The organism is Compostimonas suwonensis (assembly GCF_002797855.1).
In the GTDB taxonomy this organism is placed as follows: Bacteria; Actinomycetota; Actinomycetes; order Actinomycetales; family Microbacteriaceae; genus Compostimonas; species Compostimonas suwonensis.
In genome coordinates, this window is the sequence record NZ_PGFB01000004.1 from 338,922 (window position 1) to 452,638 (window position 113,717).

Annotated in this window: 106 protein-coding genes (2 of these 106 cut by a window edge); 45 read left to right on the plus strand and 61 right to left on the minus strand. The window is 69.9% G+C overall.

Annotation, left to right across the window (positions count from 1 at the left end):
* The 3 genes in view from CLV54_RS12670 to CLV54_RS12680 are tightly spaced (each overlapping or abutting the next) and all read left to right on the plus strand, a layout consistent with a single transcriptional unit that may run on beyond the window.
* Positions 1-347, plus strand: partial view of a dihydrolipoyl dehydrogenase family protein gene (locus tag CLV54_RS12670; RefSeq protein WP_100345335.1) — the 3' portion only. Its footprint begins 1,090 nt before the window's first position; the window shows 347 of its 1,437 coding nt (coding positions 1,091-1,437); its start codon lies off the left edge, out of view; the stop codon is at positions 345-347.
* Positions 308-712, plus strand: a complete 405-nt coding sequence (locus CLV54_RS12675; RefSeq protein WP_425430286.1) for a Fe-S oxidoreductase — start codon at positions 308-310, stop codon at positions 710-712. Before CLV54_RS12670 ends, CLV54_RS12675 begins: the two co-directional genes overlap by 40 nt.
* Complete coding sequence (locus tag CLV54_RS12680; RefSeq protein ID WP_100345337.1) at positions 709-1,614, plus strand: SDR family NAD(P)-dependent oxidoreductase; 906 nt, start codon at positions 709-711, stop codon at positions 1,612-1,614. Before CLV54_RS12675 ends, CLV54_RS12680 begins: the two co-directional genes overlap by 4 nt.
* On the opposite strand, the gene CLV54_RS12685 is transcribed toward CLV54_RS12680, so the two are convergent.
* The 8 genes from CLV54_RS12685 to CLV54_RS12720 form a co-directional block, all read right to left on the minus strand.
* The gene (locus CLV54_RS12685) at positions 1,592-2,425 is read right to left on the minus strand and encodes an ABC transporter ATP-binding protein (protein WP_100345338.1); all 834 of its coding nucleotides are present in this window, start codon (positions 2,423-2,425) and stop codon (positions 1,592-1,594) included. The two genes, CLV54_RS12680 and CLV54_RS12685, sit on opposite strands and share 23 nt — an antisense overlap.
* On the minus strand, positions 2,425-3,471 hold the full coding sequence (locus CLV54_RS12690; RefSeq protein ID WP_100345339.1) for a FecCD family ABC transporter permease: 1,047 nt from the start codon (positions 3,469-3,471) through the stop codon (positions 2,425-2,427). The genes CLV54_RS12685 and CLV54_RS12690 overlap by 1 nt, the downstream gene beginning before the upstream one ends.
* Positions 3,468-4,523: a FecCD family ABC transporter permease gene (locus CLV54_RS12695; RefSeq protein WP_100345340.1), complete on the minus strand. Its 1,056-nt coding sequence runs from the start codon at positions 4,521-4,523 to the stop codon at positions 3,468-3,470. Before CLV54_RS12695 ends, CLV54_RS12690 begins: the two co-directional genes overlap by 4 nt.
* A gap of 47 nt (positions 4,524-4,570) precedes the next feature.
* Positions 4,571-5,629, minus strand: a complete 1,059-nt coding sequence (locus CLV54_RS12700) for an iron-siderophore ABC transporter substrate-binding protein (protein ID WP_157802952.1) — start codon at positions 5,627-5,629, stop codon at positions 4,571-4,573.
* Between the two features lie 20 nt (positions 5,630-5,649).
* Positions 5,650-6,705, minus strand: coding sequence for an iron-siderophore ABC transporter substrate-binding protein (locus CLV54_RS12705; protein ID WP_245861691.1), 1,056 nt, complete (start codon positions 6,703-6,705; stop codon positions 5,650-5,652).
* 72 nt (positions 6,706-6,777) lie between these two features.
* Complete coding sequence (locus tag CLV54_RS12710; protein ID WP_100345342.1) at positions 6,778-7,773, minus strand: siderophore-interacting protein; 996 nt, start codon at positions 7,771-7,773, stop codon at positions 6,778-6,780.
* A gap of 130 nt (positions 7,774-7,903) precedes the next feature.
* Entirely contained in the window at positions 7,904-8,389 is a 486-nt protein-coding gene (locus tag CLV54_RS12715) for an SIP domain-containing protein (protein WP_100345343.1), read from the minus strand.
* A gap of 75 nt (positions 8,390-8,464) precedes the next feature.
* Positions 8,465-9,907, minus strand: a complete 1,443-nt coding sequence (locus CLV54_RS12720) for an amidase (protein WP_100345344.1) — start codon at positions 9,905-9,907, stop codon at positions 8,465-8,467.
* 129 nt (positions 9,908-10,036) lie between these two features.
* On the opposite strand from CLV54_RS12720, the gene CLV54_RS12725 reads away from it, so the two are divergent.
* The 6 genes from CLV54_RS12725 to CLV54_RS12750 all read left to right on the plus strand — a co-directional run bounded on the left by CLV54_RS12725 (position 10,037) and on the right by CLV54_RS12750 (position 14,047).
* On the plus strand, positions 10,037-10,690 hold the full coding sequence (locus tag CLV54_RS12725; protein ID WP_157802953.1) for a hypothetical protein: 654 nt from the start codon (positions 10,037-10,039) through the stop codon (positions 10,688-10,690).
* A gap of 223 nt (positions 10,691-10,913) precedes the next feature.
* Positions 10,914-11,276, plus strand: a complete 363-nt coding sequence (locus CLV54_RS12730) for a GntR family transcriptional regulator (protein ID WP_100345346.1) — start codon at positions 10,914-10,916, stop codon at positions 11,274-11,276.
* An 89-nt stretch (positions 11,277-11,365) separates the two neighbouring features.
* Complete coding sequence (locus CLV54_RS12735) at positions 11,366-12,271, plus strand: ABC transporter ATP-binding protein (RefSeq protein ID WP_170062001.1); 906 nt, start codon at positions 11,366-11,368, stop codon at positions 12,269-12,271.
* Between the two features lie 28 nt (positions 12,272-12,299).
* Entirely contained in the window at positions 12,300-13,064 is a 765-nt protein-coding gene (locus tag CLV54_RS12740; protein ID WP_100345348.1) for an ABC transporter permease, read from the plus strand.
* 58 nt (positions 13,065-13,122) lie between these two features.
* Positions 13,123-13,449, plus strand: a complete 327-nt coding sequence (locus CLV54_RS12745; protein WP_100345349.1) for a DMT family transporter — start codon at positions 13,123-13,125, stop codon at positions 13,447-13,449.
* A 31-nt stretch (positions 13,450-13,480) separates the two neighbouring features.
* The gene (locus CLV54_RS12750) at positions 13,481-14,047 is read left to right on the plus strand and encodes a TetR/AcrR family transcriptional regulator (protein WP_100345350.1); all 567 of its coding nucleotides are present in this window, start codon (positions 13,481-13,483) and stop codon (positions 14,045-14,047) included.
* On the opposite strand, the gene CLV54_RS12755 is transcribed toward CLV54_RS12750, so the two are convergent.
* The 5 genes from CLV54_RS12755 to CLV54_RS12775 form a co-directional block, all read right to left on the minus strand.
* Complete coding sequence (locus CLV54_RS12755) at positions 14,040-14,618, minus strand: GNAT family N-acetyltransferase (RefSeq protein WP_100345351.1); 579 nt, start codon at positions 14,616-14,618, stop codon at positions 14,040-14,042. The genes CLV54_RS12750 and CLV54_RS12755 overlap by 8 nt on opposite strands.
* A gap of 97 nt (positions 14,619-14,715) precedes the next feature.
* Positions 14,716-15,405, minus strand: a complete 690-nt coding sequence (locus tag CLV54_RS12760; RefSeq protein ID WP_100345352.1) for a uracil-DNA glycosylase — start codon at positions 15,403-15,405, stop codon at positions 14,716-14,718.
* 26 nt (positions 15,406-15,431) lie between these two features.
* Positions 15,432-16,160 carry a type 1 glutamine amidotransferase family protein gene (locus tag CLV54_RS12765; protein ID WP_100345353.1) on the minus strand — a complete coding sequence of 243 codons (729 nt, stop codon included), beginning with the start codon at positions 16,158-16,160 and terminating at the stop codon, positions 15,432-15,434.
* A 9-nt stretch (positions 16,161-16,169) separates the two neighbouring features.
* Positions 16,170-16,856, minus strand: a complete 687-nt coding sequence (locus CLV54_RS12770) for a potassium channel family protein (protein WP_100345354.1) — start codon at positions 16,854-16,856, stop codon at positions 16,170-16,172.
* On the minus strand, positions 16,853-17,716 hold the full coding sequence (locus CLV54_RS12775) for an SDR family oxidoreductase (RefSeq protein ID WP_245861693.1): 864 nt from the start codon (positions 17,714-17,716) through the stop codon (positions 16,853-16,855). Before CLV54_RS12775 ends, CLV54_RS12770 begins: the two co-directional genes overlap by 4 nt.
* Positions 17,717-17,769: 53 nt before the next feature.
* On the opposite strand from CLV54_RS12775, the gene CLV54_RS12780 reads away from it, so the two are divergent.
* Positions 17,770-18,870: an acyltransferase family protein gene (locus CLV54_RS12780; protein ID WP_245861694.1), complete on the plus strand. Its 1,101-nt coding sequence runs from the start codon at positions 17,770-17,772 to the stop codon at positions 18,868-18,870.
* 200 nt (positions 18,871-19,070) lie between these two features.
* On the opposite strand, the gene CLV54_RS12785 is transcribed toward CLV54_RS12780, so the two are convergent.
* Together CLV54_RS12785 and CLV54_RS12790 are read right to left on the minus strand one after the other, a co-directional pair.
* Entirely contained in the window at positions 19,071-20,555 is a 1,485-nt protein-coding gene (locus CLV54_RS12785; RefSeq protein WP_100345356.1) for an MFS transporter, read from the minus strand.
* Positions 20,552-21,133 (minus strand): PadR family transcriptional regulator, encoded by a 582-nt coding sequence (locus tag CLV54_RS12790; protein ID WP_157802954.1) that lies wholly within the window; start codon positions 21,131-21,133, stop codon positions 20,552-20,554. The genes CLV54_RS12785 and CLV54_RS12790 overlap by 4 nt, the downstream gene beginning before the upstream one ends.
* 182 nt (positions 21,134-21,315) lie before the next feature.
* On the opposite strand from CLV54_RS12790, the gene CLV54_RS12795 reads away from it, so the two are divergent.
* The 5 genes from CLV54_RS12795 to CLV54_RS12815 all read left to right on the plus strand — a co-directional run bounded on the left by CLV54_RS12795 (position 21,316) and on the right by CLV54_RS12815 (position 27,489).
* Positions 21,316-22,728, plus strand: coding sequence for a bifunctional o-acetylhomoserine/o-acetylserine sulfhydrylase (locus tag CLV54_RS12795; RefSeq protein WP_425430281.1), 1,413 nt, complete (start codon positions 21,316-21,318; stop codon positions 22,726-22,728).
* A gap of 261 nt (positions 22,729-22,989) precedes the next feature.
* A complete protein-coding gene (gene metX / locus CLV54_RS12800) occupies positions 22,990-24,195 on the plus strand; it encodes a homoserine O-acetyltransferase MetX (RefSeq protein WP_100345526.1) in 1,206 nt (401 codons plus the stop codon).
* 131 nt (positions 24,196-24,326) lie between these two features.
* Positions 24,327-25,493: a sensor histidine kinase gene (locus CLV54_RS12805; RefSeq protein WP_100345359.1), complete on the plus strand. Its 1,167-nt coding sequence runs from the start codon at positions 24,327-24,329 to the stop codon at positions 25,491-25,493.
* Positions 25,490-26,794, plus strand: a complete 1,305-nt coding sequence (locus CLV54_RS12810) for a hypothetical protein (protein WP_157802955.1) — start codon at positions 25,490-25,492, stop codon at positions 26,792-26,794. Before CLV54_RS12805 ends, CLV54_RS12810 begins: the two co-directional genes overlap by 4 nt.
* A gap of 59 nt (positions 26,795-26,853) precedes the next feature.
* A complete protein-coding gene (locus CLV54_RS12815; protein WP_281258181.1) occupies positions 26,854-27,489 on the plus strand; it encodes a response regulator transcription factor in 636 nt (211 codons plus the stop codon).
* 37 nt (positions 27,490-27,526) lie between these two features.
* Here the strand turns inward: CLV54_RS12815 and CLV54_RS12820 are convergent, their stop codons facing one another.
* The 3 genes from CLV54_RS12820 to CLV54_RS12830 all read right to left on the minus strand — a co-directional run bounded on the left by CLV54_RS12820 (position 27,527) and on the right by CLV54_RS12830 (position 30,707).
* On the minus strand, positions 27,527-28,792 hold the full coding sequence (locus CLV54_RS12820) for an MFS transporter (protein WP_100345362.1): 1,266 nt from the start codon (positions 28,790-28,792) through the stop codon (positions 27,527-27,529).
* Between the two features lie 97 nt (positions 28,793-28,889).
* A complete protein-coding gene (locus tag CLV54_RS12825) occupies positions 28,890-29,198 on the minus strand; it encodes a thiamine-binding protein (RefSeq protein ID WP_100345363.1) in 309 nt (102 codons plus the stop codon).
* An 81-nt stretch (positions 29,199-29,279) separates the two neighbouring features.
* Positions 29,280-30,707 carry a glycosyltransferase family 87 protein gene (locus CLV54_RS12830; protein ID WP_211294543.1) on the minus strand — a complete coding sequence of 476 codons (1,428 nt, stop codon included), beginning with the start codon at positions 30,705-30,707 and terminating at the stop codon, positions 29,280-29,282.
* 188 nt (positions 30,708-30,895) lie between these two features.
* On the opposite strand from CLV54_RS12830, the gene CLV54_RS12835 reads away from it, so the two are divergent.
* Complete coding sequence (locus CLV54_RS12835) at positions 30,896-31,609, plus strand: YceI family protein (protein ID WP_100345365.1); 714 nt, start codon at positions 30,896-30,898, stop codon at positions 31,607-31,609.
* A gap of 105 nt (positions 31,610-31,714) precedes the next feature.
* On the opposite strand, the gene CLV54_RS12840 is transcribed toward CLV54_RS12835, so the two are convergent.
* Positions 31,715-32,572, minus strand: a complete 858-nt coding sequence (locus CLV54_RS12840; RefSeq protein ID WP_100345527.1) for an ADP-dependent NAD(P)H-hydrate dehydratase — start codon at positions 32,570-32,572, stop codon at positions 31,715-31,717.
* 398 nt (positions 32,573-32,970) lie between these two features.
* Here CLV54_RS12840 and CLV54_RS12845 point away from each other — a divergent pair, with 398 nt between their 5' ends.
* Positions 32,971-34,059, plus strand: a complete 1,089-nt coding sequence (locus CLV54_RS12845; protein WP_100345366.1) for an NADH:flavin oxidoreductase/NADH oxidase — start codon at positions 32,971-32,973, stop codon at positions 34,057-34,059.
* 73 nt (positions 34,060-34,132) lie between these two features.
* On the opposite strand, the gene CLV54_RS12850 is transcribed toward CLV54_RS12845, so the two are convergent.
* Both CLV54_RS12850 and CLV54_RS12855 read right to left on the minus strand, forming a co-directional pair.
* The gene (locus CLV54_RS12850; RefSeq protein WP_100345367.1) at positions 34,133-35,182 is read right to left on the minus strand and encodes a hemolysin family protein; all 1,050 of its coding nucleotides are present in this window, start codon (positions 35,180-35,182) and stop codon (positions 34,133-34,135) included.
* Positions 35,175-36,482 (minus strand): hemolysin family protein, encoded by a 1,308-nt coding sequence (locus CLV54_RS12855; RefSeq protein ID WP_100345368.1) that lies wholly within the window; start codon positions 36,480-36,482, stop codon positions 35,175-35,177. The genes CLV54_RS12850 and CLV54_RS12855 overlap by 8 nt, the downstream gene beginning before the upstream one ends.
* A gap of 271 nt (positions 36,483-36,753) precedes the next feature.
* On the opposite strand from CLV54_RS12855, the gene CLV54_RS12860 reads away from it, so the two are divergent.
* Positions 36,754-37,752 (plus strand): type IV toxin-antitoxin system AbiEi family antitoxin domain-containing protein, encoded by a 999-nt coding sequence (locus CLV54_RS12860; RefSeq protein WP_100345369.1) that lies wholly within the window; start codon positions 36,754-36,756, stop codon positions 37,750-37,752.
* A gap of 40 nt (positions 37,753-37,792) precedes the next feature.
* Here CLV54_RS12860 and guaB1 read toward each other — a convergent pair whose 3' ends face one another.
* Positions 37,793-39,232: a GMP reductase gene (gene guaB1, locus CLV54_RS12865; RefSeq protein WP_100345370.1), complete on the minus strand. Its 1,440-nt coding sequence runs from the start codon at positions 39,230-39,232 to the stop codon at positions 37,793-37,795.
* Positions 39,233-39,365: 133 nt separating this feature from the next.
* Between guaB1 and CLV54_RS12870 the strand changes: the two genes are divergently transcribed.
* A complete protein-coding gene (locus CLV54_RS12870) occupies positions 39,366-43,235 on the plus strand; it encodes a multifunctional oxoglutarate decarboxylase/oxoglutarate dehydrogenase thiamine pyrophosphate-binding subunit/dihydrolipoyllysine-residue succinyltransferase subunit (RefSeq protein WP_100345371.1) in 3,870 nt (1,289 codons plus the stop codon).
* A 75-nt stretch (positions 43,236-43,310) separates the two neighbouring features.
* Here CLV54_RS12870 and CLV54_RS12875 read toward each other — a convergent pair whose 3' ends face one another.
* Positions 43,311-43,553, minus strand: coding sequence for a zf-HC2 domain-containing protein (locus CLV54_RS12875; RefSeq protein ID WP_100345372.1), 243 nt, complete (start codon positions 43,551-43,553; stop codon positions 43,311-43,313).
* Positions 43,550-44,173, minus strand: a complete 624-nt coding sequence (locus CLV54_RS12880; RefSeq protein WP_245861723.1) for a sigma-70 family RNA polymerase sigma factor — start codon at positions 44,171-44,173, stop codon at positions 43,550-43,552. Before CLV54_RS12880 ends, CLV54_RS12875 begins: the two co-directional genes overlap by 4 nt.
* Before the next feature lie 192 nt (positions 44,174-44,365).
* On the opposite strand from CLV54_RS12880, the gene aroA reads away from it, so the two are divergent.
* Genes aroA through bcp form a run of 3 tightly spaced genes read left to right on the plus strand, consistent with a single transcriptional unit; the run spans position 44,366 to position 47,264 of the window.
* Positions 44,366-45,745, plus strand: coding sequence for a 3-phosphoshikimate 1-carboxyvinyltransferase (gene aroA / locus CLV54_RS12885; RefSeq protein ID WP_100345373.1), 1,380 nt, complete (start codon positions 44,366-44,368; stop codon positions 45,743-45,745).
* Positions 45,742-46,788, plus strand: coding sequence for a ribosome small subunit-dependent GTPase A (gene rsgA, locus CLV54_RS12890; protein WP_100345374.1), 1,047 nt, complete (start codon positions 45,742-45,744; stop codon positions 46,786-46,788). Before aroA ends, rsgA begins: the two co-directional genes overlap by 4 nt.
* Complete coding sequence (gene bcp / locus CLV54_RS12895) at positions 46,785-47,264, plus strand: thioredoxin-dependent thiol peroxidase (protein WP_100345375.1); 480 nt, start codon at positions 46,785-46,787, stop codon at positions 47,262-47,264. The genes rsgA and bcp overlap by 4 nt, the downstream gene beginning before the upstream one ends.
* 160 nt (positions 47,265-47,424) lie before the next feature.
* Here bcp and CLV54_RS12900 read toward each other — a convergent pair whose 3' ends face one another.
* Positions 47,425-47,859 (minus strand): hypothetical protein, encoded by a 435-nt coding sequence (locus CLV54_RS12900; protein ID WP_100345376.1) that lies wholly within the window; start codon positions 47,857-47,859, stop codon positions 47,425-47,427.
* 207 nt (positions 47,860-48,066) lie between these two features.
* Here CLV54_RS12900 and CLV54_RS12905 point away from each other — a divergent pair, with 207 nt between their 5' ends.
* Positions 48,067-48,315 carry a WhiB family transcriptional regulator gene (locus tag CLV54_RS12905; protein WP_100345528.1) on the plus strand — a complete coding sequence of 83 codons (249 nt, stop codon included), beginning with the start codon at positions 48,067-48,069 and terminating at the stop codon, positions 48,313-48,315.
* A 102-nt stretch (positions 48,316-48,417) separates the two neighbouring features.
* Here the strand turns inward: CLV54_RS12905 and CLV54_RS12910 are convergent, their stop codons facing one another.
* Positions 48,418-49,908, minus strand: coding sequence for a sensor histidine kinase (locus CLV54_RS12910; RefSeq protein ID WP_100345377.1), 1,491 nt, complete (start codon positions 49,906-49,908; stop codon positions 48,418-48,420).
* Positions 49,909-50,074: 166 nt separating this feature from the next.
* Here CLV54_RS12910 and CLV54_RS12915 point away from each other — a divergent pair, with 166 nt between their 5' ends.
* On the plus strand, positions 50,075-50,665 hold the full coding sequence (locus CLV54_RS12915) for a Dps family protein (RefSeq protein ID WP_100345378.1): 591 nt from the start codon (positions 50,075-50,077) through the stop codon (positions 50,663-50,665).
* A gap of 57 nt (positions 50,666-50,722) precedes the next feature.
* Here CLV54_RS12915 and CLV54_RS12920 read toward each other — a convergent pair whose 3' ends face one another.
* The 4 genes from CLV54_RS12920 to CLV54_RS12935 form a co-directional block, all read right to left on the minus strand.
* The gene (locus CLV54_RS12920) at positions 50,723-51,127 is read right to left on the minus strand and encodes a DUF6855 family protein (RefSeq protein ID WP_100345379.1); all 405 of its coding nucleotides are present in this window, start codon (positions 51,125-51,127) and stop codon (positions 50,723-50,725) included.
* Positions 51,128-51,261: 134 nt separating this feature from the next.
* Complete coding sequence (locus CLV54_RS12925; protein ID WP_100345380.1) at positions 51,262-52,521, minus strand: CpaE/TadZ family protein; 1,260 nt, start codon at positions 52,519-52,521, stop codon at positions 51,262-51,264.
* Between the two features lie 2 nt (positions 52,522-52,523).
* Positions 52,524-53,147, minus strand: a complete 624-nt coding sequence (locus CLV54_RS12930) for an SAF domain-containing protein (protein ID WP_100345381.1) — start codon at positions 53,145-53,147, stop codon at positions 52,524-52,526.
* 166 nt (positions 53,148-53,313) lie between these two features.
* A complete protein-coding gene (locus CLV54_RS12935) occupies positions 53,314-54,588 on the minus strand; it encodes an MFS transporter (RefSeq protein ID WP_245861696.1) in 1,275 nt (424 codons plus the stop codon).
* A gap of 207 nt (positions 54,589-54,795) precedes the next feature.
* On the opposite strand from CLV54_RS12935, the gene CLV54_RS12940 reads away from it, so the two are divergent.
* Positions 54,796-55,083, plus strand: coding sequence for a helix-turn-helix domain-containing protein (locus CLV54_RS12940; protein ID WP_100345383.1), 288 nt, complete (start codon positions 54,796-54,798; stop codon positions 55,081-55,083).
* Positions 55,084-55,128: 45 nt separating this feature from the next.
* Here CLV54_RS12940 and CLV54_RS12945 read toward each other — a convergent pair whose 3' ends face one another.
* From CLV54_RS12945 to CLV54_RS18140, 3 genes are all read right to left on the minus strand, one after another.
* Positions 55,129-55,719 (minus strand): DMP19 family protein, encoded by a 591-nt coding sequence (locus tag CLV54_RS12945; RefSeq protein WP_157802956.1) that lies wholly within the window; start codon positions 55,717-55,719, stop codon positions 55,129-55,131.
* A gap of 67 nt (positions 55,720-55,786) precedes the next feature.
* Positions 55,787-56,389 (minus strand): hypothetical protein, encoded by a 603-nt coding sequence (locus tag CLV54_RS12950; protein WP_100345385.1) that lies wholly within the window; start codon positions 56,387-56,389, stop codon positions 55,787-55,789.
* 167 nt (positions 56,390-56,556) lie between these two features.
* On the minus strand, positions 56,557-56,994 hold the full coding sequence (locus CLV54_RS18140) for a substrate-binding domain-containing protein (protein ID WP_100345386.1): 438 nt from the start codon (positions 56,992-56,994) through the stop codon (positions 56,557-56,559).
* Here CLV54_RS18140 and CLV54_RS18215 point away from each other — a divergent pair.
* From CLV54_RS18215 to CLV54_RS12965, 3 genes are all read left to right on the plus strand, one after another.
* Entirely contained in the window at positions 56,933-57,100 is a 168-nt protein-coding gene (locus CLV54_RS18215; protein WP_157802957.1) for a beta-galactosidase small subunit-related protein, read from the plus strand. The two genes, CLV54_RS18140 and CLV54_RS18215, sit on opposite strands and share 62 nt — an antisense overlap.
* Positions 57,101-57,243: 143 nt before the next feature.
* On the plus strand, positions 57,244-57,786 hold the full coding sequence (locus tag CLV54_RS12960; RefSeq protein ID WP_100345387.1) for an Rv3235 family protein: 543 nt from the start codon (positions 57,244-57,246) through the stop codon (positions 57,784-57,786).
* A 182-nt stretch (positions 57,787-57,968) separates the two neighbouring features.
* Entirely contained in the window at positions 57,969-59,855 is a 1,887-nt protein-coding gene (locus CLV54_RS12965) for an amidase family protein (protein ID WP_157802958.1), read from the plus strand.
* Positions 59,856-59,937: 82 nt separating this feature from the next.
* Here CLV54_RS12965 and CLV54_RS12970 read toward each other — a convergent pair whose 3' ends face one another.
* Entirely contained in the window at positions 59,938-60,600 is a 663-nt protein-coding gene (locus CLV54_RS12970) for a response regulator (protein ID WP_100345529.1), read from the minus strand.
* Between the two features lie 71 nt (positions 60,601-60,671).
* On the opposite strand from CLV54_RS12970, the gene CLV54_RS12975 reads away from it, so the two are divergent.
* On the plus strand, positions 60,672-61,916 hold the full coding sequence (locus CLV54_RS12975) for a sensor histidine kinase (protein ID WP_100345388.1): 1,245 nt from the start codon (positions 60,672-60,674) through the stop codon (positions 61,914-61,916).
* Positions 61,917-61,932: 16 nt separating this feature from the next.
* On the opposite strand, the gene CLV54_RS18145 is transcribed toward CLV54_RS12975, so the two are convergent.
* Together CLV54_RS18145 and secA are read right to left on the minus strand one after the other, a co-directional pair.
* Positions 61,933-62,055, minus strand: a complete 123-nt coding sequence (locus tag CLV54_RS18145; protein ID WP_281258178.1) for a hypothetical protein — start codon at positions 62,053-62,055, stop codon at positions 61,933-61,935.
* A 93-nt stretch (positions 62,056-62,148) separates the two neighbouring features.
* The gene (gene secA, locus CLV54_RS12980; RefSeq protein WP_100345389.1) at positions 62,149-64,989 is read right to left on the minus strand and encodes a preprotein translocase subunit SecA; all 2,841 of its coding nucleotides are present in this window, start codon (positions 64,987-64,989) and stop codon (positions 62,149-62,151) included.
* Positions 64,990-65,228: 239 nt separating this feature from the next.
* Between secA and argG the strand changes: the two genes are divergently transcribed.
* Positions 65,229-66,671 (plus strand): argininosuccinate synthase, encoded by a 1,443-nt coding sequence (argG, locus tag CLV54_RS12985; protein ID WP_100345390.1) that lies wholly within the window; start codon positions 65,229-65,231, stop codon positions 66,669-66,671.
* Positions 66,672-66,779: 108 nt separating this feature from the next.
* On the opposite strand, the gene hpf is transcribed toward argG, so the two are convergent.
* The 5 genes from hpf to mtrA all read right to left on the minus strand — a co-directional run bounded on the left by hpf (position 66,780) and on the right by mtrA (position 72,627).
* Positions 66,780-67,454 (minus strand): ribosome hibernation-promoting factor, HPF/YfiA family, encoded by a 675-nt coding sequence (gene hpf / locus CLV54_RS12990; RefSeq protein WP_100345391.1) that lies wholly within the window; start codon positions 67,452-67,454, stop codon positions 66,780-66,782.
* Positions 67,455-67,550: 96 nt separating this feature from the next.
* Positions 67,551-68,270 (minus strand): ComF family protein, encoded by a 720-nt coding sequence (locus CLV54_RS12995; protein WP_100345530.1) that lies wholly within the window; start codon positions 68,268-68,270, stop codon positions 67,551-67,553.
* A 240-nt stretch (positions 68,271-68,510) separates the two neighbouring features.
* On the minus strand, positions 68,511-70,235 hold the full coding sequence (locus CLV54_RS13000) for an LpqB family beta-propeller domain-containing protein (protein ID WP_170061996.1): 1,725 nt from the start codon (positions 70,233-70,235) through the stop codon (positions 68,511-68,513).
* Complete coding sequence (gene mtrB, locus CLV54_RS13005; protein WP_245861697.1) at positions 70,228-71,916, minus strand: MtrAB system histidine kinase MtrB; 1,689 nt, start codon at positions 71,914-71,916, stop codon at positions 70,228-70,230. The genes CLV54_RS13000 and mtrB overlap by 8 nt, the downstream gene beginning before the upstream one ends.
* Positions 71,917-71,946: 30 nt before the next feature.
* Entirely contained in the window at positions 71,947-72,627 is a 681-nt protein-coding gene (mtrA, locus tag CLV54_RS13010; RefSeq protein ID WP_100345393.1) for an MtrAB system response regulator MtrA, read from the minus strand.
* A gap of 184 nt (positions 72,628-72,811) precedes the next feature.
* Here mtrA and CLV54_RS13015 point away from each other — a divergent pair, with 184 nt between their 5' ends.
* From CLV54_RS13015 to CLV54_RS13035, 5 genes are read left to right on the plus strand one after another with little or no spacing between them, the layout of a single operon-like run.
* Entirely contained in the window at positions 72,812-74,107 is a 1,296-nt protein-coding gene (locus CLV54_RS13015) for a hypothetical protein (protein ID WP_100345394.1), read from the plus strand.
* Positions 74,098-74,793 carry a DUF4129 domain-containing protein gene (locus CLV54_RS17710; RefSeq protein WP_100345395.1) on the plus strand — a complete coding sequence of 232 codons (696 nt, stop codon included), beginning with the start codon at positions 74,098-74,100 and terminating at the stop codon, positions 74,791-74,793. The genes CLV54_RS13015 and CLV54_RS17710 overlap by 10 nt, the downstream gene beginning before the upstream one ends.
* Positions 74,790-76,052 carry a DUF4350 domain-containing protein gene (locus CLV54_RS13025; RefSeq protein ID WP_100345396.1) on the plus strand — a complete coding sequence of 421 codons (1,263 nt, stop codon included), beginning with the start codon at positions 74,790-74,792 and terminating at the stop codon, positions 76,050-76,052. The genes CLV54_RS17710 and CLV54_RS13025 overlap by 4 nt, the downstream gene beginning before the upstream one ends.
* Positions 76,049-77,053: an AAA family ATPase gene (locus tag CLV54_RS13030; RefSeq protein WP_100345397.1), complete on the plus strand. Its 1,005-nt coding sequence runs from the start codon at positions 76,049-76,051 to the stop codon at positions 77,051-77,053. Before CLV54_RS13025 ends, CLV54_RS13030 begins: the two co-directional genes overlap by 4 nt.
* A 1-nt stretch (position 77,054) precedes the next feature.
* The gene (locus tag CLV54_RS13035) at positions 77,055-78,347 is read left to right on the plus strand and encodes a DUF58 domain-containing protein (RefSeq protein WP_100345398.1); all 1,293 of its coding nucleotides are present in this window, start codon (positions 77,055-77,057) and stop codon (positions 78,345-78,347) included.
* A gap of 165 nt (positions 78,348-78,512) precedes the next feature.
* Here the strand turns inward: CLV54_RS13035 and CLV54_RS13040 are convergent, their stop codons facing one another.
* Entirely contained in the window at positions 78,513-79,508 is a 996-nt protein-coding gene (locus tag CLV54_RS13040) for a stage II sporulation protein M (protein WP_100345399.1), read from the minus strand.
* Between the two features lie 17 nt (positions 79,509-79,525).
* Here CLV54_RS13040 and CLV54_RS13045 point away from each other — a divergent pair, with 17 nt between their 5' ends.
* Positions 79,526-80,371, plus strand: coding sequence for an RDD family protein (locus tag CLV54_RS13045; protein WP_342745291.1), 846 nt, complete (start codon positions 79,526-79,528; stop codon positions 80,369-80,371).
* Between the two features lie 27 nt (positions 80,372-80,398).
* Here CLV54_RS13045 and CLV54_RS13050 read toward each other — a convergent pair whose 3' ends face one another.
* Positions 80,399-81,325, minus strand: coding sequence for an acetamidase/formamidase family protein (locus CLV54_RS13050; RefSeq protein ID WP_100345400.1), 927 nt, complete (start codon positions 81,323-81,325; stop codon positions 80,399-80,401).
* Between the two features lie 121 nt (positions 81,326-81,446).
* Between CLV54_RS13050 and CLV54_RS13055 the strand changes: the two genes are divergently transcribed.
* From CLV54_RS13055 to CLV54_RS13075, 5 genes are all read left to right on the plus strand, one after another.
* Entirely contained in the window at positions 81,447-82,469 is a 1,023-nt protein-coding gene (locus tag CLV54_RS13055; protein ID WP_100345401.1) for a 1-aminocyclopropane-1-carboxylate deaminase/D-cysteine desulfhydrase, read from the plus strand.
* Positions 82,470-82,544: 75 nt separating this feature from the next.
* Complete coding sequence (locus CLV54_RS13060) at positions 82,545-83,441, plus strand: MurR/RpiR family transcriptional regulator (RefSeq protein WP_100345402.1); 897 nt, start codon at positions 82,545-82,547, stop codon at positions 83,439-83,441.
* A 126-nt stretch (positions 83,442-83,567) separates the two neighbouring features.
* Positions 83,568-84,851 carry a M20 metallopeptidase family protein gene (locus CLV54_RS13065; protein ID WP_100345403.1) on the plus strand — a complete coding sequence of 428 codons (1,284 nt, stop codon included), beginning with the start codon at positions 83,568-83,570 and terminating at the stop codon, positions 84,849-84,851.
* Positions 84,852-84,861: 10 nt separating this feature from the next.
* Positions 84,862-86,166, plus strand: a complete 1,305-nt coding sequence (locus CLV54_RS13070; protein WP_211294544.1) for a type I glutamate--ammonia ligase — start codon at positions 84,862-84,864, stop codon at positions 86,164-86,166.
* A gap of 59 nt (positions 86,167-86,225) precedes the next feature.
* Complete coding sequence (locus CLV54_RS13075) at positions 86,226-87,563, plus strand: aspartate aminotransferase family protein (protein ID WP_100345404.1); 1,338 nt, start codon at positions 86,226-86,228, stop codon at positions 87,561-87,563.
* 64 nt (positions 87,564-87,627) lie between these two features.
* On the opposite strand, the gene CLV54_RS13080 is transcribed toward CLV54_RS13075, so the two are convergent.
* From CLV54_RS13080 to CLV54_RS13105, 6 genes are all read right to left on the minus strand, one after another.
* Entirely contained in the window at positions 87,628-88,791 is a 1,164-nt protein-coding gene (locus CLV54_RS13080) for an amidohydrolase family protein (RefSeq protein ID WP_100345405.1), read from the minus strand.
* Positions 88,784-89,626: a polysaccharide deacetylase family protein gene (locus CLV54_RS13085; protein WP_100345406.1), complete on the minus strand. Its 843-nt coding sequence runs from the start codon at positions 89,624-89,626 to the stop codon at positions 88,784-88,786. The genes CLV54_RS13080 and CLV54_RS13085 overlap by 8 nt, the downstream gene beginning before the upstream one ends.
* A 70-nt stretch (positions 89,627-89,696) precedes the next feature.
* Positions 89,697-90,719, minus strand: a complete 1,023-nt coding sequence (locus CLV54_RS13090) for an ABC transporter permease (RefSeq protein ID WP_100345407.1) — start codon at positions 90,717-90,719, stop codon at positions 89,697-89,699.
* Positions 90,720-90,722: 3 nt separating this feature from the next.
* A complete protein-coding gene (locus tag CLV54_RS13095; protein ID WP_100345408.1) occupies positions 90,723-92,240 on the minus strand; it encodes a sugar ABC transporter ATP-binding protein in 1,518 nt (505 codons plus the stop codon).
* 36 nt (positions 92,241-92,276) lie between these two features.
* Positions 92,277-93,296 (minus strand): sugar ABC transporter substrate-binding protein, encoded by a 1,020-nt coding sequence (locus CLV54_RS13100; protein WP_157802960.1) that lies wholly within the window; start codon positions 93,294-93,296, stop codon positions 92,277-92,279.
* Positions 93,293-94,186 carry a polysaccharide deacetylase family protein gene (locus CLV54_RS13105; RefSeq protein WP_157802961.1) on the minus strand — a complete coding sequence of 298 codons (894 nt, stop codon included), beginning with the start codon at positions 94,184-94,186 and terminating at the stop codon, positions 93,293-93,295. The genes CLV54_RS13100 and CLV54_RS13105 overlap by 4 nt, the downstream gene beginning before the upstream one ends.
* A gap of 150 nt (positions 94,187-94,336) precedes the next feature.
* Between CLV54_RS13105 and CLV54_RS13110 the strand changes: the two genes are divergently transcribed.
* The gene (locus CLV54_RS13110; protein ID WP_211294545.1) at positions 94,337-96,763 is read left to right on the plus strand and encodes a penicillin acylase family protein; all 2,427 of its coding nucleotides are present in this window, start codon (positions 94,337-94,339) and stop codon (positions 96,761-96,763) included.
* Positions 96,764-96,784: 21 nt separating this feature from the next.
* Here the strand turns inward: CLV54_RS13110 and ahcY are convergent, their stop codons facing one another.
* The 3 genes from ahcY to CLV54_RS13125 all read right to left on the minus strand — a co-directional run bounded on the left by ahcY (position 96,785) and on the right by CLV54_RS13125 (position 100,090).
* Positions 96,785-98,335, minus strand: a complete 1,551-nt coding sequence (ahcY, locus tag CLV54_RS13115; RefSeq protein WP_100345410.1) for an adenosylhomocysteinase — start codon at positions 98,333-98,335, stop codon at positions 96,785-96,787.
* 76 nt (positions 98,336-98,411) lie between these two features.
* Positions 98,412-99,872, minus strand: a complete 1,461-nt coding sequence (locus CLV54_RS13120) for a phosphomannomutase/phosphoglucomutase (protein WP_100345411.1) — start codon at positions 99,870-99,872, stop codon at positions 98,412-98,414.
* The gene (locus CLV54_RS13125; RefSeq protein ID WP_100345412.1) at positions 99,869-100,090 is read right to left on the minus strand and encodes a DUF3499 family protein; all 222 of its coding nucleotides are present in this window, start codon (positions 100,088-100,090) and stop codon (positions 99,869-99,871) included. The genes CLV54_RS13120 and CLV54_RS13125 overlap by 4 nt, the downstream gene beginning before the upstream one ends.
* A 121-nt stretch (positions 100,091-100,211) precedes the next feature.
* Between CLV54_RS13125 and CLV54_RS13130 the strand changes: the two genes are divergently transcribed.
* Positions 100,212-100,658, plus strand: coding sequence for a metallopeptidase family protein (locus tag CLV54_RS13130; protein ID WP_100345413.1), 447 nt, complete (start codon positions 100,212-100,214; stop codon positions 100,656-100,658).
* Between the two features lie 19 nt (positions 100,659-100,677).
* On the opposite strand, the gene CLV54_RS13135 is transcribed toward CLV54_RS13130, so the two are convergent.
* From CLV54_RS13135 to CLV54_RS17560, 7 genes are all read right to left on the minus strand, one after another.
* Positions 100,678-101,202, minus strand: coding sequence for a hypothetical protein (locus CLV54_RS13135; protein WP_157802962.1), 525 nt, complete (start codon positions 101,200-101,202; stop codon positions 100,678-100,680).
* Positions 101,203-101,389: 187 nt separating this feature from the next.
* Positions 101,390-101,962 (minus strand): zinc-dependent metalloprotease family protein, encoded by a 573-nt coding sequence (locus CLV54_RS18220; protein WP_100345415.1) that lies wholly within the window; start codon positions 101,960-101,962, stop codon positions 101,390-101,392.
* A gap of 222 nt (positions 101,963-102,184) precedes the next feature.
* Complete coding sequence (locus CLV54_RS17555) at positions 102,185-103,618, minus strand: DUF5719 family protein (protein ID WP_157802963.1); 1,434 nt, start codon at positions 103,616-103,618, stop codon at positions 102,185-102,187.
* Positions 103,608-106,844, minus strand: coding sequence for a glycosyltransferase family 2 protein (locus CLV54_RS13150; protein ID WP_170061997.1), 3,237 nt, complete (start codon positions 106,842-106,844; stop codon positions 103,608-103,610). The genes CLV54_RS17555 and CLV54_RS13150 overlap by 11 nt, the downstream gene beginning before the upstream one ends.
* 234 nt (positions 106,845-107,078) lie before the next feature.
* Positions 107,079-107,411 (minus strand): WhiB family transcriptional regulator, encoded by a 333-nt coding sequence (locus tag CLV54_RS13155; protein ID WP_100345417.1) that lies wholly within the window; start codon positions 107,409-107,411, stop codon positions 107,079-107,081.
* Positions 107,412-107,614: 203 nt separating this feature from the next.
* A complete protein-coding gene (gene galE, locus CLV54_RS13160; RefSeq protein WP_100345418.1) occupies positions 107,615-108,577 on the minus strand; it encodes a UDP-glucose 4-epimerase GalE in 963 nt (320 codons plus the stop codon).
* 47 nt (positions 108,578-108,624) lie between these two features.
* Positions 108,625-108,777, minus strand: a complete 153-nt coding sequence (locus CLV54_RS17560; protein WP_157802964.1) for a hypothetical protein — start codon at positions 108,775-108,777, stop codon at positions 108,625-108,627.
* Positions 108,778-108,896: 119 nt separating this feature from the next.
* Between CLV54_RS17560 and CLV54_RS13165 the strand changes: the two genes are divergently transcribed.
* Complete coding sequence (locus CLV54_RS13165; protein WP_100345419.1) at positions 108,897-109,853, plus strand: GlxA family transcriptional regulator; 957 nt, start codon at positions 108,897-108,899, stop codon at positions 109,851-109,853.
* A 96-nt stretch (positions 109,854-109,949) separates the two neighbouring features.
* Here the strand turns inward: CLV54_RS13165 and CLV54_RS13170 are convergent, their stop codons facing one another.
* Both CLV54_RS13170 and manA read right to left on the minus strand, forming a co-directional pair.
* On the minus strand, positions 109,950-110,972 hold the full coding sequence (locus tag CLV54_RS13170; RefSeq protein WP_100345420.1) for a PDDEXK family nuclease: 1,023 nt from the start codon (positions 110,970-110,972) through the stop codon (positions 109,950-109,952).
* A 340-nt stretch (positions 110,973-111,312) separates the two neighbouring features.
* Entirely contained in the window at positions 111,313-112,548 is a 1,236-nt protein-coding gene (gene manA / locus CLV54_RS13175; protein WP_100345421.1) for a mannose-6-phosphate isomerase, class I, read from the minus strand.
* 135 nt (positions 112,549-112,683) lie between these two features.
* Here manA and CLV54_RS13180 point away from each other — a divergent pair, with 135 nt between their 5' ends.
* Positions 112,684-113,717: the 5' portion of an acyl-CoA dehydrogenase family protein gene (locus tag CLV54_RS13180; RefSeq protein ID WP_100345422.1), read on the plus strand. It continues 145 nt past the right edge of the window; the window shows 1,034 of its 1,179 coding nt (coding positions 1-1,034); it begins with the start codon at positions 112,684-112,686; the stop codon falls past the right edge of the window.

The following is a 113,717-nucleotide window of genomic DNA, read 5'->3' on the forward strand; positions in this document are numbered from 1 at the left end:
TGACCTTCACCGACCCCGAGGTCGCGTCGGTGGGCCTGACGGCCGCCGCCGCCGAGAAGGCCGGCTACCGCACCCGTGTCGTCGACTACGAGATCGGCAATGTCTCGGGCGCCTACCTCACGGCCGAGGGCTACACGGGCACCGCGCGGATGGTCGTCGATGAAGACAGGAAGGCCGTGATCGGGGTGACCTTCGTGGGCCAGGATGTCGCCGACCTGCTGCACTCGGCCACGATCGCCGTCGTGGGCCAGGTGCCGATCGACCGCCTGTGGCACGCCGTGCCCTCCTACCCCGCGATCAGCGAGGTCTGGCTGCGGCTGCTCGAGGGCTACGGACGACCCGAGTGAGCCCGGTGCGCGGCATCCTCTTCGACTCGCCCCTCTCGCGCCTCGGCTACCTCTACGCGACCGCCGTGGGTCTCGTCTGGGGCTTCGTCTGGAGCACGGGCCGGGTGCAGCGGCGCGACGGGCTCTTCGTCTTCACGGGGATGCCGACGTGGACGTTCGGCCGCGGCGGCTCATGCGTGGGCGGCTGCTACCTCACGGCGCACAATGTCTCGAACGACGTGCTCGAGCACGAGGCCGTGCACAAGCAGCAGTGGCTGCGCTACGGCTTCCTCTTCCCTCTGCTGTACTTCATCGCGGGACGCGATCCGCTGAAGAATCGTTTCGAGATCGAGGCCGGCCTCGAGAAGGGCGGATACCTGCGATGAACGCAGCCGCAACCGGGCAGCCCGAGCCCCGCACGATCGTCATCACGGGGGCGAGCTCCGGCATCGGCGCGATCGCCGCGGCACGGCTCGCCGAGGCGGGCGCCCGCGTCGCCGTCGTCGGGCGCAACCCGGAGCGCACCCGGGCTATCGCCGAGCGGGTGGGCGGCGAGGCCTTCCTCGCCGATTTCGACCACCTCGACGAGGTGCGCGGCCTCGCCGCCGCACTGCTCGACCGTTTCGAGCGCATCGACGTGCTCGCCAACAACGCCGGCGGCCTGTCGTCGACGCACGAGCTCACCGCCGACGGCATCGAGCGCACCTGGCAGACGAACGTCGTAGCGCCGTTCCTGCTCACCGAGCTGCTGCTGCCTCGGCTGCGACAGACCGCGCAGGCGCACGGCGAGGCCCGGGTCCTCGCGACGGCGAGCAGTGCCGCCCGCTTCTCGCAGTTGCGCCTCGATGATGTGAACTGGCAGCGGCGGCCGTGGTGGGGCGGCTGGCGCGCGTACGGCACGAGCAAGCTCGCCGTCATCGTCTGGATCAAGGAGCTCGCGAAACGCCTCGAGGGCAGCGGGGTCGGTGCCTGGTCGTTCCACCCGGGGTTCGTCACGACCGGTTTCGGCGCGACATCCCGGGCCATGAAGCTCGCCTCGACGCTCACGAACGGCAGCTATGCGAACCTCGCGGTGGATGCCGAGGAGGGCGCCGTGCCGCTCGTCCAGCTCGCCTCGGCGCAGCGGATCTGGGCGCCGAGCGGCACCTTCTTCGACCGCCTGACCGCCGACGGCACAACGAGCCGCCAATCGCGCGACCCCCAGCTCGCCCGCGACCTCTGGCCCGCGCTCGAAAGGCTCAGCGGCCTGGATGCCGGCCTGGATGTCAGCGGCCTGGATCCCTCATGACCCGCGGCACGACGAGGGGCGTGCCGCTCTGGGGGTCGTCGATGATCACGCACGGCAGCCCGAAGACCTCGTCGACGAGCTCGGCCGTGAGCACGGCGCCCGGCTCCCCCTCCGCGACGATCGAGCCCGCCTTCATTACGACGAGCCGGGTCGCGTACCGCGCAGCCTGATTGAGGTCGTGGAGCACCGCGACGAGCGTTCGGCCCTCCCGGTGCAGGCGGGAGCAGAGCTCGAGCACCTCGTACTGGTGCGCGATGTCGAGGAAGGTCGTCGGCTCGTCGAGCAGCAGCAGCTCGGTGCGCTGGGCGAGCACCATGGCGATCCAGGCGCGCTGCCGCTGGCCGCCCGAGAGCTCGGAGACCTGACGGTCGGCGAGATCGGCGACCCCGGTGGAGACGAGGGCCTCCGTCACCGCGCTCTCGTCGGCATCCGACCACTGGCGCAGCAGGGTGTGGTGCGCGTAACGGCCTCGGCCGACGAGATCGCGCACGGTCATCGACTCGGGGGCGATGGGGCTCTGCGGCAGCATCGCGAGCTCGCGGGCGACGGCTTTGCTGCGATAGGAGCCGATCGGGGCGCCGTCGAGCAGCACGGAGCCCGCTCGGGGCGTGATCGTGCGCGCGAGAGCCCTCAGCAGGGTCGACTTGCCGCAGGCGTTGGGGCCGATGATGACCGTGAACCCGCCGTCGGGGATCTGCAGGCTGAGCCTGTCGACGACGATCCGATCGTCGTAGGCGAGACTCAGCTCGCGCGCCGCCAGACGCCCGTGCGCGGGCGAGCCCGCAGCGGATGCCGGTTGAGCCGTGGTCATCAGACGGTTCCCTTCCGCCACTCGGCGAGCAGCAGGTAGCCCAGGTAGATGCCGCCGAGGGCGGCGGTGAGGATCCCGACCGGCAGCTGCACCGGGAACGGGGACTGCTGCACGAGCAGGTCGGCGACCGCCAGGAGCAGCGCACCCGCGATCGCTGAGACGAGGATGCCCGCTCCGGGCGCCCGCGTGAGCCGTTTCGCGATCTGCGGAGCCGTGAGGGCTATGAAGGCGATCGGCCCGGCGACGCTCACGGCGGCTGTCGCGAGGCCGACGGCGACAAGCACCGAGCAGGCGCGTGTGAGCGAGCTGCGCGCGCCGAGGGCGTCGGCCGTCTCGTCGCCCATCTCCAGCAGCCCGAGCCGCGGCGAGAGCACGAGGGCGCACGGAACCAGGACCAGCAGGCAGACGCCGACGATCGCGGCATCCTGCCAGGAGCGCGAGGCGAGCGAGCCGTTGAGGTAGGAGGCGAGCACCGTCGCCTGCTCGAGGCCGACCCGGGCGATCACGAACTGCACGAAGGCGAGCGACATCGCGGAGACCCCGATACCGATCACGATCATTCGCACGGGCGAGGAGAAGCCCCGCCCGGTGCCGAGGTAGACGACCGCGATGGCCACGAGAGCGCCGACGAGAGCGCCGAGCGGAAGGGGCAGGATCCCCGTCCAGAGCAGGCCGAACGCCGCGGCACCCGCCGCCGCGCCCGCCGAGAGGCCGATGACGTCGGGGCTTCCGAGCGGGTTGCGGGTGACGGTCTGGAAGAGCGCGCCCGAGACCCCGAAGGCGGCCCCGGCGCCCAGAGCCACGACGAGCCGTGGCCCGCGCAGGGTCTCGAGCACGATGCGCTCCCTGGCGCCCAGGGCGTCGGGGCCGCCGACCGCTGCGCGGAGAAGATCGTCGGGGCTCAGCCCGAGCCGGCCGAGGGTGAGCGTGAGAACCACGACGACGAGAAGCCCCAGCAGCAGGATGCCGCCCACCACGAGACCGCGGATGCGCACGGGCATGCTCAGCACGCCGCCGACCCGCAAGACCACGGGCGCGCGACTCATGCCCTGCTCCTACCGTCGGCATTGCGCGCATTGCGCGCGCTGCCCGCACTGCCGGCGCCGCCGCCCATCCGCCGCACCGCGAGCAGCAGCACGGGGCCTCCGACGAACGCCGTCACGACCCCCACCATGAGCTCGCCGGGCCGCACGAGCACCCGGCCGAGCACGTCGGCGCACAGCAGCAGCACGGGGCCGAGCAGCAGGCTGTACGGGATGAGCCAGCGGTGGTCGTCGCCCGTGAAGCTCCGCACGATGTGCGGCACGGCGAGTCCCACGAAGGCGATCGGCCCGACCGCGGCGGTCGCGGCGGCGCACAGCAGCGTCGCGCTCACGGCGCCCAGGATGCGAGTGCGCCCGAGATGCGCTCCGAGCGCGCGGGCGGTGTCGTCGCCGAGGGCGAGGGCGTTGAGCGATCCGCCGATCGACAGCGCGATCGCGAGCCCCACGACCACGAACGGGAGGATGTCGAGCACGAGCTGGGGGTCGCGCCCGGCGAGCGAGCCGATCACCCAGTAGCGGTAGCTGTCGAAGACCGTGGGCAGGCTCAGCGCCACGGCCTGGACGTAGGCGAAGACGACCGCCGTGACGACGGCGCCCGCGAGCACGAGCCGCACGGGCATCGTGCCGCGCCGCCCCGAGCCGACGAGGTAGACGACGACAACGGCCAGGACGGCTCCCGGCAGGGCGACCCAGACGCTCGCCGAGGAGGCGCCGAGCCCCAGGAAGGCGATCCCCGTGACGACGGCCGCAGCCGCTCCCGCGTTCACGCCGAAGAGCCCCGGGTCGCCGAGCGGGTTGCGGGTCACCCCTTGCATGACGGCGCCGGCGACCGCGAGACTCGCCCCCACGAGCACTCCGAGCGCCGTGCGCGGGATGCGGCTGGCGACGACCGTGTCGGCGAAGGCGCCGGAGGACGAGCCGGGGTCGAGCAGCGAGCTCCACACGGTCACGAGGGAGAGATCCTTGTTGCCGATCGAGAGGCTCAGGAGCACGACCACGACGAGCAGCGCGAAGGAGCCGCCCAGACCGAGCGCGAGGCGCGCGGGCCTGCTCACTGCGGGCTCACCGAACTCTCACCGAACGCGCGCCGGACGCCGAGCACTCACTGAACGCGCTCGGCCGCGTCGGCGATGAGCGGAACGTAGGAGTCGAGCGCCCACGGGACGCTCAGCGGGGTGAGCAGGCTCGACGCCATGGCGAGCTGGTTGTCGACGACGGGGATGTAGGAGCCGCGCACGACGGCCGGCACCTGGGCGAAGAGCGGCTGGGCGGCGATCTGATCGGCGTTCGCCTGGTCGTTGTACCAGGCGAAGAGCACGTCGACGTCGTCGAGCAGGTCGGCGCGCTCGAGCCCGACCGTCGAGGCGAAGGTGCCCGCCGTGATCGGCACGGCCGCGACGGCGGGGTCTTCGACGAGCCCGAGCGCCGAGATGAGGTCGACCCGCGGATCGCCCTGCTGGTAGAGCGAGAGCGAGCCGGGCTCTGCCGTGTAGACGTAGGCGAAGCTCAGTCCCGCGAACTCCGGGTTCTGCGCCGCCGCCTCGGCGAGCTGCGCGTCGATCTCGTCGACGAGCCCGGCGGCCTCCTCGCCCTTGCCGAGCGCCTGGCCGATGATCGCGATCTGCTCGTCCCACGCCGTGCGCCACGGCTCGCCGGGGTAGGCGACGGTCGGCGCGATCGCCGAGAGGGTGTCGAAGTCGTCCTGCGAGATCCCGGACTGCGGGGCGAGGATGAGGTCGGGCTCGAGCTCGAGCACGGCCTCGACGTCCACCTCGGGCGAGACGGTGAAGGTCTGCGGAAGCTCGGCTCCGTTCTCCTCGATGGCCTCTCGCACCCACGGGAAGTAGCCGTCGCCGTCGCCGCCCCAGACGGCCTCCTCCATGCCGACCGGTGTCACCCCGAGGGCGATCGCCGTGTCGGCCGAACCCCAGCCGATCGTCACGACCCGCTGCGGAGCGGCCTCGATGACGGCGTCGCCCAGCGAGCTCTCGACCGTCACCGGGAAGGCCCCGGATGCCGCGGGGTCGGCCGATCCGGGAGTCTCGGCCGGATCGGATGAGCCGGACGGGTCGGCCGAGCAGGCGGTGAGGCCGCCGAGGCCCAGGCCCGTGGCGAGGAGGGCCGCGAGCGCGATCGAACGGGATCGGGTCAATCGGGTCATGGTGGGATCCTTTCGGGGGTTCATTCGGAGGCGGCGGGGGCGTTCGAGACGACGGCCACGGCATCCTGGATGCGGGGCACGAAGTCGGCGAGCACCCACGGCACTGTGAGCGGGGTGATGAGGCTCGACGCGGTCACGAAGGATCGGTCGTAGCTCACGACGTCCGAGCCGCGCCGCACCGCTGGGATCTGCGCGTAGAGCGGCTGCGCCTCGATGGCCGCCTGCTGATCGGGATCGCTGAACCACGTGAAGACGAGGTCGGAGTCGTTCAGGATGTCGGCCCGCTCGAGCCCGATGAGGCTCGAGGAGGTGCCCGGGGTCACCGGCTGCTCCGCGATGACGGGGTCGACCGTGAGCCCCATGCCGGTGAGGATGTCGACGCGCGGCTCCCCCGCCTGGAAGACGCCCAGCACCCCGGGCTCTCCCGTGTAGAGGTAGCTGAAGGTCGTGCCCTCGAACTGCGGGTTCTGGTCGGCGACGGCCCGCAGTTCGTCGCGGATGTCACGGACGATCGCCTCCGCGTCGTCGCTCTCGCCGAGCGCCTGCCCGATGATGCGGATCTGCTCGTCCCACGGTGTGCTCCAGGCGTCGCCCGGGTAGGCGACCGTGGGCGCCACGGCGCTCAGGAGGTCGAAGTCGGCCTGCGTGATCCCGGACTGCGGGGCGAGGATGAGATCGGGCTCGAGCTCGAGGATGCCCTCGACGTCGACCTCCGGGGTCGCCGTGATGAGGGCGGGCAGCTCCTCCCCGCTCTCCTCGAGAGCCTCGCGCAGCCACGGCTGGTAGCCGTCGCCGTCGCCGCCCCAGCTGTCGACCTCGACGCCGACGGGTGTCGTTCCGAGCGCGACGACGGTGTCGGCCGAGCCCTGCCCGATCGTGACGACGCGGGCCGGTCGCTGCTCGATCGTCGCGGAGCCCAGCGAGCTCGCGATCGTCACCGGGAAGCCGTCGGATGCCCCGGCCGAGGCCCGGGCGCCGTCCGGGTCCACGGGCGCCGCGGAGCATCCGGCGAGGGTGGCGGCGAGGGCCATCCCCGCGGCTGCGGCGGCGAGGGGCGGAAGGTGCTTGTCGGGCACGGTCGGTCCTTTCGTGCTGTGTTCGGTTCGTGGTGGGCGTGCAGCGGGCCGTTCGGGAGACGCGGATGCCGCTCAGTCGATCTCGGCGCGACCCCGCCGCCAGTAGCCCATGAACGCGACCGAGCCGCGGTCGATGCCGAGCTCCGAGACGAGGAAGCGCCGGAGGGCCTTGATGACCCCGGCCTCCCCCGCGAGCCACGCGTAGAAGTCGCGGTGGATGCCGCTGCCCTCCGGGATCTCGCTGCCTTTCGGGATCTCCCAGAGGATGTCGCGATCGATGTCCACATCGTCGAGCACGGCGGTCGCCGCGGATCCGATCCCGGCTCCGGGACGCCTGTCGCGGTGCCAGTCGGCCACGAACCGGCCCGTCCAGGCGCGCACGGCCCCGTCGAGCAGGGCGCCCTGCTCGGCCGCGGCGTTCGAGCCGCCGTCACGGGCCAGCCAGCGCACCTCGACGCCGGCCGGGGCATCCACCTCGAGGATGTCCGCCGTCTGAGGGACCTCGAGGAGAGCGCAGCCTCGCGCAGTGGCGGGCAGCGAGCCGAGGATGGAGCAGATGGCGGGCACGGCGGTCTCGTCACCGGCGAGCAGGAGGGTGCCCGCGGCATCCGGCCGCCATTCGATGCCCACCGAACGCTGGGCGCTGCGGGCGTCGGGGCCGACGATCGCCAGCCGATCCCCGACGCGGGCGGTGCGCAGCCAGCGCGAGGCGGGGCCGGCGTCGCCGTGGTCGACGAAGTCGATGTCGAGCTCCCGGGCGGCGGGGCGCACGGCGCGCACCGTGTAGGTGCGGATGGGATTGCGGTGCTCGTGGGGCAGCAGACGCCATTCGCCGAACCAGTCGTCGCCGTGCGGGAAGTGCGCGACGCCGTTGCCCGGAAGCGGGAGCACGAGTTTGACGCGCTGGTCGAGGCCCTCGGTGCCGAAGACGGCGAGCTCGTCACCCGTGAAGGTGATGCGCACGAAATGGGGGCTCAGGCGGTCGATCCGAGCCACGGCGACGTCGAAACGACGGTACGGAGGCCACACACGCTGATCGGACTCGGTATTGGCGAGTGAGGTTAGCATTACCTAAGTCTTACACACCTCGTCACTCGACGCACCCCCCGAACGAGGCACAGAAGAGGGCGCGTCACAGGAGAAGGCGCGCACTACCGGAACCGGACGGGGCATCCCCGGCGGCAGGACGGGGCTGTGGTCAGTGCACGCCGAGGCGGTACGCCTCGCGTGTGGTCACGACGCCGGCGGGCAGGCCGAGCGACTCCGTGAGGAACTCGTGGATCGCGGCGACCCCGCGGTACTCGCCCGCGAGCCAGACATGCGCGTCGCCCACCTCGCCGCAGAGCATCTCGCTCGCCCAGGCGGTCGCGGCACGCTCCATGGCGGTTCCCCGATGGCAGGACTCCGCCGTTCCGGGCGCCCCCGAGCGCGAGTCGCGCACGAGCCAGCTCACCGTCATCCGCGGCGGGACCGCGAGGACGCCGACATCCGACGCCGACTGCACCTCGACGAAGACACGCCCCCGCGCGCACAGAGGCAGCGCGGCGATCGCGAGCTCGAGCTCGCCGAACGCCGTGTCGTCTGCCACCAGGAGGTAGGAGAGGGCGTTGTCACGGTGAGCCGTTCGAGCGGTGTGGCTGGCGTGATCAGCGTGATCGGAGAGAGCGAGGTTCTGCGAGGTCATTTGGTTCCAGTATAGGCATGCCTAACCTCAATACGGGGTGGGAATCCGCGCACCCGCTCCCCGCCTGCCACAGGCTTACCACTGGGGCGGATGCCGCAGCTCCCACCGGAAGCGACGCTCGAGCTGTCGCCCCAGCGCGAGCAGCACACGCTCCCCGCCGGGGCGGCCGATGAGCTGCACGCCCATCGGGAGCCCGGCCGTGGCCGAGGTCGACGTCGCCATCGACACCGGCAGCGTGATCGCGGGCAGCCCGCTCACGTTGATCATCGAGGTGAACGGGGTGTACTCGACCTGCTGCGCGAAGTTGCGCTCGCCGTCCTCCTGGTCGAACCAGCCGAGGGGGCGCGGTGTGAGGGCGAGGGAGGGGGTGAGCACGGCGTCGTAACCCGCGAACTGGCGGATGAGCGACCGCTCGTAGGCCGAGAGGGCCGCGAGCGCCTCCGCGAGCTCACGGGCCGAGATCCCGCGGCCCCGCCTCAGGAGCCAGCGGGTGAGCGGCTCGAGCAGCTCCTCGCGCTCCCCCTCGACCGGGATGCCGGCCGCGCCGGCCTGCCAGATCGTGCGGAAGGCCGGGGCGTAGCTCGGGTCGGGCTCGAGGGCGAACTCCTCGACGCCGTGGTCGAGGGCGGCGAGCGCCGTGACCGCCTCATCGAGAGCGGACCGCGCTTCCGGGCTCACCCGGATGTCGTACGCGTCGTCCCAGGCCGAGCTCGTCATGACGCCGATCTGGAAGCGGCCCTCGCCGCGCACGGCATCGCCCAGGAAGGGACCCTCGTCGTCCTCCGGCGCGCGCAGCGTGTAGTGGTGGTCGATCCGCCCGTGCACACGCGCGATCATGCCGTCGAGCAGGAAGGCCGCGTCGGCCACGGTGCGCGCGAGCGGACCTGCCACGACGAGCCCGCCGAGGGAGGCGACACCCGAGCCCGCGGGCACGAGGCCCCGGCTCGGCTTGAGCCCCACGAGCCCCGTCGCCGCTGCGGGGATGCGCACCGAGCCGCCGCCGTCGGAGCCGGGGGCGAACGGCAGCAGCCCCGCCGCGACCGCGACCGCCGCGCCGCCGCTCGAGCCGCCCGAGCCGAGCGAGGTGTCCCAGGGGTTGCGCGCCGGATCGGCCGCGAGGCTCTCCGTGTAGGCGGGCAGCCCGAACTCGGGCGCGTTCGTCTTGCCGAGGCTCACTCCCCCGGCGGCGTCGAGCGTCTCGACGATCTCGTCGGAGGTCTCGGAGACGTAGCCGGCGAAGGCCCGTGAGCCGAAGCCCGTGCGCACCCCCGCGCGTTGCCACAGGTCCTTGTCGCCGAACGGCAGGCCCCAGAGGGGCGCGGTTCGGGGCACGGACTCCTCGACCTCGCGGGCCCGTGCCGCCGCGGCATCCGCTGTCACGGTGACGAAGGCGCCGAGACCCGGGTCGAGGCGTTCGATGCGTTCGAGATAGTGGGCGGCGACCTCGCTCGGCGAGACCTCCCGCTCCTGCATCGCCTGCCACAGTTCGAGGGCGGTGAGATCGTGCAGCTCGGTCATGCTCCGAGCCTACGCGCGGATGTCGCCCGCTCCGGCTGTTCGTCGCCGCAGTTCGGCACTGCAGTTCGTCACTGCAGTTCGTCGCCGCAGTCGTTCGTCGCCGCAGTCGTCGATCGCTACAGTGGAGCCGTGCAGAGGTCCAGGGGTGAGCGGCGGATGCCGGCGTGGGTCGTGAGCCACGCGCTGCTGCTCGGCATCGTGTGGAACGTGTTCTGGCTGCTCGTGCTGCTGCTGGCCGAGCTGTGGGACTGGTCGTCGTGGGCCTGGTACGCGGTCGCGCTCGTCTCGGTGCTGCCCTGCTTCGTCGCGACGATCGTCGTGCTCAAGGCCACCCCGCGCACCCACCTGCACGAGGAGGAGTCGATCCTCACCCACTTCCTCGTGCGCTTCGTGGGGTTCATCCTCGCGTTCTGCGCCTGGGTCTCGTCGATCGTCATCGGCGCCTCGATCTCCTCGGTGATCCAGCTGACGGTCGACAACGACGAGAAGGAGGTCGTCGGGCTCGGATTCCAGCTCGTGATCGCCGCGCTGCCGCTCGTCGTGACCCTGCTGTGGCTCGCCTTCATCATCCGCTGCGCCTGGTTCCTCAGCAGGCTCAGGGGCTGGCGGGCGCACCCGGTGAACTCGCGGGTTCCCGAGAAGCTCTTCCGAGACTGGCCGGGGCTGCGCAGCGTCTCGATCTCCCTCGCGAACCCGGGGCTGCTGCTCGGCGGCGGCTTCGTCACCACGGTCGTCATCGTCGCCGTCATCTCGCTCGACTTCTCCCTCACGATCCTGTTCTGACCCGCCCTCCCCTCCCCACCGGCACTCAAAACGACGGAGATTCCGCCCAAATCGGCCTCGTTCGCGCCCAAAACGCCCATTTCAGGCGGAATCTCCGTCGTTTTGAGCAGGAAGAGAGAGGCGGGATGAGGAGCCGAGGGAGGGTTGACAAACCGCGGCAGACATAGTTGGTTAGTTACATGACCAACTAACCAATGCGGTGGTCAGGATCGAGAGGACACGCGTGATCGACGACGGCAAGCCCATCTTCGTTCAGATCTCCGAGCAGATCGAGAACGACATCCTGGGCGGCTCCCTCGCAGAGGAGAGCCAGATCCCGTCGACCAACGAGTTCGCGGCGTTCTACCGCATCAACCCGGCCACGGCCGGCAAAGGGGTCGCCCGTCTCGTCGACGACGGCATCCTCTACAAGAAACGAGGAATCGGCATGTTCGTGACCACCGGGGCACGCGATCGGCTCATCGAACGCCGGCGCGACGAGTTCCGCAAGGACTACCTCCGACCACTGCTCGACGAGGCCGCGAAGCTCGGCATCACACCGGAGCAAGTGACCGACATGATCAGGAAGGACCAGATCGCATCATGAGCACTCCGAACCAGACCCCGCCCGCCCAGCCCGCAGGTCCTGCCCAGTCCACCCAGTCCACCCCGTCCAGCCAGGCCGCCCCGCCGTCGATCACGCCCGTCGTGCAGGTCTCCGGCCTCACCAAGCGCTTCGGCTCGTTCGCCGCGGTCGACGACGTGAGCTTCACGGTCAAGCCGAACACCATCTACGGCCTCCTCGGCCGCAACGGCGCCGGCAAGACCACGCTCATGCAGCTGCTCACGGGGCAGGACTTCGCGACGAGCGGCTCGATCCGGGTCTTCGGCGAGAAGCCCGTCGAGAACGCCCGGGTGCTCGAACAGCTCTGCTTCATCAAGGAGAGCCAGAAGTACCCCGACGAGTTCCGGCCCAAGCACGTGTTCCGCAGTGCCCCGTGGTTCTTCCGCAACTGGGACGCCGACTTCGCCGAACGGCTCATCGACGACTTCCAGGTGCCGCTGAACCGGCCGATCAAGAAAGTCTCGCGCGGCCAGCTCTCCGCGATCGGGGTGATCGTGGGCCTCGCCTCGCGCGCTCCGCTGACCTTCTTCGACGAGCCGTACCTGGGCCTCGACGCCGTCGCCCGGCAGATCTTCTACGACCGCCTGCTCGAGGACTACGCGGAGCATCCGCGCACCGTCATCCTCTCGACGCACCTGATCGACGAGGTGAGCAATCTGCTCGAGCACGTGCTCGTGATCGACCACGGGCGCATCCTCATGGACCAGAACGCCGACGACATCCGCGGCTCGGCCACGACGGTCGTCGGGCTCTCGAGAACCGTCGACGCCTTCGTGGGCGGGCGGCGGTCGTCGCACCGCGAACTGCACCGCGAGGGGATCGGCGGCCTGGCCTCGGTCACCATCTCCGGCGCGCTGACCGCCGAGGAGCGACGGGCCGCCACCGAGGCGGGCCTCGAGCTGACCCCGGTCTCCCTCCAGCAGCTCATCGTGCGCACGACGAGCGCCTCGGCCCAGGACTTCGAGCGCAGCGCCTGAGCGCCGCGCCCTGCGAAAGGACAGAACCATGAGCACAACAGCAGCATCAGCACCCGCGGCCCCCTCCGCGCCTGGCGAGCTGACCCGCGTCTGGAACGTGGTGCGGCTGCACCTCGTGAACCGCTGGAACTACATCGGCCTGCCGTGGATCATCCTCGGCTGCGCCTTCACCATCTCGCTGTTCGTCTGGATCATCATCGTGGGCGCGGCCGGCGCGAACGCGACCGAGGGGACGCAGTACAGCGGCGCCGTCTCGTCGATCTTCATCTACATGCTCGTCGTCGCGGTGCAGAGCATCAACCTCACCTTCCCCTTCGCCCTCGGCTACAGCGTCACCCGGCGTGACTTCTATCTGGGCACCTCGCTGCTCTTCGTGCTCATCTCCGCGATGAACGCGGCGGTGCTCACGGTGCTCTCGTATCTCGAGGACATCACGGGCGGCTGGTGGGTCGGCGGCCACATGTTCACGGTCGTCTGGGTGAGCGACGGCCCGCTCCTGCAACGCCTGTTCGTGTTCTTCGCGCTGCAGCTGTTCTTCTTCTTCATCGGCGCCTCGATCGCGACCGTTTACATGAGATGGCGGATCACGGGCATGGTCGTGCTCTGGGTCGCCCTCGCCCTCGTGTTCGTCGGGCTGTTCGCGCTCCTCGTCTTCACCGACAGCTGGAGCATCGTCGGCGACTGGTTCGTCGCCGTCGGAGCCGTGGGAGCGATCGCCTGGTCCCTCGTCATCACGGTCCTGGCGGGACTCCTCGGCTACTTCGTATTGAGGGGCGCGACGCCGAAGAACTGAGAGTCGTTGTGTCAGCCTTCCTTTTTGGTACAATAGTACCAAAAAGGAAGGCGGGCCCATGGGCTACCTCTACCTCGGCCTCGCGATCATCGGCGAGGTCATCGCCACGAGCTTCCTCAAGGTCGCGTCGGGCGAGAACGCGAGATGGTGGGCCTGGCTCGTCATCGGCGCGGGCTATGTCTTCGCCTTCGCGATGCTCTCGCAGTCGCTCTCGAAGGGCGTGCCGCTCGCGATCGGCTACGCGATCTGGGCGGCCGTCGGCGTCGTGCTCGTGACCCTCGTGAGCTGGCTGCTCTTCGACGAGTCGCTCAGCTGGGTGCAGATCGTCGGGATCGTGCTCGTGGTCGGCGGGGTCGGGCTGCTCGAGCTCGGCGGCAAGCACTGATGATGAAGAAGCCGACGGAGAGGGGAAGCCGATGAGCATCACCCCCAAGGGCGAGGCACGCCGGCAGGCACTGCTCGACGCCGTGCTGCGCGTGCTCGAGAAGGGCGGGCCGTCCGCCGTCACCCACCGCGCCGTCGCCGCGGAGGCCGGGGTGCCGCTCGCCGCGGCCACCTACTACTTCGACGACCTCGACGATCTGCTCGTGAGCGCCCTGCGCCGTGCCACCGAGCAGCAGCTCGACCTCTTCGCCCCGCTCGCCGGGGCGCGCCTGGGCGACTTCGCCCGCGCCCTGCTCGACTACACGCACACCCATCGGGCCGAGGCGATCGCGCAGTACGAGCTGCTCTTCATGGCGATGCGCCGCGACAGCCTGAAGGGCGACGCCGAGCTCTGGTACGGAGCGCTCGACGACGCGGTGCGAGCCGCGACCGGGGATCGCCTCGACGAGGCACGGCGGCGGGGCGTCTCCTGGGCGGTCGACGGGCTCATCCTGCACATGCTGTGGCGGGGGGAGCCGTCGAACGTCGAGGCGGTCGAAGGCGCGCTGCGCGACATCCTCGGGCCGCAGAGCCCGCGCGACCCGCGCGACCCTACTTGAGGCTCTTCTGCATCATGACGGTGCCCAGCCAGCGCTCGAACTTGTAGCCGACGCGGCCCATCCGCCCGATCTCCTTGAAGCCGAAGTTCTTGTGCATGGCGATGGAGGCGTCGGCGCCCTTGTCGGCGATGACGGCGATCATCTCCTTGAGCCCGGCCTCCTTCGAGCGCTCGATGAGCGCCTGCATGAGCGCCCGCCCGAGACCCTTGCCCGTCGCCGCCGCGCGCAGATAGATCGAGTTCTCGACCGTGTAGCGGTAGGCCTTCTTCTCCTTCCACGGCGTCACGAGCGCGTAGCCGAGGATCTGCCCGCTCGGTGAGACCGCGACGATGAAGGGCATGCCGAGCTTGTGCAGGTAGCCGAACTTCGAGCGCCAGGCCTTGAGGGTCATCTGGTCTTCGTCGAAGGTGACGGTGCTGTTCGCGACGTAGTGGTTGTAGATCTCACGCACGTCGGGCATGTCGGGGAGCTCGGCGTTCCGGATCGAGTACTCGAACGGCGCCTCGGGGGTGACGGGTGGTCGAAGGTGCCTCGGCAGCTCCCGCCGGGGCTGGTACTCCTCTTCAAGCACCGTAGCGCACCACCAACGCCCCGACCGTCCCGTACATGGCTTCTAGATTACTGCACCGTCGTCGCCGGGAACGCCGGCCAGGCGAACCTCACGCCGGTCAGGCGACCGTCCAATCGACCTCGCGCGCCCCCATGCCCCGCAGCAGCTCGTTGGCGCGGCCGAAAGGGTGGGAGCCGAAGAATCCCCGCGAGGCCGAGAACGGGCTGGGGTGGGCGGAGGCGATGATGGGCGTCGCACCGAGCAGAGGCCGCAGCGTTCCGGCATCCCGCCCCCAGAGGATCGCGACGAGCGGCTGCTCGCGGGCGACGAGGGTCGTGATCGCGTGGTCGGTGACCTCCTCCCAGCCGAGGCCGCGATGCGATCCCGACTCACCCGCCTGCACCGTGAGCACCCTGTTGAGCAGCATGATGCCGCTCTGCGACCACGAGGTCAGGTCGCCGTGCTCGGCCGGCGGGATGCCGAGGTCGTCGTTCAGCTCCTTGTAGATGTTCTGCAGGCTTCGCGGCAGCGGGCGCACATGACGCTCGACGGCGAAGCTGAGACCGATCGGATGCCCCGGGGTGGGGTACGGGTCCTGCCCCACGATGAGCACCCGCACATCGGCGAGCGGGTTGCGGAAGGCGCGCAGCACGTTCTCGCCCGCGGGCAGGTACCGTCGCCCGGCGGCCGTCTCGGCGCGGAGGAAGTCGCCCATCCGCGCGATCGTGGGGGCGACGGGCTGCAACGCCTGCGCCCAGCCCGGATCCATGAGGCCGTCGGCGGCCAGCTCGTCGAGACTCTTCGGCATGGGGTCCTCCTCGGTCCGTGCTCTTCTTATACGCCGAGCGTGCTCACGAGCACACCCTGCTCCGAGGGAAGCACCCGCCACACGCTTCCCGCCCCGACGACCCGCAGCGGGCCCTCCCCGACGATGAGCGCCGTGCTCTCGTCGATCGCGACCCCGCCGTCGAGCAGCCCGGCCTCGGTCGCGGCGACGAGCCGGCCGAGGGTGCCCCACTGCGCAGCGTGCGCGTCGATCGCGAGGTCGATGAGCCCGATGCCCTCGGCGATCGTGACCTCGTCGAGACCCTCCCCGGTGTCGCTCGGGCAGACGGCGACGCCGCCGATGCGCCAGCCGCCCACGATCGCCGCCTCGGCGGCGATCGCCGCGCCGGCCGAGAAGCCCAGGTAAGGCAGGCCGCCGGAGACCAGACGGCGGATCTCGCCGACGACCGGTGCGACGGCGTCCCGGTAGGCCGGGGTCAGCCCGCCCGCGACGAGGAGGGCGTCGGCGTCCGCGAGGCTCGACTGCTCGACGGCCGAGCCCTCGGCGACGAGGATCGCGACCGGCTCGCACGGCCCGGCATCAGTGAGCGCCGCCCGGAAGTATTCGAAGGTCGCGTCGCCGTCGCTGTCGCCGTGATCACCGCCGTGCACCACGATCACGGCGATGCGAGGAAGGGCGAGAGGCACGGCCCGCTCCCCCGCTTCTGCGACGAATCCGCCGTAGACGGCCTGATGCCATTCGGGGGCGTGGCCGCCGCCCACGAGGTGAATGCTCATCCTCCGAGCCTATTGCTCGCGCGGGTCGTGCTGATCATGCGGCGGCCCCGGGTGCCGGATGCGCTCGCCCAGATAGGAGACGAGGGTCGCGGTCGCGGTTCCGACGATCGCGACGCCACCCGCCATGAGGGCGACCGCGAGAATCCGCCCCAGCACGGTGACCGGGTAGAAGTCGCCGTAGCCGACCGTGGCGATCGTGACGCACGCCCACCACACCGAGTCGCCGAAGGAGAGGATCAAGGCGCCGGGCGCCGGGCGCTCGACCTGCAGCACGGCGAGCGAGATGACGTAGACGAAGAGCACCACGAAGAGCACGCCGTAGATGATGATCTTCGCGCGGAACGAGCCGCCGGTGTCCCTCTTGAAGTACGGCAGCTCCATGAGGTAGGTCAGCAGCCGGAACGGCCGCACGACCGGCACGAGCACCGACAGCAGGTCGATGACGTGCGTTTTCGCGAACTGCTTCCTGTCGCGGCTCAGCGCCAGCCGCACGAGGTAGTCGACCAGGTAGACGATCCAGACGACCGCCAGGAAGCCGACCAGGATCTGCTGCACAGCGGCCGGTAGATCGGGCTCGAGGATGCACCACGAGTACACGACCAGGAACAGCACCGAGAGGATGAGCAGCGGCCACGACGTGACCGCCTCCCAGCGAGCGCGGGATCCCCGCTGCGTGCCCGGCCGCGCGTCGCTCACGACACGCCGGTCCCGCCCCGGGGCACGAGCGGGCCCCGCGCGACCTTGTACGGGGCCGACTGCGCGACGGGCTTGACGACGACGAGGTCGAGGTCGACGTGGGCGGGCCTCTCGAGGCTCTGCACGATCGTCTCGGCGACGTCCTCCGCCGTGAGCGGGTTCTCGACGCCCTGGTACACGGCGTCGGCGCGGGCCTGGTCGCCGCCGAAGCGGTTGAGCGAGAACTCCTCGGTGTGCACCATGCCCGGCGCGACCTCGATGACCCGGATCGGCTCGCCGCCCAGCTCGAGCCGCAGCACGTCCATCATCGCGTGCGCGGCGAACTTCGCGGCGTTGTAGCCGCCACCGCCCTCGTAGGCGACGTGCCCCGCGATCGAGGTGACGGTGAGGATGTCGGCACCACCGGCATCCTTCGCCCCGAGCCTCAGCAGCGGCAGGAGCGCACTCGTCACGCGCTTGACCGCGAGCACGTTGATCTCGAACATCCACGCCCAGTCGTCGGCGCTGCTCTTCTCGACGCTGTCGAGGCCCATGGCCCCGCCCGCGTTGTTGACGAGCGTGTGCAGCGGCCCCGTCACGGCCAGGTGGGCCGCGAGCGCGTCGACGTCGTCCTGCCGGGTGAGGTCGGCCACGAAGACGGATGCCCCGGTCTCCTCGGCGAGCGCCCGGAGCCGGTCCTCGCGCCGGGCGACCGCCACGACCTCCCAGCCGTGCTGACGCAGCAGCACGACCGTCGCACGGCCGATGCCCGAGCTGGCGCCCGTGACGACGGCACGCTTGGCTGCATCCTCTCCGACGCGGTCTCCCGCGTTCTCTCCGACGTTCTCTCCGGCACGGTCCACGGTCATCTCATCAGGCATGTCACTAGGGTAATGACTATGCGCAACCGCTCGGGCATCCGGGTGATCACATCGTGATCCCACCCCTCACGGGTGCCATCAGGGCGCGCGGGACCCGGCGGCGGGTTCCCCTCTGGGACAACGCCCGCTGGATCGCGATCACCCTGGTCGTGATCGGCCATGCGATCCTGCCCCTCATCGCGGCATCCGACACCGCCTACGCCGTCTACCTCTTCATCTACACCTTCCACGTGCCCGTCTTCGTGGGCGTGAGCGGGTACTTCGCGAAAGCGGGCGTGCCCGGCGCCCGGCAGATGAAGCGCATCGTGAGCGACATCGTGCTGCCATACATCGTCTTCGAGACGATCTGGACGGTCATCCACTGGCTCGTGGGCGGCGAGTTCCGGCTCGACTACGCAACGGCCTCCTGGACGCTGTGGTTCCTCCTCGCGCTCGGCATCTGGCGCATCGCGCTCCCCTATCTCGTGATGCTGCGGTATCCGCTGATCATCAGCATCGTCATCGCGGTGGGCGCGGGATACCTGAGCGAGGTCGACAGCACCTTCGCACTCTCGCGCACTCTGGGCTTCCTGCCGTTCTTCGTCTTCGGCTGGAAGCTGCGGCAGTGGCAGATCACCGGGCGCTGGCTCGCCCTGCGGCCCGCGGCGACCTGGCGGTGGCGAGCTGGGGCGGTCGCCCTCTTCATAGCCGTCGCGGTCGCGGCGAGCGTCTTCGTCGAGACCTGGCGCGACGTCAAGCTGCGCCGCTTCCTGCTCTATGACGAGTCGTTCTCCGAGCTCGGCTACCACGAGTGGTGGGCGGGCCTCATCCGCCTCGCGCTCATCGCGCTCGGCTTCCTGCTCACCCTGGCGTTCCTCGTGCTCATGCCCCGGCACACCACCTGGTTCAGCCGTTTCGGCCAGGCGACGATGTACATCTACCTGCTGCACACCTTCTTCCTCTACCCCTTCCGGGAGACGGGGATGCTCGCAGGCGAGCTCGGCGGCGTCTCGACCTGGGTGCTCGTGGCCATGATCGCCTACTCGATCGCGGTGTCGGTGCTGCTCGCGCAGCCGTTCGTGAGGCGGATCTTCCGCCCGCTCGTCGAGCCCCGGGCCCGGTGGCTCTACCGGCGCGACGCGAGCCTCTCTCCGCCGCCGCGCCCGAACCCCTAGCCCCTAGCCCCTCACCCAAGCCAACTCAAACCAACTCAAAACGACGGAGTTTCCCGTTCCTGGGACGCATTTCTGCCCGAAACAACCCGTTTTTCAGAGAATCTCCGTCGTTTTGAGATGTCCGTCGTTTTGAGATGTCCGTCGTTTTGAGATGTCCGTCGTTTTGAGATGTCCGTCGTTTGGGTCGATACAGCTGACGCTCAGTGCCCGGCGCCCTCCGGAACGCGCTTGGGCAGCGTGAACACGAGCACGAAGGCCACGAGGGCGAAGACGACGCTCACCCCCATGGCGAGCTGCGCGCTGCGGCCGAAGCCGTCGGCCACGGCATCCGGGCCCGTCGACGGGTCGATGACGAGGGTTCCGAACAGCACGCTGCCGATGACGGCGATGCCGATCGCGCTGCCGATGCGCTGGACGGTGCCCAGGATGCCGCTCGCAGCACCCGCCTCCTGCCGGTCGACGGTCGCGACGATGAACGAGGTGTTCGGCGCGATGAACAGGCCGCTGCCGATGCCCGCGACGAGCAGGGGCGCCGCGAGCTCCCAGCCGGTGAGCTCGGGGGTCGGGATGAGCACGAGCAGCAGCCACACGGCCGCGAGCCCCAGGCTGAGCATGCCGACGCCGATCACGAGCACCGCCCGGCCCAGGCGCGCGGCGAAGAAGTCGCTGCGCGCCGCGCCCACGATCGTGCCGATCGCGAACGGCATGACGACGAGCCCGGATTCGAGCGCCGTCGCGCCGAGGCCCGCCTGCCAGAGCAGGGTGAGGGTGAAGAAGATGCTCGTGAAGGCCGCGAAGTAGACGGTCGCCAGGATGACGCCACCGCTGAATGCGGGATGCGAGAAGAGGTGCGGCGGCACGATGGGGTCGCCCCCGCGGCGCACGACGCGCAGCTCCCACAGGGCGAAGAGCACGAGGGCGATGAGGCCGCCGGCGATCGAGAGGTAGGTCCACAGCGGCCAGTCCTCGCTCTGCCCTTCGATGAGCGGCACGAGCACGGCGACCAGGCCGACGGTCAGCAGCAGCAGTCCGACCACGTCGACGCGCTTGACCGCTCCGCCGAGCCGGATGGCCGGCAGCAGCACCGCTGCCGCGACGAGGGCGACGATGCCGATCGGCAGGTTGACGCCGAAGACGAGCCGCCAGCCGGACTCGACGCCGAACGCCTCGATGATGAGCCCGCCGACGAGCGGGCCGAGCGCGCTCGAGAAGCCGAGCACGGCGCCGAGCACACCGAAGGCCTTTCCCCGACCGCGGCCCTGGAACATGATCTGGATGAGCGCCGTGATCGCCGGGAAGAAGAACCCGCCCGCAGCGCCCTGCACGACGCGCGCGACGATGAGCTGCACGCTGTCCTGCGCGAGGCCGCAGGCGAGGCTCGCGAGGGTGAAGACGGTGAGGCCGATGATGAAGATCCACTTGTGGCCGTAGCGATCGCCGAGCCGGCCCGCCGGGATGAGGGTGAGCCCGAAGGCGAGCGCGTAGCCGGAGATGATCCACTCGAGGGTCGAGCTCGAGGCATCCAGGCTGTCTCGGATGCTCGGCAGCGCGACGTTGACGATCGTCGTGTCGAGCAGCGACATAAACGCGCCGGCCATGAGCACGACGAGGGCCCACCACGCGCGGCGGGGGCTGAGGGCGAGCACGGGGGAAGCCGCCCGGGCTTCGGGGGCGGGTGTGGTCATTGCTGTTGCGCCTTTCTGGCGGTCGTTCTGGCGGTCTCGTCGGCGACGATGGCGGGCAGGCTCTCGATGACGGTGTCGAGCCAGGCGAGCTCGGCCTCGAGCCGCATGAGCCCGTGCTCGTTGGCGAGCGTCTCGGCGACCGTGAGGTAGCGGCGGATGTTCTCGAGGTGGGCGCGCGACTCGCGCAGCCGGGCCTCGAGCACGTCGCGACGGGCGCCGAGCGTCGCCGGCAGCTCGTCGAGCTTCTCGCCGTCGAGGCGGGCGAGCGCGAGGTCGAAGGGGTCGGGGCGCAGCACGATCTCGCGCAGGGTCTCGAGCCGGATCACGCCGAGGGAGACGCGGCCCGCATCGCTGATCGCGTAGACGACGCGCTCGGGGTAGTTGCCCTCGCGCTCGGAGCGCACCCCGTCGATGAGGCCCTCCGCCGCGAGCCGCTTGATCGCGCCGTAGATCGCGCCGACGGTGAAGTCCGTCCACTTGTGGATGTGCTCCTCCTGGGCGAGCAGCCGCAGCTGATGGCCGTGCATGGGCCCGCGCTCGTCGAGCGACCCCAGGATGAACAGACGAATGGATGACACGAGACTACTCTTGCACGACTAGTCGTGTATTGCAACCAACCGGCGCGCGTATCAGCCTCGCGCACGCGCTTATGGATCAGCAGTGAGACCGGCAGCGGATCGTCGGCACGAGGGTTACGCCGTGTGTCCTGCCGTTTGCCGAGGCCCGCGCGCCTGCCTAGGCTCTCTCACAAGCGGCGAGGATGCCGCCGACCAGACCTCGCACAACAGATCTCACACAACGACAGACCCGAACGACAGAACAGACCACGAAGGAGACCAGCATGAGCGACACCACCGCGAACTGGAAGTTCGAGACCAAGCAGATCCACTCCGGTGCCGCACCGGACCCCGTGACCAACGCCCGCGCCACGCCGATCTACCAGACCACCTCGTACGTGTTCAACAACGCCGACCACGCGAAGAACCTCTTCGCACTCGCCGAGTTCGGCAACATCTACACGCGCATCCAGAACCCGACGCAGGCGGTCGTCGAGGAGCGCCTCGCCGCCCTCGAAGGCGGGACCGGCGCCCTCCTGCTCGCCTCGGGCCAGGCCGCTGAGACCGCCGCCGTGCTCAACATCGCGCAGGCCGGCGACCACATCGTCTCGTCGAGCTCGATCTACGGCGGCACCTACAACCTCTTCAAGTACACGCTCGCGAAGCTCGGCATCGAGACGACCTTCGTCGAGAACCAGGACGACGCCGACGAATGGCGCCGCGCCGTGCGCCCCAACACGAAGCTCTTCTTCGCCGAGACCATCGGCAACCCGAAGATCAACGTGCTCGACATCCGCCTCGTCGCCGACGTCGCGCACGAGTCCGGTGTTCCGCTCATCGTCGACAACACGATCGCGACCCCGTACCTCATCCGTCCCTTCGAGCACGGCGCCGACATCATCATCCACTCGGCCACCAAGTTCCTCGGCGGTCACGGCACGGTCATCGGCGGCGCGATCGTCGACGGCGGCACCTTCGAGTGGTCGAAGAACGTCGAGAAGTTCCCGGGGCTCACCGAGCCCGACCCGAGCTACCACGGCGCGAGCTACACGGCGGCGGTCGGCGACGGTCTCGCCTACATCATCAAGGCGCGCGTGCAGATCCTGCGCGACCTGGGTGCCGCGATCGCCCCGAACAGCGCCTGGCTGCTCATCCAGGGCATCGAGACCCTGAGCCTGCGCATCGAGCGCCACGTGCAGAACGCCCAGGAGATCGCCGAGTGGCTCGACGCGCACGAGGACATCGCCTCGGTCAACTACTCGGGCCTGCCGTCGAGCCCCTGGTACTCCGCCGCCAACACCTACGCCCCCAAGGGCGTCGGCGCCGTGCTCTCCTTCGAGCTCAAGGGCGGTGTGGACGCCGGCCGCGCGCTCGTCAACAACCTGACGCTGTTCAGCCACCTCGCCAACATCGGCGACGTGCGCAGTCTCGTCATCCACCCTGCGTCGACGACGCACTCGCAGCTCACGCCCGAGCAGCAGCTCACGACCGGCGTCACGCCGGGCCTCGTGCGCCTCTCGGTGGGCCTCGAGAACATCGACGATCTCAAGGCCGACCTCACCGCCGGCCTGGCCGCCGCGCGCGCCGTGGTCGACGCCGCTCGCGCGAACGTCTGAGCCGAGGCCTGACCGGCTCACCCCGCGCGCACCCTGAACACGACTCACAACACAACTAAAAACGACGGAGATTCCGCTGTTCTGAAGGCCTTGCACGCCCTACAAGGCTCTCAGAGCGGGAATCTCCGTCGTTGTGAGCTCGGCCACCCAGCAGCACGAGCACCCGGCCCCGGCACCCGGCACCCAGAGCACCCGGCACCCGGCACCCGGCACCCTGTAACAAAGCACGAGCCATCCTCAGGACCCGACAGAATGGATCCCGTGGATTGGCAGACACCCGAAGACTCCGTTCCCTCGAGTTTCATCACCGAGGCGCAGGTCGGAACGCTGCACGGAAAACCGCCCGCCACCGGCGCCTGGCGTGAAGGCGACCCGGCCGGCCGTCGCCAGTTCGCGAACCTCGGCCCCGTCGACTTCGAACGGGGCGGTCACCTGCCTCACGTGCGCATCGCCTACGAGACCTGGGGCGAGCTCTCCCCCGAACGCGACAACGCCGTTCTCGTGCTGCATGCGCTCACCGGCGACAGCCATCTGCTCGGCGACGCGATCCCCGGCCACGCGACCGCCGGCTGGTGGAGCGACATCGTCGGCCCGGGGCTCGCGATCGACACCGACCGCTGGTTCGTCGTGGCCCCGAACATGCTCGGCGGATGCCAGGGCAGCACAGGCCCGGCATCCTTCGCCCCCGACGGCTACGAGTGGGGGCCGCGCTTCCCGTACACGACCATCCGCGACCAGGTCGGCGCCCAGGCGGCGCTCAGCGACCAGCTCGGCATCGAGCGCTGGGCGGCCGTCGTCGGCGGTTCGATGGGCGGAATGCAGGCGATCGAGTGGGGCGTGAGTCATCCCGAGCGGATGACGCGTCTCGCCGTCATCGCCGCGCCGCCGTTCACCACCGCCGACCAGATCGGGCTCAACTCGGTGCAGCTGGAGGCCGTGCGCAGCGACCCGGCCTTCCGCGGCGGACACTTCTACGAGGCCGCCGATGGCGACGGGCCGTATCACGGACTGGCGCTCGCCCGCAGGATCGCCCTGCTCACCTACCGCAGCCCGAGCGAGCTCAACGAGCGGTTCCAGCGCAGCTGGCAGAGCGAGATCAGCCCGCTCGGCGGCGACGGCCGTTTCGCCGTCGAGTCGTACCTCGACTTCCACGGCAACAAGTTCACCCGCCGTTTCGACGCCAACAGCTATCTCACGCTCGTCGAGGCGATGAACTCGCACGACGTCGGCCGCGGGCGGGGCGGCGCGGCGGCGGCCCTCGCGAGGGTCACGGCGCGCACGCTCGTCGTCGGCATCAACAGCGACCGGCTGTTCCCGCTCGAGGGTCAGGAGTTCATCGCGGCCCACGTGCCGACGACCATCCACGGCTCCTCGCCCGTTGTGCTCGACTCGCCCTACGGCCACGACGGCTTCCTCATCGAGCACGAGGCGGTCAGCGCCCAGCTGCGGCGACTTCTCGACGACTGAGCGGCATGTTCTTGAGTTTCCCTCGGTTCCATCCGGGGGAACGCGAGCAGCCGCCGACTTTTCCCGCTGGGAACCGCTATCGTGCTCACTGGACGTACAGTGAACGACGAGGGAGCTCTGGCGGCGGCGTCATGGAACGAATCCTGAGGGAGCGTGATCGTCTGCTCGGCCGCGCCTCGCGGCTCATCGGGCTCGTGGCGACGCTGATCGCCCTCGCCTGCCTGAGCGTCCCGGGCGCGATCGCACCCGGCAGCTACCTGTGGTGCATTCCCGCTCTCGGCGCGGTCGCCCTCACCCAGTGGTGGGCAGGATCCCGCAACAACAATCTGACGTGGATCGTCGTGATGATCCTCACCGGCTTCACGACCGTGCTGGCCCTCACCTACGTCGACCCCGAGCCCATCAACGTGGCATCCGGCAACGCGATCGCTGTGCTCATGGGCGCGGGAACAGGCAGCGTCGCCATCCAGCTCACCCACAGCCGGCTGCGCATCCTCGTCGGAGCGCTCGGCTTCGCGGCCGCCGTCGGCTTGAGCATCGTCGTCGGGCTGTCATCGGGCCGCGAGGTCACGCTGACCATGGTCACGGTGACCGGCTGGGTGGCAGCGGGCATCGTCGGCGGATGGCTGAGCTCGAGCGTGCCCCGGGTCATGAAGCGCATCGCGAACATCGGCCGCGCCCATCGGGCGGAGCGCGACGCGAGCGAGATGGAGGCGCAGCGCCGGCAGGACGCCCGGCTCCTGCACGACACGGTGCTCGCGACCCTCACGATGCTCGCGCACTCGGGGGTCGGCGTCTCCGAGTCCGCTCTGCGATACCAGGCCGCCAACGACGCGCAGCTGCTGCGGCAGCTGCGCCTGGGCGGCTCGCCGACGCCGCGGAGCTCGGGTGTCTACAACCTCGAGCCCGCCACCGAGTCGACCCTCGGCAACACTCTCGAATCCGTCAAGCACCGGTTCATGCGCATGGGGCTCGCGGTGAGCTGGCACGGCACGGGCCAGGTGCTCCTGTCGAGCGAGGTGCTCGACGCCTTCGTGCTCGCCCTCGGCGAATGCCTCGAGAACGTGCGACGCCACTCGGGCGTCACGGAGGCCGATGTCACCATCACCGACGACGAGACGACGGTGCGCGCGATGGTGACGGATGCCGGCGTGGGCTTCGATCTCGCAGCCGTCGATCCCGCGCGCCTCGGCTTCGCCGAATCCGTCGTCGCCCGGCTGCGCGATGTCGGCGGCAACGCCCGGCTCTTCTCCTCCCCCGGCTCGGGAACGACGGTCGTGCTGGAGGTGCCCAAGTGAGCACCAGATCCAACCCGCGCGCGAACCCCCGCATGAGCTCGCGGGTGAGCCAGAGCGGCATCGAGGAGAACACGCTCGGCGTCGTCGTCGGCCGCGAGGAGCGCCGTCGGCGCAGACGGCGCCGCGACAACCGGGAGTTCCGGCGTCCGCGCCGCACGATCCAGGCGACGCGCGTGCAGGACGGCCTGGGCTCCGTGCACCTCGGCGTGGGCATCGGCATCGCCGCCGGGGCGATCATGCTGCTCAATCTCTCCCGTTTCCTCGGCTATTTCACGCTCTACCCCGATCCGTCCCTCGCGGTCGCGGCCTGGGCCATCTTCGTCGGCACCGTCGTGGCGACGGCGATCATCGTGCGGGTCAACGGCTACCGGCTGCCGACCTGGATGTTCGCCGTGCTGCTGTCGGGCCTCGCGCTCAGCCTCGCCCTCGACCTCATGGCCGTGTGGGGAAGCGAGGATCTGGGCATCTACCCGACGGCGGGCGTCGCCGTCGGGGCTGCCCTGATGGCGATCGTGACCCTGAGGGAGACGCGGGAGATCCTCATCGCGACAGGCGCTCTGTGCGTGACCCTCGCCCTCTCGATGGTCACCGAGTCACGTGACGACCTGCTGAGCCTCGCCCCCGAGCTCGTGGTGCTCGCTCTCGCGATCGCGCCTCCGATCGCCGCGACGAGCGTTCTGCGGGCCTTCCGGCGTATGGTGCAGCTCGAGGTCGACCGGGTGCTCGTGCAGAGCACCGTGTCCACCCCGCATCTCGCCGTCGGCATGCTCGCCTCCGAGGAGCTCGCCCGCCTCGACCTCGCCGCCGAGCGCCTGCTCGACGACGTGGCCAACGGCAAGCATCCGTTCCCCCTGCCGCCGGCCGTCGCCTCGAACGCCGCGACTCTCGCCACCGAGCTGCGGCTGCACCTCATCGACGGGCGCCGCAAGAGCTGGCTCTTCCACGCCATCACGGAGTCCGAGTTCCTCGGGCCCGTCGTCACCCTCTCCGATCCCGACAGCCTGGCCGGGCTCATGGATCCCGAGCAGCGCGACGGCCTGCTCTCGGCGATCTGGCTGCTGCTCAGCGACGCCGCGGCCGCCAATCAGAAGATCCGTCTCACCCTCGGACCGCCTGTGCCCTCAATGGGGCGCCCCCGGATGTTTCCCGTAGTGATTTTGACGACAGGTGTGCCACGGCACAGAGTTGACCCTTCGACGTGGGAAGCTATCAAGAAGGTCGGGCGATACGTCGATTCCAATGCGCAATCGAGTGTCCGTATCGACATCCAATGCAGTGTCATCAGGACGACGGACCATTAGCCCTGCGCCGACACAGGGGAAGATCGGATTAAGGACGTTTCGTGGGTAACTCAGAGCAGATCCGCTTGGCTATTGTCGATGATCACAGGATGCTCCTCGGCGCCCTGACCGAGTGGATCAGGGGTGCCGCGACCGACATCTCGATGGTCGCGGCCGTGCCCACCTGGCCCGAGCTGCTGACGCACCCTTCTTTCCCCGTCGACGTGGTGCTGCTCGACCTCGACCTCAAAGACAACATCCCGGTCTCGCTCAAGCTCTCCACGCTCAAGACCACCGGGGTCAAGACGGTTCTCATGAGCACCTACTCCGAACCCGCCGTCGTGCGCGAGGCGCTGGCCGCCGGAGCTCTCGGCTACCTGGTCAAGAGCGAGGATGCCGCGATGATCGTCGAGGCGATCCGCGCCGCCGCGCAGGGCGAGTCCTACATCTCGAGCGAGCTCGATCTCGCGCTCAACGCCGTCGACATCGGCGGAGCCCCCAAGCTGAGCGCCCAGGAACGGCGCGTCATGGCCCTCTACGGGGCCGGCGAGCCGGTCAAGGCCGTCGCCTTCAAGCTCGGCATCTCGGAGGAGACGGCGAAGAGCTACCTCAAGCGGATCCGTGAGAAATACCGCGTTGCCGGTTTCGACGTCGGAACCAAGGTCGCCCTTCGCAAGCGCGCGATCAAAGACGGCATCCTGCTCCAGGGCGACTAGACCTCGGCCGGTGTTCGTCACACCGTGGTGAGCGTCGCTACACCGTGGTGAGCGGCCCCGTCGCGTAGGTGACGCCGTCGCGGCGCATACGCGCCTTGTCGATCGCGAAGGTCAGCACCGCGAGGCCCAGGCCGAGCAGGGTGAGGCCGAGGCCCACCCACACGGGCGAGAGGTAGCCGAGTCCGCCGGCGATCGCGAGGCCGCCGAGGTAGGCCCCCAGCGCGTTGCCCATGTTGAGGGCGGAGTGGTTGAGGGCGGCGCCGATCGATTGACTGTCGCGCGCGACATCCATGAGCCTCGTCTGGATGGTGGGCGAGAGAGCAGCGGATGCCGCGCCCACGAGGAAGACGCCGGCGAGGAGCCCCACGACGAACTGGGCGACGAACGCGAGCCCCACGAGGGCGATGACGAGGATCGCGAAGAAGAGGTACATCGAGCGCCGGATGCTGCGGTCGGCGAGCCAGCCGCCGAAGAGGTTGCCCACCGTCATACCGAGCCCGATGACCACGAGCACCCAGGGCACGGCGGCGTGCCCGAGCCCGGTCACGTCGGTGACGATGGGGGCGACGTAGGTGTAGACGGCGAAGAGCCCGCCGAAGCCGATCGCGCCGATGCCCAGCGCGAGCCACACCTGCACATGGGTGAAGGCCTTGAGCTCGCGAGCCATGGTCGCCGCCCTGTCCCCCGCCTGCCACGGCACCGCCAGCCAGACGGCCGCGAAGGTGAGCGCGAAGATCCCGGCGACGATCAGGTACGCCGACCTCCAGCCGGACACCTGGCCGACCCAGGTGATGAGCGGAACGCCGATCACGTTCGCGATCGTGAGCCCCGAGAGCACGAGCGCGACGCCCTGGCCCCGTTTGCCCGGGCCCATGAGGGATGCCGCGACGAGCGACGCGATGCCGAAGTACGCGCCGTGCGGCAGCGCCGAGACGAAGCGGGCCCCGAGCACGAGCGGGAACGTCGGCAGGAGCGCCGAGGCGATCGTGCCGAGCGTGAACACCACGAGCAGCACGAGCAGAAGCTGTTTGCGCGGCCAGCGGGCCGCAGCCGCCGCGATCGTCGGAGCGCCCACGACGACCCCGAGCGCATATGCGGAGATGAGCCAGCCGGCCTGCGCGTTCGCGGCCTCCGGTGACGCCGCGTACACGCCGGGAAGCAGGTCGCTCGCGAGGTTCGGCAGCAGCCCCATGGCCACGAACTCGGTCGAGCCGATGCCGAAACCGCCCAGGGCGAGCGCCAGGAGGGCAAGACGAACACGGGCCGACGACAACGGCGTCGGCCCGTCGGAGGTGGGCTGCATACTCTCACCTTACGACGCGGCGCCGCCCGAGTCGAATCGATTCGATTTGGGTACGCGCGCGTTTATACGTTGTGCGTTCCGAGTTGAAGGCCGCAGATCACTCGGCGTCGAGGATCGCCTGTTCGAGTCGCTCGACCTTGCCCGTGAGCTCGCCGGTGTGCCCCGGGCGGATGTCGGCCTTGAGCACAAGCGAGACGCGCGAGCCGAAGGCGCCCACGGCATCCGTGGCACGCTTGATCACGTCGAAGACCTCGTCCCACTCGCCCTCGATGGTCGTGAACATCGAGTCGGTGTGATTCGGGAGGCCCGACTCCCGCACGATGCGCACGGCCGCCGCGACGGCGTCGTGCACCGAGTCGCCGTCGCGGCCGGAACCGCTCGGGGCGACCGAAAATGCGACCAGCATGATGCGCTCCTCTGTTCTGGTGGTCTGTTGTTCTGGTGGTGTGTGCTCTCTCGAGCTCTGTGTTCTCGAGCTCTGCTTCGACTATCTCTCGTCGACGAGCGTCGCGCCAGGGCCCTGCTCGGGTTCCGTCGCGACGAGGCTCTCGTTTCGTGCGGCCGGCACGGACTCCGGTCCGACATCGAGTGGATGCGGGGCATCCTCGCGATCATCAGCATCGTCGGCACCGACAGCACCGACAGCATCCGCGCCATCCGCGCTCACGACCGGCTCGGGCGCCCGGCTCGTCGCGATCGACCAGACCGCCCAGCCGAGCAGCACGAACTCGAGCACGTTGCGCACGCCGAGCACGGCGACCATGACCGGGTTCACGGCGAGGATCAGATAGTAGAGGTAGGGGTAGACGAGCTGCGTGAGCGCGGCGAGAACGGCCGCGAGGATCGCCGGCGTACGGTAGGCGCGACCGTGGTAGACGATGCCGATGATGATCGGAGCCGCCAGCCACGCGATGAACTGCGGCGAGCCCACCTTGTTGAAGGCGATGAACGCCAGCACGAGGGCGAGGGAGAGCGATGGGAACAGCCGTGTGAAGACGACGCCGCGGCGCACGGCGAGCACGGCGAGCACGAGCACGGCTGCCACGGCCAGCGCGAGCAGCGGGGTCATGATCGCGCCGACCACGTCGACCCCGGCGCCCGCGACCTGGAAGGTCAGGATGTCTCGGTCGTAGTAGACGAAACTGCCGGGCACGTGGAAGACGGCCTGCCACATCCACGGGGTGCTCACCGGGGCTTCGATCTGCAGGCCTCGCCCGGTCTGCTCGGTGATGAAGCTGAAGACGTTCATGCCGCTGCCGAGCACGAGGCAGATGAGCACGATCACGGCGCTCGTGCCGGCCGCGGCAGCGAGCAGACGCCAGCGTCCTTTGCCCGCCATGATGAGCGCGGCCACGAGTGCCGCCGGCCACACTTTCACCCAGGTGGCGATGGTGAGGACCGCCGTGCCCCAGAGCGGCCTCGTCGACAGCCACAGCAGTCCGACGATCGAGAGCGCGACGGTGACGGCGTCGATGCGGGTCATGGCGATGGGTCCGAGCAGCAGCAGGAAGCCGAGCCACCACCACGCGGCGACCGTCACCCTCGGGCGCCGGGTGGCCGTCGAGCCGATGAGCATCGCGAAGGCCCCGGCGTTGAGCAGGATGACGAGGCCCAGCCAGGTGTACTGGTATGCGTCCGAGCCGAAGGCGAGCGACGCGTACATAAAAGGGAACGCGAGGATCGGGTACACCCACGGGCTGTCGATCCCGACGAGCTGGGCACCGGCCGCCGCGTGCTCCGACCAGGTCTTGTAGACGAGCACGACGTCGCCGAGCGGCCAGCCCTGCCCATAGAGGCTCAGCCCCAGCAGGATCACGTGCACGAAGGCGAAACCCAGCCAGAGCAGCGTGCTGCCGCCGAAGAGCGAGACCATCGTCGACCGCTGCAGACCAGCCGAAGCGGGAGAGGTCACCATGAGAGCAACTGTACCGGGTGTTGTCGCAGGCCCCCGCGTCGAGCGGATGCCGCCACCGCACGCCCATCGGAAACCCACCGTGCGCACAACGACGCCACCCTGCCGGTGTCGAGCGTTCTCCCAGGCGAACGCTCCATGCTCGAAGGGACGAACTCACTCCGCACGAGAACACCGGAAGGCTTTCCCGCATGAAGAGGTCCGCCAAGATCGGTATCGGGGTCGGCATCGCCGTCGTGGTCGTCGTGGGGGCGGCCGCGATCGCGGGGCCGATCGTGTACCGGGACTTCATCTCGGGGACGCCGGATGCCGTGCCCACCGTCGCGGCGACGACTCCGGCTCAAGGCGGCGCTCTCGATCCGGCCAGCCCGGCCGGCCCCGTCGATCTGAGCGGTGAGTGGACGGTGGGCGACGGCTCGTTCGCGGGTTACCGGGTCAAGGAGGTGCTCAACGGAACGGATGTGACCGTCACCGGCCGCACCGAGCAGGTGAGTGGAACCCTGACCGTGGAGGGGACGACCCTCACCGCAGCGACGATCTCGGTCGACGTCGGCAGCATCGCGACCGAGGAGCCGTCACGTGACGCCTACTTCCGCGACAGCGCGCTCCAGGTCGACGAGTTCCCCACGGCGACCTTCGACCTCACCTCCCCCGTGACCGCGAGCTCGACGCCGACGAGCGGCGAGATCCAGACCGTGAGCGCGAGCGGTGACCTCACCATCCACGGTGTCACCCGGCCGGTCACGGTCGAGCTCCAAGCCGTGCTCTCGGGCACCGGCGGGCAGGTGAGCGGCTCGATCCCCATCACCTTCTCCGATTTCGGCGTCGAAGCCCCCAGCCTCGGTTTCGTCACCGTCGAGGACACCGGCTCCGTCGAGTTCCTGCTCGACATCGTTCCGGCCTAGTCGCCCCACGGATCCACGGCGGCCGACGACCCCGGCCAGCACCACTCGATCTGTGGACAACCCGACCACACGACACCCTGTGCAGCCGAGAGGTGGCGAAACGGCCTAGCCGACGAGCTCCGCGACCACCGCCGGCAGCGCCTCCGCGATGTCGAGCGCAGCCACCGGACCACCCGGGCACGCACGCTCCGCCGCCCGGCCGTGCAGCACGACCGCGGTCGCCGCGAGCTGCGCGAGCGCACCGGCATCCGATTCGATCGCCTCGGAATGGGTCGCGAGCAGCGCACCGAGGATGCCGCCGAGCACGTCCCCGGAGCCGGCCGTCGCGAGCCACGCCGGGCCCGCGCTCACGAGCAGATACCGCCCCGAGCGCGCATCGGCGACGTGGGTCGTGCTCCCTTTGAGCAGCACCGTGACCTCGAGCGCGCGCGACGCCTCGACCGCCCAGCGCGCGGGGTCGCCCGAGATCGCCTCCACGGTGACATCACGTCCGTGATCGCCGAGCAGGCGCGCGAGCTCCCGATAGTGCGGAGTCACCACCACGGGCGCGGATGCCGCACCCACCAGATCGAGGGCACCGGCATCCAGCACGGCCGGCCGGCCCTGCGCGAGCACCCGTTCGAGCTGCGCGGTCACCTGCTCGTCGGGTCGCGGCGTCGCCATCCCCGAGCCCAGGAGCCAGGCCTGCACACGCCCGTCCACGGTCACGGCCTCCGGGCGTCGGGCGAGCACGAGGCCGGTCGGACGCTCCGGACCGAGATACCGCACCATGCCCAGCCCGGTGCGCACGGCCGCCTCGACGCCGAGCACCGCCGCACCCGGATACTCGGTCGAACCGGTCATCACACCGAGCACGCCTCGCGAGTACTTGTCGTCGCTGTCGGCGGGCACGGCGATCCACGCGCGGGCGTCGTCCACGCCGAACGCCGACCAGAGCGCGGGCGCTTCGGATTCTGGAGTCATGCCTTCACGATAGGCACTCCGCCGCCCGAACGCACGGATGCCACGAACACCGCGGACGCCGCGAGCGGGGGCTATTCGGCAGGCGGGCAGGTCTGCGACCGGCAGGTCGACGAAGATCATGGTCGGCACCGCTTTCGCATCCGCACGGCGACCCCACCGGACGAATGCCGTCGCCGACCCGATGGGAGAGGCCATCGACTCGGCCTGCGCGAACGCTCCGCCGGGCAGCAGCGGGCGACGCATCGGGCACCCTGCAGAAACACCCCGTGCAGGAATAGCCGCCGGCATCCACTCGGTTGCAGTTGAATGGGCTCGCGCGCCTGGCACGACCCCCCGGTTCGCACGACCCGCCAGAGCCCGCCAGACCCCGCCGGACCCCGACCGAAAGCCCCCGCTCAATGACTGCTCCGAGCCAGCTGTTCACCCCCCTGACGATCCGCGGCACCACCTTCCGCAACCGGCTGTGGGCGCCGCCGATGTGCCAGTACTCGGTGCTCGATCGCGACGGCGTGCCCACGGACTGGCATCTGATGCACCTCGGTTCGATCGCCTCGGGCGGCGCGGGGCTCGTGATCGCGGAGGCGACCGGCATCAGCCCGGAAGGCCGCATCTCGCCCCACGACACGGGCCTCTGGAACGACGAGCAGGTCGAGGCCTGGTCGAGGATCACCGCGTTCATCCGCTCGCAGGGCGCCGTCGCGGGCGTGCAGCTCGGCCACGCGGGGCGCAAGGCCTCCACCTGGCCGGTCTGGGGCTCCGACGGCCGCACCGGCACCGTGCCGGAGGAGGACGGCGGATGGCAGACGGTCGGCCCCTCCGCGATCCCCTACGACGGCTTCGCGGCACCCCTCGCGCTCACCGTCGAGCAGATCCGGGGCATCGTCGACGACTTCGCCGCGGCCGCCCGTCGTGCGGTCGAGGCCGGCTTCGAGCTCGTCGAGCTGCACGGAGCGCACGGCTACCTCATCCACCAGTTCCTCTCGCCGCTGAGCAACCAGCGCGACGACGAGTACGGCGGCAGCCTCGAGAACCGGGCCCGACTGCTCCTCGAGGTCGTGCGGGCGGTGCGCGCGGCCGTGGGCGAGGAGCTGCCCGTCTTCGTGAGGCTGTCGGCGACCGACTGGACGGAGGGCGGCCTCGGCGAGCAGGAGACCGCGGTCGTCGCGGGCTGGGCCCGGGCGGCCGGCGCCGACTTCTTCGACATCTCGACGGGTGGCAACGTCACCGCGAGGATCCCCCTCGGCCCGGGCTACCAGGTCTCCTACGCCGAGTACGTGAAAGACAACGGCGGCGTCGAGGTGAGCGCCGTCGGGCTCCTCACGACCGCCCGGGAGGCGGAGGACGTCGTCGCGAGCGGCAGGGCCGACGCCGTCATGATGGGCCGGGAGCTGCTGCGCGACCCGCGGTTCCCGCTGCGGGCCGCACGCGAGCTCGGCGCCGACATCGACTACTGGCCGGGGCAGTACCTGCGCGCGCGCCTGGCCTGACCGGATCGCCTGCCGGCCGGGCCCTCCGAGTCGGCCGCGCGCCGCGCCATCAGTTGGCCGCGCGATCCCGCCATCAGTTGGCCGCGCGATCCCGCCGGGTGGCGTCGCGCACCTCGCCGACGAGCTCCTCGATGATGTCCTCGAGGAAGAGCACTCCGCGGGTCGCCCCCGTCTCGTCGAACGACCGCGCGAGGTGCACACCCGTGCGGCGCATGGTCGCGAGGGCGTCCTCGAGGTCGGTGTTCTCGTAGATGGAGACGATCTGGCGGATGCGCTTGGCGGGCACCGGATGATCCGACTCCCCGTTCTCCAGGTCGATGACGTCTTTCAGGTGCAGGTAGCCGCTGGGCTCCCCCTCGGCGTCCATGATCACGTACCGCGAGAAGCCGTGGCGTGCCACCGCGCGCTCGACGTCGGCCGGGGTGGCGCCCTCGGGCAGGCTCACGAGGCTGTCGGTCGCGATCGCGACATCCTTCACCTTCTTGGTCGTGAACTCGAACGTCGCCTTGAGCGCGCCCGTGGAGTCCTGCAGCAGGCCCTCGCGCGTCGACTGGGAGACGATCGTCGCGACCTCGTCGAGCGTGAAGGTGCTGTTGGCCTCGTTCTTGGGCTCGACCCGGAAGAGCCGCAGCACGCCGTTGGCCGAGGCGTTGAGCGCCACGATGATCGGGCGGAAGACGCGGGCGAAGAACACGAGCGGCGGCGCCAGCAGCAGCACGGCGCGGTCGGGGACCGAGAACGACAGGTTCTTGGGCACCATCTCGCCGAAGACCACGTGCAGATAGGAGACGATCACGAGCGCGATGATGAAGGCGATCGTCGCGATGACCTCCTCAGACCAGCCGGTGAGGCCGAGCGGGATCTCGAGCAGGTGGTGGATGGCCGGCTCGGAGACGTTCAGGATGAGCAGCGAGCAGATCGTGATGCCGAGCTGGGTCGTCGCGAGCATGAGCGTCGCGTGCTCCATCGCGAAGAGCGCCGTCTTGGCGCTGCGCCTGCCCTGATCGGCGAGCGGCTCGATCTGCGAGCGGCGTGCCGAGATGACGGCGAACTCCGCGCCGACGAAGAAGGCGTTGGCCAGCAGCAGCACGACCAGCCAGGCGAGTCCGGCCCAGTCACTCATGGTCGTCCCCCTCCTCGTGCGGCTCCGGATCCGGTGTGTACCTCAGCCGGTCGATGCGGCGACCGTCGAGACGCTCCACCCGCAGCAGGCCGTGTTCGAGGCGCACGGAGTCGCCCACGACCGGCAGCCGGCCGAGCTCGCTCATGACGTAGCCGGCGACGGTCTCGTACGGCCCGTCGTCCGGCACGGTCACGTCGGCGCGCTCGAGCAGCTCGTCGGGGCGCAGCATGCCCGGGAAGGTGAGGGAGTCCCGAGCCCGCACGACGCCGGCGCGGGTGCGGTCGTGCTCGTCGGCGACCTCGCCGATGAGCTCCTCGACGAGATCTTCGAGGGTCGTGATGCCCGCCGTGCCGCCGTACTCGTCGACGACCACGGCCATCTGGAAGCCGCGGCCCCGCAGCTCGGTGAGCAGCGCGTCGAGGCGCATCGTCTCGGGAACCCGCAGCGCCTCGCTCTGCAGCGCGGAGACCGGGACCTTGTCGCGCTTCTTGCGCGGCACGGCGACGGCGTGCTTGATGTGCACGACCCCCACGACGTCGTCGACGCTCTCGTCGATGACCGGGAAGCGCGAGTAGCCCGTGCTGCGGGCGAGATCGAGCACGTCTTGCGCCGTGTCGGTGCGCTCGACCGTCGCCACGCGCAGCCGGGGCGTCATGACGTCGGCCGCCGTGTGGTCGGCGAAGACGAGGGTGCGACTGAGCAGCGAGGCGGTGTCGGCCTCGAGGATGCCGGCACTCGCCGATCGGCGCACGAGCGACGAGAGCTCCTCGGCCGAGCGCGCGCCCGAGAGCTCCTCCTTCGGCTCGACCCCGACGGCGCGCAGCAGCCCGTTGGCGCTGCCGTTGAGCAGCAGCACCGCGGGCTTGAACACCATCGTGAAGACGGTCTGGAACGGGATGACGAGCTTCGCGGTCTGGATGGGCAGCGCGAGGGCGAAGTTCTTGGGCACGAGCTCGCCGATGATCATCGAGAGCAGGGTCGCCACGATGATCGCCACGGTCGCCCCGATCGGCGGCACGGCGCCCTCGGGCAGGCCGATCGCGAGAAGCGGCTCGCGCAGCAGCGAGGAGATCGCGGGCTCCATCGTGTAACCGGTGAGGAGCGTCGTGAGCGTGATGCCCAGTTGCGCGCTCGAGAGGTGCGTCGAGGTGATCTTGAGCGCGGCGATCGTCATGCCGAGCCGGGTCTCGCCGCGGGCGCGGCGCGCCTCGAGCTCAGAACGGTCGAGGTTGACGAGAGCGAACTCGCTCGCGACGAAGAAGCCCGTGCCCACGGTCAGGATGACACCGATGCCGAGCATGATCCACTCATACACGGGCGTCACCCCCGCGGTTCACGGGCGAGGGTCTATGGGAGGGCGATGCGGCAGAGGGAGGGTCGTCCATTGTCCGACCAACTATATCTCACCTTGCGCCTTAGCTTCCGGACATCCGCCCCACGGTGCGCGGTAGGGCGGATGTCCGGAAGCTAAGGCGCAACAGAAAGATGCACAGGATGGCGCGAGGGAGGAGGGTTCCACCGAGACGCACGGGGAAGAGCTCGGGGCGGGCACGACGATGCACGATCGCACCATGGAACGCCACGAACTGAATCTCCTCCACACCTCGTTGCTCGACGAGCGGCAGGACGGCGCGAGCCGAGCACTCCGCCGAGACGCCGCCCACGGCGCCTACGTCCGGGTCGCCCGGGGGAGCTACGCCCCCGCCGACGAATGGCACGCCCTCGATCCACGCGAGCGCCACTGCGTCCGCGCACTGTTGCGAGCGGAGCGGCTCCCGCCACGGCACGTCCTCTCGCATGTCACGGCGGCCGCGCTCTGGGGCCTTCCCATCGCGACCCGTTGGCCGGATGACATCGACGTGACCGTGGACCGCGCGACCGGCGGCCGTTCCGAGGGCCAGGTGCGTCGCCACGCAACGGGTCTCGACGATCTCGAGACCCGTCAGCTCGACGGGGTCACCGTCACGAGCCCTGCCCAGACGGCGGTGGACATCGCGCTCGCTCTGCCATTGCGCTCGTCCGTGGTGGTCCTCGACGCGGTGCTCTCGGCCCGGGGCGGGGCTGCCCTCGCGACGAAGGCCGAGCTCGAGAGGCTGCTCGACACGATGACCGGGCGCCGCGGCATCCGCAGAGCCCGCGCAGCCGTCGACTTCGCGGACGGCCGGGCGGAGTCGCCCGGCGAGTCGATGAGTCGGGCCGTCATCCACGAGCTCGGTTTCCCGCCGCCCATTCTCCAGGAGGCGTTCTTCGACAGGGACGGGCTGATCGGGCGCGTCGACTTCTGGTGGCCGGAGCACAACCTGATCGGCGAGTTCGACGGGATGACGAAGTATCTGTCACCGGAATTGCGCGGGGGCAGGACGGCCGAGCAGGTGGTCGTGACAGAGAAGAGGCGCGAGGACCGTCTGCGCGCGAACGGCCCCCGCGTGGCGCGCTGGATCACCGACGACCTCCGTCGGCGAGGGGCTCTGCGCGCGATCCTGCTGAGCGCCGGGCTCCCGATCACGCATCGACGACCGTCGTTCGTCGCGCGCGGGCCTCGCGGACAAGAGCCCTACCGTGCACGCTAGGGCGCGTGTCCGGACGCTAAGGCGCAACCGGGGGTGGTGGTCACCACGAGACGGGGAGAGCCTTGCCCTCCTCGTAGCCGGCGGCCGACTGGATGCCGACGAGGGCCCGGTCGTGGAACTCGGCGACCGTGCGGGCGCCCGCGTAGGTGAACGAGCTGCGCAGACCCGAGGTGATCATGTCGAGGAGATCCTCGATGGAGGGGCGCAGCGGGTCGATGTAGATCGCGCTGCTCGAGATGCCCTCGGCGAAGAGCTCCTTGCGCGCGAGCTCGTAGGGGTCGAGGCGTCCGAAGCGCTCGTGCACGGCCTTCGTGGAGGCCATGCCCCAGCTCTCCTTGAACAGCCGGCCCGCGGCATCCTTCTGCAGGGTTCCCGGGGCCTCGATCGTGCCGGCGAACCACGAGCCCACCATCACGGATGCCGCGCCCGCCGCGAGCGCGAGTGCGACGTCTCTCGGATACCGCACGCCGCCGTCTGCCCAGACGTGGGCGCCGAGCTCGCGCGCCACCTGGGCCGTCTCGAGCACGGCCGAGAACTGGGGCCGCCCGACCGCGGTCATCATACGCGTCGTGCACATGGCGCCGGGCCCGACGCCCACCTTGAGGATGTCGGCGCCCGCGGCGACGAGGTCGCGCACGGCGCGCTCGGTGACGACGTTGCCCGCGACGATAGGGAGGCCGAGCCGGGCCGCGGCGACGGCCTCGATCGCCTCGATCATGCCCTCCTGGTGGCCGTGCGCCGTGTCGATGACGATCACGTCGACGCCCGCGGCGGCGAGAGCCCGGGCCTTGCCCGCGACGTCGCCGTTGATGCCGACGGCCGCGGCAACCCGCAGCCGCCCGCCCGCGTCGAGCGCCGGCGTGTAGATCGCGGAGCGCAGGGCGCTGCGCCGGCTCAGCGTGCCGACGATGGCGCCGTGGTGGAGAACGGGCGCGAAGTCGATCTCGGCCGCGACCATGAGGTCGAAGGCCTGCCGCCCCGAGGTGACGTCGTCGGCGTCGATCGCGGTGAGCGGGCCGTGCAGCAGATCGCCGAGGCGCGCGTCGTCGAGGGCCGTCGCGAGCCGCTGGGCGGGGATCGTGCCGAGGTAGTCGCCGTCGTCCGAGCGCACGACGATGCCGTGCCCCTCGACGGCGGGCAGCACGCGCAAGGCCTCGGCCACCGTCTGCTCCGGCCCGAGGATGACGGGGGTGTCGAAGGCGACCGGCTGATCCTTGACCCAGCGGATCGCGGCATCCAGACCCTGCAGCGGCATGTCCTGGGGCAGCACGCCCAGGCCGCCCCGCCGGGCGAGTGTCGCGGCCAGTCGCGGGCCGGTCACGGAGTTCATGTTCGCCGCGACGATCGGCAGGGTCGCGCCCGTGCCGTCGTGCGGTTCGAGCGAGACGTCGAGCCTGCTCGTGATGCCCGAATGGCTCGGCACCAGGAAGACGTCGGAGTAGGTCAGATCGTGCCGCGGCGTCGTCCCATAGAACTGCATGGGAATAACGCTACCCCGGCACATTGTTGGCCGCATGCCCGGTCATGGGGATTAGGCTTGACGTTGGTGTGCGGGGTGGGCATACCGCTTTCGAATCGAGAATAAAAATACGCGAGAGAGTGGGCGATCGGCTGTGTCGAGCCAATTGACCGGGACAGGTACCGACGACGGTTCGTCGGGCGAATTCGGAGCCAATGAGTGGCTCGTCGACGAGATGTACGAGCGGTACGTCGTCGACAAGAACTCGGTCGATCAATCCTGGTGGCCCATCCTCGAGAACTACCAGCCGACCGTGACCCAGTCGAGCACCCCCGAGACCCCGGGCGCCCCCGCGACCGAGCCGTCGGCGCCCACGCCGTCCGAGCCCGCTCCCCCTGCACCCATCGAGCCCACCGCGCCGACTCCCGTCGAGCCGACCGCGCCGGCGCCCGCAGAGCCGAGCACCGCCCCGAGCGGTGAGGCCGCGGCATCCAACCCGCCCACCGCACCCGTGCCCGTTCTCGGCACCCAGCCGGTCGCCCGCACGACCTCGATCGCGCCCAAGCCGCAGCCGGTGCCGGCAGACGCCCCCGTCACGGCCCCGCAGAAGATCGTCGACACCGCCGAGCTGCAGCCGGCCGAGAAGCAGGATGTCGTCACCCCCCTGCGCGGAATGGCGAAGTCGCTCGCGACGAACATGGAGGCGAGCCTCACCGTCCCCACGGCCACGAGCGTGCGCACCATCCCCGCGAAGCTCATGATCGACAACCGCATCGTGATCAACAACCACCTCAAGCGCGCACGCGGCGGCAAGGTCTCGTTCACGCACCTCATCGGCTGGGCGCTCATCCAGGCGCTCAAGGAGTTCCCGAGCCAGAACGTCTACTACGAGGAGGTCGACGGCAAGCCCTCCGTGGTCGCCGCCGCCCACGTCAACCTCGGGCTCGCCATCGACATGCCGAAGCCCGACGGAACCCGCGCGCTGCTCGTGCCCGTCATCAAGCGCGCCGACACGATGACCTTCGGCGAGTACCTGGCCGCCTATGAGGAGGTCGTCGCCAAGGCGCGCAGCAACAAGCTCACCGCCGACGACTTCAAGGGCGGCACGATCTCGCTCACCAACCCGGGCGGAATCGGCACCGTGCACTCCGTGCCCCGTCTCATGCGCGGCCAGGGCTGCATCATCGGCGCCGGCGCCCTCGAGTACCCGGCCGAGTTCCAGGGGGCGAGCGAGAAGACCCTCACCGACCTGGCGATCGGCAAGACCATCACGCTCACGAGCACCTACGACCACCGGGTCATCCAGGGCGCGGGCTCGGGCGAGTTCTTGAAGATCGTGCACGAGCTGCTCATCGGCAAGAACGACTTCTACGAAGACATCTTCTCGGCGCTGCGCATCCCCTACGTGCCCATCCACTGGGCGCCCGACATCGCGGTCGACCTCTACGACGCGGTCGGCAAGACGGCGCGCGTGCAGGAGCTCATCAACGCGTTCCGCGTGCGCGGCCACATGATGGCCGACACCGACCCGCTCGAGTACGTGCAGCGCTCGCACCCGGACCTCGACATCTCCAACCACGGCCTCACCTTCTGGGATCTGGACCGCGAGTTCGTCACGGGCGGCTTCGGCGATCGCCGCGCCGCGAAGCTCCGCGACATCATCGGCGTGCTGCGCGACTCCTACTGCCGCAAGATCGGCATCGAGTACATGCACATCCAGGATCCGGGCCAGCGCCAGTGGATCCAGGACAGGGTGGAGCGCAAGTACGAGAAGCCCACGCACGACGAGCAGATGCGCATCCTCGGCAAGCTCAACGAGGCCGAGGCCTTCGAGACCTTCCTGCAGACCAAGTACGTGGGGCAGAAGCGCTTCAGCCTCGAGGGCAGCGAGTCGTCGATCGCCCTGCTCGACGCGATCATCCAGGGCGCGGCCGAGGCCGGGCTCGACGAGGTCGCCATCGGCATGGCGCACCGCGGGCGTCTCAACGTGCTCACGAACATCGCTGGCAAGACCTACGGCCAGATCTTCCGCGAGTTCGAGGGCACTCAAGACCCCCGCACCGTGCAGGGCTCCGGCGACGTCAAGTACCACCTCGGCACCGAGGGCACCTTCCGCGGCGCGGGCGGCGAGGAGATCCCCGTCTACGTGGCCGCGAACCCCTCGCACCTCGAGGCGGTCGACGGCGTGCTCGAGGGCATCGTGCGGGCCAAGCAGGATCGCAAGCCGGCCGGCACCTTCTCGACGCTCCCCGTGCTCGTGCACGGCGACGCCGCGATGGCGGGCCAGGGCGTCGTGCTCGAGACCATGCAGCTCTCTCAGCTGCGCGGCTACAAGACCGGCGGCACGATCCACGTCAACATCAACAACCAGGTCGGCTTCACGACGCCCCCCGGCGAGGGCCGCTCCTCGATCTACTCGACGGATGTCGCGAAGACCATCCAGGCGCCCATCTTCCACGTGAACGGCGACGACCCCGAGGCGGTCGTGCGGGTGGCCGAGCTGGCCTTCCAGTACCGCCAGGAGTTCAAGCGCGACGTCGTCATCGACCTCATCTGCTACCGCCGACGCGGCCACAACGAGGGCGACGACCCCTCGATGACGCAGCCGCTCATGTACAACCTCATCGAGGCCAAGCGCTCGGTGCGCAAGCTCTACACCGAGGCGCTCGTCGGCCGCGGCGACATCACCGAGGAGGAGTACGAGGCGGCGCACCGCGACTTCCAGGACCGCCTCGAGCGAGCCTTCGCCGAGACCCACGCGGCGCAGACCGCGTCGATCCCGATCATCAACCCGAACGCCGACTCGGTCGCCGACCTCGAGCTCCCGCAGGCGCAGCAGCACGACGATGCCACCGGCGAGCCGGAGACGACCGGCGTGAGCGACGCGGTCGTGCAGCAGATCGGCGACGCGTTCAACAATCCGCCCGCCGGCTTCACGGTGCACAACAAACTGCAGCAGCTGCTGCAGAAGCGCCTCGACATGAGCCGCAACGGCAACATCGACTGGGCGTTCGGCGAGCTGCTCGCGCTCGGCTCCGTGCTGCTCGAGGGCACGCCGGTGCGGATGTCGGGCCAGGACACCCGCCGTGGAACCTTCGTTCAGCGCCACGCGGTTCTGCACGACCGCGAGAACGGCCAGGAGTGGCTGCCGCTCGCCAACCTGAGCGACAGCCAGGCCCGGTTCTGGATCTACGACTCGCTGCTGAGCGAGTACGCGGTGCTCGGCTTCGAGTACGGCTACTCGGTCGAGCGCGCAGACGCCCTCGTGCTCTGGGAGGCCCAGTTCGGCGACTTCGCGAACGGCGCCCAGACCATCGTCGACGAGTTCATCTCCTCGGCGGAACAGAAGTGGGGCCAGCGCTCCTCGCTCATCATGCTGCTGCCGCACGGCTACGAGGGCCAGGGTCCCGACCACTCCTCGGCGCGCATCGAGCGCTACCTGCAGCTCTGCGCCGAGAACAACATGACCGTCGCCCGGCCGTCGACGCCGGCCTCGTACTTCCACCTGCTGCGCCGTCAGGCCTATGCACGCCCGCGTCGCCCGCTCATCGTCTTCACGCCGAAGGCCATGCTGCGCCTGCGCGGCGCGACGAGCCCGGTCGAGGACTTCACGACCGGCAGGTTCGAGCCCGTGCTCGACGACGTGCGGGTCACCGACAAGAGCGCCGTCAAGCGCGTCGCGCTCATGGCCGGCAAGGTCTACTACGACCTCGCGGCCGAGCTCGAGAAGCAGGGACGCACCGATATCGCGCTCGTGCGGATGGAGCAGTTCTACCCGGTGCCGATCGAGCAGCTCAACACGGTGATCGAGAGCTACCCGAACGCCGAGCTCGTGTGGGTGCAGGACGAGCCCGAGAACCAGGGCGCCTGGCCGTTCATCTGCCTGGAGGTCGCCAAGCACCTCCGCGGGCGCACGGTGAGCGTCGTCTCGCGCGACGCGGCGGCCTCACCGGCGGCCGGCTCCGCGAAGCGTCACGCGCAGGAGCAGACCGACCTCGTCGCCCGCGCGACGACGCTCGGTTAGGGCAGACACCCGGTTAACGCAGCAAGCGCTCCCCGGGCGACGTTCGCGTCGCCCGGGGAGCGCTTGCTCGAAGCTCTAGTGCTGGCTCTGCATCCCGCGCAGCGACGCCAGCACCTGGGTGCGGAGGTCTTCCGGCGCGGTCTCCTTGCAGGCGCGCCTCACGGCTTCGGTCAGAACGAGCCCGACCCTGTGCTCCTCGGTGCAGCTGACGCAGTTCGCCATGTGCTCGCGAACGTCTGCGGCGTCTTCCTTGCAGAGTTCGTTGTGAAGGTACTCCTCCAGCTCGGCCTTGGCCTTGTCACAACCACAGTCGCTCATCGTGCGCTCCTCGACGCTGTCTGTTTCTTCGCTGCCGGCCGTCCAGGCTGCGCTGCGGAGATACCACGCTCGAGCGCATAGTCAGCAAGGAGGTCCCGCAGCATCCGCCTGCCACGGTGCAGGCGGCTCATCACGGTTCCAATGGGGGTCTTCATCATGTCGGCGATCTCCTGATAGGAGAACCCCTCCACATCGGCGAAATACACTGCCATCCTGAAGTCTTCGGGGATCGCCTGCAGCGCGTCTTTGACGGCGCTGTCGGGCAGGTGGTCGATCGCCTCGGCCTCGGCCGACCGGGTCGAGCTGGAGGTCGTCGACTCGGCCCCTCCGAGCTGCCAGTCCTCGAGGTCGTCGATCGTGCCCTGGTAGGGCTCGCGCTGCTTCTTGCGATACGTGTTGATGAACGTGTTCGTCAGGATGCGGTACAGCCAGGCCTTCAGATTGGTGCCCTGTTCGAACTGCGCGAACGCCGCGTACGCCTTCACGAAGGTCTCTTGGACGAGGTCTTGGGCATCGGCGGGGTTGCGCGTCATTCGGAGGGCAGCGGCGTACAGCTGGTCGATGAAAGGCAGGGCCTGCTCTTCGAACAGTCGAGGCAACGGTGTGGCATCGGAAGTCATCACCCGCAATCCTACGGCTCGCGCTCCGGAGCCGCGTCCGGGTTGACGTACACTGCCGGTCTGCGCCGTACGAGGGCCGAGCTGCACGGGCACCTGCTCGCCCAGGGAGACGCTCACGACCGGGTGCTCCAACACCGCTGCTGCCGTCATTCGGGCCTCCCGTTCCTTTGTTTCGCCGCTAATCTGTAACCGATGCTCAGTTCCAGATATTCCCCGCCCGAGTTCGATCCGTACGGCGACGCGCGTGCAGACGACGAGAACGTGCTGTGGCCTGCTCCGGTCGCGCCGGGCCCTCTCGCGGCCCGCATCTCGCTCCCCGGCTCGAAGTCGCTCACCAACCGCGAGCTCGTGCTCGCCGCCCTCGCCGACTCCCCCAGCCTCCTGCGCGCACCCCTGCACTCGCGCGACAGCACCAACATGATCGAGGCCCTGCGCGCGCTCGGCGCCGGCATCGCCGAGCAGCCCGGCGACAGCCCGTTCGGGCCCGATCTGCTGGTGACCCCGGGCGAGCTCTTCGGCAGCACGACGATCGACTGCGGGCTCGCCGGAACGGTCATGCGCTTCGTCCCCCCTGTGGCCGGTCTCGCGCTCGGCCCGACGACCTTCGATGCGGATGCCTCGGCACGAGGCCGTCCGATGGCGACGATGATCTCGTCCCTGCGCGAGCTCGGCGTCGACATCAACGACGACGGGCGCGCGTCCCTTCCCTTCACCGTGCACGGCACGGGCGCGATCGCGGGCGGCTCGATCACGATCGACGCCTCCTCGTCGAGCCAGTTCGTCTCGGGGCTCCTGCTCGCCGCGGCCCGGTTCGACAACGGCCTGAGGCTGCGGCACGCGGGCGAGCGCCTGCCGAGCCTCCCCCACATCGAGATGACGATCGAGACCCTCGCGGCACGCGGGGTGCCGGTCTCCTCCCCGGCCGTGGGCGAGTGGCTCGTCGAGCCCGGGCGCATCGCGGGTCGCGACGTCGACATCGAGCCCGACCTGTCCAACGCGGCCCCGTTCCTCGTCGCCGCGCTCGTCGCCGGCGGCAGCGTGACCATCACGGGCTGGCCCTCCGAGACCACCCAGGTCGGAGCGGACCTCCTGCGGCTGCTCCCCGAGTTCGGCGCCACCGTGAGCTTCGCCGACGGCGCGCTCACGGTCACGGCCGGTGACGGCATCCGGGCCGTCGACCTCGACCTGACCACCGGCGGCGAGCTCGCTCCCCCGCTCGTGGCGCTCGCCGCCCTCGCCGACGGCCCCAGCACCTTCACGGGCATCGGCCACATCCGCCACCACGAGACCGACCGCCTCGCGGCGCTCACGGCCGAGATCAACAAGCTCGGCGGCGAGGTGACCGAGCTCGACGACGGCCTGCGCGTCGTGCCGAAGCCTCTGCACGGCGGCGTCTGGCAGAGCTACCACGACCACCGGATGGCGACGGCGGGTGCCATCCTGGGCCTCGCGGTGCCCGGGGTCGAGATCGAGAACGTCGCGACGACCGCGAAGACCCTCCCCCAGTTCACCGAGCTCTGGCAGCAGCTGCTCGGGCTCTCGCACGACGCCGCGGGAGTCGCCACCGTATGAGCTGGTGGGACACGGGCGATGACGACGATGGCGACGACGAGTTCGACGAGTCGAGCATCCGTGAGCGTCCGCCCCGGCGCGGCTCGCGCCCGCGCACCAAGACCCGGCCGAGCCACGACGACGCGACCGGGGCACGCGTGCTCGGCGTCGACCGCGGGCGCTACGCGGTGCTCGTCGACGAGGACACCCACGACGAGCGCGAGATCACGGCCACCAAGGCCCGCGAGCTGAAGCGCAACTCGGTCGTCACGGGCGACCGGGTGCGCGTCGTCGGCGACACGAGCGGTGCGGAGGGCAGCCTCGCGCGCATCGTCCGCGTCGACGAGCGCACGACCCTGCTGCGCCGCAGCGCCGACGACACCGACGCCGTCGAGCGGGTCATCGTCGCCAACGCCGACCAGCTGCTCATCGTGGTCGCGGCGGCAAACCCCGAGCCGCGCGCACGTCTCGTCGACCGGTACCTCGTGGCGGCGTTCGACGCGGGCATCGACCCCATCCTGTGCATCACGAAGACGGATGTCGCCGACCCGGCCGAGTTCCTCGCCAATTTCGCCTGCCTCGACCTGCCCGTCATCACGAGCTCGCAGGACTCCTTCCCCATCGACGAGCTGCTCGGAATCCTCCTCGGCCGCACGACGGTCGCCGTCGGGCACTCGGGCGTGGGCAAGTCGACCCTCGTGAACGCCCTCGTGCCCGACGCCAACCGCGCCACGGGCGTCGTGAACGCCGTGACGGGCCGTGGCCGCCACACCTCCTCCTCGACCGTGAGCCTGCGCGTCAGGGACGCTGAGGGGCGTTCGGGCTGGATCATCGACACCCCCGGTGTGCGATCCTTCGGCCTCGGCCACGTCGACCCCGCGAACGTGCTGCGCTCCTTCGCCGAGCGCGCGATCGTTCCGGCGGGCGATCCGCCCGGCGGCGTCGCGCTGCGCGACGCCCACGACTGGGAGATCGTCGATCGCGTCGAGGACGGCGAGCTCGGCGACGTGGGCCGGGAGCGGCTGCACTCGCTGCAGCAGTTGCTCACTAATCTGGAGTCATGACAGAGATCACGCGCCTGGCTGCAGGCGATACCGCACCCGACTTCACCCTCGACGACCAGGACGGCGCGCCCGTCTCGCTCGCCGACTTCAGCGGCACGAACGTGATCCTGTACTTCTATCCCGAGGCGATGACCCCCGGCTGCACGACGCAGGCGTGCGACTTCCGCGACAACCTCAACTCGCTCAAGGCGGCCGGCTACCGGGTGATCGGGATCTCCCGCGACGAGCCCGCCAAGCTCAAGCGCTTCCAGGAGACCGACGGCCTGAACTTCCCGCTCCTGAGCGACCCGGATCTCGTGGTGCACAACGCCTACGGGGTGTACGGCGAGAAGAACTCCTACGGCCGCATCGTCACGGGAGTCATCCGCTCGACCTTCGTCATCGACGGCTCGGGCACGATCGAGCACGCGCTCTACAACGTCAAGGCCACGGGCCACATCTCGATGCTGCGCAAGAAGCTCACGATCGACGCCTGAGGCCCTCTCGTCCCCCCGCTTCTCTCCCCGCTCACAACGACGGACATTTCGTCGATTCGGAGGCGTTCTGGCGCGAAAACGCGTGTTCGAGGCAGAAAGTCCGTCGTTATGAGTTGTGAGCAGGGTCACGTTGTGACCGTCGACAGGGCGAGCTCGGGGATCAGGCCCGGCGGAGCGCCCGGGTGACCGACGGCGACAGCAGCAGCACGATGCCGAGGAGCGAGGGCACGAGCAGGGTCCAGCCGACCTCGGGTTGCGCGTAGACGCCCTGGAAGCAGCCGACCGCGATCGCGATCTGGATGAGCTGCCACACGAAGGCCGCCCCGCGGATCCAGGATGCCGCGCGCAGGCTGCCGATCGCGGCTGCGAGCACGAACACCGCACCGAGCAGCGCGAGCACGAGGATGGCGACCGCGGTGGGCAGTGAAGTCGGCTCCTGCGTCAGCAGCTCGATGAGCAGCCACACGACGATCCCCACCATCAACGCGGCCTCGGCGAAGAGCAGAACGCTCAGAAGGGCCAGCAACGGCGGACGTCTGGACGGGCGAGGAGCGTCCGGAGCGGCATCCTGGTCGTGCTCGGGCCGATTACTCACAGACTTATCCCATACAAAACTATTGATTTGAAACTATCAGTATGCCAACATATTTCAGGTCGCATTGACGCTCACAGGGTCGTGGGCAAATCTCTTTGAAGATTTTACTTTCCTGCAATGTGACACGATCCCCCACTGCATATCCGGCGAATGCGCCGTCTCTTGGCGCACGTCTATGCATACCCGCACTATAAGGAGCACCCCCATATGGATTGGCGCGACAAAGCAGCCTGCCTGACAGCTGACCCGGAACTGTTCTTCCCTGTCGGCAATACGGGTCCTGCGGTCGACCAGATCGAGAAGGCGAAAGCTGTCTGCGCCCGCTGCTCGGTCACCGAGGTGTGCCTGCAGTACGCTCTCGAGACCGGCCAGGACTCGGGTGTGTGGGGTGGCCTCAGCGAAGACGAGCGCCGCGCCCTCAAACGTCGCGCCGCCCGCGCGCGCCGCGCCTCCTAGACAGCGTTCGACTCGGGCCGGGAGACCGGCCCGGGCCCCACGATTCTCCGCACCCGAGTTCAGTACTCGAACCTCAGCCGCTCGCGCGGCGTCACCGCATCGCTAGCGCTTGATGAAGCGCAGCGGGATCTCGATCGTCACTTCGGTTCCGCTTCCCATCATCGTGTGCCAGTCGATCGTGCCGCCCAGCTCACCCTGGATGAGGGTCCGCACGATCTGGGTTCCGAGACCCGATCCGACCTTGCCCTCCGGCAGGCCCGAGCCGTTGTCCCGCACCCCGACCGTGAGCGAGTCCTCGCGACGCTCCGCGCTGATCTCCACCTCTCCCGACCGGCCGGCCAGGCCGTGCTCGACGGCGTTGGTGACGAGCTCGGTGAGCGCGAGGGCGAGCGGGGTCGCGTACTCGCTGGGCAGGATGCCGAAGCTTCCCGACGATTTCGGGCTCACCGTCGTGTTGTGCGACGAGGCGACCTCGGCGACGAGCAGCAGCACCCGGTCGAACACCGCGTCGAAGTCCACGTTCTGCGAGAGCCCCTCGGAGAGCGTGTCGTGCACGACCGCGATCGCCGCGACCCTGCGCATGGCCTGGTTGAGCGCCTCCCGAGCCTCGTCGGAGTGGGTTCGCCGCGCCTGGATGCGCAGCAGCGACGCGACGGTCTGCAGGTTGTTCTTGACCCGGTGGTGGATCTCGCGGATCGTCGCATCCTTCGTGATGAGCTCGCGCTCCTGGTGCCGCAGCTCGGTCACGTCGCGGCTCAAGACGATCGCGCCCACCCGCTCGCCGTGATTGCGGATGGGGATGGCGCGCAGCGACACCGTGACCCCGCGCGCCTCGATGTCGGTGCGCCACGGCGCCCGGCCGGTCACCACGAGCGGCAGGGACTCGTCGACGATGAGCTTGCCGGTGAGCAGCGTCGTCGTCACCTCGGCGAGCGACTCGCCCTCGAGCTCGTCGGCGAAGCCCATGCGGTTGAAGGCCGAGAGCGCGTTGGGGCTCGCGAAGGTCGTGATGCCGTCGACGTCGAGGCGGATGAGGCCGTCCGACGCTCGGGGCGCGCCGCGCCGAGGGCCGGTGGGGGCGCCGAGGTCGGGGAAGTCGCCGATCGCGATCATCGCGAAGAGGTCGTTCGCGCACTCGTTGAAGGTGAGCTCCTGGCGGCTCGGGGTGCGCGTCTCGCTCAGGTTCGTGTGCCGGGTGATGACGGCGATGGGCGTCTCGGTCGTCTCCGGGTGACCCGAGGCCAGCCGGCGGATGACAGGGACCGCCCGCACGCGGGTCGGGGTCTCCTCGTACCAGTCGGGCGCCGCCGAGTCGATGATCTGCGCGCTCTCGAACGCGTCGGTGACCTGTTTGCGCCACTCCGACTTGATCGTCTGCCCGACGAAGTCGCGGTAGAAGAGCGTCGCGGAGCTCGACGGCCGGGCGTGGGCGACCGCCACGAAGCTGTCGTTGTCGGTCGGCACCCAGAGCACGATGTCGGCGAAGGCGAGGTCGGCGAGCAGCTGCCAGTCCCCCACGAGCATGTGCAGCCAGTCGACGTCGGCCTCGCTCGATCGCCCCTGCGCATGGACCAGTTCACTCAGTGTCGACACGCGCTCTAGTCTAGGTCGGCTCCGGAACGAGCACCGAAAGAGCACGCTCTTAGCCGCCAGCCGGGGCGTCCGCAAGGCCTGGTTTCCCCGGACGCCTGCGCCTAGCGTCGATGGCGGGCTCGACCGAGAGCCCCGCCCGACACCGGGCTCAGGGAAGGACACCGACATGACATCCACTCTCGATCGCTCGACGAAGGCCGCCGCCGGGGCGAAGACCACCGGGGCGAAGGCCACTGGGGCGAAAGCCGCCGGCGCGGGTGCCAAGACGACACGGCGGCAGAACGCCGAGCGGGGCTTCACCGCGTCGAAGAAGCTCACGGATCACCTGCAGAGCGTGCTGGTCGACCTCGTCGAGCTGCACCTCCAGGGCAAGCAGGCCCACTGGAACGTCGTGGGCAAGAACTTCCGCGACCTGCACCTGCAGCTCGACGAGATCATCGACGACGCGCGTGAGTTCAGCGACGTCGTGGCCGAGCGCCTCCGCGCGCTGCACGCGGTGCCGGACGGGCGCAGCGACACCGTCGCCGCGACGACGACCCTGCCCGAGTATCCCGCCGGAGAGGTCGACACGGCGGAGACCGTCGACCTCGTGACGGCTCGGCTCGAAGCGGTCGTGGGCACGATGCGAGACGTGCACGACGAGGTCGACGAAGAGGACCCGACGAGCGCCGACATCCTGCACGCCATCATCGAGAAGCTCGAGCAGCACGCCTGGATGGTCAGCGCCGAGAACCGCACGGTGAGCACGAAGCGCTGATCGGCAGGCGGATGCCGCGACGACCGAACTATTGACGGTGCCGTGCCGTGCTGCGCCTCAGCCGATGGCGCGCATCTTGTTGTTGCGGGGGTCGTGGGTGAGCTCGGCGAGCCCGAGCTCTTCGAGCAGCGGCGGGAGATACATCCCGAACCTGCCCCGGTATCCCTTGCGCAGGCCGTACCAGCCGCCCACGGGGTTGCTCTCCGAGCGGCCCCAGGCTTCGACGGTGCCGCTCGCGGCGGCCTTCTGCTCATCGGCGGCGCCGAGCGAGACCCAGTCGCCCTGCTGCCTGAGCCAGGCGTGGAGATCGTCGATCGCCCGCAGCTCGTAGCTGAGCCGGGTCGCGCCGACCTGGCAGATGAGCGCAGGGGGCTGGGCGGCCCGATCTGCGTACATCGTGTACTGCGACGATCCGGGAGCCGTCGTCAGCACCCAGGGGTCCTCCTGCGTTCCGAGCGCCACGAGGCGTCTCCCTCCACCGGATGCCGACGCGGTTCTCCGGCCGACGCGTCGAGTATCCCGCATCGGGCGGGGCAAAGATAGCCTCCGCCAGCTCTGCTCTGCTCTGCTCTGCTCGGCTCGGGAGCGAGCGCCTCCTATGCCGGGCGCGGCAGGAGGCGGCCACGGCGTCTGCGGCCTCGTTCCCGCGCCGGCTGCGCCTCCTGCGGCAGCAGCTGCGCCCGCACGAAACGCTCGAGGGCGACGCGCGCGGGCGAGTTCAGCGCCGTGTCGCGCAGCGTGCGACCGGCGAGCACCGCGGCATCCGCGGCGTTCTGATCGTGCGGCACGAGCGCGGGCGACGCGATCCCGCCGAGCCGCGCGAGGGTCGACGTCACCTGGCCGCCCGCGTCGACACCGACCGCGCTCGAGCGCACCCTGTTCATAACGACGCTCAGGGCCCCGGTCTCCATGATCTCGAGCAGTTCGACGTGCGCGCGCAGGAAGCGGGAGATGCCGATGGGGTCGGCCGCTCCGACAGCCACGACCCTGTCTGCTTCGGCGATCGCCGTGCGGGTGGCCGCGTTCCGTCGCGGCGCGAAGAGATCGCTCGAGATCTCCTCGTCGCTCTCGATGCTGAAGCCGGTGTCGATGACGATGTCCTGTGCCCAGGCCCGCGCCGCGCGCACCGTGTCGCGCACGCGCTCGGCGGAGAGCTCCGGCCAGCGGTCGGGGCGCGAGATCCCGGTGAGCACCCGGAACGAGCCGTGACCCGAGATGTAGTGCTGCGACAGCCGCTCCAGCTCGGCGTTGTCGAGCGCGTCGGCCGCGGCGAGTCGGCAGGCGGCCGCGAAGCCCGGCGACTCGTCGAGCATGCCGAGCGCGGGCGCGATCGTGCCGCCGTAGCAGTCGGCGTCGATGAGCAGCACGGCACGCCCCGCCGCCGCGAGCTCCGCGGCGATGCCCACGGCGATCGTCGATCGGCCGGGCGCGCCCGCCGGCCCCCACACCGTGATCACCGATCCGCTCTCCTCGCCGGGGCCGCCGCCCGCGCCGGATGCCGCGGGCCTCAGCGGGCCCGCGCCGGCCGCCCGAACGGTCTGCTCGACGTCTGACCAGCTCGCCGCGGCGTCCACGACCTCGTACAGCCCGAGAGCCGCGGCGTGCTTGCGCTCCAGGTCTCCGGCGGCGACGGCGACCAGGTGGATGCCGCGCCCGTCGCACGCGGAGACGAGCGCCGCCGTGAGCTGCCGGCGCGTCGACTGCACGAGCACGATGTGCGGCGGCATCCGCTCGATGCTCGCGATCATCTCGGTGGCCGTGGCGAGGCGGGCGCTCACGGTGTGGCCCGCGGCGACGAGCTCGCCGATCAGGCGGTCTTCGATGCGGTGCTCGAGCGCGAGGGCGACGGTCGACACGATCAGCCCGCCGCCCGGCCGGTCGAGGGCACGACCGTGATCGCATCGGCGTTGGCGACGGCTTCGAGAACCGCGGCGACGGCACGGTTCGGCACGAGGATCTCCACGGCCTGCGACGACGAGGAGACGACCCCCGACGGCTCGACGACCCCGATGACGGAGGCGCCGCCCGCGAGAACGCTCGGCGGGCCGAAGCCGCCGCCCTCCGCTGGGGCGGCGGCCCACACGTCGACGACGGCGCCCGGCTGCACGGAGCTCGGCAGCCGCCCGGCGACCTCGACGACGATCGGCGCGACCCGGGCGCTCTGCTCGCGCCCCACCGCGGCCACGGGCACGAGCTCGCCCGCCGCGATGCTGCGCGTCGCCACGGCGCCGTCGTCGATCAGCCCGTCATCCGCCAGATAGCGCGACGCCGCCGAGCCGAGATTCGCCTCGGTGGCCACGAGATCGCTCGCCGTGATCCGGTCGCCCACGGCGATCGCCGACCGCGCGGCGAAGACCGGAGCCGTGCTGTCGTTCACCGAGACGACGATCGTGACCCCGACGACGGATGCCGCGACCAGCGCGATCCCGATGCCGAGCCTCGGATCGAACCACCGCGCCCGCGCGCTCGTCTGTGCCGCCATCGTTCTCCCCGCCTGCCGTACCCGCCGCGGCATCCACTCGTCACGCGGCGACCAGCACATACTGCCTGGCCCGGCGGTCGCGGCGGGGAAGTTATCCACACATGCCGGCCCGGCGCGTGCCGGCCGTCGTCCGCCCCGGCCCAGGCCGTGCGCTCAGGCCGTGCGCTCAGACCGCCTCGCGCACCTCTTCGTCGTCGTGCGGGGCGGCGGCGCCCGCGGCCCTCACGGCGGCCCGGCCCGAGGGCAACAGCAGCGCGACGACCATCACGAGCACCGTGGCGATGCCGCCGAACACGAGCAGCAGCTGCACGCTGATGACATCCGCGAGCGGGCCGAAGACGGTCATGCCGATCGGAGTCGCGAGCGCCATGACGATGCCCACGTAGCTGAAGACCCGGCCGTGCATCTCCGGCTGCACCGTCTCCTGCACGAGCGTCATGAACGGCGCCGAGAACAGCGGCACGAGCAGCCCGAACGCGAACATAAAACCGTAGAACACCCAGAGGTCGGGGCTCAGCCCGAGAGCGATCGTGAAGATCGCGAAGCCGAAGGTCGAGAAGAGGATGAGACCGATGCGGCTCCGCTTCGCCAGCCAGGTCGAGACGAGCACACCGCCGAGCAGCATGCCGAGGCTGAACGCGATCTCGAGCACCGTGACCATCCAGACCTCGGTGCCGAAGGTGCGCGCGATGAGCAGTGGCGTGATGAACGACGGGGCGACCGTGAGCAGGAAGATGAGCGCGAACACCCCCAGCAGCCAGCGGACGACGGGATGCCGCCAGATGTAGCGCATGCCCTCGACGAGGTCTTCGCGGTAGCTCGACGTCTTCTCGGCGATCGAGGCGAGCGTCGGCACGCTCACGAAGACGAGGAACCCGATTCCGATCGCCGCCGTGATGACGTCGATGAAGAACAGCGGAACGAGGCCGAAGAGGCCGAAGATCGCACCCGCGGCGGCGGGGGCGAGCAACGCCATCGCCGACTGGATCGTCTGGAAGATGCCGTTCACGCGCATGAGCTGGTCGGGCGGCGCGATCTGCGGGATCATCGCCTGCACGGCGGGCGTCTGCACACCCGCACCGACCGAGCGCACGGCGACCGCGAGCAGGATGATCCACAGATCGGTGACGCCGTTGAGCATGAGGACGGCGAGCACGAGGGTCGCCGCCGCGATCGAGCCGTCGGCGATGATCACGAGCACCCGGCGGTTCATCCGGTCGGCGAAGACGCCTCCGAAGATCGACACGACACCCTGCGGCAGGAACGCCGCGACCGCGTAGAGCGCGACGGCGAAGCCCGACCGGGTCTCGAAGGTCACGTACCACATGACCGCGTACTGCACGATCATCGAGCCGAAGAGCGAGATCGTCTGACCGCTCAGGAAAAGGCCCACGTTGCGGCGCCAGTGCGCCGGCGCGATCGCGGGGGTGGGTTCGCTCATGGCGTCCTCATTCACTCGGGGATGCATGGGTGGAGTCTATGTGAACAGCGTACAGATTGCAGACCGCCCGACGGCGCCGCCCGCGCCGCTCACACCTCGCGCACGCTCGCGCCGCGGAGGCGGCGGAAACCGGGCGAGCCCCGCAGAATCGGCGGCGAACTTATCCACACCGTGGCACGAGACGGGCCCGCGCGGAATAATCGAGGGATGACAGAAGCCGGGGACGCATCGACGCTCGGGCGATTCCTCACCCTCGCCGACACGGCCGAGATCCTCAACGTCACCGTCGCCGAGGTGCTCGAGCTCGTGCGCTCCTCCGAGCTGCCCGCGATCCAGGTGGGCGCGGGCGGCCCGTGGCGCGTGGAGCGCGTTGTGCTCGAGTCCTACATCGAGGCCCGGTACGAGGAGTCGCGGCGCCTCGGCCTCTGGCTGCAGTCCGATTTCTCGAACATCCCCGAGCTGTCGGCGGGGCGGGTGCTCCGCGCCGACGAGTAGTCCGCGGCATCCTGCATCACCCGGCCTGCATCACCTCGGCGGGCGTCACTCGGCAGGGTCGCCAGCCTCCGCGGCCGCCCGCCGGGCCTCCAAGCCGTCGATGAGCGCGATGCGCGACGCGACGAAGTCGTCGACCTCGGCGCGCGGCACCACCCGCAGCTCCGGCAGGGCCGTGAGCCACGCGGCGTTGAGCTCGGTCAAGTCTTCCGCGTCGTCGATGCGCTCGAACTCGTCGTCGACGGCCTCCAGGATGTCGCGGGTCTCGCTGTCGCCGAAGAACTCGCCCTCGAGGAAGCCCTCGCGCTCCTCGTCGTTGAGCGTCTGGTAGGCGTCGACCGCCCGCTCGAACAGGGCGGCGTGGCCGTGCGCATCCATGCCTTCGAGTCCGTCGCGCACCCACTCGACGAGCGAGTCGGGCAGCCCGCTGTTGACGACGAACTGGGCGAAGCCGCCGTTCGAGACCTCCGCGAGGTAGTAGTCGACGTAGTAACTGCGTATCGCGTTCGGGGCGATCTCGCCGATCTCGAGCAGGCCGGACAGCAGGGCGTTGACGATCGTCACGTTGGAGTAGACGATCGAATCCGCGCCCTCCTCGATGCTCTCGGCGGAGACGACGACGGGCAGTTCTGAGGCCATGCCCCTATTCTCCCGTTCCCACACGCGCCGGCAAGCCCCGTTCTCCGAGCGTTCACGATCACGGCCCTCACAGTCGCACGACGACGAGCGCCGAGAACGACACGACCCGCACGTGGTCGACGAGCTCATCGCGGCGGGGCACTCCGCGCTCGTGCACCGCGAGGTCGAGGTGGTCGCGCCCGACGCGGTCGATCGTGCCGTGCAGCCCTCCCGCGACGGTCTGCACCTCGACGGCACGCCTGCGCCGGCACAGGTCGCGCAGCACGAAGGCGATGCCGATCCTGTCGACCAGCCGCGGCCCCTCCCCCTGCCCGGCCGATGGCGCGATGCTCTCGCCGAACGCGTCCCGCTGGAGCGTGATGCCCGCGATGGATGCCAACGGCAGCAGCCCATAGGCCGAACGCGGACCCCGACCGCCCAGCTCTCCCCCGACCCAGTCCTTGCCGAAGGTCTCCGGGCGCAGCGCGAGCGTCTCCCCCGTCACGAGCGCGATCGGCACCGAATACCGGGAGCGCTTTCCGTGAGCCTCGGACAGCGCCATGAGGCGGTCGCGCACCGAGAGCCGGCCGAGACGCAGCCGCTCCTCCTCCGCACGCAGGTCGACGTCGCCGAAACCGCGCTCGTGCTCGATCTGGCTCTCCAGATCGTCGAAGAGGTCGTCCCACCGCATGGCAGTGACCGTACCGCGAGCGTGGGCGTGGCATCCGAGTTATCCACATACCGTAACCGCGATGAGGATCGGAGTCCGCCCTGAGCACAGCGCCACCGCAGCCCAGGATGAACCCGCAGCGCGGGAAGTCGTGACACAGAGGGTCAGGTCTGGTGCAGGCTCGGTACCTACCGTGCGGTGCTCTGGCGGACGGCGAGATGCGCTGGGACGCCCGTGAAACCGTGACGGACGCTCCCGGTCTCGATCTGTTCGAGCAGGATCTCGAAGCTTCGTTGGCCGACGATGTCGAAGTCCTGGTGGACAGTGGTCAGTGGCGGCCAGAACGAGTCGGATTCCGCCATATCGTCGAATCCGACGATGCTGACGTCCTCGGGAATCCTGCGACCCCGTTCGTGCAGCGCCTTGATGATCCCGAGGGCCATCTGGTCGTTGGCGCTGAAGACCCCGCTGATCTCGGGACGGTCGGCGATCTGGTCCGGTCTCCGGTTGATCGTCGATGTGGAAGCAGAAGGGCCGAGCGGGGTCGTCCTGCCCCGCCACGAGTTGGTCGGTTCACCTCGACCATCGACGGACTCCAGACCCCGTGTCTGGCTGAACCTCGACATCGCTCAGAACGGGCTCGGCACCGCCGCATGCGGACCCGGCGTGCTGCCCGCCTATCAACTCATCGCGAGCAACAGGCGCCTCGAGTTGGAGATCACTTCGTCATAAGCCGACGCGGAGGAGCACGAGTTATCCACATTTTCTAAAAACCGGTGGACACGACTTTAGTCGCCTGGTTGGGTAGACGCATCAACAGTACCCCCTATTCGGGGTAGGGCGTACCGTAACCACGATCATGACCGGAGTCCGCCATGAGCACAGCGTCACCCCAGCCCCTCGTCGCCGAGGAGCGCGCCTCCCTCACCGTCGTGCAGGCCCCCAGAGGCACAGGCACCCCGGCACGCGCAGGCACCCCGGCCCGCGCAGACGTCACCGAAGGCACAGCGGATGACGCGGGGCGGGTCCGATTCGACACCGACGAGTTCTTCGGCCACCAGCCCGCCTCCCGCACCGAGCTGCCCTCCCCCGAGCCCCTGCTCGAGAACCTCACCCGCTGCGTGATCGAGATCCTGGCCGGGGCCCGCGAGCTCGATCAGGTCGCTCGATGGGTGAGCGACGAGGTCTACCGCAACCTCCTGCGCCGGGTCGTGCTCTCGGCCCGAGCCCGCGCGGTCAAGGGCCAGGTCGCCGCACGGCCCGCCTTCACGATCGGGCGCATCACGATGTGCGAGCCTCGCGACGGGGTCGTCGAGGCGGTCGTCATGGTGCACGGCCGCGCCCGCTCCCGGGCGGTGGCCCTGCGCCTCGAAGGCCTCGACCGCCGATGGCGGGCGAGCGCCATCCACGTGCTGTGACGCGGCGACGGCGCGACGAGGATCACAACGGACACAACGGAGACGATGAGCCCCTCACGACACCCGAAACCTGAACGTCACACATACGAAAGACCTAGGAAATCCATAGCTGATTCTCTGTAGACCATCCGCCCCGGGCACTCACGCCGGCGGATTTTCACGAGTTCCCGTCAAGGAGTCCAATGTCGCACAACCATTCCAGCCCCGGGCCGAGGTCCCGCCGACGCCGGGGTGTCATCGTGGCCGCCGTCGCGTGCGCCCTCGTCGGCATCCCCGCCATCGGAGCGATCGCGGTCGAAGAGCCCGCGCCCTTCCCGCTCGACCTCTCGGTAGCCGGCATCCAGGAGGTCCAGGCGGGCCTCGCCGCGGGAACGTTCAGCTCCGTCGAGCTGACCCGGGCCTACATCGAGCGCATCAACGCGCTGAGCGTCAACGGCCCGCACCTCAACGCCGTGCGCGCCGTCAACCCGCAGGCGCTCGTCGAAGCCGCCGCGCTGGACGCGGAGCGTGCCGCCGGAACCGTCCGCGGCCCCCTCCACGGCATCCCCGTGCTGCTCAAAGACAACATCGACGTCGAAGGCATCCCGACGACCGCCGGATCGGTCGCCCTCGCGAACTCCTTCCCCGCGGCCGACGCACCCGTGACCGCGACCCTCGAGGAGGCCGGCGCCGTCATCATCGGCAAGACGAACCTCACCGAGTTCGCGAACTACACGACGAGCGGGATGCCGGGAGGCTACAGCTCGCTCGGCGGCCAGGTGCTCAACCCCTACGACGCCAGCCAGACCCCGAGCGGATCGAGCGCTGGATCGGGATCGGCCGGCGCCGCCGCCCTCGCGACCGTCACGGTCGGCACCGAGACCTCGGGATCCATCCTCAGCCCCTCGCGCGCGAACTCCCTCGTCGGAGTGAAGCCGACGGTCGGGCTCGTGAGCCGCACGGGCATCATCCCGATCTCGGCGACGCAGGACACCGCGGGGCCCATGACCCGCAGCGTCTACGACGCGGCCGCCCTGCTCAGCGGCATGGTCGGCATCGACCCGGAGGACCCGGCGACGACCGCCAACCCGAGCGTCGGCGTCGACTTCACGGCCGGCCTGAGCGAGACGGCCCTCGCCGGCACCCGGCTCGGCTTCGTCGCGAGCAACAACGACGAGGTCTACACCGCGGCACTCGCGACCCTCGAGGCGCAGGGCGCGACCCTCGTGCCCGTGACCGTGGGCAACACGAGCGCGCAGAACATCCTGAGCCTCGAGTTCGAGCGCGACCTCAACGCCTACCTCTCGCGGCTGCCCGCCGACGCGCCCATGAAAACGCTCAGCGACATCATCGCCTACTACGACGCGCACGCGAACGCGGCCCTCAAGTTCGGCCAGACGCTGCTCACCGCGTCGGAGGCCGTCGATCTGAACGACCCGGCGACCCTCGCCTCCTACGAGGCGGCACGCGACCTCGGCCTCGCCGAGACGCGCGCGGCGATCGACACCGTGCTCACGACCAACGACCTCGACGCGATCGTCTCCAACTCGGGCACGACCGGCGTCGGAGCGCGGGCGGGCTACCCCTCGGTGAGCGTTCCCTCGGGCTACCTCGCCGCGAATCAGCGCCCCTCGGCTGTCGTCTTCCTCGGAACCGCGTGGTCGGAGGCGAGCCTGCTCGCCCTGGCCTACGACTTCGAGCAGGCGGCGGATGCCTGGCGGTCGCCGTTCGACGTGAACCCCTCGCTCTTCCGCTGCACCGAGCTCTACGGCCCGAGCGACTGGGACGCCTCGTGCACGGGCGAGTTCAGCCTCGTCGAGCCGAGCGGCGAGCCGACCCCGGAGCCGACGGTCGAGCCGACGACCGAGCCCACCACCGAGCCCACGGTCGAGCCGACCACCGAGCCGACGGAGGAGCCCACCACGGCGCCCGTCACGAGCACCACCTCGGGCAGTGCAGGCGGTTCGGGCGAGAGCCTCGCGAACACGGGCACCGAGCTCGCCGGAGCGATCGCGATCGGGGCGGCACTGCTCGCCGCGGGCAGCGCCACGGTGCTGATCACCCGGCGCAGGCGGCGCGTGCAGGCCTGATCGAGCACGACCGCGTGTGTCGGCGGGCGCCGGGACGGACACCTCGTCCGTCCCGGCGTCCGCCGCTGTGCGGGAGGCCCGGTCAGGGCCGACGCGAATCCGCGAGGAACCGCAGGACGGCGACCACCCGCGCATTGACGCCGGTGTCGGTGTCGATCCCGAGCGCCGCATAGACCGCTGTGAGGTGGTTGTGCACGGAGCGCTCGGAGATCGCCAGCCGCTGGGCCATGGCCCCGTTCGACAACCCCTCGGCGAGCAGCTGGAGGATCTCGTACTGCCGAGCGGTGAGCGTCGCGAGCACCGACTGCGGATGAGCGACGGAGGCGGCCACGAGCGTCGGGTCGAGCACGGTCTCGCCGCGGGCCGTCGCGCGGATCGCGCGGGTGAGCGCCGCCACGTTCGCGGTCGACGTCTTCGACAGGTACGACCAGCCGTGCGCGACATCCGCCGGCAGCTCGGCCAGGACGTCCATGGCGTTCACCGCGCTGAGCAGCAGGATGCCGAGCTGCGGGTCGCGCCGGCGCAGCTCCACTCCGAGCTCGATGCCGTCGCCGTCCTGCAACCCGATGTCGAGCACGGCCACCCTCACAGCACCCGGAAGGATGACCCGCCGCGCCTCGCTCGTCGACGCCACGGCCGCGACCACCTCGAACTCCTCCACCGCCGAGAGGCTCACGACGAGCATGGAGCGGAAGAGGGCGTGATCCTCGACGATGACGAGGGGAAGGGCTTCACGGAGATTCATGTCGGGGTCTTTCATGTTCTCACCGATCCGTGCAGATCGATGTGCGTCCCCGGAACAGTTAGTCTAGGCCCGTGGAACCGGACTTCCTCACCGATAGAACCCTCACGCCCGCCGATCGCAGAGTCTTCCTCGCGGTGGTCGCGGCCTCGGCGACTTTCGCGAGCCTGCTCGTCGTGGCGCAGTTCCTGATCATCACGACCGCCTTCGTCGACGAGTCCGGCGGAAGCTTCGAGGGTCCGTCGTTCGCATTCCGGGTCGTCAACAGCCTCGCGCCCGTCGTCTTCTACGTGATGCCGATCGCGCTCTACATGCACGGCAGGCATTCGTTCGGCCGCGGCTTCCTGCCCGTGCTCGTCGGCTCCTCGCTTCTGGGCTCGAGCGTCTGGTCACTGCTGCACCTCGCCTTCGGCACCTATCCCATCTACGACGCCTCCGTCGCGATCACCGAGATCTCCCTCACCGCCTCGCTGCTCGTGGGCATTGGCCTCCTCGGCTGGGCGCTCGTCGGTTGGCGCACACGCCTGCGTGCGACCGAGCGCGAACGGCTCTTCCGCGAGTGGCAGAGCGAGCAGAGCATCGCGCTCCTGCAGAGCGAAGAGCTGCGCGTCCGCCGCGACATCGCCGACGACCTGCACGGCACCCTGCAGAACTCGCTCGTGCTCGTGCAGCTGCAGCTCGCGGATGTCGCGGCTCGACTCGAGTCCGACGAGGAGCTCGCATCGCTCCGCGGAACGGTGCGCGACATCGAGCTCGCGGTCGACCACATCCGCGAGCACGAGGTGCGGCAGATCGCGCGATCCTTCTACCCGGAGGGGCTCGCCCGGGGTGTCGGCCCAGCGGTGACCACGCTCGTCCGCCGCCTCGACACGGCCATCGACGTCGCCGTCGAGATCTCCCCGGGGTTCGCCGAGCTCGACATCGCGAACGAGGAGCCCCTCGCCGCGGGCGAGCGTCTGCTCGTCTTCCGGATCGTCGAGGAGGGCGTCGTCAACGCGATCCGGCACGGCAAGGCCCGTGCCGTGCGCATCCGCCTCGACGCGGCGTTCGGCCCGCGCTCCGTGACGGTCGAGGTGCACAACAACGGGGTCCCGGCGCGCGGCGGAGCCGTCTCCGGAGGGCTCGCGAGCCTCGGCGATCGGGTGCGCCTCGTCGGGGGTGAGCTCGCACTGCGCGTCGAGGGCGAGTGGACCGTGCTCTCCGCCCGGCTGCCGTTGACGGGTGAGACGGCCTCGGCGCTCCCCCTCACACCGCCCGGGCGCGAGATCACGGCGGGCGGCTTCGGCGAGCTGCTCCGCGGCGCGTCCAACCGGCTCTGATCGCGTCCGACCGGGCTCAGCGCTCGGCCGAGCCTGTCGGCACCTCCACCGTCCTGGTGGGCGGAAGCTCGAGATCGGCGGGATCCACGGCGTGCACGAAGGCCGGGGCCTGGTCGACGGGGTTGCTCGATGAGGTCATGATGCCAGTCCAGCGGACGGGCCGACGTACGGCATCCACCTTCAGGAGGGATTCGGAACGAGCCGGGTCCCCCCTGAGGATGACGCCGGAGCCCTACTTCTTCTTGTCTTGCGAGCGGCGCTGCTGACGGTTGAGCGGAGCCGCCGAGGCGCCCTCGTCGCCGCCCGTGACCTGACCGAATGCGCCGCGTGTGGCCGGCGCCTGCCGCTGCGGCTGGTTGGGGCGCTGCTGCGGAGCCGCCGTGCCGCCGTTGTCGGCCTGCTGCTGCGCACGCTGAGCGCGAGCGGTGGCTGCCTGCTGGATCTGGCCGCGCTGATTGCGCACCTCGACCCCGCCGGCGTCGCTCGGCGCGGAGTAGCTGAGCTTCTCCTCGGGCGCGGCATCCGCCTGAGCGAGGCCCTTCGCGGCGACCCGCGGGCCGGCGACCTCACCCTGGGTCACCTCGACCTCGAGGTTGAAGAGGAAGCCGACGGTCTCCTCGCGGATCTGCCCCATCATGTTCTGGAAGAGGGCGAAGCCTTCACGCTGGTACTCGACGAGCGGGTCGCGCTGTGCCATCGCCCGCAGGCCGATGCCGTCTTTCAGGTAGTCCATCTCGTAGAGGTGGTCGCGCCAACGGCGGTCGATGACCGAGAGCACGACGCGGCGCTCGAGCTCGCGCATGGCGGGCGAGCCGAGCGACTCCTCGCGGCGGTCGTAGGCGAGCTTCGCGTCGGAGAGGATCTCGCGGCGCATGAAGTCGCGGTTGATCTTGCCGCGGTTGCCGGCTTCGGCGATGACCTCGTCGATCGAGATCGAGATCGGGTAGAGCGTCTTGAGCTCGGTCCACAAGGCGTCGAAGTCCCAGTCGTCGCCGTTGCCCGTGCCGGTGTGCACGTCGAGCACCTCGTCGATGACGTCGGTGAGGAACTTCTGGGCGCGCTCCTGCAGGTCGTCGCCCTCGAGGATGTGACGGCGGTCGCTGTAGATCGCCTCGCGCTGGCGGTTGAGCACGTCGTCGTACTTGAGCACGTTCTTGCGGATCTCGGCGTTGCGGCCCTCGACCTGCGACTGGGCGCTGCGGATGGCGCGGCTGACGACCTTCGACTCGATGGCCATGTCGTCGGGCACACCGCTGCGGCCCATGAGGCTCTCGGCTGCGCCCGCGTTGAAGAGGCGCATGAGGTCGTCGGTCAGCGAGAGGTAGAAGCGGCTCTCGCCCGGGTCGCCCTGACGGCCGGAACGACCGCGCAGCTGGTTGTCGATGCGACGCGACTCGTGGCGCTCGGTGCCGAGCACGTAGAGCCCGCCCGCGTCGATGACCTTGTCGGCCTCGGTCTGCACCTCGGCCTTGACGCGCTTGAACACCTCGTCCCATTCGGACTCGTACTCGTCGGGGGTGTCGACCGGGCTCAGGCCTTTGGCGTTCATCTCGGCGACAGCCAGGAACTCGGCGTTTCCGCCGAGCATGATGTCGGTTCCACGACCGGCCATGTTGGTGGCGACGGTCACCGAGCCGAGACGGCCGGCCTGGGCGACGATGGCGGCCTCACGCGCGTGGTTCTTCGCGTTGAGCACCTCGTGGCGGATGCCCTTCTTGGCGAGCAGCCGGGAGAGGTACTCGCTCTTCTCGACGCTCGTCGTGCCGACCAGAACCGGCTGGCCCTTGTCGTGACGCTCGGCGATGTCTTCGACGACCTGCTGGAACTTGGCCTCCTCGTTCTTGTAGACGAGGTCGGACTGGTCGATGCGCTTCATCGGCTTGTTGGTCGGGATCGGCACGACGCCGAGCTTGTAGGTGCTCATGAACTCGGCGGCCTCCGTCTCGGCCGTACCGGTCATGCCGGAGAGCTTCTTGTAGAGGCGGAAGTAGTTCTGCAGGGTGACGGTCGCGAGGGTCTGGTTCTCGGCCTTGACCGCGACGCCCTCCTTGGCCTCGATCGCCTGGTGGATGCCCTCGTTGTAGCGGCGGCCCATGAGGATACGGCCCGTGTGCTCGTCGACGATGAGCACCTCGCCGTTCATGACGACGTAGTCCTTGTCTTTTTTGAAGAGCGCCCGCGCCTTGATGGCGTTGTTGAGGAAGGAGATGAGCGGGGTGTTGGCCGACTCGTAGAGGTTGTCGATGCCGAGGTAGTCCTCGACCTTCTCGATGCCCGCCTCGAGCACGCCGACCGTGCGCTTCTTCTCGTCGACCTCGTAGTCCTCGTCTTCGACGAGACGGGTCGCGAGGCTCGCGAACTCGTTGAACCAGCGGTTGGCCTCGCCGGATGCCGGGCCCGAGATGATGAGCGGAGTGCGGGCCTCGTCGATGAGGATCGAGTCGACCTCGTCGACGACGGCGAAGAAGTGGCCGCGCTGCACCATGTCTTGCGCCTGCCACGCCATGTTGTCGCGCAGGTAGTCGAAGCCGAACTCGTTGTTCGTGCCGTAGGTGATGTCGGCCGCGTACTGCTCGCGGCGCTGCTCGGGGGTCTGGCCCGCGAGGATGACGCCCGTGGTCATGCCGAGGGCGCGGAAGACGCGCCCCATGAGCTCGCTCTGGTAGCTCGCGAGGTAGTCGTTGACCGTGACGACGTGCACGCCGCGGCTCGCGATCGCGTTGAGGTACGCGGGGAGCGTCGCGACGAGGGTCTTGCCCTCACCGGTCTTCATCTCGGCGATGTTGCCGAGATGGAGTGCCGCGCCGCCCATGAGCTGCACGTCGAAGTGACGCAGGCCCAGGGTGCGCGTCGACGCCTCGCGCACGGCGGCGAAGGCCTCCGGCAGCAGGTCGTCGAGGGATTCGCCGTTCGAGTAGCGCTCGCGCAGCTCGACGGTCTCGTTCTTCAGCTCCTCGTCGCTGAGGTGGCTGAAGTCGTCTGCGAGGGCGTTGATGGCTTTTGCGTAGCTCTCGAGGCGGCGGAGGATGCGTCCTTCACCGACACGAAGAACCTTTTCAAGAACTGAGGCCACGAATGCACTCCATTTTTCTTAGTCGCCCCCGATTCGTCCGGGGCACGATACGCCTGCGATTCGGGTCGGCGCGTGGTTGGCGTTCCCGGCTCGCACGCCGACAACGCTAACAATGTTACCGGGATGTGACCTGCAAGCGTGCTGACTGTACACCAGGCAGGAAAACGGATGTCGGGGCCGGGTCGCCAAGGCCTCCGCCGCCCCGCGCAGTCGCCGCCGGCTCGCCATAGGATATGAGGATGTCCAAGGTCTTGAGCAAACTCCCTGTCGGCGAACGGGTCGGCATCGCATTCTCGGGAGGGCTCGACACCTCCTGCGCGGTCGCGTGGATGCGCGAGAAAGGTGCCGTTCCGTGCACCTACACCGCCGACATCGGGCAGTACGACGAGCCCGACATCGACACCGTGCCGGCGCGCGCGGTCGAGTACGGGGCCGAGATCGCCCGCCTCGTCGATGCACGGAGCGCTCTCGTGGAGGAGGGCATCGTCGCCCTCCAGTGCGGGGCCTTCCACATCCGCTCCGGAGGCAAGACCTACTTCAACACCACGCCCCTCGGGCGCGCGGTCACGGGCACACTCCTCGTGCGCGCCATGAAGGAGGACGGCGTCGACATCTGGGGCGACGGCTCCACCTACAAGGGCAACGACATCGAGCGGTTCTACCGCTACGGGCTCATGGCCAACCCTCGCCTGCGCATCTACAAGCCCTGGCTCGACGCCGAGTTCGTCGGCGAGCTCGGCGGCCGCACCGAGATGAGCGAGTGGCTCGTCGCCCGCGGCTTCCCCTACCGCGACTCCGCCGAGAAGGCGTACAGCACCGACGCCAACATCTGGGGCGCGACGCACGAGGCGAAGCTGCTCGAGGAGCTCAGCTCGAGCCTCGACCTCGTCGAGCCGATCATGGGCGTCGCCGCCTGGCGCGACGACGTCGAGGTCGTCACCGAGGAGGTGTCGGTGCGCTTCGAGGCGGGCCGTCCCGTGGCGATCAACGGCGTCGAGTTCGACGACCCCGTCGCCCTCGTGCTCGAGGCGAACGCGATCGGCGGCCGCCATGGGCTCGGCGTCTCCGACCAGATCGAGAACCGCATCATCGAGGCCAAGAGCCGCGGCATCTACGAGGCGCCCGGGATGGCCCTGCTGCACATCGCCTACGAGCGCCTCCTCAACGCCATCCACAACGAGGACACGGTCGCCAACTACCACGCCGAAGGCCGCCGCCTCGGGCGCCTGATGTACGAAGGCCGCTGGCTCGACCCGCAGTCGCTGATGCTGCGCGAGTCGATCCAGCGCTGGGTCGGCTCGGTCGTCACCGGCGAGGTCACCCTGCGCCTGCGCCGCGGAGACGACTACACGATCCTCGACACCACGGGGCCCGCGCTCAGCTACCACCCCGACAAGCTCTCCATGGAGCGGGTCGGCGACTCCGCGTTCGGCCCGGGCGACCGCATCGGGCAGCTCACGATGCGCAACCTCGACATCGCCGACTCGCGCTCGCGTCTCGAGCAGTACGCGGCATCCGGTCTCATCGGCGGCCCCACGGCCGAGCTCGTGGGGCGGCTCGACGCGGGCCTCTCCGCCGAGATCCTCGACCCCACCGAGCACGCCAGCGCCTCCGCCGAGGCGCTGGAGCGCGCAACCGACGCGGCCTCGGAAGGCGCCGCGTTCGACGCCGGCACCGACTGAGCGGATAGCGCCCTCACCGCGCGCCGCGCACGCTGCACGGACGCCGCCGCGCCCCCTCCCTGCGACCCGGAAGACCCGGCACGAAGGAAGAGGGCGCGGCGACGGCTCTCAGGCTCGCGCGGCCGCGGGCTCTGCCGTGTCGTCGAGACCGATCACTCCGTAATCCCAGCCCTTGCGACGGTAGACGACGCTGGGGCGCCCCGACTCGGAGTCCATGAACAGGTAGAAGTCGTGCCCGACGAGCTCCATGCGGTCGACGGCGTCATCGACTGTGAGCCAGTCCGCGGTGAAGACCTTGCTGCGGATGACGACGGGGCAGTACTCCTCGTCGTCCTCGGCGACCGCATCGGACTGCACCACGGGGATCGAGCCCGTGCGCACCTGCTCGATCACCGCGGCATCGGCCGGGGTGATGTCGACGACGCTGAAGGCGTCCGAGCTGGCCTCGGCGAGCGAGGTCGGCCGGTGGTTGCCGCGATGGACCTTCTTCTTGTCCTTCGCTCGGCGGAGGCGTTCGAGCAGTCGGCCGAACGCGAGATCGAACGCCGAGTACTTGTCGGCACCGCTGGATTCAGCCCGGACCAGCGGCCCCGGGCCGATCAGGGTGAGCTCGACGCGATCCTCCCCACTCGAGCCGGTCGGTTTTTCGTTGTGACGCGAAACCTTGATCTCGAGAGCGAGGGCCTTGTCGGCCAATGAGGCTATCTTCTGCGCCTTCTCCGTCGCGTACTCGCGAAAACGATCAGTGATTCCCAGGTTTCGTCCAACGATGTCAATTTCCATGACGACCTCCCAGATCTCTGGCGTTCCACCTGATCCGTCGGCGGTTCTTCCACGCCTTTGTCTCACCGTAGTGCCGCCCCGACCGGATGTCACCGATTATTCGACTATGCCCCGGATGTGCACAGTCTTTGCGGGGTGAAGTCTCGGGGTCGCCGCGAGGGTCACGGCTCCGCGCACCACGGCGCCCGCCGCGGCGAGCGCGCGGGCGGCCTCGAGGAGCGTCGACCCGGTCGTCACGACGTCGTCGACGATGACCACGTGACGACCGAGGAGCGGCCTCGTCGCGACCATCGAGCCGGCCACGTTGAGCGCCCGCTCCTGGCGGCCGAGACCGGCCTGGTCGCGTGTGCGGAGCCGTTGCACGAGCCAGCGGGGGCTGCGGCGCCCCGCCCCTGCGAGCAACGACCGCACGGGCTCGTAGCCCCGCCGCGCCGTCGCGGCACGGCTCGAGGGAACGGCGACGAGGTCGATCCGCATGGCGCCCGGTCTGCCGCGCAGCCGAGCGGCGGCGTGGTCGAGCACAACGCCGAGCGGGCGGGCGAGGGCGGCGGCGGCATCCGTTCGCCCCTCGTCTTTGAAGGCGTTGAGCGCCGCCTGCACGGCCCCGCCGTAGCGCAGACCCGACCAGACCACGAGCTCATCGCCCCAGCGCTGCTCGAACGGCTGGGCGAGGAGCGCGGCGCGACAGGCGCCGCACATCGAGCGATCGGCGACGCCGCAGCCCGCGCAGTCGACGGGTGACACGAGCGCGAGCGCGTCGGAGACCGCAGCACGCAGGGCGGCGAGCGGACTCGTGGTGACTCGTGTGGTCTGCACACCGACAGGATGCCGCGCGGCGGCCGATCCCAGTACCCCGATCACGACGACGGTGCATCCCTCCCCCGTCAACCGCGTTGTGCAGAGCTCAAACGGCCCCCTCCGCTTCGCGCCAGATGCAGGAGTTCCGGCGATCAACGGAGGAAAAACCGGGTGGTCAGACCCTCCGAGCCGACGATCTCCTGCAGGTGGGACGTCGGTCGGGCACGGACGCCTCCAGCCCGGCTGCCCCAGCAGCAGCTACCCGGGCAGCCCCATCTGCACGGCCGCGAAGCCCACCCCGTCGATGCGCTGCTGCCAGCCGACCCCGCGCTGCGTCTCGAGCACCTGCTCCCCCGTGAGCAGCTTCAGCTCGCGCACGCTGTTGGCGCCGACGAGGGCCGCCGCGCCCGAGCTCGCCCCCAGCAGGGTGCTCGTGCCGCCGATCTGCTGGGCGACGACGTGATCGTCGCCGTCCGGCTGCGCGGTGAGCGAGGCGACGGTGAGGTCGTCGACCCAGACGGCGTCGACGGGGATGCCGGGCCCGACGATGAGGTCGAGCGGCGGCCCGAGGCTCACGGGAACGTCGGCGTTGCCGCGAACGATGGATGCGACGACGAACTTGGCCGCTCCGCCGACCGTGAGCAGCGCGGCGACCCTCGTGCCGTCGCGGCTCACGTCGAGCGAGACGATCGAGCTCGCCTCCGGCCAGCTCGTGGTGAGGGGTGTCGCGGCGCCGTCGGCATCGACGATCGTGACCTCGCCCGGCCTGTCCGCGGGCACCGACCAGAGGTAGCCGTAGTCGTCGACGGCCGGGACGATGAGCGATTCCCGGCTGTCGACCAGCTGGGGGGCCGCGGCGGCCTGCACCCGGTAGACGCCCGCCTGGGCCGTGGGCGTGCCATCCGTCAGCACGGCTGCGACCCGCTGATCGGCCGAGAGCGTGGCCCCGCGCGCGGCGAGGGCGACGACCTTGTCGGAGATGCCCTCGATCGGCGAGAGGGTCTCCCCCGTCGCCGGGAGGAAGCCGAACTCGTCGTCGCGCAGGATGAGGCTGCGGGTGTCGATGCGCGGGTTGCGCACGACCTCCGCACCGAGATCGGCGATGTCGAGCCGGTTCTGATCGGCGGAGATGACCACGGAGCGGATGTTGAGGCCCGACGACAGGCTCTCGGTCAGCTGGAGCTTCATCCGCTGCCGGGTCAGGGTGTCGGCCTGGGTGATCTCGCTGTCGAGGTCGACGACGACCTCGGGCCCGTCGATGGGCACGGCGCTGCTGGGAGCGAGCGCGGTGCCCGGGGGGAACGCCGTGACGACCCCGGGGGCGAGCCAGTCCGCCGGCCCCTCGAGCAGGGCCTGAACGATGCGCGTGGCGGTGGAGGCGCGCGAGGGGAACCAGCGCAGGTCGGGCACGAGGAAGCTGAAGCCGGGATCGAAGAAGTAGACGGGATGCGCGCGGAAGACCGTGCGGAACGCGGACTGGTCGATGACCGTGCCGTCGGGGGCTTTGCCGATGCGCCACTGCCCGTCGACCTGCTCGAAGCTGTACTCGAGCGGAACGGGCTTCACCTCCCCCTCGCTGTACTCGCCGAACTCGTTCACGATCGCCGTCGCCGTCACCGTGAGCGACCGCTTGGTGTCGTCGACCGTCACGATCGAGCGGGTGGTCGCGTTGTCGACGATCACCCCGATGTTCGGGTTCCACTCCTGACGGAACGTGGGATCGAGGAACTGCCGCGCCGTCGCGTAGTCGTCCTTCGGGCTGGAGGCCGCGTCGATGAAGCCGCGCAGGATCTCGTCGATCGTCGCGTTCGGCTTCGGGCCGTCGGCGAGGATGTCGATGTCGGGCTCGACACCCGTGTCGGGGGCCGTCACGCCGGTCTGCACGCGCCCCGAGCTCGGTATGGTCGCGCAGCCCGTGAGGGCGATCAGGAGCAGGCCGGCGATGGCCAGGATGCCGCGGCGGCGGTCACGGCGGTCAGGCATCGTCGCGTCCCTTCGAATCGGCGGTCGGGGCATCCACCGGGGTCACCTCGCCCGTGAAGTTGGGCGTCGTGCCCTCGGCGTCTGCGGGAGGGAGGGGCAGCGGCGACGACACGATCTGGCCGCCGCGCACCCGCGGGAGGGTGAGCCGGAAGCAGGAGCCCGCGCCCGGCCTCGACCAGACCTCGAGCCATCCGGAGTGCAGACTCGCGTCTTCGAGCGAGATCGCGAGCCCCAGGCCCGTGCCGCCGATCGTGCGCTTGCGGGAGGGGTCCGCGCGCCAGAAGCGGTCGAAGACCCGCGCCGACTCCCGCTCGTTCATGCCCAGGCCGTAGTCGCGCACGGCGAGCGCGACGGCCGAGGCGTTGCTGTCGACCGAGACGACGATCGGCTTGCCCTCGCCGTGCTCGATCGCGTTGCCGAGCAGGTTGCGCACGATGCGACGGATGCGACGGGGATCCGCCTCGGCGTCGAAGTAGCCCCCCGGGGCGACGAGCCGCACGTCCGAGCCCTTCGACTCGGCGAGCGCGTGCATGCTGTCGATCGCCCCCTCGGCGAGGCGCACGAGGTTCGTCGGCTCGGTCTCGAGCTGCACGAAACCCGCGTCGAAGCGGCTGATCTCGAGGAGGTCGGTGAGCAGCAGCTCGAAGCGCTCGACCTGGGTGTGCAGGAGCTCGGCGGTGCGGCCCGTCGCGGGAGGGAAGCTCTCGCGCTGGTCGTAGATGACGTCGCCCGCGAGCCGGATGGTCGTGAGCGGGGTGCGCAGCTCGTGCGAGACGTCGGAGACGAAGCGCTGCTGCACCGTCGAGAGCTCGGCGAGCTCCTTGATCTGGCTCTGCAGGCTGTCGGCCATGCCGTTGAACGACCGGGCGAGGGTCGCGACCACGTCTTCGCCCTTCTCGGGGATGCGCACCTCGAGGTCGCCCGCCGCGAGCTTCTGGCTCGTCTCGGCGGCGACCCGGATCGGGGTGACGATCAGGCGCACGACGAGCCAGGCGACGGCGCCGATGAGGATGAGGAGCGCGAAGCTGCCGAGGAGCAGCGTGCGCTGCACGAAGGCGAGGGTCGCCTGGGCGTCGCTCAGGCTGTAGGCCAGGTAGAGCTCGTAGCGGCCGGCGGCGGGCACCACGATCTCGGAGCCGACGACGATGCCCGGCGAGCTGACCCCCGTGTCGTCGACGAGGGCCACCGACTGCCAGTGCTGCTGGTCGGATTCCGTCTCGACGGCGGCGCGCAGCTCTGTGGTGATGACGCCCGTGCTCAGCTGCGGGCTCGCGAACGACTGCGGGGCGATGGCCGAGTTCTCCTGCCCGGGCGCGCGGTAGACCGCCAGGAGCGGGGTCGACGACACCGTGCGGATCTGGTTCTGCACCGAGGTGAAGAGGTTCTCGACCGCCGCGCGGTCCGAGGCGTCGGAGGCGTCGAGGGTGGCCTGAGCGGATGCCGTCGCGCGGTTGGCGCTGCTGAGCACCTGGTCGAGCCGCGCCTGGAAGAGGTCGTTGCCGATGCTGTACGACATGTAGCCGCCCGTGAGCACGAGCGCGATCGTCGACAGCGCCACCGTGATCGTGACGGTGCGCAGCTGCAGGGAGGCGCGCCACGCCCCCAGCGCGCGCGCGGGCCAGGTGCGCCACTGCCGCCAGCCCTGCCAGCCGGCCCTGAGCGGATGCGCCTGCGTCACCACGGCCGACGCCGAACGATCGCCATGGCTCCCCTAGGTGACGGCGCCGGCGCGGTAGCCCACGCCGCGCACGGTCATCACGATCTTGGGGTTGTCGGGGTCGTCCTCGACCTTCGCGCGCAGCCGCTGCACGTGCACGTTGACGAGGCGCGTGTCGGCCTTGTAGTGGTAGCCCCAGACCTGCTCGAGCAGCATCTCGCGGGTGAAGACCTGCTGCGGCTTCGAGGCGAGGGCCAGGAGCAGGTCGAACTCCAGCGGGGTGAGGTTGATGCGCTGATCGCCGCGCGACACCTCGTGCCCCGCGACATCCAGGGCCACGTCGCCGATGTGCAGGAACTCGGTGCCCACGGGCTGGGCCGGGCGCAGACGCGTGCGGATGCGCGCGACGAGCTCCTTGGGGTTGAACGGCTTGACGATGTAGTCGTCGGCGCCCGACTCGAGACCGCGCACGACGTCGGCCGTGTCGGTCTTGGCGGTGAGCATGATGATGGGCGTGCCGGACTCCGCGCGGATGCGGCGGCAGACCTCGATGCCGTCGATCCCGGGCAGCATGAGGTCGAGCAGCACGAGCTCGGGTTTCGACTCGCGGAACGCCTCGAGGGCACCCGTGCCGTCTGCGCAGAAGGACGTCTCGAAGCCCTCCGCCTGCAAGACGATGCCGATCATCTCGGCCAGTGCGGTGTCGTCGTCGACGACGAGAATTCGTGAGTTCATGTGCCCGTCTCCGTCGGGGCCGCGCACGACATCGTGCGAAAACCCGTGACTTTTCTCGCACCAGAGTATCCGAGGAGCCTGCGCACAGGCGCACAGTCGGCCGCGAACCGCCTGGTGGAATATGACAGCATGGAGATGGACGGGCACGGCGGATGATCGGCCACCGGGAAGAGGAGCGTTCGACGTGACGGATCACGAGAACTGGCAGGCTCCCGAGGGGCCGCCGCAGGGCGTTGCGGCAGGCGACGGCTCGGAGTCCGCCGGCCCGGCGCACCCGCAGCAGCCGGCCTCGTACCCGCCGCCGCCCGGTTCGTATCCGCCCGCCGGCTCCTACCCGCCGCCGCCCGGGTACCAGAACCCGCCGGGCCCGCCCGGGTACCAGTCCTACCCCGGGTACCCCGGCTACCCGGGCGCCCAGCCGAACTGGACCCCGCCGCCCAAGCCGGGGCTGCTCCCGCTCCGTCCGCTCGGGTTCGGCACGCTGCTCGGCGCCCCGTTCCAGGTGCTGCGCCGCAACGCCAAGGCGACCGTCGGCTCGGCCCTCATCATCCAGGGCGTCACGACCGTGCTCGTCGCCGTCGTCACGGGGCTCGTCGCCTTCTTCGCCTTCGGCCGCATCGCGAGCACCCCCGTCGCCGAGCAGGGCGCCGTGATCGCCGGCTCCGTCGCGATCGGCGCCCTCGCGCTGCTCGTCCCCGTCGTGCTCGGGCTCGTGGGAGCCGCGCTGCTGCAGGGTGTCATCGTGCTCGAGGTGGCGCGCGGAACGCTCGGCGAGAAGCTGCGCATGGGCACGCTGTGGAGACGCGCGGCCCCGCGCATCGGCGCCCTCCTCGCCTGGGTGCTGCTCGTCGGGGTCGTCGCCATCGCCGCCCTCGTCGTCGCCGCGATCCCCGTCGTCGCGCTCTTCGCGGCCGGGCCCGATCTGCTGGTCGTCGCGATCCTCGTGACGCTCCTCGTGATCGCCGGGCTCATCGTGCTCGGTGTGTGGCTCGGCACCAAGACCTCCCTCGTGCCGAGCGTCATCGTGCTCGAGCGCGCCTCGATCGGCCGCGCCGTGCGCCGCTCGTGGTCGCTCACCACCGGGCACTTCTGGCGCACCTTCGGAGCCGAGATCCTCGTCTACGCCATCATCAGCGCGGTCACCCAGGTCGTCTCGATCCCCTTCAACCTGCTCTTCACCTTCTCGGGCGTGCTCATCGACCCCAACGGCTCGGGCGACGGCATCGCCTTCGTCATCGGCAGCTACGTGCTCTACCTGCTCGTGTCGGTCGTGCTCGGTGCCGTCGCGGCCGTCGTGCAGTCGGCGGTCGTCGCCGTCATCTACATCGACCTGCGGATGCGCACAGAAGGGCTCGACCTCGACCTGCAGCGCTTCGTCGAGTCGCGGGACGCCGGTGCCCAGGGCGTGCCCGACCCCTACGACACCCGCGCCGCCCCCGTCGCGCCGCCCGCCACCGGCACCGGGTCGCCGTGGGCGTGATCGCCCCGCTCCTCGCGCTCTCGGCCGCCCTCGCGTCGGCCCGCTCGGAGGTGCCCGTCGACCCGGACGCCCCCGAGGCCCGGCAGTGGCTGCTCGACGAGCTGGGCAAGCCGCAGTACCAGGCCGCACGGCCGAACTGGTTCGACGAGCTCGCGCAGTCGATCTGGGAGTGGTTCCAGTCGCTCACGGTGCCCGACGGATCGGCCTTCGGCGGGCTCGTGCCCCTCATCGTGATCGTGCTCGTCGCCGCCGCCGTGGTCGTCGCCGTCCTCGTCTTCGGGCTGCCCCGCCTCAACCGGCGGGCGCCACGCTCCGTGCCGCTCTTCGGCGCCCACGACGACCGCACCGCCGAGCAGCTGCGCGCCGCGGCACAGAACGCTGCGGCGGGGGGCCGCTGGAACGACGCCGTGCAAGACCTCTTCCGCGCCCTCGCGCGCTCCCTCGTCGACCGCACGGTCGTTCTCGTCACCCCCGGCACGACGGCTCACGAGTTCGCGGTGCGCGCCGGCGCCGGCTTCCCCGATCACGCCGCCGAGCTGCTCGCCGTCTCGCGCATCTTCGACGGGGTGCGCTACCTCGGCGAGACGGCCACCCTCGAGCGCTACGAGTCCGTGCGAGCCCTCGACGCGGCCCTCACCGCCAGCACGCCTGCCGGCCACGAGTCCCGCGCGACGGTGTCCGCGTGAGCGCTTCCGTCTCCGCGCCCGCGGGCGAACGCGCCGACGCGCGCACCGCCTCGTCGCGCACCGCGCCGTCGAGCACCCCCACCGTGCGGCGCGCTCTCTCCCGCTCGCGCTTCTGGCTCATCGCGGCGGCGGGGGTCGTCGTCATCGCCGGCCTCTCAGTGCTCTTCGCCGGCGGTCTCGGCAGCACGGGGACGCCCCTGGGCGCGAGCGAACCCGGCCCCGCAGGCAGCCAGGCCCTCGTCGAGGTCCTGCGGCAGCGGGGCGTCGAGGTCGTCGAGGCCGCGGGCTACGAGGATGCCGCGGCCGCGGCATCCGCCGGCACGACGCTTCTCGTGTACGACCCCGAGCAGTACCTCGACGCGGGGCGGATCACCGCCCTCGCCGCGCAGACGGAGCACCTCGTGCTCGTGAACCCCGGCTTCGGCTACCTGCAGGCGCTCACCCCGCAGACCGGCTTCGGCGGAGTGAGCGACGACGAGCTGCTCGACGCGCAGTGCCGGCTGCCGGCTGCGCAGAAAGCGGAGAGCATCCGCGTGCGCGGCTCCGACGCGAGCGGCGAGGACTCCAGCTACCGCACCGACGACCCCGGCGCCGTCGAGTGCTTCCCCGGCGGCCCCGGCACCTTCTCCCTGCTCCAGCTGCCCACGGCCGCCGGCGATCTCACGATCCTCGGCAGCACCCGCGTGCTCAGCAACGACGGCATCGCCGACGCCGGCAACGCCGCCCTCGCCCTCAATCTGCTCGGCGGCACGCAGACCCTCGTCTGGTACCTGCCGGCGATCACGGATGTCGCGGCCACGGGTGATCCGTCGCTCGGCGAGCTCACCCCCGGCTGGGTCACCCCCGTTCTCGCGCTCGCCGGGATCGTGGCGATCGCGGCCGCGATCTGGCGCGGACGCCGGCTCGGCCCGCTCGTGATCGAGAACCTGCCCGTCACGGTGCGGGCCCGCGAGACGATGGAGGGCCGCGCCCGGCTCTACGCGCGCTCCTCGTCACGGCTGCGTGCGCTCGACGCCCTGCGCATCGGCGCCCTCGGCCGGCTCGGCGGGCTGCTCGGGCTGCCGCCCTCGGCGAGCGCCGAGGAGGTCTCGGACGCGAGCGCGGCCCTGACCGGCCGGCATCCCGCGGAGGTGCGCGAGCTGCTGCTCGACGGCGTGCCGGCGGGCGATGCGGCGCTTCTCGACTACTCCGGCCGGCTCGCGGAGCTCGAGACGGCCGTACGACGCGCGATCGATCAGACAGGAAGAATGGACGTATGACCGAGACCACGAACGAACCGTTCCCGGCGCCCGCCGCACCCGCTCCGAGCTCCGAGAGCCTGCACGAGGCGCTCGCCCGGGTGCGCGCCGAGGTCGGCAAGGCCGTCGTCGGGCAGGACGGCGCGGTGACCGGCCTCATGATCGCACTCCTCGCCCGCGGTCACGTGCTGCTCGAGGGTGTGCCGGGCGTCGCCAAGACCCTGCTCGTGCGGGCTCTCAGCCACAGCCTGAGCCTCGACACGAAGCGCGTGCAGTTCACCCCCGACCTCATGCCGGGCGACGTGACCGGTTCGCTCGTCTACGACACGAGGGCGGGCGAGTTCGAGTTCCGCGCGGGGCCCGTCTTCACCAACATCCTACTCGCCGACGAGATCAACCGCACGCCTCCCAAGACCCAGTCGGCACTGCTGGAGGCGATGGAGGAGCGCCAGGTGAGCGTCGACGGCGTCTCCCGTAAGCTCCCCGACCCCTTCCTGGTGGCGGCGACCCAGAACCCCATCGAGTACGAGGGCACCTACACGCTGCCCGAGGCGCAGCTCGACCGCTTCCTGCTCAAGCTCGTGCTCGACGTTCCCGAGCGCGACGCCGAGGTGCAGGTGCTGCACCGGCACGCGAACGGCTTCAACCCGCGCGACCTGGCCGGGGCGGGGGTGACACCCGTGATCGGGGCACGCGAGCTGGCGGCCGCGCAGGATGCCGCGGCATCCGTCGGCGCGAGTGCAGACGTGCTCGGCTACATCGTCGACCTCGCCCGTGCCACCCGCCGCAGCCCCTCCGTGAAGCTCGGGGTGAGCCCGCGCGGGACGACCGCGCTGCTGGCCGCCTCGAAGGCCTGGGCCTGGCTCACCGGCTACGACTCGATCACCCCCGACCACGTGCAGGCGATGGTGCTGCCGGTGTTGCGGCACCGCATCCAGCTGCGCCCCGAGGCCGAGCTCGAGGGCGTCTCCGTCGACGCGATCCTCCGCTCGATCGTGCAGCAGGTGCAGGTGCCGATCTAAGGTGGCGGTCTCCGGCTGGTTCGTCGCGCTCGTCGCGCTCGGTGTCGTGCCGATCGTGATCGTCGGCGACGGCGTCGCGCTCTGGTGGTGGCTGCTCGTCGTGGTCATCGTGACGGGCGTCGACCTCCTGCTCGCCGGCTCGCCGCGACGCCTGGGGCTCGAGCGCTCGGTTCCCGCGCGCGTGCGCCTGGGCGAGACGGTCGTGAGCGAGCTCTACGTGACCAACCGCGGCGGACGGACGGTGCGCGGCATCCTGCGCGACGCCTGGCAGCCCTCGGCCGGCGCCGCACCCACCCGCAGCCGGGTCTCGATCGAGCCCGGGGAGCGCGGCGTGGTGCGGATGACGCTCACCCCGACCCGGCGCGGCGAGCGGCACGCCTCCCACGTGACCGTGCGCTCCTTCGGCCCGCTGCGGCTCGCGGCCCGGCAGGCGACCATGCCGACGGCGGCGGTGCTGCGGGTGCTGCCCGCCTTCTCGTCGCGGCGGCACCTGCCCTCGCGCCTCGCCCGCCTGCGCGAGCTCGACGGGCGCACCTCGGTGCTCGTGCGCGGCCAGGGCACCGAGTTCGACTCGTTGCGCGAATACGTGCGCGGAGACGACGTGCGCTCGATCGACTGGCGGGCGACCGCACGCCGCAACGACCTCGTCGTGCGCACCTGGCGGCCGGAACGCGACCGCCGGGTTGTGATCGTCGTCGACTCCGGCCGCACCTCCGCGGCCCGCATCGCCGACGAGCCTCGCATCGACACGGCCTTCGAGGCCTCGCTCCTGCTGGCCGCCCTCGCCTCGCGCGCCGGCGACCGGGTGGACTGGCTCGCCTACGACCGCCGCACCCGCGGCCGGGTGCAGGGGGCGACGGGCGCCGAGCTGCTCTCGCGTATGGTCGACGTGATGGCGCCCATCGAGCCCGAGCTCATCGAGACCGACTGGACCCGGGTGCCCGGCGAGGTGCGCGCCATCACGAGCCAGCGCGCGCTCGTCGTCGTGCTCACCTCGATCGACTCCACGGGGGCGGCGCGCGGGCTGCTCTCCGTGCTGCCCCAGCTCACCGGTCGGCACCGTGTGGTCGTCGCCTCGGTGAGCGATCCCGAGGTCGTGCGGGCGGCATCCGACCGCGGTGACCGCGAGAGCCTCTACCGGGCGGCCTCGGCCGAGCGGAGCCTGCTCGATGTGAGCAGGATCACGGCCGCCGTCCGTCAACTGGGGGCTGACGTCGTCACCGCCACCCCGCAGGAGCTGCCGCCCGCCCTCGCCGACCGCTACCTCGCGCTCAAGGCCGCCGGCCTGCTCTGATCCCCGCCCCTCCTGCCTCTGTTCTCACAATTGCTCTGTTCTCACAACGACGGAGATTCCGAGCTTTTTGGGGCGTAACGAGCGTTTCTTGGCCCGTATGCGCAATATCTCCGTCGTTTTGAGTGGGAGGGGGAAGAAGAGAGAGCGGATGCCGCGAGCCGGCGCTCAGCCGGCGACGATGCGCTTGGCGCCGGCCTCGAACTCGCCGAGGTCGCCCGTCTCCCCCGCCCGCACGGCCCGGCGTCCGAGGACGAGCATGTAGACGAGGAACGCGGCCAGGGCGAGCACGCCGATCGCGAGCTTCACGGGCCACGGCCAGGGCGCGGGCGTCACGAAGCCCTCGATGATGCCGCTCACGAAGAGCACGAGGACGAGCCCGATCGCCACCGTGAAGAGCGCCCGGCCGTCTTCGGCGAGCGCCTGCCCGCGGGTTCGGGCGCCCGGCGCGATCCACGACCAGAAGATGCGCAGCCCCGCCGCCGCAGCGACGAAGACCGCCGTGAGCTCGAGCAGACCGTGCGGCAGGATGTAGATGAAGAAGGTGTCGCCCTCGCCGTAGGCGAACATCACGGCGGCGTTGACCCCGAGGTTCTGGGCGTTCTGCAGGATGACGAACGGCACGTACAGGCCGACGATGCCGAAGGCGATGCACTGCGCGGCGATGAACGCGTTGTTGGTCCAGACCTGGCCCGTGAACGAGGCCGCGGGGTTCTCCGAGTAGTAGCCGACGAAGTCCTCGTCGACGAGCTTGCGCAGGTCGGCGTCCGAGCCGAAGTTGGCGAGCACGCGCGGATCGCCCAGCGCCCAGATCGCGTAGAGCCCGGCCACGACGACCGTCGCGGCCGCGATCGCGAGGGTCAGCCAGCGCAGCCGGTAGAGGGCCGCCGGCAGCTGCGCCACGAAGAAGGCGGGGATCTGCGAGAGCAGGTTCGATCCGGCTCCCGTGAAGCGCAGGCGCGCACGCGAGAGCGTCACCGAGAGGCGGTCGCCCGAGCGCGTCGATCCCGCGACGGTCTTGATGGCCGAGAGCTGGCTCGCGCCGCTCTGGTAGCGCTCCACGAGTTCGTCGGCATCCGCGCCGCCGAGGGTCGCCTGCTTCGCGAGGGCGTCGAGTCGACTCCACTCCTCGCGATGCGCTTGTGTGTAGGCGTCGAGGTCCATCTGCTTAAATGATAGTTATGTCGATGCAGCCCGCGGGCTCGGCGCATGTCGCCGACGAGAACGAGCTCATCACGGGAGAGGCCGTCGCCCTCGACGTGCGCCCCGCGAGCATGCTGCTGCGTGCGGCCGGAACCCTCATCGACGTGCTCCTGTCGGTGCTCGTCTTCCTGGGCCTCAACCTCCTCATCTCGAGCCTTCTGGGCGGGTCCGGCGACGGCGCGATCGTGCAGGCGCTCAGCGTCGTCGCGATCGTGCTCTCGGTCGTCATCCTGCCGATGGTCGTCGAGACGGCCTCGCACGGCCGCTCCCTCGGAAAGCTCGCGATCGGCGCGCGCATCGTGCGCGACGACGGGGGCGGCATCACCCTGCGCCACGCCTTCGTGCGGGCGCTCATGGGGGTCGTCGAGATCTACGCGACCCTCGGCGGGCTCGCCGCGATCGTCTCCCTGCTGAGCGACAGGTCGAAGCGGCTCGGCGACCTGCTCGCGGGAACCTACAGCCAGCACGAACGGGTCCCCCCGCTGCTCGTCGCGCCCGCGGTGGTTCCGCCGGCCCTCACCGGCTGGGCGACGACCGTCGACGTCGCACGGATGCCGGATCCGCTCTCGCGGCGGATCGCGCAGTTCCTCGCCCAGGCCCCCGAGCTCACGCCGCAGACCCGCGCCCGCCTGGCGGCAACCCTCGCAGCGGATGCCTCGCCCTACGTGTCGCCGATCCCCGCGGTCGACGCCTGGACGTTCCTGCTCGGCGTCGCCGCTGTGCGCCGCGAGCGCGAGTACGCGGCGCTGATGCTCGAGCGAACGCGACTGGAACGGCTCGAGCCCGCGCTGCGCGGGCTTCCGCACGGCTTCCCGGAACGCTGAACCCACCCCGTCCTCCGCGCGCCCGCGTCAGTTCATGATCGACAGCGGCAGATAGGCGGTGACGACCCAGTTCGGCGCATCCACCACTTCGCTGATCTTGAGGTCGCCGGCGACGCTGCACAGCAGGTAGGCGTCGACGGGGTCGATCCCGTAGCGGCCGGCGAGATGCTCGATCATAAAGCGCACGGCATCCTGCGCGGCGCTCATGAGGTCGGAGGCCACCCCCATGGTCGCGTAGTAGCCCTGGTCGTCGATGCCGGAGCGCAACGGCCCCGCGGTCTGGAACTGGGGCGCCTGGATCGTACGGCCCTTGTGGAGTCGTACCCTCATAACACCGCTCATGCTCGCCTCGATGGCGGAGAGGCACACCTCGCCGTCTCCCTGCGCCGCGTGCGGGTCACCGAACATCAGCCGGGCGCCCGTGGTCTGCACGGGCAGGAAGACACGCGTGCCGACGGTGAGGTCGCGGCAGTCGACGTTGCCGCCGAACCGGCCGGGCGGGATGACCGAGAGCGGTTCGTCCGTCACGGGGGTGAGCCCCATGACCCCGCAGAAGGGTCGCAGGGGGATCGTCGCGATGCCCTTGTAGTCGGCTCCGCCGGGCGCCGAGAGGTCCCAGCGGTGCAGGTGGGGTTCGGAGAAGTCGTCGGGCAGGAGGCCCATACCCGGGAGGATCGAGGTCCAGCCCCAATCGCCCGTGCTGTACTCGAGGGGCGCGAGCTCGACGACGTCGCCCGGCTCCGCGCCGTTGATCATGATGGGCCCGGCGAGCGGGTAGAACCGGTCGAGGTCGGTGGGCGGAACCTCGTCGCCGTTGCGGAAGTCGTCGTACTGCCCTCCGCCCGCCTCCTGCAGCTCGAAGGCGAGCACGTCGCCGTCGTCGATCGTGAGCACGGGCTCGTGCGCCGTCGTCCACAGCCGGTTCACGATGCCGGGTACCTCGTACGTCGCCATATCGCGCCTTTCTCGTTGATCGCGTGGCTCCGAGAATATCAATTTGCGATACATATCGAACGATTTCAGTTGATCTTGTAATGTATCGTTCACACAGTCCGGTCGAGGAGAGGGCACCCGCATGACCGCACAGGATCGCCTCGAGCAGTATCCGCGACTGGATCTGCGGGGCTTCCCCTCCCCGCTTCACCCCCTCGAGCGGTTCAGCGAGGCGCTCGGCGTCGAGGTCTGGTGCAAACGCGACGACATCGGCTCGATCGGCCTCGCCGGCAACAAGGTGCGCAAGCTCGAGTTCGAGCTCGCCCACGCCGTGCAGGCGGGTGCCGATCACATCGTCACACAGGGAGCGCGACTCTCGAACTCCGCGCGAGCCGCCGCCGCGGCATCCGCTGCTCTCGGTCTCGGCTGCACCCTTGTGCTCTCGGGTGACGCCCCCGAGCAGCGCGTCTCCAATCTGCTGCTCGACGAGCTCTTCGGCGCCGAGGTGCGGCTCGTCGGGCGCGTGAGCTGGCCCGAGCTCGCCCAGCTGACCGAAGACATCCAGCAGGATCTGCGGGCACGCGGCGCGACCCCGTACTACCTGCCGGTCGGCTGCTCCTCCCCGCGGGGGGCGCTCGCCTTCGCGGCGGCCTTCCTCGAGCTTCAGACGCAGGCCGAGCAGAAGGGCGTCGAGTTCACGACGCTCGTGCACGCCTCGTCGTCGGGCGGCACCCACGCCGGCCTCCAGCTCGGCCGGGCGCTCAGCGGCACGGCGATGCGCGTACGGGGCATCGGCGTGGCGAGCGACATCTACCCGGACACGCTCGGCACCTACGCGAGCCTGGCCACGGATGCCGCGGCGCTCATCGGCTCGCCCCTGAGCTTCGGCCCGCACGACATGGACTTCGATCTCGCCTACCTCGGCGAGGGCTACGGCATCCCCACCGAGGGCACCCTCGAGGCGATCCTGCTGCTCGCTCGCACGGAGGGCCTGCTCGTCGACCCGATCTACTCGGGCAAGGCCGTCGCCGCCCTCGTCGACCTCGCCCGCACGGGGCAGATCGAGGGCCCCGTCGTCTTCTGGCACACCGGCGGCTATCACGCGCTCTTCGACCCGCGCCACGGTGACGCGGTGCTCGCCGAGTCCGACCACGCGCGAGCCTGAGGAATCGGGGGCTCGGGACTGTTTCCTCGGCTACCCTGAACCAATCGAGGATCGATGCGGAAGGCGAGATGACGAGTGGCTGAGCAGAGCACCGAGGGCGGCCTGGACTCCCCCGCACAACAGCCGGGCACGGTGGCGGCACGCATCCGCGCCGCCATGGAGAAGCTCTCCACGAAGGAGCGGCAGGTCGCGCGCGCCATCCTCTCGCAGTACCCCGCGGCCGGGCTGGAGACCACGCAGGCGCTCTCCGAGCTCGCGAAGGTCAGCGGCCCGACCGTCGTGCGCTTCGTGGCCCGCCTCGGCTATTCGAGCTATCGCGAGTTCCAGAGCGACCTGCGGCACGAGCTTCTCGCCAAGACCGCGTCGCCCGTGACCCTCGAGCCGCTCTACGACGACAGCGGCACGACCGACAGCTTCCGCTCGAGTGCGCTCGGCATCTTCCAGTCCGGGCTCACCGAGACGTTCAAAGACCTGCCGGAGAGCGAGCTCGAGAAGGCCTTCGAGCTGCTCTCGAACACCGACCTCACCCTGCACCTCGTGGGTGGCCGCTTCTCGCGCATCCTCGCCGAGAACGCCGAGCTCAACCTGCGCCAGATGCGAGGCGGCGTGCACTACTACCGCGACACCCGCGAGATCATGACCGGCCTCGTCGGCTTCACCCGCAAAGACTGCCTCATCGTGTTCGACTTCCGTCGCTACCAGGCCGACACGATCGCGATGGCGCGCCTGGCCCGCGAGAAACGCGCCCAGATCATCCTTCTCACCGACCCCTGGATGTCGCCGATCGCCGAGGTCGCCGACGTCGTGCTGAGCGCGCGTGTGGAGGCCCCGAGCCCCTTCGACGGTTTCGTCGCCCCGATGGCCGTCGTCGAGACGCTCATCGCGGGAGTGCACAAACGCCTCGGAGCGAGCGCGCGGGAGCGGATGCTGCGCCTCGACGAGGCCAGCTCCCGCATCGAAACCGGAACGTAACAACCAATTCATATAGCGACTATTCCATTCGATCTGAACTCTTTGATACATTAGAGACATGACGCCGCCTGTACCCGGTCTTCCCCGCCCGGCCCTCCCCGCCGGTGCGATCGCGGGGAACCACGCGTGAGTCTCCCGAATCGCGATCCCCGCGCGACGCGCCTCGACGACCGACTCTTCCGCCTGCTCGACGAGCAGCTGCCGGCCGCTGATCTGCTGCGGATCGAACTGCACCGGTCACCGCGGCTCTCAGGCGACGAGGGCGCCACACTCGAGCTGCTCATCGACCATCTGCCCGACGGCAGCACCGTGCGACGTGCGCCCGGTCACGTCGCGACGGCGCGGATCGGCGGATCGGGTCCGAGCGTCGCCATCCGGGCCGAGATGGACGGCCTGCCGATCACCGAGCACACGGGCGTCGAATGGGCCTCCACCAACGGCGCGATGCACGCGTGCGGCCACGACGTGCACATGGCCGCGTTCATCGCCGTCGCGCACACGATCGCGGCGGCCGCCGACGACGCCCCACGACCGCTCGTAGGCCTCTTCCAGCCACGCGAGGAGACCTTCCCGTCCGGCGCCCTCGACTTCCTCGGCGGCGAGCTGCTGGATGTCGAGAACGTCGCGGCCATCATCGGCGCGCACGTTCAACCCGCCATGGACTCCCTCTCGATCGCATCGAACAGCGGAACGGTCAACGCCTCCTCCGACGAGTTCGTGGTCACGATGATCGGCGACGCCGCTCACGGCGCCTACCCGCACCTCTCGCGCGACCCCGTGCTGGCCGCGAGCAACTTCGTCGTCTCCTGCCAGCAGATCGTCGCGCGCAACCTCGACCCCATGCACTCCGCCGTGCTCACCGTCGGCGAGATCCGCGGCGGCGGGGCGCCCAACGCGATCCCCCGCTCGACCGTCGTCTCGGGCACGGTGCGCGCCGGCTCGGCCGAACAGCGGCAGTTCGTGCACCAGCGCATCCGTGAGGTCGCGGACGGCATCGCGGCCGCGCACGGCTGCGAGGCGATCGTCGAGATCGTGGTGGGGGATCCGCCGCTCATCAACGATGCGCGGCTCGCGGCGATCTCCGCGCAGCTGCTCTCGCACCAGGGCCTCGACGCGACGGCGGAGTTCCGCTCCTTCGGGGCCGACGACTTCGCCCACTACGCCTCCGCCGCGCCCGCGCTCATGATCTTCGTCGGAACCGTCGGCCGCCACGGCGAGGGCCTCCACTCCAACAGCTACCTGCCCGATCGGGATGCCGTGCGTCGCGTCGCGTACAGCATGCTGGCCGGCTACCTGGCCGGCTCCCGGATCATCGAGGAGAACCTCGATGCGGGCGGCCTGACCGTTCTGCACCCCGGCGAGCCGGGGCTCACCGCACACGCAGGCCTCGACCGTTCGCCCCGTCAGTAAAGGATCAGCAGTGACGAACCCGCCCTCGCCGAACGACCTCGTCATCGGCTCGATCGTCGACATGGCCGGTGTGATGAGAGCGAAGGTCGTGCCCTCCTCCCGACTCGACTCCTTCGTGAAGTCGGGCATGGGGGCATCCCCCACCTGGACGGTCTTCTGCGTCGACGACGCGATCGCCTTCAGCCCGAGCTTCACGGTCGCGGGCGACCTGAGGCTGCACATCGCGACCGAGGACCTGCGCGACCTCGGGGGCGGGACACGGTGGGCGCCCGCCCGCTTCACGAACCAGGACGGCTCGCCTTTTCCCGGATGCACGCGCTCCGCCCTCGATCGCGCCGTGAACCGCCTCGCCTCCGCGGGCATCTCGGCGCTCATCGGGCACGAGATCGAGTTCACGCTCTTCGACGCGACCGAGCCGCAGCTCTGGGCCGCTTACGGGCTCTCCTCCGTGCTGTCGACCGAGGGCTTCCTCACCGATCTGCTCGAGGCCGCGCAGCTGGCCGGGGTGCCCATCGAACAGGTGCACGCCGAGTACGGCCACAACCAGTTCGAGATCGCCCTCGGGCCCGCCGAGCCGCTCCGCGCCGCCGACAACATGGTGCTCGCGAGGATCGTGATCAGCCGCACCGCCCGCAAGCACGGGATGCGGGCCTCGTTCTCACCCGTGCCCGTCGCCGGCGGCTCGGGCAACGGCGCCCATCAGCATCTCTCGCTCACGCGCGACGGCGCACCGCTCTTCTCGGGCGGCGAGGGCCCGTACGGGCTGAGCGACGACGGGGCCTCCGCGATCGCCGGCCTCGTCACCCGTCTGCCCGAGTTCATGGCCGCGCTCGCGAGCTCGGCGGTCTCCGCCCTGCGCCTGCAGCCCGGCATGTGGTCGGGCGCATACTGCTGCTGGGGGCTCGAGAACCGCGAGGCCGCCGTGCGCTTCTGTGCGGCCACCCTCGGAAACCCGAAAGGGGCGAACGTCGAGGTCAAGGCCGTGGATCCCTCGGCCAACCCCTACCTGAGCAGCGCCGCGATCCTCGGCATGGCGGCATCCGGCATCGAGCAGGGGCTCGCTCTGCCACCCGAGGTGCGGGTGAATCCTGCCGATCTCTCCGAGGAGGAACGGATCGCGAGCGGCGCCTGGCTGCTGCCGACCACGCAGCCGCAGATGCTGTCGTCGATCGCGGGCTCGGAGCTCGCACGCGAGATCTTCGGCGACCTCGTGCTCGAAGCGCTCATCGCCGTCAAACAGCACGAGGTCGACACCTTCGCGCACCTTCCCGTCGAGCAGACCATCGAACGACTCCGCTTCCGGTGGAGTGCCTGACCCCGCACAACAACACAGTCCAGCGGAGCAGCCGACCGCAACGATCACAGGGAGCCACCATGACGGAACCGACACTCTACGAACGAGACCTGGCCGCTATCGCCGGGATCGAGAAGCTCCGCTTCTTCCCGCTCGAGCTCGCCTCCGGCAAGGGCAGCATCCTCACGACACCCGACGGCCGCGAGCTCATCGACCTCTCGGCGACATGGACGGCGTGCGGGCTCGGCCACGGGCATCCCGCGGTCATCGAGGCGATCACGCGCGCCATCCAGTCGCCCCCGGGAGCCGGCGGCCTCTCCGCCGTGCACCCCGACTCCGTCGGCCTCGCAGAAGACCTGCTCGCCCTCGTGCCCGGAACCGGTGAACGCCGTGTGTACCTCGGGCACGCGGGGTCCGATGCCAACGACGTCGCCATCCGCGCCTGCATCATCCACTCGGGCAGAAAGCGGGTGCTGGCCTTCGAGCACGGCTACCACGGCGGTGTCGGCATCGCGATGGGCGTGTCGGGTGTGCACGTCGAGGGCGGCTCGGCCGCCGCCGCGGAGGGCACGATCTTCGCGCCGTACCCCGACCCGCTGCGTCCGCACGCAGACAACGGCGGGGACGAGGTCGGCTACTGCCTCGCCCAGGTGCGCGCCGCCCTCGAAGGCGATGACGTCGCCTGCGTCATCGTCGAGCCGATCCTCTCCGACGGCGGGCTCATCGTCCCGCCTCCCGGCTTCCTCTCCCGTCTGATGGACCTCGCACGCGAGTTCGGCGTTCCCCTCATCTGCGACGAGGTCAAGGTCGGCCTCGGCCGCCCGGGCACCCTGCACGCCTTCGAAGACGACGGCATCGTTCCCGACATCGTCACCTTCGGCAAGACCCTGGGCGGCGGCCTCCCCATCTCGGCCGCCGTCGGGCCGGCCCGCATCCTGGATGTCGCCACCGGCTCCGCTCTGCTCACGATGGCGGGCAACCCCATCAGCACGGCCGCCGCGCGCGCCGTGCTCGCGACGCTCGTCGACGAGGGGCTGGCCGATGCGGCGCGCGAGCGCGGGGAGCAGCTGAAAGGAGCGCTCACGGCCATCGAACGCGGTGAGGGCCGGTTCGGCGATAAGGTCGCCGACCGCATCGGCGACGTGCGCGGCCGCGGGCTCGCGATCGCCGTCGACCTCGTCTCCGACAAGGCCGCCCTCACGAGGGACGAGGACCTCGCCCGCAAGGTCGTCTACCGCGCCTGGCAGCTCGGAGCCGTCGTCTTCTACGTCGGCGGCAACGTGCTCGAGATCACGCCGCCGCTCGTCATCACCGAGGAGCAGGTCGACGCAGCCGTCACGATCCTCGAGCAGGCGATCTCCGACGCCGTCGACGGGCTTGTGAGCGACGAGGAGGTCGCGCCCTACTCGGGTTGGTGAGCCCGCCGCTGCCGAGGACTCGCGGGAGCCGTCCGACCCCGGCACGGCTCCCGTCTCACAGGGGTCAGACGCCGTAGACGCGGCGGGAGTTGCCGTTGCCGATCATGCCGGCGACCCTGATGGCGTCGGGCAGGCTCCACTCGCCCGCCGCGACCCAGCCGCCGAGGGCCTCCGCCATCGCCCGGCGCCAGAGCACCGAGCCGAGCAGGTGCAGCTCGGGCAGGGCGTACGCGTCGGAGGAGTAGAGGATCTTGGCGAAAGGTGCCAGCTCGAGCGACTCCCGCACGAGCTGGACGCTCTGAGAGCCCACGAAGTGCAGGGCGAGGCCGACATCGAAGTAGACGTCGTCGAAGGCCTGGGCGAGATAGCCCGCCTCGCGGTGGTAGGGATAGCAGTGCAGCAGCACGATCGGGGTGCCCGCCATCGACGGCTGGCGCAACAGGCCCAGCAGCAGCAGCGGGTCGGAGCGGTGCAGGTCCATGTCGCGGTCGCCGAAGCCGACGTGGAACTGCACCGGCATCCGCAGATCGGCGGCGGCGTGCACGATGAAGGAGATGATGACGGGGTCGTCGAGCCTGCGGCGTCCGCTCTCGATCCAGGCGCTCACGGCCGCTTCGAGCTGCGCGGCGCCGGGTCGCGACCAGTCGATGTCGAAACCCGTGCGGTAGGCGGCGATCGTCTTGAAGCCCACGACAGCGTCGCCACGGGCACGCAGAGCGTTCCCGAAGTCGTCGGCGAAGGATGTCGCGGTCGACCCCGAGGCGAGAAGCCGCTCGGCGAGGAACTCGAGCCGGAGGATCTCGGAGCTCGGCGTGCCGGAGACCCGTGCCAGCTCCGTCGGCGAGGCCGTCTGATCACTCGCGAAGCCCGTGTCGACGATCCATCGCTCGACACCCGCGCCCGAGAGCATCGCGCCGGCGACCTCGTCGAGAGGAAGGGCGCTCCGGTGCCGCCAGTACTCGTCAGCCTCCGTGTGCGCGGGCAGGCCGAGGCGCACGGGGCACCAGCGCCGCAGGGCGAAGCCCAGTTGCGAGTCGAACTGCGTCATAAAAGCGGGGACGGGGTCGAGGGATCCCTCGTTGAGGGCGAGCTCGAAGTCCGCGCGGCTCATGGCCGCAGTCGTGTAGCCGTGCACGTGGTTGTCCACGAGCGGCAGACTCGCCAGGTGCTCGGCGAGCGCCCCTGGCACGCCCGCCGGGAGCCCGGCCATGATGTCGGGCTCAGTCATCCGTGTAGGCGTCGTAGATCTCGGAGAGGGTCGCGAACCAGACGTCGTCGTGCCCGCGCATCTCGGTCAGCAGCTCTTCGAATCCCGCGATGTGGTGCGCCCGGCCGATCGTCTGCGGGTGCACGGTGAGCGTGTAGAGCGCGTTGTCGACGCGGGTGCGGGCGTACTCGAAGATGTCCTTCCAGCGCTGCAGCATCACGCGGTGCGAGCCCATCTGCGGGGAGACCCCCGGGATGTACTCGACGGCGGGCCAGTCGTCGAGGTACCACGAGACGGGCAGCTCGAGCACGGGGCTGGGGGCGCCGAAGGTGTTCGCCGACTCGTAGGCGAGGGTCACGGGGCGCGGGTGGTACGGCTCGAACTCCCGGCCCATGAGCGAGCTGTCCCACTCGAAGCCGAACTCCTCGAGGATGCCCATGGTCGCCGCCGAGAAGTCCCAGGCGGGCGAGCGGTAGCCGCGGGGCTTGAGGCCCGTGATCGCGAGATGCTGCTCGAGCTGCAGCACCATGAGCTCGCGCTCGCGCTCCTCGTCGAGCGAGCGCAGGTCTTCGTGGTAGGCGCCGTGGGCCGCGATCTCGTGGCCGGCCGCCATCACGGATTCGACGCGGTCGGGGAAGGTCACGAGATCGTGACCCGGCGTGCACCAGGTCGTCGGGATGTCGAGCCTCTCGAAGAGGCTCAGAAGGCGGGGCACACCGACCTCGGCGCCGAACTCGCCACGCGAGAGCACCGAGGGGCTCGTGAGCCCGAAGCCTCCCATCCACGGCGAATGCGCATCGAAGTCGATCGTGATCGCTACGGCTGTCGTCGTGCCCTCGGGCATCGTTATCGGCATTCGGCTTTCCTTTCCTTGAGCGGGAGGCGCCTTCTCGCGAGACGCCCGGGTTCGAGCAGGCGGGGCGCCGTCACAGCGAGCGCGCCCGGTGACGGAAGACCTGGTCGACCGCGACGGCGAGCACGACGATCGCGCCTTTTGTGACGAGCTGCCAGTTGGAGTCCACGGCGAGGCTGAAGAAGATGTTGTTGAGCACGGCCAGGATCAGCAGGCCCACGGCCGTACGCCACATCTTGCCCTCGCCGCCTGTGAGCGAGGTGCCTCCGATGACGACGACGGCGATCGCGTCGAGGGCGACGTTGGCCCCCACATCGCCCTGCCCGACGCCGATGCGCGAAGCCGCCATAACACCGGCGAGCGCGGCGAGGAAGCCGCTGATCGTGTAGGTGCTGCCCCGCACCATCCGCACCGAGATGCCCGAGAGCCGCGCGGCCTCCGCATTGCCGCCGACCGCGAAGATGCGTCGCCCGAAGGGGGTGACGTGCAGGACGGCCGCGCCGATCAGGAAGACGAGCACGAGCACGATGACCGAGACGGGCACCGGCCCGAGCTTGCCCGCGCCGAGGAACTTGAATCCGTCGTCCGAGACGGCGAAGGGCTGGCTGTTGGAGAAGAGCAGGATGCCGCCGAGATAGACCGACGAGGTGCCGAGGGTCGCGATGAAGGGGTTGATGCCCAGACGCGCCACGAGGACGCCGTTGACGGAGCCGAGAACGAGGCCGAGACCGACGCCCGCCAGCAGGCCGACGACCGGTGGGGCGCCGTCCTGCGCGAGGGCGGCGGCGACCGTGCCGGCAACGGCGTAGACAGCGCCGACCGAGAGGTCGAAGCCGCCCGCGATGATCACGAAGGTCATGCCCACCGCGACGAGCCCGAGGGGCGCGGTCTGGCTGAGGATGAGCAGCAGGTTGTTGGGCTCGAGGAAGCCGGGGTAGATGACCGTCGCGACGATCAGCAGCGCGATGAGCACCGCGATCATCGCGTAGTCGATCACGATCTTGCCGACGGCGCGGCCGGCCGAGGTCGTGGCGGCGGGCTCCGGCGGGGCGTTCTCGACCACCGCTGCGGCATCCGTGTTCTTGATGTCGGTCACTTTCTACACTCCAAACGCGAGATTGAGCACGTCTTTGACAGACGGCGAAGACGTGTGCATGTCGATTTCACCCACGCGGCGCCCCTCGGAGAGCACGATGACGCGATCGCTCACATCGAGAACCTCTTCGAGCTCCGAGCTCGCGATGACGACGGCCATGCCCTCGCGGGCGAGCTGGCGCAGTGTCGCGAGCACCTCGATCTTCGCCCGCACGTCGATGCCTCTCGTCGGCTCGTCGGCGAGCAGGATCTGCGGCCTGTGGTGCAGCCACTTCGCGATGGCCACCTTCTGCTGGTTGCCACCGGAGAGCAGGCCGACGGGGTAGAAGCCGGCCGGCCGGTTGATCCGCAGCCTGTCGAGGATGGTCCGCGCCTCGCCGAGCTGCCGCCTGCGGCTCACGACTCCGCCCGTGCTCACGGTCGCGAGCTCGGTGATCGTGACGTTGTCGGGCACCGACATCCCGAGAACGAGGCCCTGGGTCTTGCGATCTTCGGGCAGCAGGGCGATGCGGTGCCTGCGGATCGCCTGACGCACGCTGCTCGGCCACTTCGTCGCCCGGCCGTGGATCGCGAGCGTGCCCGTGGACTGCGGCTCCGCCCCGGCGAGACTGCGCAGAAGGCTGCTGCGCCCCGAGCCGACGAGGCCCGCGAGCCCGACGATCTCGCCGGCGCGCACGGTGAGGCTCACGTTCTCGAGCGCTCCCGGGAGCATGATGCCCGTCGCTTCGAGGAGCATCTCCCCCCTGACCGGCTCCCGGTCGCGCTCGATGCGCAGGGGCGAGTCGCCCACCATCGCCGACACGAGGGTGCGCGCCGTCCACTCCGTCGCCGGCTGCGACGCCACCGTGCGCGAGTTGCGCATAACGGTGACCGTGTCGCTCACGCCGAGCACCTCGTCGATGTTGTGGCTGACGAGCACGATCGCGACCCCGCTCTTGCGCAGTTCTCTGAGCAGCTTCAGCAGGAAGTCGCGCTCGTTCTCAGAGAGGGATGCCGTGGGCTCGTCGAGCAGAAGCACTCGCGCCTTCGACCGCACGGCCCTCATGATCTCGATGAGCTGCTGTTCGGCCACGGGCAGGTCACCCGCGAGGGCCCTCGGCCGGATCCGCACGCCGAACTGGGTGCAGAGCGCCAGGAAGTCCTTCTCCATACGTGATTCGGAGAGCACCCCGAACCGCGAACGCTCCTCGCCGAGGTGCACGTTCGCGGCCGCGGACAGCTTGGGGATGACGGTGAGCTCCTGGTAGACGGCTCGAACACCCGCCGCCATCGCCGCTTTGGGGTTCGCCGAGGGCAGTGCCGCGCCGAAGATCTCGATGGATCCCTGGCTCGGCGCGACACGGCCGCTCAGCATGCCCAGAACCGTCGACTTGCCTGCGCCGTTGGCGCCGACCAGCGCGTGGATCTCGCCCTCGCGGATCGAGAGGTCCACGTCGGTGACCACGGTGTTGTTGCCGTAGGTCTTGGAGATGTTCCGACATCGAATCGCCTCGTGGGTCGATGCTTCGCTAGCTGGCGCCACTGGTCACACTTTCGTTCGGTCGACGGTCGATGATGCTTACTGGTACTCGGCGGTGAACTCCGAGACGTTGTCCTTCGTCAGGTAGGGCGCACCCGTGAAGGTGAGCTCCTTGCTGAGGTCGAGCACCTGCGGGATCTCCTTGCCGTTCCACGCGTCGACGAGCTCCTCGACGCTCTTCTGCACCTCGGTGTACGGCAGCATCGGCAGGCTCAGCGCGACCGTGCCGTCGGCGACCGCACCGGTGGCCCACTCGTTGCCTCCGAAGTCGTAGACCTTGACCTTGCCCGTGAGCCCCGCCGCCTCGACGGCCTCGACGATGCCCTTGGTCATCTCCGCGTAGTTGGCGGCGTAGATCTTCAGGTCGGGGTTGGCCTGCAGCGTCGCCTGCGCGACGTCGAACGCCGTCGCCGTCGTGTAGTCGCTCTGCTGGTTGGAGACGACGTCGAACTTCGAGTCCGACTCGATGTCGTCCTTGAAGGCTGCGAGGGCGTTGTTGGTGTTGTAGTTGAGGTTCGGTCCGGTCAGCAGCGCGATCTTGCCGCCGTCGGGGTTGTCTTCGGCGATCTTCGAGAACCAGCCGTCGTAGAGGGCGAGGGTCTGGCCGCCGACGAAGCCGAGGGTGCCCTCGGTGTAGGTGTCGTCGCCGCAGAGGCCCTGGTTGGTCACGAAGACCTTGATGCCCGCCGCCATCGCGTCTTTGATCGACCCGCAGGCCTGCTCGGGGGCGACCGCCGCGACGAGCCACGCGTTGTAGGTCTTTCGGGCGAGGGCGGTGTCGAACTGATTGGTCTGGGTGGCGGCATCCCAGTTGGCCGAGACGACCTCGAGGTCGACGCCGAGCTTCTGAGCGGTCTCCTCGGCGGCTGTGACGTTCGTGCCGACATAGGAGTTGTTGGTGCCGGGGATGAAATAGCCGATCTTGATCGGCTCGCCGGCCCCGCCGCTCGAGTCGGCGCTCGAACCGGAGTCCGATCCGCTCGACGCGCATGCGCTGAATGCCAGGATGCTCGCTGCGGCGATTCCGATCGCGAGCAGTTTCGTTCTGTTCTTCTTCACAGGGATGCCTTTCGAATGCGATTGGTGGTGGTTGCGGTGCTGGTGGTCGGGTCGGCGAGCCAGGCGTCGTGGGCCTCGCTGAGCGTGACGAACTGCACGGCGTTCGACTCCGTCATGTGCAGGAGGAGTCGTTCGAGCAGGAGAAGGTGGTGGGAGCGCCCGATCGTCTGCGGATGCATGGTCAGGGTGTACAGACCTCCGGGGCTGTTCTGGAGGCCGTAGTCGAAGATCTCGCGCCAGCGCGCCTCCAACTCGAGGTGGTCGCCGAGTCCGTTGGCGATCTCGGCGATGTACTCGACGTCGGGGGCGTCGTCGAGCGTGTACGAGACGGGCAGCTCGAGGAAGGGGAACGGCTCGCCGAAGGTGCTCGCCGATTCGAAGTTCACGCCGACGGGGCGCGGATGGTAGGGCTCGAAGTCGCTCGCCATGAGCGAGCTGTCCCACTCGAAGCCGTGCTCGACGAGCAGCTGTCCCGTGATCTCCGAGAAGTCCCAGGCCGGGGAGCGGTAGCCCCGCGGCTTCGCCCCCACGATCTGCTCGTGCTGGGCGAGCTGTATCTCCATCAGCCGGCGCTCGTCGTCCGGCTCGAGGCTCGGGATCGACTCGTGGTAGCAGCCGTGGGCCGCGATCTCGTGCCCTCCCGCGAGAATCGACTCGATCGCCTGCGGGAAGGTCACGAGCGAGTGACCGGGGATGCACCACGTCGCCGTGATCCCGATGTCGGCGAGCAGCGCCAGAATGCGGTCGACGCCGACGAGCGCACCGAACTCCCCGCGGGAGTGATAGCTCGGCGAGTCGATGCCGAGCATGCCCATCCAGAGGCACTGCGCGTCGAGGTCGAAGGTGAGGGCGACGGCGAAGGTCTTGCCCGTCGGCAGCGTCAGCGGCATGGTGCTCCGTTCTCTCGCCTGCGATCGTGCACCGGTGCGGCACCGGGCGGCCATCGGGATTCATCAGTACCGCCCGACGAGTTCATGTTAGATTTGATTCCATTCCGGGGTCAACAGCAAAATGTGAATAGTTTGTTACAGTCTGATCGGGTGCTCGAAAGACTCGCCCGAGCTGCGGGAGGATGGGTTCATCCCGGCCGCAAGGGCGCGATGGCCCGCGCGCTGAAGCCGTCGGCCGAATACCTCGAAGTGATGTGGAGCGCCGTGAACGAAAGCCATTTCTCCGTCGCCGGGCTGAGCGCCGATGTCGAGATCGTCGTCGACGAGTGGGGGATCCCCCACATCTACGCCGCCAGCTCTCACGACGTGTTCCTCGCCCAGGGGTTCAATGCCGCCCGGGACCGCCTCTTCCAGATGGACCTCTGGCGTCGTCGCGGCCTCGGCCTGCTCTCCGCGGCCTTCGGCCCCGCCTTCGTCGAGCAGGACCGCGCCGCCCGCCTCTTCCTCTACCGCGGCGATCTGCGGGCGGAGTGGCTCGCCTACGGCTCCGACACCAAAGACGTCACGACCGCCTTCGTCGCGGGCGTCAACGCCTTCGTCTCCCTCTGCCTCGCCGACCCGCGACAGCTGCCGCCCGAGTTCGAGGCGCTCGGCTATCTGCCCGAGCGCTGGGAGCCCACCGACATCCCTCGTATCCGCAGCCACGGCATCTACCACAACGCGGAGCAGGAGCTGGCCCGAGCGCTCGCACTCCGCGACTTCGGCCCCGAGGCGGAGGATCTGCGTCGGGTGCGCGATCCGCAGAACCCCGTGCTCGTGCCCTCCGGCCTCGACCTCTCGGTGCTCTGCGACGAGGTGCTCGACGTCTACCGCCTCGCGACAGGACCCGTGAACCTCGGAACGCCGCAGGCCGGCGAGAGCCCCGAGCCGCAGCACACCCCCGAAGGCAGCAACAACTGGGTGCTCGGCGGCAGCCGCACCGCGAGCGGACGCCCGCTCCTCGCCAACGACCCCCACCGAGCCGTCACCCTCCCCTCGTTGCGCTACATCTCACACCTCAGCGCCCCGGGGCTGGACGTCATCGGCGGGGGCGAGCCCGTGCTGCCCGGAGTCTCCATCGGGCACAACGGCCATGTCGCCTTCGGCCTGACGATCTTCCCCATCGACCAGGAGGACATCTACGTCTACGAGCTCAACCCCCGGAACGACCTCGAATACCGCTATCGCGACGGCTGGGAGCGGATGACCGTCGTGACCGAGACGATCCCCGTGCGCGATGCGGACCCGCAGACCGTGGAGCTGCGGTACACGCGGCACGGACCCGTCGTGTTCGAGCGCGAGGGCACCGCCGTCGCCATCCGGGCGGCCTGGCTCGAGCCGGGCATGGCGCCCTACCTCGGCAGCATGGAGTACATGCGCGCCCACGACGCCGCCGAGTTCAACTCCGCCATGAACCGCTGGGGAGCGCCGGGCGAGAACCAGGTCTACGCGATGCCGGACGGGACGATCGGGTGGCGCCCCGGCGGTCTCCTGCCGATCCGCCCCAACTGGGACGGCCTGCTGCCCGTGCCCGGCGACGGACGCTACGAGTGGGCGGGGTTCCATGACAACGACGTGCTGCCCCGCGACGAGAACCCCGATCGCGACTGGCTTGCGACCGCCAACGAGTTCAACCTTCCGCACGGCTTCGACGAGACGATCGGCGTCGGCTACGACTGGTATTCGCCCGACCGGGCCGAGCGCATCCGCACGGTGCTCGCCGCCGCGCAGGACTGGACCGTCGACGACTGCCTGCGACTGCAGACCGACTATCTGAGCACGCCCTTCCAGAAGGTCGCGCCCCTGCTCGCCGAGCTGCGACCGGCATCGCCCGAGCTGCACCGGGCGCTCGACCTGCTCGGCGCCTGGGACGGCGTCGAGGACGAGGGATCGGCGCCGGCAGCACTCTTCGAGATCTGGTTCCGCAACCATCTGAGACCGCAGCTGCTCGTGGCCGCGCTCGAACGCCGACTGCCGCCGGATGTCGCGGGTCGGGCCGCCGCGCGGCTCATCCCCCAGGAGCAGTACAGCGGCGACCCGCGCATCGTCTTGCGGATGCTCGCCGACCCCGAGCGGCACCTGGGCTCGAGCGAGGCTCTCACCGTCATCCTGGAGCGCTCGCTTCTCGCCGCCGTGCGAGAGGCCGAGGATCGCCTCGGGCCGGATGCCGCGAGCTGGGCCTGGGGAACGCTCCACTTCGCGCTGCTCGAGCATCCCGCCCACCGGCTGCTTCCGAAGCTCGACGGCGCGCGGCTCGGGCCGATCCCCCGCAGCGGGGGCAGCGACACCGTGGGCAGCACGGCCTTCAGCCCCGACTTCCGCCAGGTGTCGGGGGCGTCATTCCGCGTGGTCATCGACGTGGGCGACTGGGACGGCTCGGTCGCCGTCAACGTGCCCGGACAGTCGGGAGTGCCCGGCAGCAGGCACTACTCCGACCACCTCGAGGGCTGGAACGCCGGCGCGGCGTTCCCCCTGCTCTACTCGCGTGCCGCCGTGGACGCCGCGGCGAGCTCGCGCATCGTGCTCAGCCCCGCGTGAGCTCCCCGCGTCGCGAACCGCTCAGTAGCGGTAGTGGTCGACCTTGTACGGACCGTCGACGCTCACGCCGATGTAGGCGGCCTGCTCGGGGGTGAGCGTCGTGAGCTCGACGCCGAGGGCGTCGAGGTGCAGGCGCGCGACCTTCTCGTCGAGGTGCTTCGGCAGCACGTAGACGCCCACGGGATAGTTCTCGGGCGAGCCGTAGAGCTCGATCTGCGCGAGCACCTGGTTGGTGAAGGAGTTGCTCATCACAAAGCTCGGGTGGCCCGTGGCGTTGCCGAGGTTCATCAGGCGGCCCTCCGAGAGCACGAGAACCGAACGGCCGCTCGGCAGACGCCACTCGTGCACCTGCGGCTTGATCTCGATCTTGACGGCGCCCTCGACCCGCTCGAGGCCCGCCATGTCGATCTCGTTGTCGAAGTGGCCGACGTTCGCGACGATCGCGAGGTGCTTCATCGCGAGAAGGTGCTCGGTCGTGATGACGTTGAGGTTGCCCGTCCCCGTCACGAAGATGTCGACCTCGCCGACGACCGACTCGAGTCGTGCGACCTGGAAGCCGTCCATCGCCGCCTGCAGGGCGTTGATCGGGTCGACCTCGCTCACGATGACGCGAGCGCCCTGGCCGCGCAACGCCTCGGCGGCGCCCTTGCCCACGTCGCCGTAACCGGCCACGAAGACCACCTTGCCGCCGATGAGCACGTCGGTGGCGCGGTTGAGGCCGTCGGGCAGCGAGTGGCGGATGCCGTACTTGTTGTCGAACTTCGACTTCGTGACCGAGTCGTTGACATTGATCGCCGGGAACAGCAGCTCGCCGTCGCGCGCGAGCTCGTAGAGCCGGTGCACACCCGTCGTCGTCTCTTCGGTGACGCCCTGGATCTCGCCGGCGATCGTCGTCCAGCGGTCGCTCGAGACGGCGAGGGACTGCCGCAGCACGTCGAGGATGACGCTGTACTCGTGGCTGTCGTCATCCGTCGTCGCGGGAACGGCGCCGGCGAGCTCGAACTCGCGGCCCTTGTGCACGAGCAGCGTCGCGTCGCCGCCGTCGTCGAGGATCATGTTCGGGCCGATCCACTCGGCGCCGGAGCTTGTCGCCTCGTCGCTCCAGTCGAAGATCTGCTGGGTGCACCACCAGTACTCCTCGAGCGTCTCGCCCTTCCAGGCGAAGACGGGCACTCCGGCGGGGGCGTCCACGGTTCCGGCGGGGCCGACGACGACGGCGGCCGCAGCGTCATCCTGCGTGGAGAAGATGTTGCAGCTCGCCCAGCGCACCTGCGCGCCCAGGGCCACGAGCGTCTCGATGAGCACGGCGGTCTGCACGGTCATGTGCAGCGAGCCGGCGATGCGTGCGCCCGCGAGCGGCTTGCTCTCGCCGAACTCGGCGCGCAGGGCCATAAGACCCGGCATCTCGTTCTCGGCGAGCCGGAGCTGGTGGCGCCCCGCCTCGGCGAGCGACAGGTCCGCGACCTTGTAGGCGAAGGGCGCTGCGGCGAAGGGCGCTGCGGCGAAGGGCGCGCCACCGGACGGCGCTGCACTGGAGGCGGACGGGGAGGCGGCGGGTGGCGCGAAAGTCATGCCTCCATTCTCGCAGCAGTCCGCACCGTGTTACACGGGTGCGCCCGATCCGCGGCGGCTCAGCTCGTGCACAGGCTCACGCCGGGCCGATGAGCTCGAGCACCCGGTCGCGGATCTGCTCCATCCGCGAGCGCGTCTCGGCCTCGACGGTGAGCCGCAGCAGCGGCTCGGTGTTCGAGGGGCGAACGCTGAACCACCAGAACGGCTCGTCGCCGGCGACCGTTCCCGTGACGGTCAGGCCGTCGAGCTCGTCGAACTCGGCGGCGCCCATGAACTCCTCGACGATGCGCGAATACGCCGACGGCACGTCGTCGACGACCGAGTCGACCTCCCCGGATGCCGCGTACGGCGTGTACCGCTGCGCCAGGGCCGAGAACGGCTCGGGCGGGTGCTGGGCCCCACCGTGCTCGGCGAGCACGTGCATCGCCGCGAGCATGCCGTTCTCGGCGCTCCAGAAGTCGCGGAAGAAATAGTGCCCCGAGTGCTCGGCCCCGAAGACCGCTCCCGTCTCGCGCATGAGGTCTACGATGACCGAATGCCCGACCGGCGTGCGCACGGCGATCCCGCCGGCGGCCTCGACGGTCTCGGGAACGGCGCGCGAGGTGATGAGGTCGTGCAGCACGACGACCTGTGCCTGCGGGTCGGCGAGCCGCGCCCGGGCGATCTCGCGCGCCGCGACGAGGGCGGCGATCGCCGAGGGGGTCACCGGCTGCCCCAGCTCGTCGACGAGGAAGCAGCGATCGGCGTCGCCGTCGAAGGCGATGCCCAGATCGGCGTCGTGCTCGACGACCGCGCGCCGCAGCTCGAGCAGGTTGGCCGGCTCGAGCGGGTCGGGGTCGTGGTTCGGGAAGGAGCCGTCGCGCTCGAAGAAGAGAGGCACGATCGTGATCGGCAGCGGCGGCAGGCCCGCAGCCGTGCCGAGCACGGCGGGCACCGTGAGACCGGCCATGCCGTTGCCCGCGTCGACGACGACGGTCAGCGGGCGGATGCCGGCGAGCTCGACGAGACCGCGCAGTGCGGCGGCGTAGTCGGCGAGCACGTCGAGCTCCCGCCAGGAGCCGGGCGCCGCGGCATCCGGGACGCCGTCGACGAGATAGACCTCGGCCCGGTCGCGGATGTCGGCGAGGCCCGTGTCGAAGCCGATGCTCTGCGCTCCGGGCCGCGAGAGCTTGATGCCGTTGTAGCTCGCCGGGTTGTGGCTCGCGGTGATCATGGCGCTCGGGGCTCCCCGCGTTCCCGAGGCGAAACAGCTCTCGTCGGTCGAGCACAGGCCGATCGACACGACGTCGGCGCCCCGCGCCCGCGCTCCCCGCGAGAACGCCTCGGCGAACTCGGGCGAGCTGTCGCGGGCGTCGTGACCGACGACGATCTCGGAGCCGGCCGCGCCGACGACGTCGACGAAGGCCGCACCGAGCGCCTCGACGATCGGTGCGCTCAGCTGACTGCCCACGAGGCCGCGCACGTCGTAGCCCGTGATGCTGTCGCGCAGGGCTGCGACGAGAGGGTTCGCCTGCTCGGGGCCCGTGCCGTCGTTCATGTGCCCGAGCCCACCTCGCCCAGCACCACGTGACGCATGATCTGCCAGCCCTGCGGAGCCGAGAGCCGCTCGGAGTGCTGGGCGCACAGGTCGTAGCTGTGCGGCTCGTGCGAGATGCTCAACGGACCGATGACGGCCATCGAATCGGCGTAGACATAGGTGAGGGTGGCCACCGCATCACGTGTGCAGGCGACCCGGGAACACGGCCTGTTGATCATCGTCCATCACCTTACGCGAGGCCGCCGACGACCGCCGCCTGCCTCGCCGCCCGCGGCGGATGCCGGGTGCAGGTGCCGCGCACGCCACCCGCATGCGGGCACCCCCTCGTAGACTGGAGGAATGCCCCGCTCGCGCCATTCCGCCTTCGACGAGCCGCCGCCCCGCAGCGGCGGACGCAACCGGCACGGCCGCGGCATCCGCAGTTCTGTCACCGGTCCGCACCTGCCCCCGCTGCGCACCCGGATCGACACCTTCGACGTCATCGTCGCCTCGACCGCCGAATACCTGCGCAGCGTGCTCCCGACCGAGCTCACCGAGGTGGGCTTCGAGGTCGCGGCCTCCCCCGTGGGGCCGACGCCGCCCACCGGGGTCGAGCGCTGGCGGGTCGATCGGGCGGCGAACCGGATCATCCTCTACCGTCTGCCGATCCAGAGGCTCAGCCGGCTGCACCGCAACGACGAGGTGCACAAGCGCATGATGATCGAGGGCTGCGTCTTCCGCGCGGTCGCCGAGCTGCTCGGCAAAGACCCCTGGGATCTCGCCCCCGGAGACTTCGGCCACTTCTAGGCGCGCGAGTCGCCGACCGCTAGTGCGCCGGTTCTCCCGATCCGAGTTCTTTTCCGCCGGGAAGCGTGTTCTCGATGGGGGCACTCGCCCATCTCAACGCCTCGGGCCAGACGAGTTCGCCTGAGCCGTCGGGCGACACATCGATGATGAGCCCCTGAGGATGCGACGCCCGGAAGACCGGCTGCCCCTTCGGGCGCCCCGCGTCGGGTGAGCTCAGAGGGATGTCGCCGTCGCTCTGCGTGTTCACGATCCGATTCGCGTAGAGCACGACCTTCGACCCCAGCGGGATGTTCTTCGCGAACTCCTTCGGATCTCCCGGAGAGATCATCGGGAAGTAGACCCGTCCGTCGCTCTCGGCCGGCAGCTTCCCCTGAACCAACTCGGCTTCACCCAACGCGACGACGATCATCTCGATGTCCGAGAAGTCGTCATCTGGCAAGCCGGCAACCGGTCCGGCCTGAATATCGACGATGACACCCTTGGCCACGATCTCACTGAGACCCGCCAATTCCTCTGTCGAGCGAGCCAATTCGTAGTCGGCCACCGACCATGAGCCTGCCTGTAGGAGCCCGCGCGCGGTCTCGCTGAGTGTCGCGGGTTGATCATCGACTACAACGGATTGGAGCGGAGCCGGTTGCTGAACCGAGCATCCGCTGGTCAGGAATACGGTTATCGCGGCAGCTACGAGCAGAGAATTTCTGGACAATGACATCTCAATCCCTCTCTATTAATTAATACGCTGAATTGATATGGGCGACATGATGGGCTGCGTAGCTTGTTGCCGTAGATGAACCGCTCACCATGCATCCGCCGATACCGGTGTCGTGGTAGAGGCCTGCTGCGTGACCGATTTCGTGGCAGAACGTCTTCTTGCGTTGCGCGTAATTCGGCAGCAAACTCGTATTAACGAGCACGCTCGCCTGATCGCAGACACCGCTCCCGTAGCTGCCAATGGGTTTTGTGCACGAATACAGCCCACGAGTGCTCGACCCAAGAGTCCATTCGGGGGAGGTATTAAGGTACCCACCCAAGTCAGTCTGCGGTCCACACACGCTCTGATAGGTGTCATACATATCTGTCTGAGCATCGAGATTGATCATCGCGTCGGTAAATGGAGATCCCCACTCAAGCGGCCAGGGAACGGGAGTGCAAAAATCCATATTCGCGTCGTCTGCCCGACAAATTGATGAGTTATTTGCGCAAGATCCCGTGAAGGAATCCGCATGAGCTTCAGACGTAGGTGCAACCACAGAAATAAGGGTGAATGTCGCCAGCGCAAACACACTCACGATAAATCTTTTCATAAATAGTCCTCAATCACCGTCGCCAACAAGGTTGAAACTATGTTGTTTCAAATTCCGCGACCAATCTAGAGTTTTCTAGATAAATTCATATGTAATTCATAACTTTGCGAGGACTTTTGCACTGATTGTGAAAGTCATTGACGAGACCACCGAATGCCGTACGCGAATAGTCCATCCCCACCGCGACGAATGACTCGCCGCTGACGCTGCGACCGCGGGCGGTCAGCCCGGGTAGATCTCGAGGGGCGCCGCGAGGGGGTTCACGGGGTTGAGCGCGAAAGCGGATGCGATGCCCTCGGCCTGGTATGAGACCGAGGCGACGAGCGCGTCCCCGCCGCTCACCGCGTAGTTCACGCCGCCCGTGGCGGGCACTCCCACCGACGCGCCCGCGGGCACGGTGACCGCGGCGGGCTGGCCGCCGTCGCGCGTGACCTCGATCGCCGCGTCGGCGGTTCCCGGGTTGTAGAGGCTCAGTCGCGGGCCCGTTCCGGGTGCGACGCTCACGAGGAAGTCGCCCTCGATCGCGGCGGACGAGACGTGCCAGGCGAAGTCTCGGGCGGCCGTCCCGGCCGCGATCGTGCGAGCGGAGGCGACGATCGGCTGATCGGAGGCGACGACGGCCGTGAAGGTTCCCGGAGTGAGCGCGTCGAGCGGCACCTCGGTGACGACCCCCGGCTGGAGCGTGATCGTGAGCGAGGTGCCGGGAACGGCGTTGCCCTCGCTCGTGAGCCCGATCTCGACGGCGGCGGGCTGGTCGCCGGGGGCCAGCAGGCGGATGCCGGGCTTCGAGTCGTCGGCGCCCTCATCCGAGCTCACCGCCGACGGCGCCGCCCCGGTGATGCCGATGCCCGTGATCACCTGCGAGCTGGCCGGCGGACCGGTCGGGCCGGTGAGCTCGACGCCGTCGGGGCTGAGCCCGCGCACGATGCTCGACTCGAGGCTCGCGTAGACCTGGCCGCCCCGCGTCAGCACGTGCACGACGGGCGAGCGCAGGTTGGGGGCGAGGCCCGCGAGCGAGACGACGCGCTGGGTCTGGGCGGGGACGAGCAGACCGGTCGCCCCGGGGGCCGCGACCGTGCCCGACTCGCCGAATACCGTGAGGTCGACGGTCGCGTCGACGTCGCTCGGGTTGCTCAGGAGCACGAGGCTCGTGCGGCCGACATCCGTCGAGCCGGCGGCGAGCCAGCTCTCGCCGGAGGCCTCGCCGCACACGGCCGCCGCGAAGCCGGCGAGGAACTCCCCCGCCGCCTGCTGGCTCTGGCTGCCGGAGATGAGCGGCAGCCCGTCGCCGTCGCCCACGGGCACGGTGATCGCGATCGGAGTGCCGTTCGCTCCGTCTGCGGTGTCGTCGGGAACGGCGAGAGGCGCGCGGACGGGCTCGCTCGAGGAATCCGTCCAGAACGCGATCGCGGGCGCGCCGACGGCGGTGGTCGCCGTGGCCGCCGAGGCGTCCTCCGCGAGGGCGAGCAGAGGTCCGGGGCACACCCGCTGCTGATCGGTCGGCTGCGGCGACACCTCGACGACGGGCGCCGGAGCGGTGTGGCTCGGCCACGGGACGATCGCGGCAGCGCCGATCGCGACGACGGCCACGGCGATGCCGACGAGACCGGTCAGGATGCGCGCGCCGACGATGGCGGCTCCACGCCTACTTGCCATCGTGGCCCTCCTTCTCGCCCTGCTCGTCGGTGCTCGATCTCTCGGTGCTCAGTCCATCGGTGCTCGACTCGTCGGTGCTCAGCTCGTCGGCGTTCGATCTCTCGCCGGCCGGCCGGTCATCGACCTCGGCAGAGGCGCGGATGCCGCCATGCCCCTCCGCCTCGTCGATCGCGGTCTCCGCGGCAGCAGTCCCGTCCTCGCCCGGATGCTCGGCGTCCGCCGCGACGACGTCGACCGGCTCACCGTCGGGCTCCGCATCGTCGGGCCCGTCGTCGGGCCCGTCGTCGAGACCGTCGTCGGGCCCGTCGTCGGGCCCGTCGTCGGGCCCGTCGTCGTCGAACTCCCCGGCACTCTCGTCCGCGGCATCCTCGTCGACGCCCTTGCCCCGCGAGCGCCAGCTCGGCCAGCGCTCGATCTCACGGCCGCGACCGGTCGGGATCGACAGCAGAAGCATCAGGCCGACGACGACTCCCTGCACCACGAGCACGAGCGGCCCGAAGGCCCCACCCGCGTCGGCCGGGACCTGCGCGTACGTCGACCCGGCGGTGTCGCCCGTGAAACGCCAGAGCAGCCCGTAGTCGGTGTCGCCGATGGGGCTCAGGATCGGGTTGCCGTCGAGGGCGGTCGCGGCTCGGGTTCTCGTGCCCACGGCGCCGGCGCCGGCGGCATCCGCTGCTCCCTCGTCCGCCCCGCTCGCGACCGGGCGCAGCAGCACGAAGTCGATCCCGAACTCGCTCAGGCCCTCCGAGGCGTCGAGCCCGCTGCGCGAGGCCAGGTTGCCGGCCAGTTCGGCCAGCTGCTCGTTCGACTCGGTGACGACGGTCTGGGTGTTCGCGAGGGTCGACTGGGCATTGAGGGTCGTGCCCGCGCCGCGCACGATCACCGCCGACATACCGCCGTTCTCGAGCGGGATGAGCTCGAGGGTGCCCTGACGGGGATCGTTCGCGGCCTCTGCGGTCACGAAGGCGGGAAGGGTTCGGCCGATGCCCGCCGTGACGCTCGAGTTGCCGAAGACCATCGAGGTCGCGAGGGGCGCCGCCACGATGCCCATCGTGATCGCCACGACGAGCGCCGGTGCGATCGCGAACGTGCCGAGTGCGCTCAGCGCGAGCACCGCGGCGCCGACGAGGCCGATCCAGTAGAGACTGAGGCCCGCGCCCGCCCAGACGGTCGTCGCCGAGTCGCCGACGATCGTGACGGCGACGAGGCTCGCGGCGACGGCCGTCGCGAAACCGACCAGGGCCACGAGGAGTGCGCCGATGGCGCGAGGGGTGCCGCGGAGGAAGAGCGAGAGCAGCGCGAGCACGGCGAGCGGCGCGAGCAGCACCGGGATGACGATCGTCGAGGTGACGCCCGGGATGCCGAGGGCCGCGACGAGCACGTCCCAGCCGCCGTGCATCCCCGCCGGGAAGCCCTCCGCGAGCTGCCAGCTCGTGGGCGTCGGGCCGGCGATGGCGGTGCCCGGGTCGGCGAGCAGGCCCATCCAGTTGCCGCGGAAGATCCCCTGCTGGATGACGAGCGGCGCGAAGAGCGCGATGGCCGGCAGCGGGATGGCGATGTAGCGGGCGATCGCACGGCCGCTCACGAGCACGCACACGAACCACAGCACGATCAGCGCGGGCGCGAGCGAGGGGGCGCAGGCGATGACCGCCGCGAAGAGCAGCGCGGTGGCCGCGGATGCCGCCCAGGAGCGCACGGCGGCGAACCCGGCGAAGAACAGCCAGGGCAGCAGCAGGTGCGCGAGGATCGCGGAGGGGCGGCCGGTCGCGAGAGCCGAGAGCAGCGTGGGGGCGAGCGCCCACAGCACGGCCGCGAGCAGCCGCAGCCCGCCGCGCTCGGTGAGCCGGGCGGCGGCGAGCCACGCACCGAGAGCCGCGAGCGGGAGCGCGGCGAAGTACAGCAGCACGAGCGCGTACGAGGGCGACCAGAAGGTGATCGAGCCGAGCACCGCGAGCACGGCGGCGAACGGATCGGCCGCGCCCACGAAGCCGAGGCCCACGTCGCGCCAGCCGAAGCCGATGCTCTGCCAGAGCTCGGCCGGAGTCGCGGGAAGCGGCAGCAGGCCCCCTCCCTGCACCGCGACGGCGCCGAGCAGCGGGAAGAACAGGATGATGCCGAGCACGATGGCGCCGAGCACCGTCCATGCCCCGCCGCGGGCGAAGAAGTGCAGCTCACGGCGCTGGCGATCGGCCTGCACGACGGCGAGCTCGCGCAGCAGGGCGCGCCTGCGCCTCACCTCGGCGTGCGGCATCCGCAGCTGGGAGATCGACGACCAGCCGAGCTTGCGCGTCGACTTCAGGTTGCGGCGGGCGGCGCTGACCCGGATGTCGGCGAACGCGGCGTGGAAGGCCGCCGCGAACTCCCCCGTGATGTTGCCGGGTCTTTTGCGCAGCAGCAGGCCGAGCGAGCGGATGATCGCGAGCGGGACGAGCGAGAGCCAGTGGATCGGCAGCGCGATCGCCGGTGAGTAGACGAGCCGGCGGTGCAGCTGCGCCGAGCGTTCCTGCCGGGCGCGCCTGCGCCGGGCGGAGCCGCGATCCGAACCGTTCGGGCCGGCCACGCCGTCGCCCGCCGAGGCTGTGCGCGCCGAGGGCACGAGGGCCACCCGGTAGCCGGCGAGGCGCACTCTGATCGAGAAGTCGAGGGCGTCGTCGGCGACGGGGAGCCCGGGGTCGAAGCCGCCGAGGCGCTCCCAGACGCTGTGCCGAACGAGCAGTCCGGCCGGTCCGACGGCCAGCACGTCGCTCGCGACATCGTGCTGGCCCTGGTCGAGCTCGTCTTCGACGAGGGAGACGGCGGTGCCGTAGGGGGTGATCGAGTGGCCGAACTCGTGGAAGTAGTCGAGGGCTTCCCACTGCATGACCTTGGGCCCGGCGACGGCGACGGAGGGCGCCGTCTCGAGGGCGCCGACCAGGGCGGCGAGCGCCCCCGGCTCGGGCGCGCTGTCTTGGGCGAGAAGCCAGAGCATCTCGTCGTCGGAGCTCGGGGGCGCCGTCACCCGCACGGCCGCGGCGACCGCATCGCCGAAGCTCAGCTCCTCGCTGCTCGTGATGACCTGCTGCGGCCCGTAGGCGGCGAGCAGGGCGGCCGTGTCGTCGGCGGAGCCCAGGTCGACGGCGATGACCACGTCGGGCTGGCGTGTCTGCGCACGCAGTGCGTCGAGCGTTCGCGAAAGGTGGTCGCCCCCATTGCGGGCGACCAGGATGGCGGTGACACGGGGATACATCGGGGCAAGCCTAGGCGGGAGCATGGTCGTTGGCCCTTAAGCGGCAGTGGCGCGCCATAAATCAGCGCGCCTCAGATGGAGTCTCTCCGGCGGGCCAGGGTGATCGGACCGGCATGGTCTTCGACAAGCTCAGCGAGCACCCCCGCGTCTCTGAACTTGTCGAACACCGAGCCTGTCGGACTCTGAGCCTGTCACAGGCTCCGAACCCGTCGAAGGCTCTGCTGGAAGGCCCTGCTAAACGGCCTTTTTTCTCAGTTTGCGTCGTTCACGCTCGGACAGCCCACCCCAGATTCCGAAACGCTCGTCATTGGCGAGCGCGTATTCGAGGCACTGGTTGCGCACCTCGCACGAGGAGCAGATCTTCTTGGCATCGCGGGTCGAACCGCCCTTTTCAGGAAAGAATGCCTCGGGATCCGTCTGCGCGCACAGGGAATCTGTTTGCCATGCCAGGGGATTGTCGTTGCTGCCGTCGTCACCGACGTTCGACCGTACCCCAGGAACCCCCAACCGGACAGGATCTACAAACCAGTCATCGGGTACCCCGGAACGATACTCAGGAACAGCCATATCGTCTCCCACCCATTACGTTCAGCCCGCAAGGTTCACGGTGCTTCAAGTAATTACACCGTTGTAGTTAGGGTGCCGTCAAGTCGCGGATCGTAAACCCTCAACTTGGTGTCGAGAGTTGCGACTCGCCGGGACTTGTGCGTCGTGGCACGCAGTTGTCCCTCGCGCATCCCTCGCGCATCCCTCGCGATGCGGGGAACGGCTCAGGATGCCGCGCGCCGGGCGTCCCACGCGCTCTGCACCATCTGCGCGAGCGAGTGCCGCATCCGCCAGTCCAGATCGCGGGCGGCGAGCTCTCCCGAGGCGACGATGCGGGCGGGATCGCCGGGACGCCGAGGAGCGATCTGCGGCGTGAAGGGAACGCCCGTGACATCCGCCACCGCCGTCATTATCTGCCCGACGGAGACGCCGTCGCCGCTGCCCAGGTTGTAGACGGACTCGAGGGGCTCGCCCGCGTCGAGGCGCTTCGCCGCGACGACATGCGACACCGCGAGGTCGGCGACGTGGATGTAATCGCGCACGCAGGTGCCGTCGGGGGTCGGATAGTCGTCGCCGAAGACCTTGGGCGTGCGGCCGTCGAGGAGCGCCTCGAAGACGAGGGGGAAGAGGTTGTGCGGGCTGCTGTCGAAGACGTCGGGCGAGCCCGAGCCGACGACGTTGAAGTAGCGCAGCGAGGTGTGGCGCAGGCCCGCGGCCACCCCCTGGTCGCGCAGCAGCCACTCGCCGATGAGCTTCGACTCGCCGTAGGGCGACTCGGGGCTCTTGGGGGTGCCCTCGGTCACGAGGTCGGTGTCGGGCGTGCCGTAGACGGCCGCGCTCGACGAGAAGACGACCGCGTCGACGCCCGCCTCCTGCATGGCGGCCAGGAGCACGGCGGTTCCGGTCACGTTCTGCTCGTAGGTGTGCAGCGGGCGCTGCACCGAGACCCCCGCGTACTTGTAGCCGGCGACGTGCACGACACCCGTGATGTCGTGCGCCGCGAAGGCCTCGCGCAGGAGGGCCGCGTCGAGGATGCTGCCCTCGACGAACGGCACGCCCTGCGGAACGAAGCCGCGGTGCCCGCTCGAGAGGTCGTCGAGCACGACCACGTCGATCCCTTCGGCCTGGAACGCTCGAACGACATGGGCGCCGATATAACCGGCACCGCCCGTGACCAACCAGGCCATGCGGAATCCTCCCTCGACGTCGCCGGCGCTGTGCCGACGACCAGGGGTTACTCTACCGAGCCCGTGGGCACGGGAGTCGTCGCGAAGGTCGGCGCCGTGCGGGTCTCGCGCGGCCGGTACCCGTCGCGGATCAGCTGCACCGTGGTCGCCACGACCGCCCACACCGCGAGGGCGGCGAAGATGATGAGTGCGATTGTCATGGCAGTAACTCTACGAATTGCCATATTCCGCCGAAAGTGGCAGAGTCGACAATCAACAGAGTTTTCCTGCCATGCGGTGTCGTCGGATGCCGTGTGCCGACCCTCCGGGAGCCGAGACCATGCTCAACAAGATCGTCTGCGTCGCCCTCCCCGGCATGGCCCCGTTCGAGTTCGGCGTCATCTGCGAGGTCTTCGGCCTCGACCGGCGCGAGCACGGCGGGCCCAGCTTCGACTTCCACATCGGCACGGCCGAGCCCGGCCCCATCAGGATGAAGCTCGGCTTCGACATCATCGTGCGTGACGACCTCTCGGAGGCCGCCGACGCCGACCTCGTCGCCATCCCCGCCTACCTCGACGGCGAGGCGGTGCACCCCGAGGTGCTGCGCGTCGTGCGCGAGGCCGAGGCGCGCGGGGCCTGGGTGCTGAGCGTCTGCAGCGGGGCGTTCGTGCTCGGGCAGGCCGGCATCCTCGACGGCCGGCGCAGCACCACCCACTGGATGTACACCGACAAGCTCGCCGCGGAGTTCCCGGCCACCGAGGTCGACCCCGACGTGCTCTTCGTGGAGGACCGCATGGTCGTCACGGGCGCGGGCACCTCCGCGGGCATCGACGCCGCGCTGCACATCGTGCGCAAGGAGCTCGGGGCGGCGGCGGCCAACGTCATCGCACGGCGGATGGTCATCCCGCCGCAGCGTGACGGCGGCCAGTCGCAGTACATCGTCGCCCCGGTGCCCGTGCAGCGCAGCGACTCCTTCGCGGCCGTGACCGAGTGGATGCTCGAGCATCTCGGCCACGACCTCACCGTCGACCAGCTCGCCCGCAAGGCGCTTATGTCGTCGCGCACCTTCGCCCGCCGCTTCCGCGCCGAGATGGGCACGACACCGGCGGCCTGGCTCAACCGTCAACGGCTCATCCGCGCGCAGCACCTGCTCGAGGAGAGCGACCTGAGCCTCGAGCAGATCGCGGCCCAGACGGGCTTCGGCGCCGCCGCCGTCATGCGCCACCACTTCGTCAAGACCCTGCAGACCACCCCCACGGCCTACCGCCGCGCCTTCGCCCCCCGTGTGGCGGTCTGACTCCCCTCTCCTCCGCTCCCCGCCCTCTCCCCCACCCCTCCTCACGCCTCACTCCCCCACCCCTCACTCCCCCACCCTTCACTACTCCCACACCCCTCACTCAAAACGACGGAGATTTCGCCGAAAAAGCTCGTTTTCGGCCGGAAAGGGGCAAAATCGGGCGAAATCTCCGTCGTTTTGAGTGGGAACGAGGGAGCGGGCGCGCCAGTAGGAACGCTCGCGGGTTGAGAAGCCGGGGTCGAGAGCCAGGGCGGCGCACATCCCGGCCTCGCACCATCTCCATTCGTCGTGGATCTGACGATAGGTGAACCGGAGCGGCCTCCTGCCTCCGACGGCCATCGCGAGATCGCGTCGCCGGTCCTCCGCGAATCCCTCCGGAGTGTCATGCGTGGCAGCGCCGTCGATCTCCACGAAGGTCGTCGGCCCGATCCTCCCGTCCACCCGCCCGACACCCGGGACTGACGACTGAGGCCGGAACGGGATGCCCCGCGCTCGGCATCTCAGCCGGAACTCCGTCTCTCCCCCGCTGTCCGCCCTCCCGTCGACGAGCTCCCGCCACCGATGCACCCGCTTCGGCCCGGCCGCGAAGACACGATCGACGGCGTCCTCGCCGAACCGCAGGACGCGCCGTCGGTGCAGGTTGAGCACAGAGTCCACGCAGGTCACGACGGTGAGCAGATCGCCGGTGTGGAGGACGCGCAGGAGTGCCTCGTGGATCGGGACCCGCCAGGTGTGAGGCGGACGCCTGGTCGCGGAGTCGTCGGTCCACGAGATCGTGCACCCCGCGGCATCCGTGTCGACCAGCCGTTTTCTCATGTCGTTCGGGGTGCGGAGCGCGCGCGCATCCGTCGGCACCGCGACATCGAGACGCAGCGAGCGGGGCGTCCAGACCCCGTAGCTGCTGAGGGCGGAGAGCCCGGTGAGCCGGCCGCCGATACGCACGGCACGTATGGCGTCCTCCGGGGCGGCGGGAACGGTGAACCATCCCTGCCGAACCCGGAAGATCGAATGGTCGCCGAGCGCCGAGCGCAGTTCGGCCGATGTGAAGCCGGCGCTGATCAGATCGCGCCGACGGAGGAAGAGCCCGTTGTCTCGCAGGTGGTGGGCGATGTTCGACATCGCTTCAGCCTCGAGGTCATCCGCCCGGCGAGGCCCCGGATGATCCCGAACTGTGGAGAACTCGGTATGCCGCGAAAGCGGGCAGGACAGGAGCGCGTCTCGGTCGCGCCCCGCACCGTGCCTCTGCCTCGATCGGTGCCGACATCCGCTCCGCGCAACTCAAAACGACGGACATTTCACCCAGAACGCCCCGTTTCCGCTCAAAACGGGCGGAAATGGCCACAATCTCCGTCGTTTTGAGTGGGCAGGGAAGTGGGCAGCGAGAAGGCGAGAAGGGTGGAGGCCGGGGGACTGAGGCTGGAGGCGGGGTCGGAGCGCGGGCCGATACCCGAGCCCGACGCTACGGGGTCGTGGCGAGGAAGACCGTGCCGGCGCCGTCGAAGACGAGCCCCTGCTCGTCGGGCGTGATGTAGACCGACTCGCCCCGTTGCAGGGTGACGGATGCCGCGGCACCGCGCACCTCGACCGTGCCCTCGATCGCGATCGCGATCGCCGGGCCCGCGAGCACGAGAGCGGCGGACGGATCGCCCGAGGGGATGGCGCGCACGAGCTCGAAGTCGGTGACATCGGGCCGGTAGACCGCGATCCGGTTGAACTCGACCGCGGGCGGGAGGTACGGCACCGGGAGGGACTCGAATTCGAGCACCTCGACGAGCTCGTCGACGTCGATGTGCTTGGGGCTCAATCCGCCGCGCAGCACGTTGTCGGAGGCGGCCATGAGCTCGACGCCGAGACCGCTCAGGTAGGCGTGGATGTTGCCGGCGGGCAGGAAGAGCGCCTCGCCGCGACGGAGCGACACCCTGTTGAGCAGCAGGGAGATGACGATGCCGGGGTCGCCGGGATACGACTCGGCGAGCTGTACGACGGTCTCGAACTCCTTCGCGAACCGTGAGCTCTGCACGGCCTCGGCGAGCGCGACGACGTTGCCGACGAGGGCCGTGACCGCAGCGGCATCCGATCGCGTTCCCGAGCCGAGCAGCCACTCGACGGCCGTGCGCAGCGGCTGCTCCCCATTGAGCCGTTCGACGAGTGCGGCGAGCGGGCCGAGGGTGCTGCGATAGCCCTCCTCTGACGCATCGTGGAGTTCGGCGAGCATCTCGCGCACCTCGTCGAGGGGGCGGAAGCCGCACAGCGCCTCGAAGGTCTCGCTCAGCGCGTAGACCATCTCGGGCTTGTGGTGCTCGTCTTTGTAGTTGCGGTGAGGGGCGTCGAGCGGGATGCCGAGCGCGTTCTCCTCGGCGAAACCGGCGCGCGCGCGCTCGTTGCTGGGGTGCGCCTGGAGGGAGAGCGGGCTGGCCGCCGCGAGGATCTTCAGCAGGAAGGGCAGACGCGGAGCCCCGGCGGAGGCGAGCCGCGAACCGAGCGCGGTCTGCGGGTCTGCGGCGATCCAGGCCGCGAGATCGGCGGCCCCGCCGGTCTGCGAGGGGTCGACGATGCGGCTCGGCGAACCCGGGTGGGCGCCCAGCCACAGCTCGGCCTCGGGACCGCCCGACGGCTCGTGCCCCAGCAGCTCGGCGATGGCCGTCGTCGAGCCCCAGGCGTAATCCCGGGGGGTGTTGGTGATCCTCACGAACATGGTCGTTTTCCTCGTCCCTCGCTTTATCCAAAACTACCAATCGATTGCATCCGGCCTGTGCGCGAGTCGTAGGCTGTGCAGCGAACCGGCCAGACTCCCGCCTGTGCGGGACCACATCCGCAATGGAGCAGACGCATGTCATTCGAGCCCCTCGCCAGCGATTTCTACGGCTATGAGAACCTCCTCGACGATCAGGAGAAGCAGCACATCGCCGTCTTGCGCTCCTACCTCGAGACCGAGGTCAAGCCGATCGTCAACGATCACTGGAACCGGGCCGAGTTCCCCCACCAGATCGTCAAGGGCCTCGCCGACGTGCGCGTCATCGGCCTGCCCTGGGAGGAGACCCGGCCCTTCGAGAACTCGGCCGTCTTCCGCGGCTGGGTCGCGCTCGAGCTGGCCCGGGTGGATGCCGGTGTCGCCACGTATGTCGGAGTGCAGAACGGCCTCGCCATGGGCGCCGTCGGGCTCACGGGCTCTGCCGAGCAGCGCGCGGAGTGGCTTCCGAGGCTCGCCTCGGGCGAGATCGTGGGGGCCTTCGGGCTCACGGAGCCGCTCTCGGGCTCCGACTCCGCGCAGGGGCTGCGCACGACCGCCCGCCGCGACGGCGACAACTGGGTGATCAACGGCTCGAAGCGCTGGATCGGCAACGCGACGTTCAGCGACATGACCGTGATCTGGGCCAAGAGCGAGGAGGACGGCCAGGTCAAGGGCTTTATCGTGCCGACGGCGACCGAGGGCTACTCGGCCACGAAGATCGAGGGCAAGTTCAGCCTGCGCAGCGTGCAGAACGCCGACATCACCCTCGAGAACGTGGTCGTGCCCGAATCCCTGCGCCTGCAGAACGCCAACACCTTCACAGACACCGCGAAGGTTCTGCGGGAGACCCGCGCCGAGGTCGCCTGGGCCGCCGTGGGCGTCGCGATCGGAGCCTACGAGGCGGCTCTCGAGTACGCGGGGCAGCGCATCCAGTTCGGCAAGCCCATCTCCTCCCACCAGCTCGTGCAAGACCTGCTCGTGAAGTGCATCGGCAACATCACCGCGAGCATCGGCATGGTCGCGCGGGTGTCGCAGATGCTCGACGACGGCATCCAGCGCGACGAGCACTCGGCGCTCGCCAAGGCGTATGCCACGGCGCGCATGCGCGAGACGGTCGCCTGGTCGCGGGAGAT

Excerpts from the sequence above, each read along its gene's own strand:
- CLV54_RS12680 (WP_100345337.1), top strand. The coding sequence starts at position 709 with ATGAACGCAGCCGCAACCGGGCAGCCCGAGCCCCGCACGATCGTCATC.
- CLV54_RS12685 (WP_100345338.1), bottom strand. The coding sequence starts at position 2,425 with ATGACCACGGCTCAACCGGCATCCGCTGCGGGCTCGCCCGCGCACGGG.
- CLV54_RS12690 (WP_100345339.1), bottom strand. The coding sequence starts at position 3,471 with ATGAGTCGCGCGCCCGTGGTCTTGCGGGTCGGCGGCGTGCTGAGCATG.
- CLV54_RS12700 (WP_157802952.1), bottom strand. The coding sequence starts at position 5,629 with ATGACCCGATTGACCCGATCCCGTTCGATCGCGCTCGCGGCCCTCCTC.
- CLV54_RS12710 (WP_100345342.1), bottom strand. The coding sequence starts at position 7,773 with ATGCTAACCTCACTCGCCAATACCGAGTCCGATCAGCGTGTGTGGCCT.
- CLV54_RS12715 (WP_100345343.1), bottom strand. The coding sequence starts at position 8,389 with ATGACCTCGCAGAACCTCGCTCTCTCCGATCACGCTGATCACGCCAGC.
- CLV54_RS12720 (WP_100345344.1), bottom strand. The coding sequence starts at position 9,907 with ATGACCGAGCTGCACGATCTCACCGCCCTCGAACTGTGGCAGGCGATG.
- CLV54_RS12740 (WP_100345348.1), top strand. The coding sequence starts at position 12,300 with ATGAGCACAACAGCAGCATCAGCACCCGCGGCCCCCTCCGCGCCTGGC.
- CLV54_RS12745 (WP_100345349.1), top strand. The coding sequence starts at position 13,123 with ATGGGCTACCTCTACCTCGGCCTCGCGATCATCGGCGAGGTCATCGCC.
- CLV54_RS12750 (WP_100345350.1), top strand. The coding sequence starts at position 13,481 with ATGAGCATCACCCCCAAGGGCGAGGCACGCCGGCAGGCACTGCTCGAC.
- CLV54_RS12760 (WP_100345352.1), bottom strand. The coding sequence starts at position 15,405 with ATGCCGAAGAGTCTCGACGAGCTGGCCGCCGACGGCCTCATGGATCCG.
- CLV54_RS12765 (WP_100345353.1), bottom strand. The coding sequence starts at position 16,160 with ATGAGCATTCACCTCGTGGGCGGCGGCCACGCCCCCGAATGGCATCAG.
- CLV54_RS12775 (WP_245861693.1), bottom strand. The coding sequence starts at position 17,716 with ATGCCTGATGAGATGACCGTGGACCGTGCCGGAGAGAACGTCGGAGAG.
- CLV54_RS12785 (WP_100345356.1), bottom strand. The coding sequence starts at position 20,555 with ATGACCACACCCGCCCCCGAAGCCCGGGCGGCTTCCCCCGTGCTCGCC.
- CLV54_RS12795 (WP_425430281.1), top strand. The coding sequence starts at position 21,316 with ATGCCGCCGACCAGACCTCGCACAACAGATCTCACACAACGACAGACC.
- CLV54_RS12805 (WP_100345359.1), top strand. The coding sequence starts at position 24,327 with ATGGAACGAATCCTGAGGGAGCGTGATCGTCTGCTCGGCCGCGCCTCG.
- CLV54_RS12820 (WP_100345362.1), bottom strand. The coding sequence starts at position 28,792 with ATGCAGCCCACCTCCGACGGGCCGACGCCGTTGTCGTCGGCCCGTGTT.
- CLV54_RS12825 (WP_100345363.1), bottom strand. The coding sequence starts at position 29,198 with ATGCTGGTCGCATTTTCGGTCGCCCCGAGCGGTTCCGGCCGCGACGGC.
- CLV54_RS12830 (WP_211294543.1), bottom strand. The coding sequence starts at position 30,707 with ATGGTGACCTCTCCCGCTTCGGCTGGTCTGCAGCGGTCGACGATGGTC.
- CLV54_RS12835 (WP_100345365.1), top strand. The coding sequence starts at position 30,896 with ATGAAGAGGTCCGCCAAGATCGGTATCGGGGTCGGCATCGCCGTCGTG.
- CLV54_RS12840 (WP_100345527.1), bottom strand. The coding sequence starts at position 32,572 with ATGACTCCAGAATCCGAAGCGCCCGCGCTCTGGTCGGCGTTCGGCGTG.
- CLV54_RS12845 (WP_100345366.1), top strand. The coding sequence starts at position 32,971 with ATGACTGCTCCGAGCCAGCTGTTCACCCCCCTGACGATCCGCGGCACC.
- CLV54_RS12850 (WP_100345367.1), bottom strand. The coding sequence starts at position 35,182 with ATGAGTGACTGGGCCGGACTCGCCTGGCTGGTCGTGCTGCTGCTGGCC.
- CLV54_RS12855 (WP_100345368.1), bottom strand. The coding sequence starts at position 36,482 with ATGCTCGGCATCGGTGTCATCCTGACCGTGGGCACGGGCTTCTTCGTC.
- CLV54_RS12860 (WP_100345369.1), top strand. The coding sequence starts at position 36,754 with ATGGAACGCCACGAACTGAATCTCCTCCACACCTCGTTGCTCGACGAG.
- guaB1 (WP_100345370.1), bottom strand. The coding sequence starts at position 39,232 with ATGCAGTTCTATGGGACGACGCCGCGGCACGATCTGACCTACTCCGAC.
- CLV54_RS12875 (WP_100345372.1), bottom strand. The coding sequence starts at position 43,553 with ATGAGCGACTGTGGTTGTGACAAGGCCAAGGCCGAGCTGGAGGAGTAC.
- CLV54_RS12880 (WP_245861723.1), bottom strand. The coding sequence starts at position 44,173 with ATGACTTCCGATGCCACACCGTTGCCTCGACTGTTCGAAGAGCAGGCC.
- aroA (WP_100345373.1), top strand. The coding sequence starts at position 44,366 with ATGCTCAGTTCCAGATATTCCCCGCCCGAGTTCGATCCGTACGGCGAC.
- rsgA (WP_100345374.1), top strand. The coding sequence starts at position 45,742 with ATGAGCTGGTGGGACACGGGCGATGACGACGATGGCGACGACGAGTTC.
- bcp (WP_100345375.1), top strand. The coding sequence starts at position 46,785 with ATGACAGAGATCACGCGCCTGGCTGCAGGCGATACCGCACCCGACTTC.
- CLV54_RS12905 (WP_100345528.1), top strand. The coding sequence starts at position 48,067 with ATGGATTGGCGCGACAAAGCAGCCTGCCTGACAGCTGACCCGGAACTG.
- CLV54_RS12915 (WP_100345378.1), top strand. The coding sequence starts at position 50,075 with ATGACATCCACTCTCGATCGCTCGACGAAGGCCGCCGCCGGGGCGAAG.
- CLV54_RS12930 (WP_100345381.1), bottom strand. The coding sequence starts at position 53,147 with ATGGCGGCACAGACGAGCGCGCGGGCGCGGTGGTTCGATCCGAGGCTC.
- CLV54_RS12935 (WP_245861696.1), bottom strand. The coding sequence starts at position 54,588 with ATGAGCGAACCCACCCCCGCGATCGCGCCGGCGCACTGGCGCCGCAAC.
- CLV54_RS12940 (WP_100345383.1), top strand. The coding sequence starts at position 54,796 with ATGACAGAAGCCGGGGACGCATCGACGCTCGGGCGATTCCTCACCCTC.
- CLV54_RS12945 (WP_157802956.1), bottom strand. The coding sequence starts at position 55,719 with ATGGCCTCAGAACTGCCCGTCGTCGTCTCCGCCGAGAGCATCGAGGAG.
- CLV54_RS12950 (WP_100345385.1), bottom strand. The coding sequence starts at position 56,389 with ATGCGGTGGGACGACCTCTTCGACGATCTGGAGAGCCAGATCGAGCAC.
- CLV54_RS18140 (WP_100345386.1), bottom strand. The coding sequence starts at position 56,994 with ATGTCGAGGTTCAGCCAGACACGGGGTCTGGAGTCCGTCGATGGTCGA.
- CLV54_RS12960 (WP_100345387.1), top strand. The coding sequence starts at position 57,244 with ATGAGCACAGCGTCACCCCAGCCCCTCGTCGCCGAGGAGCGCGCCTCC.
- CLV54_RS12965 (WP_157802958.1), top strand. The coding sequence starts at position 57,969 with ATGTCGCACAACCATTCCAGCCCCGGGCCGAGGTCCCGCCGACGCCGG.
- CLV54_RS12970 (WP_100345529.1), bottom strand. The coding sequence starts at position 60,600 with ATGAATCTCCGTGAAGCCCTTCCCCTCGTCATCGTCGAGGATCACGCC.
- CLV54_RS18145 (WP_281258178.1), bottom strand. The coding sequence starts at position 62,055 with ATGACCTCATCGAGCAACCCCGTCGACCAGGCCCCGGCCTTCGTGCAC.
- argG (WP_100345390.1), top strand. The coding sequence starts at position 65,229 with ATGTCCAAGGTCTTGAGCAAACTCCCTGTCGGCGAACGGGTCGGCATC.
- hpf (WP_100345391.1), bottom strand. The coding sequence starts at position 67,454 with ATGGAAATTGACATCGTTGGACGAAACCTGGGAATCACTGATCGTTTT.
- CLV54_RS13000 (WP_170061996.1), bottom strand. The coding sequence starts at position 70,235 with ATGCCTGACCGCCGTGACCGCCGCCGCGGCATCCTGGCCATCGCCGGC.
- mtrA (WP_100345393.1), bottom strand. The coding sequence starts at position 72,627 with ATGAACTCACGAATTCTCGTCGTCGACGACGACACCGCACTGGCCGAG.
- CLV54_RS13030 (WP_100345397.1), top strand. The coding sequence starts at position 76,049 with ATGACCGAGACCACGAACGAACCGTTCCCGGCGCCCGCCGCACCCGCT.
- CLV54_RS13040 (WP_100345399.1), bottom strand. The coding sequence starts at position 79,508 with ATGGACCTCGACGCCTACACACAAGCGCATCGCGAGGAGTGGAGTCGA.
- CLV54_RS13045 (WP_342745291.1), top strand. The coding sequence starts at position 79,526 with ATGTCGATGCAGCCCGCGGGCTCGGCGCATGTCGCCGACGAGAACGAG.
- CLV54_RS13050 (WP_100345400.1), bottom strand. The coding sequence starts at position 81,325 with ATGGCGACGTACGAGGTACCCGGCATCGTGAACCGGCTGTGGACGACG.
- CLV54_RS13055 (WP_100345401.1), top strand. The coding sequence starts at position 81,447 with ATGACCGCACAGGATCGCCTCGAGCAGTATCCGCGACTGGATCTGCGG.
- CLV54_RS13075 (WP_100345404.1), top strand. The coding sequence starts at position 86,226 with ATGACGGAACCGACACTCTACGAACGAGACCTGGCCGCTATCGCCGGG.
- CLV54_RS13080 (WP_100345405.1), bottom strand. The coding sequence starts at position 88,791 with ATGACTGAGCCCGACATCATGGCCGGGCTCCCGGCGGGCGTGCCAGGG.
- CLV54_RS13085 (WP_100345406.1), bottom strand. The coding sequence starts at position 89,626 with ATGCCGATAACGATGCCCGAGGGCACGACGACAGCCGTAGCGATCACG.
- CLV54_RS13105 (WP_157802961.1), bottom strand. The coding sequence starts at position 94,186 with ATGCCGCTGACGCTGCCGACGGGCAAGACCTTCGCCGTCGCCCTCACC.
- ahcY (WP_100345410.1), bottom strand. The coding sequence starts at position 98,335 with ATGACTTTCGCGCCACCCGCCGCCTCCCCGTCCGCCTCCAGTGCAGCG.
- CLV54_RS13120 (WP_100345411.1), bottom strand. The coding sequence starts at position 99,872 with ATGAACGACGGCACGGGCCCCGAGCAGGCGAACCCTCTCGTCGCAGCC.
- CLV54_RS13125 (WP_100345412.1), bottom strand. The coding sequence starts at position 100,090 with ATGATCAACAGGCCGTGTTCCCGGGTCGCCTGCACACGTGATGCGGTG.
- CLV54_RS13130 (WP_100345413.1), top strand. The coding sequence starts at position 100,212 with ATGCCCCGCTCGCGCCATTCCGCCTTCGACGAGCCGCCGCCCCGCAGC.
- CLV54_RS18220 (WP_100345415.1), bottom strand. The coding sequence starts at position 101,962 with ATGAAAAGATTTATCGTGAGTGTGTTTGCGCTGGCGACATTCACCCTT.
- CLV54_RS17555 (WP_157802963.1), bottom strand. The coding sequence starts at position 103,618 with ATGGCAAGTAGGCGTGGAGCCGCCATCGTCGGCGCGCGCATCCTGACC.
- CLV54_RS13150 (WP_170061997.1), bottom strand. The coding sequence starts at position 106,844 with ATGTATCCCCGTGTCACCGCCATCCTGGTCGCCCGCAATGGGGGCGAC.
- CLV54_RS13155 (WP_100345417.1), bottom strand. The coding sequence starts at position 107,411 with ATGGCTGTTCCTGAGTATCGTTCCGGGGTACCCGATGACTGGTTTGTA.
- galE (WP_100345418.1), bottom strand. The coding sequence starts at position 108,577 with ATGGCCTGGTTGGTCACGGGCGGTGCCGGTTATATCGGCGCCCATGTC.
- CLV54_RS17560 (WP_157802964.1), bottom strand. The coding sequence starts at position 108,777 with ATGACAATCGCACTCATCATCTTCGCCGCCCTCGCGGTGTGGGCGGTC.
- CLV54_RS13165 (WP_100345419.1), top strand. The coding sequence starts at position 108,897 with ATGCTCAACAAGATCGTCTGCGTCGCCCTCCCCGGCATGGCCCCGTTC.
- CLV54_RS13170 (WP_100345420.1), bottom strand. The coding sequence starts at position 110,972 with ATGTCGAACATCGCCCACCACCTGCGAGACAACGGGCTCTTCCTCCGT.
- manA (WP_100345421.1), bottom strand. The coding sequence starts at position 112,548 with ATGTTCGTGAGGATCACCAACACCCCCCGGGATTACGCCTGGGGCTCG.